Origin of the sequence: Succinivibrio dextrinosolvens, from assembly GCF_900116345.1 — a bacterium.
Taxonomy (GTDB): domain Bacteria; phylum Pseudomonadota; class Gammaproteobacteria; order Enterobacterales; family Succinivibrionaceae; genus Succinivibrio; species Succinivibrio dextrinosolvens_B.
Genome location: NZ_FPAH01000003.1, coordinates 1 through 110,972, shown reverse-complemented (window position 1 = coordinate 110,972; position 110,972 = coordinate 1). Strand labels below are relative to the sequence as shown.

Annotated in this window: 82 protein-coding genes, 7 tRNA genes and 2 pseudogenes; 16 read left to right on the top strand and 75 right to left on the bottom strand. The window is 39.5% G+C overall.

Features of this window, described 5'->3' with window-relative positions:
• Position 1: 1 nt before the first annotated feature.
• Together BM308_RS01890 and BM308_RS01885 are read right to left on the bottom strand one after the other, a co-directional pair.
• A tRNA-Val gene (locus BM308_RS01890) sits at positions 2 to 79 on the bottom strand.
• A 22-nt stretch (positions 80 to 101) separates the two neighbouring features.
• Positions 102 to 179, bottom strand: a tRNA-Val gene (locus BM308_RS01885).
• Positions 180 to 503: 324 nt separating this feature from the next.
• Here BM308_RS01885 and BM308_RS01880 point away from each other — a divergent pair.
• Positions 504 to 1,454 carry a phosphoribosylaminoimidazolesuccinocarboxamide synthase gene (locus tag BM308_RS01880; protein ID WP_074942603.1) on the top strand — a complete coding sequence of 317 codons (951 nt, stop codon included), beginning with the start codon at positions 504 to 506 and terminating at the stop codon, positions 1,452 to 1,454.
• Positions 1,455 to 1,506: 52 nt separating this feature from the next.
• On the opposite strand, the gene bioA is transcribed toward BM308_RS01880, so the two are convergent.
• From bioA to BM308_RS01865, 3 genes are all read right to left on the bottom strand, one after another.
• Positions 1,507 to 2,856, bottom strand: a complete 1,350-nt coding sequence (gene bioA, locus BM308_RS01875; RefSeq protein ID WP_074942602.1) for an adenosylmethionine--8-amino-7-oxononanoate transaminase — start codon at positions 2,854 to 2,856, stop codon at positions 1,507 to 1,509.
• Entirely contained in the window at positions 2,846 to 3,520 is a 675-nt protein-coding gene (bioD, locus tag BM308_RS01870) for a dethiobiotin synthase (protein ID WP_074942601.1), read from the bottom strand. Before bioD ends, bioA begins: the two co-directional genes overlap by 11 nt.
• Before the next feature lie 133 nt (positions 3,521 to 3,653).
• Complete coding sequence (locus tag BM308_RS01865; protein ID WP_074942600.1) at positions 3,654 to 5,099, bottom strand: carbon starvation CstA family protein; 1,446 nt, start codon at positions 5,097 to 5,099, stop codon at positions 3,654 to 3,656.
• A 399-nt stretch (positions 5,100 to 5,498) separates the two neighbouring features.
• Between BM308_RS01865 and BM308_RS01860 the strand changes: the two genes are divergently transcribed.
• Complete coding sequence (locus BM308_RS01860) at positions 5,499 to 6,395, top strand: flagellin N-terminal helical domain-containing protein (protein ID WP_074942599.1); 897 nt, start codon at positions 5,499 to 5,501, stop codon at positions 6,393 to 6,395.
• 67 nt (positions 6,396 to 6,462) lie between these two features.
• On the opposite strand, the gene bamC is transcribed toward BM308_RS01860, so the two are convergent.
• The 3 genes from bamC to glnS form a co-directional block, all read right to left on the bottom strand.
• A complete protein-coding gene (bamC, locus tag BM308_RS01855; RefSeq protein ID WP_074942598.1) occupies positions 6,463 to 7,647 on the bottom strand; it encodes an outer membrane protein assembly factor BamC in 1,185 nt (394 codons plus the stop codon).
• 230 nt (positions 7,648 to 7,877) lie between these two features.
• Positions 7,878 to 8,336: a hypothetical protein gene (locus BM308_RS01850; protein ID WP_074942597.1), complete on the bottom strand. Its 459-nt coding sequence runs from the start codon at positions 8,334 to 8,336 to the stop codon at positions 7,878 to 7,880.
• Positions 8,337 to 8,369: 33 nt separating this feature from the next.
• On the bottom strand, positions 8,370 to 10,049 hold the full coding sequence (glnS, locus tag BM308_RS01845; RefSeq protein WP_074942596.1) for a glutamine--tRNA ligase: 1,680 nt from the start codon (positions 10,047 to 10,049) through the stop codon (positions 8,370 to 8,372).
• Between the two features lie 535 nt (positions 10,050 to 10,584).
• Here glnS and maoP point away from each other — a divergent pair.
• The gene (maoP, locus tag BM308_RS01840) at positions 10,585 to 10,938 is read left to right on the top strand and encodes a MaoP family protein (protein ID WP_074942595.1); all 354 of its coding nucleotides are present in this window, start codon (positions 10,585 to 10,587) and stop codon (positions 10,936 to 10,938) included.
• Between the two features lie 92 nt (positions 10,939 to 11,030).
• Here the strand turns inward: maoP and BM308_RS13640 are convergent.
• The 20 genes and pseudogenes from BM308_RS13640 to mrcB form a co-directional block, all read right to left on the bottom strand.
• Positions 11,031 to 11,183: pseudogene (locus tag BM308_RS13640) on the bottom strand (DapH/DapD/GlmU-related protein); the annotation flags it as partial.
• A gap of 720 nt (positions 11,184 to 11,903) precedes the next feature.
• Positions 11,904 to 12,734, bottom strand: coding sequence for a peptide chain release factor N(5)-glutamine methyltransferase (prmC, locus tag BM308_RS01830; protein ID WP_074942593.1), 831 nt, complete (start codon positions 12,732 to 12,734; stop codon positions 11,904 to 11,906).
• A gap of 61 nt (positions 12,735 to 12,795) precedes the next feature.
• The gene (prfA, locus tag BM308_RS01825) at positions 12,796 to 13,890 is read right to left on the bottom strand and encodes a peptide chain release factor 1 (protein WP_074942592.1); all 1,095 of its coding nucleotides are present in this window, start codon (positions 13,888 to 13,890) and stop codon (positions 12,796 to 12,798) included.
• 340 nt (positions 13,891 to 14,230) lie between these two features.
• On the bottom strand, positions 14,231 to 14,725 hold the full coding sequence (locus BM308_RS01820; RefSeq protein ID WP_074942591.1) for a coiled-coil domain-containing protein: 495 nt from the start codon (positions 14,723 to 14,725) through the stop codon (positions 14,231 to 14,233).
• 13 nt (positions 14,726 to 14,738) lie between these two features.
• Positions 14,739 to 15,479 carry a hypothetical protein gene (locus BM308_RS01815; RefSeq protein ID WP_074942590.1) on the bottom strand — a complete coding sequence of 247 codons (741 nt, stop codon included), beginning with the start codon at positions 15,477 to 15,479 and terminating at the stop codon, positions 14,739 to 14,741.
• Between the two features lie 14 nt (positions 15,480 to 15,493).
• Entirely contained in the window at positions 15,494 to 17,032 is a 1,539-nt protein-coding gene (locus BM308_RS01810) for an SrfA family protein (protein WP_074942589.1), read from the bottom strand.
• 65 nt (positions 17,033 to 17,097) lie between these two features.
• The gene (locus BM308_RS01805; protein ID WP_074942588.1) at positions 17,098 to 18,633 is read right to left on the bottom strand and encodes a vWA domain-containing protein; all 1,536 of its coding nucleotides are present in this window, start codon (positions 18,631 to 18,633) and stop codon (positions 17,098 to 17,100) included.
• A gap of 3 nt (positions 18,634 to 18,636) precedes the next feature.
• On the bottom strand, positions 18,637 to 20,361 hold the full coding sequence (locus tag BM308_RS01800; protein ID WP_074942587.1) for an SUMF1/EgtB/PvdO family nonheme iron enzyme: 1,725 nt from the start codon (positions 20,359 to 20,361) through the stop codon (positions 18,637 to 18,639).
• The gene (locus BM308_RS01795) at positions 20,354 to 21,547 is read right to left on the bottom strand and encodes an ABC transporter permease (RefSeq protein ID WP_074942586.1); all 1,194 of its coding nucleotides are present in this window, start codon (positions 21,545 to 21,547) and stop codon (positions 20,354 to 20,356) included. The genes BM308_RS01800 and BM308_RS01795 overlap by 8 nt, the downstream gene beginning before the upstream one ends.
• A complete protein-coding gene (locus BM308_RS01790) occupies positions 21,544 to 22,284 on the bottom strand; it encodes an ABC transporter ATP-binding protein (protein ID WP_074942585.1) in 741 nt (246 codons plus the stop codon). The genes BM308_RS01795 and BM308_RS01790 overlap by 4 nt, the downstream gene beginning before the upstream one ends.
• On the bottom strand, positions 22,285 to 24,207 hold the full coding sequence (locus BM308_RS01785) for a vWA domain-containing protein (protein ID WP_074942584.1): 1,923 nt from the start codon (positions 24,205 to 24,207) through the stop codon (positions 22,285 to 22,287).
• Between the two features lie 5 nt (positions 24,208 to 24,212).
• On the bottom strand, positions 24,213 to 25,436 hold the full coding sequence (locus tag BM308_RS01780; protein ID WP_074942583.1) for an SEL1-like repeat protein: 1,224 nt from the start codon (positions 25,434 to 25,436) through the stop codon (positions 24,213 to 24,215).
• Positions 25,437 to 25,445: 9 nt separating this feature from the next.
• On the bottom strand, positions 25,446 to 28,247 hold the full coding sequence (locus BM308_RS01775; RefSeq protein ID WP_074942582.1) for a virulence factor SrfC family protein: 2,802 nt from the start codon (positions 28,245 to 28,247) through the stop codon (positions 25,446 to 25,448).
• Positions 28,248 to 28,253: 6 nt separating this feature from the next.
• Positions 28,254 to 32,270, bottom strand: a complete 4,017-nt coding sequence (locus BM308_RS01770; protein ID WP_074942581.1) for a virulence factor SrfB — start codon at positions 32,268 to 32,270, stop codon at positions 28,254 to 28,256.
• A gap of 175 nt (positions 32,271 to 32,445) precedes the next feature.
• Positions 32,446 to 32,521 (bottom strand) — tRNA-Lys (locus BM308_RS01765).
• Between the two features lie 61 nt (positions 32,522 to 32,582).
• Positions 32,583 to 32,660, bottom strand: a tRNA-Val gene (locus BM308_RS01760).
• Positions 32,661 to 32,664: 4 nt separating this feature from the next.
• Positions 32,665 to 32,740 (bottom strand) — tRNA-Lys (locus tag BM308_RS01755).
• 23 nt (positions 32,741 to 32,763) lie between these two features.
• Positions 32,764 to 32,839 (bottom strand) — tRNA-Lys (locus BM308_RS01750).
• 149 nt (positions 32,840 to 32,988) lie between these two features.
• Positions 32,989 to 33,573 (bottom strand): HD domain-containing protein, encoded by a 585-nt coding sequence (locus tag BM308_RS01745; protein ID WP_074942580.1) that lies wholly within the window; start codon positions 33,571 to 33,573, stop codon positions 32,989 to 32,991.
• Positions 33,574 to 33,702: 129 nt separating this feature from the next.
• Positions 33,703 to 36,258, bottom strand: coding sequence for a penicillin-binding protein 1B (gene mrcB, locus BM308_RS01740; protein ID WP_074942579.1), 2,556 nt, complete (start codon positions 36,256 to 36,258; stop codon positions 33,703 to 33,705).
• A 521-nt stretch (positions 36,259 to 36,779) separates the two neighbouring features.
• On the opposite strand from mrcB, the gene dksA reads away from it, so the two are divergent.
• The 6 genes from dksA to ychF all read left to right on the top strand — a co-directional run bounded on the left by dksA (position 36,780) and on the right by ychF (position 42,024).
• The gene (dksA, locus tag BM308_RS01735) at positions 36,780 to 37,241 is read left to right on the top strand and encodes an RNA polymerase-binding protein DksA (protein WP_074942578.1); all 462 of its coding nucleotides are present in this window, start codon (positions 36,780 to 36,782) and stop codon (positions 37,239 to 37,241) included.
• A gap of 58 nt (positions 37,242 to 37,299) precedes the next feature.
• Positions 37,300 to 38,166, top strand: coding sequence for a tRNA glutamyl-Q(34) synthetase GluQRS (gene gluQRS, locus BM308_RS01730; RefSeq protein ID WP_074942577.1), 867 nt, complete (start codon positions 37,300 to 37,302; stop codon positions 38,164 to 38,166).
• Between the two features lie 222 nt (positions 38,167 to 38,388).
• Complete coding sequence (gene pcnB, locus BM308_RS01725) at positions 38,389 to 39,840, top strand: polynucleotide adenylyltransferase PcnB (protein WP_143098546.1); 1,452 nt, start codon at positions 38,389 to 38,391, stop codon at positions 39,838 to 39,840.
• Positions 39,837 to 40,331, top strand: coding sequence for a 2-amino-4-hydroxy-6-hydroxymethyldihydropteridine diphosphokinase (gene folK / locus BM308_RS01720; protein ID WP_074942575.1), 495 nt, complete (start codon positions 39,837 to 39,839; stop codon positions 40,329 to 40,331). The genes pcnB and folK overlap by 4 nt, the downstream gene beginning before the upstream one ends.
• Complete coding sequence (gene pth, locus BM308_RS01715; protein ID WP_074942574.1) at positions 40,324 to 40,920, top strand: aminoacyl-tRNA hydrolase; 597 nt, start codon at positions 40,324 to 40,326, stop codon at positions 40,918 to 40,920. The genes folK and pth overlap by 8 nt, the downstream gene beginning before the upstream one ends.
• Before the next feature lie 9 nt (positions 40,921 to 40,929).
• Positions 40,930 to 42,024 (top strand): redox-regulated ATPase YchF, encoded by a 1,095-nt coding sequence (gene ychF, locus BM308_RS01710; RefSeq protein ID WP_074942573.1) that lies wholly within the window; start codon positions 40,930 to 40,932, stop codon positions 42,022 to 42,024.
• Between the two features lie 75 nt (positions 42,025 to 42,099).
• Here the strand turns inward: ychF and BM308_RS01705 are convergent, their stop codons facing one another.
• From BM308_RS01705 to BM308_RS01600, 22 genes are all read right to left on the bottom strand, one after another.
• Positions 42,100 to 46,224: a hypothetical protein gene (locus tag BM308_RS01705; protein WP_074942572.1), complete on the bottom strand. Its 4,125-nt coding sequence runs from the start codon at positions 46,222 to 46,224 to the stop codon at positions 42,100 to 42,102.
• Positions 46,221 to 47,723, bottom strand: coding sequence for an ankyrin repeat domain-containing protein (locus BM308_RS01700; RefSeq protein WP_074942571.1), 1,503 nt, complete (start codon positions 47,721 to 47,723; stop codon positions 46,221 to 46,223). The genes BM308_RS01705 and BM308_RS01700 overlap by 4 nt, the downstream gene beginning before the upstream one ends.
• A gap of 54 nt (positions 47,724 to 47,777) precedes the next feature.
• A complete protein-coding gene (locus BM308_RS01695; RefSeq protein ID WP_074942570.1) occupies positions 47,778 to 50,204 on the bottom strand; it encodes an ankyrin repeat domain-containing protein in 2,427 nt (808 codons plus the stop codon).
• A 33-nt stretch (positions 50,205 to 50,237) separates the two neighbouring features.
• The gene (locus BM308_RS01690; protein WP_074942569.1) at positions 50,238 to 52,229 is read right to left on the bottom strand and encodes an ankyrin repeat domain-containing protein; all 1,992 of its coding nucleotides are present in this window, start codon (positions 52,227 to 52,229) and stop codon (positions 50,238 to 50,240) included.
• Between the two features lie 25 nt (positions 52,230 to 52,254).
• Complete coding sequence (locus tag BM308_RS01685) at positions 52,255 to 53,316, bottom strand: S41 family peptidase (protein ID WP_074942568.1); 1,062 nt, start codon at positions 53,314 to 53,316, stop codon at positions 52,255 to 52,257.
• 26 nt (positions 53,317 to 53,342) lie between these two features.
• The gene (locus BM308_RS01680; RefSeq protein WP_074942567.1) at positions 53,343 to 53,816 is read right to left on the bottom strand and encodes a hypothetical protein; all 474 of its coding nucleotides are present in this window, start codon (positions 53,814 to 53,816) and stop codon (positions 53,343 to 53,345) included.
• 9 nt (positions 53,817 to 53,825) lie between these two features.
• Positions 53,826 to 54,509, bottom strand: coding sequence for a YMGG-like glycine zipper-containing protein (locus tag BM308_RS01675; protein ID WP_074942566.1), 684 nt, complete (start codon positions 54,507 to 54,509; stop codon positions 53,826 to 53,828).
• Positions 54,510 to 54,524: 15 nt separating this feature from the next.
• Positions 54,525 to 56,099 carry a formylglycine-generating enzyme family protein gene (locus tag BM308_RS01670; RefSeq protein WP_074942565.1) on the bottom strand — a complete coding sequence of 525 codons (1,575 nt, stop codon included), beginning with the start codon at positions 56,097 to 56,099 and terminating at the stop codon, positions 54,525 to 54,527.
• A gap of 8 nt (positions 56,100 to 56,107) precedes the next feature.
• Positions 56,108 to 57,964: an ABC transporter permease gene (locus BM308_RS01665; RefSeq protein WP_074942564.1), complete on the bottom strand. Its 1,857-nt coding sequence runs from the start codon at positions 57,962 to 57,964 to the stop codon at positions 56,108 to 56,110.
• 9 nt (positions 57,965 to 57,973) lie between these two features.
• Positions 57,974 to 58,708, bottom strand: a complete 735-nt coding sequence (locus BM308_RS01660; protein WP_083396938.1) for an ABC transporter ATP-binding protein — start codon at positions 58,706 to 58,708, stop codon at positions 57,974 to 57,976.
• Positions 58,705 to 60,843 carry a vWA domain-containing protein gene (locus BM308_RS01655; RefSeq protein WP_074942563.1) on the bottom strand — a complete coding sequence of 713 codons (2,139 nt, stop codon included), beginning with the start codon at positions 60,841 to 60,843 and terminating at the stop codon, positions 58,705 to 58,707. The genes BM308_RS01660 and BM308_RS01655 overlap by 4 nt, the downstream gene beginning before the upstream one ends.
• A 329-nt stretch (positions 60,844 to 61,172) precedes the next feature.
• Positions 61,173 to 61,685 carry a hypothetical protein gene (locus BM308_RS01650; RefSeq protein ID WP_143098545.1) on the bottom strand — a complete coding sequence of 171 codons (513 nt, stop codon included), beginning with the start codon at positions 61,683 to 61,685 and terminating at the stop codon, positions 61,173 to 61,175.
• A gap of 26 nt (positions 61,686 to 61,711) precedes the next feature.
• Positions 61,712 to 61,957, bottom strand: a complete 246-nt coding sequence (locus BM308_RS01645; RefSeq protein ID WP_074942561.1) for a hypothetical protein — start codon at positions 61,955 to 61,957, stop codon at positions 61,712 to 61,714.
• 78 nt (positions 61,958 to 62,035) lie between these two features.
• Positions 62,036 to 62,338 carry a hypothetical protein gene (locus tag BM308_RS01640; protein WP_074942560.1) on the bottom strand — a complete coding sequence of 101 codons (303 nt, stop codon included), beginning with the start codon at positions 62,336 to 62,338 and terminating at the stop codon, positions 62,036 to 62,038.
• A gap of 111 nt (positions 62,339 to 62,449) precedes the next feature.
• Entirely contained in the window at positions 62,450 to 66,604 is a 4,155-nt protein-coding gene (locus BM308_RS01635; protein ID WP_074942559.1) for a hypothetical protein, read from the bottom strand.
• Between the two features lies 1 nt (position 66,605).
• Positions 66,606 to 68,087 (bottom strand): ankyrin repeat domain-containing protein, encoded by a 1,482-nt coding sequence (locus tag BM308_RS01630; protein ID WP_074942558.1) that lies wholly within the window; start codon positions 68,085 to 68,087, stop codon positions 66,606 to 66,608.
• 39 nt (positions 68,088 to 68,126) lie between these two features.
• The gene (locus BM308_RS01625) at positions 68,127 to 68,864 is read right to left on the bottom strand and encodes a zinc ribbon domain-containing protein (RefSeq protein WP_074942557.1); all 738 of its coding nucleotides are present in this window, start codon (positions 68,862 to 68,864) and stop codon (positions 68,127 to 68,129) included.
• A gap of 363 nt (positions 68,865 to 69,227) precedes the next feature.
• Positions 69,228 to 70,148, bottom strand: coding sequence for a flagellin N-terminal helical domain-containing protein (locus tag BM308_RS01620; RefSeq protein WP_074942556.1), 921 nt, complete (start codon positions 70,146 to 70,148; stop codon positions 69,228 to 69,230).
• 263 nt (positions 70,149 to 70,411) lie between these two features.
• Positions 70,412 to 73,540, bottom strand: coding sequence for an efflux RND transporter permease subunit (locus BM308_RS01615; RefSeq protein WP_074942555.1), 3,129 nt, complete (start codon positions 73,538 to 73,540; stop codon positions 70,412 to 70,414).
• An 18-nt stretch (positions 73,541 to 73,558) separates the two neighbouring features.
• Entirely contained in the window at positions 73,559 to 74,749 is a 1,191-nt protein-coding gene (locus tag BM308_RS01610) for an efflux RND transporter periplasmic adaptor subunit (RefSeq protein ID WP_074942554.1), read from the bottom strand.
• Between the two features lie 248 nt (positions 74,750 to 74,997).
• The gene (locus BM308_RS01605) at positions 74,998 to 75,372 is read right to left on the bottom strand and encodes an META domain-containing protein (RefSeq protein ID WP_074942553.1); all 375 of its coding nucleotides are present in this window, start codon (positions 75,370 to 75,372) and stop codon (positions 74,998 to 75,000) included.
• A 111-nt stretch (positions 75,373 to 75,483) separates the two neighbouring features.
• Positions 75,484 to 76,374 (bottom strand): universal stress protein, encoded by an 891-nt coding sequence (locus BM308_RS01600; RefSeq protein WP_074942552.1) that lies wholly within the window; start codon positions 76,372 to 76,374, stop codon positions 75,484 to 75,486.
• Between the two features lie 217 nt (positions 76,375 to 76,591).
• Here BM308_RS01600 and modF point away from each other — a divergent pair, with 217 nt between their 5' ends.
• Positions 76,592 to 78,055 (top strand): molybdate ABC transporter ATP-binding protein ModF, encoded by a 1,464-nt coding sequence (gene modF / locus BM308_RS01595; protein WP_074942551.1) that lies wholly within the window; start codon positions 76,592 to 76,594, stop codon positions 78,053 to 78,055.
• A 2-nt stretch (positions 78,056 to 78,057) separates the two neighbouring features.
• On the opposite strand, the gene BM308_RS01590 is transcribed toward modF, so the two are convergent.
• Complete coding sequence (locus BM308_RS01590; protein WP_074942550.1) at positions 78,058 to 78,486, bottom strand: Rrf2 family transcriptional regulator; 429 nt, start codon at positions 78,484 to 78,486, stop codon at positions 78,058 to 78,060.
• A 201-nt stretch (positions 78,487 to 78,687) separates the two neighbouring features.
• On the opposite strand from BM308_RS01590, the gene BM308_RS01585 reads away from it, so the two are divergent.
• Positions 78,688 to 79,329 (top strand): NAD(P)-dependent oxidoreductase, encoded by a 642-nt coding sequence (locus BM308_RS01585; RefSeq protein WP_074942549.1) that lies wholly within the window; start codon positions 78,688 to 78,690, stop codon positions 79,327 to 79,329.
• Between the two features lie 67 nt (positions 79,330 to 79,396).
• Here BM308_RS01585 and ybgF read toward each other — a convergent pair whose 3' ends face one another.
• From ybgF to ruvC, 10 genes and pseudogenes are all read right to left on the bottom strand, one after another.
• A complete protein-coding gene (ybgF, locus tag BM308_RS01580; RefSeq protein WP_074942548.1) occupies positions 79,397 to 80,185 on the bottom strand; it encodes a tol-pal system protein YbgF in 789 nt (262 codons plus the stop codon).
• A 123-nt stretch (positions 80,186 to 80,308) separates the two neighbouring features.
• Positions 80,309 to 80,830 carry a peptidoglycan-associated lipoprotein Pal gene (gene pal / locus BM308_RS01575; RefSeq protein WP_074840633.1) on the bottom strand — a complete coding sequence of 174 codons (522 nt, stop codon included), beginning with the start codon at positions 80,828 to 80,830 and terminating at the stop codon, positions 80,309 to 80,311.
• A gap of 23 nt (positions 80,831 to 80,853) precedes the next feature.
• Complete coding sequence (tolB, locus tag BM308_RS01570; protein ID WP_074942547.1) at positions 80,854 to 82,143, bottom strand: Tol-Pal system beta propeller repeat protein TolB; 1,290 nt, start codon at positions 82,141 to 82,143, stop codon at positions 80,854 to 80,856.
• Positions 82,144 to 82,190: 47 nt separating this feature from the next.
• A complete protein-coding gene (tolA, locus tag BM308_RS01565) occupies positions 82,191 to 83,198 on the bottom strand; it encodes a cell envelope integrity protein TolA (protein ID WP_074942546.1) in 1,008 nt (335 codons plus the stop codon).
• A gap of 22 nt (positions 83,199 to 83,220) precedes the next feature.
• On the bottom strand, positions 83,221 to 83,655 hold the full coding sequence (gene tolR / locus BM308_RS01560; protein WP_074942606.1) for a protein TolR: 435 nt from the start codon (positions 83,653 to 83,655) through the stop codon (positions 83,221 to 83,223).
• 219 nt (positions 83,656 to 83,874) lie between these two features.
• Positions 83,875 to 84,564: pseudogene (gene tolQ, locus BM308_RS01555) on the bottom strand (protein TolQ); the annotation flags it as partial.
• 2 nt (positions 84,565 to 84,566) lie between these two features.
• Positions 84,567 to 85,010: a YbgC/FadM family acyl-CoA thioesterase gene (locus BM308_RS01550; RefSeq protein WP_083425392.1), complete on the bottom strand. Its 444-nt coding sequence runs from the start codon at positions 85,008 to 85,010 to the stop codon at positions 84,567 to 84,569.
• Positions 85,011 to 85,014: 4 nt separating this feature from the next.
• Positions 85,015 to 86,073, bottom strand: coding sequence for a Holliday junction branch migration DNA helicase RuvB (gene ruvB, locus BM308_RS01545; protein WP_083425391.1), 1,059 nt, complete (start codon positions 86,071 to 86,073; stop codon positions 85,015 to 85,017).
• Between the two features lie 3 nt (positions 86,074 to 86,076).
• A complete protein-coding gene (ruvA, locus tag BM308_RS01540; protein WP_074942544.1) occupies positions 86,077 to 86,694 on the bottom strand; it encodes a Holliday junction branch migration protein RuvA in 618 nt (205 codons plus the stop codon).
• Positions 86,691 to 87,233, bottom strand: a complete 543-nt coding sequence (gene ruvC, locus BM308_RS01535) for a crossover junction endodeoxyribonuclease RuvC (protein ID WP_074942543.1) — start codon at positions 87,231 to 87,233, stop codon at positions 86,691 to 86,693. The genes ruvA and ruvC overlap by 4 nt, the downstream gene beginning before the upstream one ends.
• A gap of 742 nt (positions 87,234 to 87,975) precedes the next feature.
• Here ruvC and BM308_RS01520 point away from each other — a divergent pair.
• From BM308_RS01520 to BM308_RS01505, 4 genes are read left to right on the top strand one after another with little or no spacing between them, the layout of a single operon-like run.
• The gene (locus BM308_RS01520; RefSeq protein WP_074942540.1) at positions 87,976 to 88,920 is read left to right on the top strand and encodes a metal ABC transporter substrate-binding protein; all 945 of its coding nucleotides are present in this window, start codon (positions 87,976 to 87,978) and stop codon (positions 88,918 to 88,920) included.
• A gap of 41 nt (positions 88,921 to 88,961) precedes the next feature.
• A complete protein-coding gene (locus tag BM308_RS01515; protein WP_083425390.1) occupies positions 88,962 to 89,657 on the top strand; it encodes a metal ABC transporter ATP-binding protein in 696 nt (231 codons plus the stop codon).
• Complete coding sequence (locus BM308_RS01510) at positions 89,658 to 90,485, top strand: metal ABC transporter permease (protein WP_074942539.1); 828 nt, start codon at positions 89,658 to 89,660, stop codon at positions 90,483 to 90,485. It begins immediately after the preceding gene.
• Positions 90,475 to 90,909 (top strand): TIGR03943 family putative permease subunit, encoded by a 435-nt coding sequence (locus BM308_RS01505; protein ID WP_074942538.1) that lies wholly within the window; start codon positions 90,475 to 90,477, stop codon positions 90,907 to 90,909. The genes BM308_RS01510 and BM308_RS01505 overlap by 11 nt, the downstream gene beginning before the upstream one ends.
• A gap of 8 nt (positions 90,910 to 90,917) precedes the next feature.
• On the opposite strand, the gene BM308_RS01500 is transcribed toward BM308_RS01505, so the two are convergent.
• The 14 genes from BM308_RS01500 to BM308_RS01435 all read right to left on the bottom strand — a co-directional run bounded on the left by BM308_RS01500 (position 90,918) and on the right by BM308_RS01435 (position 110,623).
• The gene (locus tag BM308_RS01500) at positions 90,918 to 91,901 is read right to left on the bottom strand and encodes a DMT family transporter (RefSeq protein ID WP_074942537.1); all 984 of its coding nucleotides are present in this window, start codon (positions 91,899 to 91,901) and stop codon (positions 90,918 to 90,920) included.
• A gap of 120 nt (positions 91,902 to 92,021) precedes the next feature.
• Positions 92,022 to 92,106, bottom strand: a tRNA-Leu gene (locus BM308_RS01495).
• 72 nt (positions 92,107 to 92,178) lie between these two features.
• Positions 92,179 to 94,443 carry a transglycosylase SLT domain-containing protein gene (locus BM308_RS01490; RefSeq protein WP_074942536.1) on the bottom strand — a complete coding sequence of 755 codons (2,265 nt, stop codon included), beginning with the start codon at positions 94,441 to 94,443 and terminating at the stop codon, positions 92,179 to 92,181.
• A 100-nt stretch (positions 94,444 to 94,543) separates the two neighbouring features.
• A complete protein-coding gene (locus BM308_RS01485; RefSeq protein ID WP_074942535.1) occupies positions 94,544 to 95,929 on the bottom strand; it encodes a sodium-dependent transporter in 1,386 nt (461 codons plus the stop codon).
• Positions 95,930 to 95,959: 30 nt separating this feature from the next.
• A complete protein-coding gene (locus tag BM308_RS01480; protein ID WP_074942534.1) occupies positions 95,960 to 97,348 on the bottom strand; it encodes a sodium-dependent transporter in 1,389 nt (462 codons plus the stop codon).
• 22 nt (positions 97,349 to 97,370) lie between these two features.
• Positions 97,371 to 98,762 (bottom strand): sodium-dependent transporter, encoded by a 1,392-nt coding sequence (locus tag BM308_RS01475; protein WP_074942533.1) that lies wholly within the window; start codon positions 98,760 to 98,762, stop codon positions 97,371 to 97,373.
• A 70-nt stretch (positions 98,763 to 98,832) separates the two neighbouring features.
• Positions 98,833 to 101,082 carry a polyribonucleotide nucleotidyltransferase gene (gene pnp, locus BM308_RS01470; RefSeq protein WP_083425388.1) on the bottom strand — a complete coding sequence of 750 codons (2,250 nt, stop codon included), beginning with the start codon at positions 101,080 to 101,082 and terminating at the stop codon, positions 98,833 to 98,835.
• 581 nt (positions 101,083 to 101,663) lie between these two features.
• Positions 101,664 to 101,930, bottom strand: a complete 267-nt coding sequence (gene rpsO, locus BM308_RS01465) for a 30S ribosomal protein S15 (RefSeq protein WP_371258487.1) — start codon at positions 101,928 to 101,930, stop codon at positions 101,664 to 101,666.
• A 215-nt stretch (positions 101,931 to 102,145) separates the two neighbouring features.
• A complete protein-coding gene (locus BM308_RS01460) occupies positions 102,146 to 103,180 on the bottom strand; it encodes a LacI family DNA-binding transcriptional regulator (RefSeq protein ID WP_074942532.1) in 1,035 nt (344 codons plus the stop codon).
• Positions 103,181 to 103,262: 82 nt separating this feature from the next.
• The gene (gene xylB / locus BM308_RS01455; RefSeq protein WP_074942531.1) at positions 103,263 to 105,440 is read right to left on the bottom strand and encodes a xylulokinase; all 2,178 of its coding nucleotides are present in this window, start codon (positions 105,438 to 105,440) and stop codon (positions 103,263 to 103,265) included.
• 112 nt (positions 105,441 to 105,552) lie between these two features.
• A complete protein-coding gene (gene mmsB, locus BM308_RS01450) occupies positions 105,553 to 106,716 on the bottom strand; it encodes a multiple monosaccharide ABC transporter permease (protein WP_074942530.1) in 1,164 nt (387 codons plus the stop codon).
• Between the two features lie 5 nt (positions 106,717 to 106,721).
• Positions 106,722 to 108,296, bottom strand: coding sequence for a multiple monosaccharide ABC transporter ATP-binding protein (mmsA, locus tag BM308_RS01445; protein WP_074942529.1), 1,575 nt, complete (start codon positions 108,294 to 108,296; stop codon positions 106,722 to 106,724).
• A gap of 66 nt (positions 108,297 to 108,362) precedes the next feature.
• Positions 108,363 to 109,433 carry a substrate-binding domain-containing protein gene (locus tag BM308_RS01440; protein WP_074942528.1) on the bottom strand — a complete coding sequence of 357 codons (1,071 nt, stop codon included), beginning with the start codon at positions 109,431 to 109,433 and terminating at the stop codon, positions 108,363 to 108,365.
• Positions 109,434 to 110,200: 767 nt separating this feature from the next.
• Positions 110,201 to 110,623, bottom strand: a complete 423-nt coding sequence (locus tag BM308_RS01435) for an acyltransferase family protein (protein ID WP_373604435.1) — start codon at positions 110,621 to 110,623, stop codon at positions 110,201 to 110,203.
• Positions 110,624 to 110,665: 42 nt separating this feature from the next.
• On the opposite strand from BM308_RS01435, the gene BM308_RS01430 reads away from it, so the two are divergent.
• Positions 110,666 to 110,972, top strand: a 307-nt coding sequence (locus tag BM308_RS01430; protein WP_218152520.1) for a transposase, incomplete at its 3' end; no start/stop codon positions are given.

The following is a 110,972-nucleotide window of genomic DNA, read 5'->3' as shown; positions in this document are numbered from 1 at the left end:
ATGGTGGATGCTATAGGACTCGAACCTATGACCCTCTGCTTGTAAGGCAGATGCTCTAACCAGACTGAGCTAAGCATCCAATTTGGATGAACTTTTCTACATGGTGGATGCTATAGGACTCGAACCTATGACCCTCTGCTTGTAAGGCAGATGCTCTAACCAGACTGAGCTAAGCATCCGTAGAAAGTGAGTGCATTATAATGGGTGAATTGAGATATGGCAAGCGTTATTTTTAATATTTTTTTAGATAAACAAACAAAAGGCATATATTAGCTGTTTATCAACTCAAAATTTTTTTTAGTTTTTTTTGTTCTTTCTTTAATCCGGTCCACAAAATTAAATTACTCTGCCCCAATAAAATGCAAATTTAATGAATAACAAAAGCTTTATACACATTAGTGTATAATTTCAGCGTTCACATGAACTTTAGCTTCTTTTTAAGCAGCTAAAATCTTTCTTTTCATGGCAGGTTCACTGCCTTTAATTAGGTTAAGTCAAATATCATGAGTAACGCATTAACAAAAACCGAATTTAATTTCCCTGGTCAGAAAAGTGTTTATCACGGTAAGGTAAGAGACGTTTACAACATCAATGATGAAATGCTGGTTATGGTAGCAACCGACAGAATTTCTGCTTTTGACGTTGTTCTACCAGAGGGAATTCCATACAAAGGACAGATGCTAAACCAGATTGCAGCAAAATTCCTTGATGCAACTACTGATATTTGCCCTAACTGGAAGATCGCTACTCCAGATCCAATGGTTTCTGTTGGTATCATGTGTGAAGGCTTCCCTGTAGAGATGATCGTTCGCGGCTACCTATGCGGCAGCTCATGGAGAGCATACAAGAGCGGTGTTAGAGAGATCTGTGGTGTTAAGCTACCTGAGGGTATGAAGGAGAATCAGAAATTCCCTGAGCCAATCATTACTCCTACCACCAAGGCTGAATTAGGCCTTCATGACGAAGACATTTCAAAAGAACAGATTTTAGAAAAAGGTCTTGCAACTCCAGAGGAGTATGCTTTACTTGAGAAGTACACCCTTGCCCTATTCAAGCGTGGTACTGAGATTGCAGAAAAGAGAGGTCTAATCCTTGTTGATACCAAGTACGAGTTTGGTAAGCACAAGGGAACCATCTACCTGATGGACGAAATCCATACTCCTGATTCAAGCCGTTACTTCTACAAGGATGGTTACCAGGAGAGATTTGAGAAGGGCGAGCCTCAGAAGCAACTATCAAAGGAATTCGTTCGTGAGTGGCTGATGGACAATGGTTTCCAGGGTAAGGCTGGTCAGACCGTTCCAGAGATGACTCCACAGATTGTTGAATCAATCTCAAATCGTTACCTAGAGCTTTTCGAGAACATTACCGGTGAGAAGTTCGAGAAATCAGAGAACACTGACATTGCAGCAAGGATTGAAAGGAATGTTAACGAGTTCTTAAAGAACAAGTAACATTAAAATACAGTGATTGTAAGGAGGTGCAGATGCACCTCCTTTTGCTTATTTATATGGATATTTTATCTAGATTTCTTATCAGAACCTTGTAGGTAATATCCATAGCCTTTGACAGATCCTCTCTGGAGATATTCAGAGGAGGATTAAAGTAAAGAGTATCCCCTATAGGTCTTAACAGCAGTCCTTCCTTAAGAGCGTCCTGATATATTCTGTATCCAAGTCTTAAAGAAGACGGGAATCTCTCCTTTGTAGTCTTATCCTTTACGATTTCCATAACATTGATAAGACCGATACTTCTTACCTGACCAACATTTTCAAGTGAAGAGAATCTCTGGGCAAAAGAGTTTCTTAACCACTGAGCGGTTTCACATGCTTTTTCAATGATATGGTCTCGTTTTAGGATTCGTATGACACTGAGAGCACAGGCACACGCTAAAGGATTACCTGCATAGGTATGGGAGTGAAGAAAAGCCTTCCCCTCAGAGTATTCACCTAAAAATGCATCATAAACCTGATCTGTTACACCAACTACAGACATAGGCATGTAACCTCCGGTAAGAGCCTTAGACATACACATCAGATCAGGTGTTATTCCAGCATGATCACAGGCAAACCATTTGCCAGTTCGTCCAAATCCGGTAGCAATCTCATCTGCAATTAAAAGCACGCCATGCTTTTTGCAAAGGTCACTCAGAAACTTAAGGTATTCAGCAGGATAAATTCTCATTCCTCCGGCGCCCTGAAGCAGAGGCTCAACAATCAGAGCACAGAGTTCAGAACCATGCTCCTGGAAAACCTTCTCTGCTCTCTCCATACATTTATGAGGATAATCCTCAGGATGTAAAAACAGATCGGGAGCTTCAATATGGATGTTATCCATCATCATTGGCTTATACATCAGATTATATAAATCCATGCTGCCAACTGATAAAGCTCCAATTGTTTCGCCATGATAGCCTTCTGACAGACATGCAAATCTTCGTCTTTTTGTCTGACCAATCTGCTGCTGGTACTGAAAAGCGATCTTCAGTGCCATTTCTACAGAAGATGAGCCGTTGTCACCGTAGTTAAAGTGCGTAATCCCCTTTGGAACGATACTTAACAGTTCCTTGGTAAGCTCTACAACCCATGGGTGAGTAAAGTTTGCAAATATAACATGTTCAAGCGTCTTTGCCTGAGAGCAAAGGGCATCTGAGATTTCATCGTTGCAATGACCTAAAAGGTTACACCACCAGGAACTGATAATATCCAGAATTTCATGACCATCTTCGGTGTACAGATAACAGCCTTTTCCCTTAACTACCGGAATAGGCGGAAATGACTCATAGTCCTTCATCTGAGCAGCCGGATGCCATATATGCTTTACATCAAAATCAATTAAATTCTCGTTAGCACTCATCAAAATAATCTTCCATGTTCTGATAGCGTAAATTCAGTTCTTTATCACCTATTCCCAATGTTGCAATAACATTAACTCCAGAGATCTCCTCAATCATCTTTAGGTTATCATTATGCATTACAGAGGAATTATCAAAATTATTAAGTATTACGCCCTTTACTTTTATACTGTTCTGTTTAAGGTAACTTATGGTCAATACTGTATGATTAATTGTTCCAAGTCCGGCATCAGCTACAACCACTGCATTAAGTTTTAAAGCCTTGAGAATATCAAGATACATCAGATGATCATTCTTCTCCCAGACAACTGGACATATAATTCCACCCGCCCCCTCCGAGAGTACATAATCATAGTTGACTCTTAGGTAATTGAAGTCTTTTAAAATTTTATCCAGGCTTGCAAAGCGATTTTCTCCTCTTGCTGCAAGATGAGGTGACAGTGGTTTTTCATAAAGATAAGAAAGAAGTGATTCGGTATTCTGTTTTATTCCGGATGAATCCCTTACAAAGCCGGCATCAGAATGTTCGATACTATCGGAGCCACTCACAGCTGCCTTATAGTATGCAATAGACAAATTCTTTTTGGTAAGTTCTCTTGCTATGGCTGCACTTACATAGGTCTTACCGATATCGGTACCGGTACCTGTAACAAATAGTCCTCTCATTTTTTTAACCTCAATTATACTGAGGACATTTTAACATACTGAAAACGAAGAAGATTACCTAATGCCGATAGCAAAAAAAATCCCCTGAATAGGAGTTCAGAGGATTTTGCGGTTAAACAGATTTGTCTAAAAATCAGACATCAGTTGGAGCACCTTCTACAGGTGTCTTACCAAACTTCAGCAAGCTTACTAGACAGATTACAGCTACAACAACACCAATAATATTGGAGGTTGTAATATCTAAACCGAAGCCCATTGACTTCTCGTAGCAGATATAGCTTACTGATACTACAGTAATGAATGTAGCTGGAATTGAGCAGATCCAGTGGAACTTACCCTTCCTGAACAGGTAAGCTGCAGCGGACCATAAACAGATTCCTGCAAGAGTCTGATTTGAGAAACCGAAGTATCTCCAGATGATGTTGAAGTCAATCTGAGATAAAGCAATACCAATACAGAATACAGGGATAGCAATTATCAGTCTCTTACCTGGTTTAACCTGTGGCAGATGAATAACATCAGCAATAGTTAAACGGGCAGCTCTGAATGCGGTATCACCTGAGGTAACAGGAAGAATAACCACACCAAGAATAGCTAGAAGACCACCAACTCCGCCTAATAAAGCAACGCAGGAATCGTTAACTACAACAGCAGGACCACCTGCAGCTAATAGAGCCTGAGCATCTGGGTAGAAGGTCATACCAACAGTACACCATACCAGACCGATAAAGCCTTCAGCTACCATTGCGCCATAGAATACCATACGGCCTTCAGACTCATTCTCAACGCAGCGAGCCATCAGAGGAGACTGAGTTGAGTGGAAGCCTGACAGAGCACCACAGGCAATAGTAATGAATACTAGAGGGAAGATTGGCAGATCCTTAGGATGAGGATTGTGATCAAATGTTGCCCAAGAGTAGAAGCTATCTGGCATCTGAACAAACATACCAACGGTAACACCGATTGCCATGATCAGCAGTAATGCACCGAATACAGGGTAGATTCTACCGATAATCTTATCAATAGGAATAATGGTTGCGAAGAAGTAGTAAGCAAAGATTACGCCTAACCAAGCACCAAAGGTCATTACACCATCAAAGTGACCTACTGAAAGTTTTGCTAGAAGCCCCGCAGGAGCAGTAGCAAAAACAACACCTACCAGTAACAGCAGAATAGTTGCGAAAACACGCATACCGTTCTTGGCAATCTTACCTAGGTTATAACCAACTACATCAGGAACATTTGCACCGCCATAGCGAACAGAAAGCATTCCAGAGAAGTAATCATGAACAGCTCCGGCAAAAATTGTACCGATAACAATCCATAATAAAGCAGTTGGACCATAAACAGCACCAAGAATAGGACCAAATACAGGGCCTACACCTGCGATGTTAAGTAACTGAATCAACCATAGTTTCCATTTTGGCATGGCAACATAGTCAACACCGTCACTCTTGGTTTTAGCTGGGGTTGATCGGGCTGGATTTGGGCCGAAAATTCTTTCGACAATTCGACCATACACGAAATAACCTACAAGCAAGGCTATTACCGAGATAATAAACCACATATATCTTGGCATACACGACTCCTTATTGTTTTATGTTTGTTAAGTAACTGTATAATAAAATTTTCTTGCCAGGAATAATCTAAGAATTTATGAAAAGTTGATAGGACTCCACGAAATTTAACAGTAGTTTTAGATACAAATCACATTCCTAGGATTAATTATTTTATAAATACAGAAGTCCATCTTCTTTGAAAACGTTTTAGTTTTTACATAGTTAGATTTCAAAATCAAAGGCAGTTTTATGCCACTGCATTTGTTTCAGACATTTCAGGTAAACGTTTACAGTTAGATTACACCTAGAGACAATTTCTGCTATTCAGAAATCTGAATTTATGCCGTTATAACTATATATAACGATACATATATCATAAAAAATAATAATTATTTCTATCTAAAAAGAGGAAACTCAGAATGCCACTATATATGACAAATATAGCGAGTATGAGTGCTATGAGGACGTTGAATAACGTTACCTCAGAGCTTGATACAGTCTTTCAAAGACTGGCCTCTGGAAAAAGAATAAATTCCGCTAAAGATGATCCTGCTGGACTTATGATTGCGGACCGCCTTACCGCCCAGATAAATGGCTATAAGCAGGGCTCTAGGAACTTAAATGATGGAATTTCAGTTGCTCAGACCATGGAACATGCTCTGGATGAAAGCAAGAATATGCTGCAGAGAATTAGAACTCTGGCAATTCAGGCAGCGTCTGGTACATATACCGATGAAGATAGAGCAGCAATGGATTTGGAAGCACAGGAGTTATGCAATGAAATCAACAGAATATCAAACAGTACAACTTTCGGTGGAGCACAGATACTCTCTGGTAATACTGGCGGGCTTTTCAGTTCTAATGGCAGCATTGATATTCAGTGTACTGGCAATGTAGGAGATAAAATCTCCATTCCAGGCTTTGCCGATGGATTCTCGATTTCCGGCATGGCCTCATATCTCCAGATCTCTGATGGTGAATCCTATTTTAAGGTAGGAGGCGGTTCACTTTCTTTCTCGCTCACCTCTGCTTCAAACGCCGAGTCTGTACTTGGTTGCATCGATAAATACATAAATACAGTAAGCTCATATCAGGCAAGGCTGGGCGCTGTTCAGAACAGAATGGAATCAGCAATCCGCAACAACAGTTCTATGTACGAAAATCTTTCTGATGCGCGCTCAAGAATCGAAGATACTGACTATGCAGAAGAGGCATCAAAACTGGCTGAGCTGATGGTAAGACAGCAGGTTATTGCATCTCTTTTCTCAAGAATCATCAACAGCAAGAGTATTATTCTCTCCCTACTAGGCAGCTGACCGAAAAACAAAAAGCGCACTACCACTTACGCAATAGCACGCCTTATTATACTTTCAGAACAATCTATCAGTTAGCTTCAACCTTTACAGCCTGAGCACCTGAATAGTTCTTGAATTCTTCAACCAGAACGTCTGCAAAACCAGGATATAGTCTTGAAATTTCCTGATCTGGAATTGGTGTATCCTTTTCGTTATAGAAAGTAATTGCACTGTACTTCTTCTGGTGGATACCAACACGAATCTTGTACTTGCCGGTATTTATATCAAGAAGACGTCTGCCTCTTACATTCACCCAGTTATCTGTATTGTCATTAACTTCAACGTCATACTCTGCCTTAGCTACAGAGTGTTTGATAATCTTCCATCCGCATCTGTCAAACAGACCTTCCAGAATAGAGGTAGTAGTTTCGAATGGAGCTTCAACAATAATTGCCAGATGCTTGTTGTGATCCTTACCGATTGATACAACAAGGTTGTCTGGATCAACTGCAGACTCATGCTGTTTTGCATCGATCTCGTGAATGATATTGTTTGCAAAGCCCATAGCAAAACGTTCCTGCTCAATCATATCAAGAACATCTTCCATTCCCTTGCCTGATGACAGAGAAGTCATTGAACCAATCAGCTTTGAAGCAATACCTAAAGAACCGTCGGAATTTCTTCCCACACGAATCTGATAGATCTGATTGTACTTCTTAAGACCAACATCGGCATCCGTTATATCGTAAGGCTTACCGAACTCTGTAAAGTCACGGGAAATGGTGGTCAGAAGATACTGGCCTGGTGCAATTCTTCCGACACCAATATTCATGTGCTTGAGCACAGATGCAAGAAGCATCCACGCATCATCCTCTGTCTGAATTCCATGAGAACCGTTTCTCTCAAACCAGACAATAGCCTCACCATCAGACCACTGAGTATGAATACCCATATCAGACCTGTATGGAGCTGTTGGAGGACGAACATCAACAGCCTCTCCCAGAGGGCCATGTAGAGCCTTGGCATCAACCTGTGGAATGGTCAACTCAGAGTTAAGACCAGGATTATCCAAACCTTCAGGAACAACAAGAGTATTTCTGTAGATCTTTGAATCAACGTGCTCGTAATAGCCGGTAACTTCTCTTGTACTCTTATCCATACCAAAATATTCTTGGTAATAGTCTTTTACAGTAACGCAGCCTGTCATGCTAAGAGTTGGCAATGCCATTACAGTTACGACTAAAGCAAGTTTATCTAACTTATACTTTGTCACCTAAATACTCCTGTAATTCAATTATTGTTTTTTAGATATCCAATTATTCAGAATATCTATGTAATTATCTAATTATTGAGTCAGACCAGTTCTTCTTATTGCAAAGGGAACAGCTGACTTACCTAATACAGTTCTGTGTCGACTGTTTTCTTGTATCGCACAGAAGCTAATCTAATACATAATCAAAAAGCACCGTGCTTTACACGATGCTTGAATATATATGGATAATTCTATTCATCCTGCTGAAGAAGAGGTTTCTGCAAGTAATTGAATAAATTGGTACTTACCATATTCAAAACCTCTTTAATGGATGAAAGCTCAGGATCATAAGCATTGATATAGGTTGGCTCTGAACCTGGCTCATAATAGCAGACACTTGAGAATACAGCATCTACATCAGTATCAGAAAGAGTCAGTGAACATCTGAAATCGATTAAACGTTCAACACCAGCCTGAATTAAAAGAGGATCTCTCATTTCCTTTCGGAAATTGATAACTCCCATTGATCTATCATCTAGGAAGATCTGATTAGGACGAACACCAACCTTCACCCAATGCTCAGCTTTATCATAAGCTCTTTCTAGCTGATTATCAGAATGATAAGTGAATGCTACTTCATAATCACTTCCTGGTGGAGGCGCTACCTTACCCTCTTCCTTCTGAGCGTCATCATTTTCAAAATCTGACATAGTGTACTCACTCCTTCTTTCACTTATCGCTTGTTATACAGAAACTTTTTTGGTCTCTCTTAGAGCAACAGTAAGATTAAACTCTGGATTATCATCAGTAAAGTTCTTGCTGTCGACACAGAAATAACCTTCTCTTTCAAACTGGAAACTCTGACCAACCTTTGCATTCTTCAAACTTGCTTCTAAGGCTGCATTCTCAATTTCAATCTTAGAATTCTTGTTTACAGTTGAAAGGAAATCCTCTGCAGCACCTGGATTAGGTACATTAAACAGATTCTCATATAGATTAACTTTGCCACGATAGCAGTTATTAGCATCAACCCAGTGGATTACTCCCTTTGGCTTATGACCTTCAATAGTTGCACCAACTGAATTTGGAACTGCTACAACATGAACCACGGTAACCTTGCCTTCACTGTCCTTTTCGCAGGAAACGGCCTGAACCACGTAGGAATTACGCAGACGAACCTCATGCCCCAGCTTCAGACGCTTATACTGCTTATTAGCCTCTTCTCTAAAATCGGCCTCGTCAATATACAGCTCCTTGCTGATAGTGATGATTCTAGAACCTAAATCCTCACGCTCAGGATGATTACTGATAGTATATGAAGTATCAGTTACACCTTCCTCACCATAGTTATCAATAACCAGCTTGATTGGGCGAAGCACAGCCATAGCACGAGGAGCATTTCTGTTAAGATCATCTCTGATGCATGACTCAAGGGCGCTCATCTCTACAACATTTTCCTGCTTGGTCACACCGATACGGCGACAGAACTCTCTGATGGAAGCAGGTGTATAGCCTCTGCGACGCAGACCGGAGATAGTGGTCAGACGAGGATCATCCCATCCATCAACAATGCCTTCTTTAACTAGAAGGTTCAGCTTGCGCTTTGAAGTGATAGAACCTTCAAGATTCAGACGGCTCATCTCATACTGATGAGGACGAGCCTTGATGGAAATATGATCTAAAACCCAGTCATAAAGTCTGCGGTTATCCTGGAACTCTAAAGTACAGATAGAATGAGTAATCCCCTCAATAGCGTCGGAGATGCAGTGTGTAAAATCATACATAGGATAAATACACCACTTATCCTTTGTAATGGCATGCTCTGCAAATCTTACTCGATAAATAACAGGGTCACGCATACATATGAATGGCGATGCCATATCAATCTTTGCTCTCAGACAAACCTGACCTTCTTTGAATTCACCTGCCTTCATTTTCTCAAACAGAGCACGGTTTTCTTCAATTGGACGGTTTCTGAATGGACTCTCTTTGCCAGGCTCCTTTAAGGTTCCACGATATTCACGAATCTCATCAGGAGAAAGCTCGTCAACATATGCAAGGCCTTTGTCGATCAGCTCTAAAGCATAACCGTACAGACGGTCGAAGTAATCAGAAGAATGACGAATCTCAGTCCATTTAAATCCAAGCCACTGAACATCTCTCTGGATGGAATTGATATATTCCATATCCTCTTTTTCAGGGTTGGTATCATCAAATCTTAAATTGCAGGTTCCTTTATAATCTCTAGCAAGACCGAAATTCAGACAGATTGATTTTGCGTGACCGATATGAAGGTAACCATTTGGCTCTGGAGGGAATCTGGTTGCAACATGGTCATGGCGACCTGAATTTAAATCATCATCAATAATGTCGGTAATAAAGTTGCGAGGGATTTTCTCCTCTTCACCAACAGCAACAGTCATTTAATAAGCTCCAAAATCCAAAATAACCTAATTACACAAATCTTCCCATTCAGAAGATTCCTATGCTATTTAATAGCAAAAAAGGGCTGCAGTATTCTTTCGACTTATGCCCTTTGCTCTTTAAGTTTGCGTGTAAGTCTGTAAAAGTCAGTTTAAATTAACGTTATGACAGATACTCTTACGATTAAAGAGAACATTATTTATTCTTTTAATTTCTGCTCTATCTATCATGCAGATTTTATTTTCTAACATGCTAATTCTAGCAAAGTGCCTGTAAACACTCAATTTTATTAACTGTTTTTATTTCAAAAAAACATTTTTGAAAAATTTTTATCTTAAAGTTCAAAATGTTAAAAAAACGCTTTTCCATATTAATGTATAAATTTGCGAGATAGATTTCATTTTTCTTTGAAGATCAGCAGGTAGAATGCGGTCTGAGAATAATTTCAACTAAATGCTACACATACACTAAAAAAAAGCATATAATTCCATGAATTTTGTATTTGTATATGTAATCTAATTTGAGGATACAAAAATGAGCTTTGAGTCAGAAAAGCCTTTTAATGATTTCCAGCACTTTGCACGTGGTATCCGTCGCAGTGGTGATTTTACTATCAATGAGTCAAACCTGCTTGAGAAGTATGGCACTGCAATGATGGAGCTTTACAACGGAACTCGCAAGCCAAAAACAGAAGAAGAGAAAGTTTTTGTAAAACAGATTACTTCAGATGAGGTTATTACCGATCATAACGCAAAAATTTTCAAGAAGTATCTTCAGGTTATCCAGCCACGTCACCTTCACAGACTATGCTCTGTTGGTAATGATGACGAGTTAAATGGCAATGGCTACATAAACGGTTCATCAGACGACACTTCAGGCTTAGATTAATTCTGACGTGTGAAAAAAAGACGCTTTATAGCGTCTTTTTTTTGTCTTTAAAACTCTTGCCTCAATCTTAAATCATCGAGTAATTACTTAAGTTTCTTAATAACCTTGGCTGGGTTACCTCCAACCAGTGTCTTACTCTCCACATCCGAAGTTACTACAGCTCCACCACCAACCACAGCATCATCCCCTATTGTTACTCCCGGAAGTATCAGCGCATTGGCACCGATCCAGACTCTATTTCCAATCTTTACCCTTTTTGGATGCAAATACTGAAGGGAGCCAAATTCATGATTATCCGTAATGATTGATACATTAGGACCAATAAAGGTACCTTCACCAATCTCAATACCTCCTGCCGCCATAAAGGTACTGTTATGATTGACAAAAACATTCTCTCCAATAAACAGATGGCGTGGAAAATATATATGAATAGGAGGGATTAGAATTGAAGACGGAGGGAGCTTGCCATTGAAGAGTTCATCAAAAAGAGTTTTCAGAATCTTAAAATCAGGTTCGCTGAAATTGATTCTATGGCACATAGCATTTGCCCAATAGATATTCTCAATTGCGGGAGCAAATTCTTCAGAGCGAATATTTACCTTTCTTCCTTTTAATAGCTTCTCAAATACATCTGTCATGGCGTACCTCACAAAAGAACTCATTTTAAGATTAGGTCATAAGGAGGATTTCAGCAGATAAATCGGATTTAATTTTATTAGGAACTAGAGTAAAAAAACGTTTTATACAAAATTAGGCAAAGAAGATATAAGATTAGGCAAACAAACACGTAGGACTGTTTAATTTATTATATAAAAATGAGCATATTTTCCAAACATTGCTCTAGATCAACTTTTTTAATTTAATTCTCCGTATAATGAACCCATAAGTTAATTCTATACAATCAAACAAACATAAGGATCTTATCGGCATCAGGTGCTTCACCTGGTGCCGTATTTCTTTTCAGACTAGATAAGAAACCCAATCGTTACTCTGTCATTTCCGGCTAAATCTTTGATGGTTTCCACATTCTTATAACCGTTTTCAGTAAAAATAGTGGCAACGGATTTGCCCTGGTTATAGCCGTGTTCAATCAGCAGAGGTGCGCCTGACTCCAGATGAGAGAGAGCATCTGCACATATGATTCGGATATCATCAAGACCATCAGAACCGGAAGTCAGAGCACTTATAGGTTCATAAGGAAGAGAAGTCTTTGTAAGATGGGGATCATTCTCCTCAATGTAAGGAGGATTTGAAACAATTAAAGAAAACTTCTTATCCCCTAAAGCACTGAACCAGTCTGACTCAATAAAGGTTACATCCAGGGAATGAGTTCTTGCATTCTCTCTGGCAACATTTAGAGCTTTTTTAGAAATATCGCAGGCATAAGCCTCAACCGCATCCCCATACTCTGATTTTAAAGCCAGAATAATCGCGCCAGTTCCGGTTCCCATATCCAGAATTGGGCCATGAACCTTACAGTCGAGAGCCTTTTGAACTATTATCTCGGTATCAGGTCTTGGAATTAAAGTATCTTCAGTTACCTTTAGCTTCAATCCCCAAAATTCCTTATATCCAAGAATATAAGCAATAGGATAACCGCTAATTCTCTTCTCTATCAGCTCATTCAAATGATTTACAGTTTCATCAGAAAGTTCATCTGTATCATGAGTAATCAGCTGAACCTTAGTTAAATCTGTCAGATAAGAAAGAATTAAAGAGGCATCAAGAGAAGCACTTTCTATTCCTGCACCAGCAAGTTTTGCACGGGAGAGTTTTAAAGCTTCAAATATAGTCATAGGAAGGATTTTTAATAACTATCCACAGAAAACTGTGAATAGTTATTTATTTGTGATGGGATTACAGAGCACCCTGAGAAGCCATAGAAGCAAGCTGTTCTGCCTTGAACTCCTCAATTACAGGTTTAAGCATCAGATCAAGATTACCTGCCAGAACTTCGTCTAAACGATAAACAGTCAGGTTGATACGATGATCGGTAATACGGCTCTGAGGGAAGTTATAGGTTCTGATACGATCAGAACGGTCACCTGAAGCTAAGATACTGTGACGCATCTCAGTAGCCTGTGCATTTCTCTTATCTTCCTCTAACTGAGCAAGTCTTGAGTACAGAACTTCCATAGCACGGGCTCTGTTCTGATGCTGTGAACGCTCATCCTGACACTCAACCACAATACCAGTTGGAAGGTGGGTAATACGAATTGCAGAATCAGTCTTGTTAATGTGCTGACCACCGGCACCTGATGCACGGAAGGTATCAATTCTTAAATCAGACTGATTGATAACTGGAGCTTCTGCAGGTGGAATCTCTGGCAGAACCATTACAGTACATGCGGAGGTGTGAACACGGCCCTGAGTTTCTGTTACAGGTACACGCTGAACACGGTGACCACCTGACTCAAACTTCATATAGCCATATGCGCCTTCACCAGACATCTTGGCAATAATTTCCTTGTAGCCGCCCATTTCACCTTCTGCTACAGAGATAACCTCAAGCTGCCAGCCCTTTGACTCAACATAGTGGGTGTACATCTTGAACAGATCACCTGCAAACAGAGCAGCTTCATCACCACCGGTACCGGCACGGATTTCAAGGAAGCAGTTACAGTCATCGCGCTTGTCATGAGGAAGAAGAAGTAACTGAAGCTCATGTTCAAGATGCTCAGTCTTCTCTCTGGTAGGACCGATTTCTTCCTCGGCCATAGCCTTCATATCTTCATCATCACCATTCAGCATCAGCTCCATTTCTTCAAGATCTGATACAGCGGTTGTATATTCTTTATATGTAGTTACTGTAACCTGCAGCTGTGAATACTCACGGTTAAGTTCACGGAATTTATCCTGATCCGCGATAACATCAGGCTGGCTTAAAAGCTGTTCAACTTCCTGATGACGCTCAACCAGAGCCTCTAGTTTACGTAAAATAGATTCTTGCATAACACTCTTTCAACGTTAAAAAATTTGGCCTTATTTTAGCAGAAATCACATTTTTTTGAAGATTGGTAAAGAAAAAAATAATATACAAAAGACAAGAGGGTACTTCACAAAATCGAGAAATTTTTAAAAGGAAAAAACAAAGAGTTGATGTTTTACAGACATTCATAAAAAAGCCAACTGATTGATTCTATTGAATATCGGCTTTTATTAACATATTTCTGAATTCTGTATAAAAAATTGCTTATCTGAAAAGATCACCTAAAATTAAGATCCAATAGAAAGAATTTGATGTGCCAGGATTTCTTTTATCATTCTTGATCCTGGCACTTTTTTTGTCTGTTTAATAGCCTTGAGCCATACTATCTAACAGTTCATCATACTGTTTCTTCAGCTGAGCAACCTTAGCCTTCTTCTCCATAATGCTTGCATCTTCATCCAGATTCTTTACTGCCTCTGAAGAATTTCTGACATTGTTAATCTTTGTCTGAAGATCTTTGGTCATAGCATTCTTCTGTCTTAAAGATGCCTCAAGAGAACTTAGATTATCATTTATCTTATCCATCTCGGCCAAACGTGTAGTCCTGTCAGAAATAATAGCACTGCGCTGACTTTCAAGTTCAATAACACTCTGAGACAACTCTTTCTGCTGAGCAGCCAGATCTTTAATTTCCTGAGACTTGGCATTAACTCTTTTCTCATAGGAACCGGAAGCAACACAACCTAGTTTATCCAGAAAACTTGGGTCACTAATACTTGGGTCGCATTTATCCGGAGATGTTGTACAGGCTGTTAAAAATAATGAACCAAGTAAAACTAACTTATTTATATTCTTCATAAAAGCTTAATTCCTAAATACTAATCTGGCTTACATCGCCCTTTACAATTGAGGTTTGCTGAGCATAACTTGAGATTGAGTTTTCAAGCTCATATATATTCTGCTCTAATCTTTCAATCTCATTATCAAGCTCTTCAGCTTTTCTCTCGGCCACTCTGCTGTTAGTTGCAGGCTTGCCACCTTCACCCCTATCAAGGGAATCTCTTAAGGACCTGTATTCATTAAGCGTTGATTTATCCGAATCAAGTCTCTTTCTCATGTAAGCAAGATTTGCCTCCATATCTGAAAGCTTTTTCTCTAAATCAGCCTTTGAGGCAGTTCCTGCTTTGATGTTAGCCTTGATACTTTCAACCTCGGCACGATCATCAGCTAAAGTCTGCTCTGAAGTTTCCTTTAGGGTTCTGGTACTGTTTATACTGTCCTGAACCTGCTTCTTGCTGGCATCAAGCTGATCCTCAAGATTGTGATAATTAGCTCTGGTTTTATCAAGCATATAGTTGGCAGTCATACCTGCGGCACAGCCGGCAGTTGCCGCGATAAGACAGGCTGCGGCCTTGTTATCGTCCTTGATGCCAAGACATGCCAGACCTGCGATGGTTGCTCCGATAAGACAGGCGCCACCTCCAGATTTTGAGAAGAACTTTGGTTCGTCCTTTTTCAGATTTGGATTAACCGAACCAGAATCGGTGGAAGCGCAGCCGGTGACAAATACACTAAGAGCAACGGCAATACAAACCAAACTTGATTTCATCATAATGATCTTCCTGTTTACCTGTGAATAGTCATAGGAAATTCAGACTTTGTTGTTCCTGATGACTTGCCATCATAAGATGAAGTACAGTCAGAGTTTCCATCTTTACCAGGCTTACATACAACCTTAGGCATTGCATAGGAGGAACCATCGGTGCAGTTGGCAATGGAATTACCCTGAATTGTCAGAGCACCACCGGATAATCCTCCATTTACATTACCGGTACATTTAACACCATTTTTCTGAGAAATAGTAGCGGTTCCCTTTCCATCTTTGAAATTATATTCAAGCTGAATAGGTTTATTGGTCTTTTTATCAACAATTGCGGAATTTACTTTCCAGGTTCCATCCAGCTTTGTAATATCACCACTGTTCAGATCAGAGTTGGAAAGCTGAGGACCATCAGCTACTGGAGCTGTGGTGTTATCTTCACTAAGCTGTGGAGGTACAGGAACATTCTGATTGTCATCAGTCTTGTTCTGTAATGGATCCTGAGGATTCTCTGAAGGCTGTTCATTATCAGCGTTCTTATTATCTTCCTGTGCTGCAGGATTTTCAGGCTCCTGTGCAGGAGTTTCATTCTGATTTGCATTAGGATCTTCTGCAACAGGTTCATTTGCTGCAGGTTCAGAAACCGGCTCCTGCTGTGCATCTGGAATTACGTTCTCAGGAACAGTCTGTGGCTCTTCTGTTACAGGAACACTGCCCTGAACATTTTCTCCATCAACCTTTACGACTGTACCATCATTAAGGCGAACAATCTTCTCCTTGTCAAGTCTGTCAGGAACAACCAGAGTTTTCTGAGCAGGCTCTAATGATAAATTACCAAGATCAGGGAAGCTACCAAACAGAGGTAGTCCATGTACTCTTGCAAAGAACCACCACCATAACAGATAAGCAAGCAGCGGTAAGAGCAGTAACAGTAAAGGCAGAAGCAGCCAGCACCACTTATGAGGAGTTGCGACTGGAGTCGCTGCAACTGCAGGTTTTACAGGAGCAGCACCTGCGACAGGAGGTAGAGAGGCTCTTAATCTTGTGAAAGGATCACCAGATAAGGTATCACCTCGATTCAAAAAGCCCCAGAAAGTAATTACTGGACGGCCGTTTACAATGTAAACACATTCTTCATCAGGGAAATGAATTGCAGGATTAACAGCATCACCATCTCCGGTACCGGTCAGAAAATGAGCAAACAATCTGTCGTTGGCATTAAGAGCACGAGCCTGAAGATTAAAACCATAGTTTAGAAATTTCTCATTCAGACGATTAAGCTCTTCCATAGCAGCACGCTTTTCAGCCGGTGAAGCTGCCGGCCATGCGACCACACTGTACTCGCCCTGTTTGTTGTCAGCTGCAAACGGAATAAACCAGTCCACATGAGAACCATCAGCAGTAAATCTTGGAACAGCCAGATAATCAGCATATTTCTGACCAAGCTGTTCTGAAGTAATAATGGAGGATCTGAAGGCATCAGCTCTCTGCCATACCAGAACACCATCCTCTCCAATGGCAAAATAATTCTTCAAATCACCACTGTTAAGTAATCTTGATGCCATTTTTTCTCCTTAAACCTACTCTTAATATTCTGTTTTCGTATATAACAACTAATACTATCTGAATCTTAATCTTCACATACTTTCTTCAGTGAAGCACCAGCCTGTTTTAAGAAAGCTTCAATCTGCTTTGCATCCTTTGGCTTGAATACCTGTCCACCGGTATTTCTTGCAATACAGGAAGCAGAATCAATGGAATCACCAATCAGAATTGTATGGATCTTAAGCTTAGGCTGACGCTCATGAATCTTCTGAGCCACGGTACATACATTCATATTAGAGGTGAAAGGACAGGTATCCTCACCGTCTGAGATCAGAATACCGACTGCATCTGAGTTCTTACCGTCAAGCATCTTTGAAAGGGAATTCAGACCGTTTACAAGTGGAGTCTTTCCGTCGAATGCGTAAGGATTGATATTATCAATTGAGGCTAACAGAGCAGAACGTTTTGCAGGAGCGAAGAAACCTCTGTTCTTAGCTGCTGGACAACCGTTGATTTCCACAAGACCGATACTTACATTCTTATCAACGCTGCCGATCAGATCCTTTGCAGCACTCTTGGCTGCCTTTAATCTGGTTGTTGAACCGTATCTCATCTGCATAGACTCAGAACCGTCAAAAGCAATTGCCATCTGAGGCATCTTGCCCTGCTCCTTTAAGGTCTTACACTTTGGAACCTTCTTGGCTTCAGCCTTCTTTTTAGCTTCTTCGGCCTTTTTCTTAGCTTCAGCCTCAGCTTTCTTCTTGGCAGCTAGCTGTGCAGCTTCCTCTTCCTGCTTCTTCTTTAGAGCTTCAGCAGCAAGTCTCTCCTGTTCAGCTTTCTCCTCAGCTTCCTTTTTAGCCTTGAGTTCTTCTTCAAGAGCGAGTCGTTTTGCCTCTTCTTCCTTTAGTTTCTCTTCTAAAGCCTTCTTTTCTTCATCTTCTTTAGGTTCAGGCTGAACTACAGGTTCTTCCTTAACTTCCTCCTGAGGAGGTACTGGAGGTTCAACAACCTGTTCAGTCTGATTGCCAAATAAAGCATCGAAGCGATCCTTTAAGGTTCCTTCCATTGGCCATGGTCTCAGGAAAAACCACCATAAAAGACCTAGAAGCAGCAGACCTAACAGAAGCAGCAGTAAAAAAGGAAGGAGACATCCTTTCTTAGGAGGAATTGCTGCAGCTGCTACCGGAGGTACTGGATTTAGCCATACTGGTTTTGCATTCAATAAGGCTCCAACCGCAACCGGTATCTCATTCTGCAGAACAAAAAACTTCTCAGCATGAGCTACCGCGTAGGCATAATCAGCACGTGATGAGATAAGCTCCTGATTAAGCAGAGGCTTATCTGAGATCAGAAAGTTATAAACATGCTCTTTACGCTTCTCTAAAAGTTCAGAGGCTTTTGCAAACTGACTACGATTGGAGGAATCAACCTCAATCTGTTCACCGCTTTTAGGAGTCAGAAAATTTACATACTCGCCATCGACAACAGGCTGAGCCAGTATTGCTGAATATTCCTGACCAAGCTGCTGTTCAATTTCTCTGTCCCATTGTGCAGCATGAGGTGCATAGGCTAATACCTGAGGTGAAACTTCCTGTCTTTTGCATCTGTATATTCGTAGCATTTATTATTTTCCCTTTCCAACCTTGCTGCACTCATCTGTCCATAGCTTGTGGTTCTTGGCAGAATCCTTTGAAAGCTTCTTGTATCCATCCAGATGATGATAATAGGTATCTACATAAGAGTCATATTTTGTATTTGAACCAAAAGCTTCCTTGGCATTTTTTAGCTGAGATTTAAAAATACCCATGCTGTAGTTCATACGGGCGTTAGCCATGGTATCTCCGTAGTAAGTCAGTATCTCCTTTAAGGAAGCCTCATTTAATGCAATATTCGAATTAACTGACTCAAGATTCTTGCAGCGATCTTTAGATGACTCACACTGTTTTTTCACAACGTTCAGAAGGTTTCTGTAATAGCCCAAGGTATTGGCACCATCATTTACAGTCTTGCACAGGAATCCGCCTAATCTGAGATTTGCAGTAACAGCGACCTCCTTCATAGACTCAGCCTGAGCATTGGCAGTTGTAATCTTATCCTTGAGGTCCTTAAGCTCTGCTAAAAGTTTTGAATTGGAGGTATTCAGAGAATCATTTAATGACATCAGACTCTCATTGAGCTTCTGAAGCTTGTCACTCTTCTTTTCAAGGTTAGAGTTAAGCGCATTCAGAGAGGAATTCTGTTCCTTTAAGCTGTCGGTTTCCTTCTTAAAGCTCTCCTGAGCTTTTTTGCTTTCAGCTTCATACTGTTCAATACGCTTTTTGGCTGAAGCAAGAACATTATCAGATTCATCCTGAGGATCATGATCACCTAGAGATTCGACATCAGAATTGAGTTTTTTAACCTCATCGGTATTCTGAGCCACAGGAACAGAAAGCACAAATCTTGTGGAGGTATCATTGGATATAACATCAGCACCGTTTACATACAGATGTTTTTCTGTACGGAAGGAGCTGGCTAAAGAATCCTTAGGGGTTAAAAAGCTGCCGCCACGAACGCAGACGCCACCGGACAAACCTAGGAGTCTTCCGGTTCTTACAGCCTTAAATGGTTCTAGAATCATTTCCTGAGCGTTACCAAGCATGTCATAAAGTCCCAGAGGATTAGGCTTTTTCAGTCCGGAAAGCTGCAGTTTTCCATTCGCGCTCTGAGGCCCGTCATACCAGGCATACAAGGATAAATCATCATTTTCCATAGGAGGCAGATTAGCTTCAAACTGACTCTGAGTTACTGCATTACCACCGCGGGCAGCAAACTCCCATTCATCATCAGAGGCCAGTCTGGCGTAGGCCACGGTATTATTCTCTGACTTGAAACTCTCCTTTGACTGCTGAAGAAACAGCGAATAACTGTGAGCCGCATTCATAGCATCAAAATATGAAATCTTTACTGCAGGCAGTCTTGATAGCTTGTTAAGTTTCAGAGAAGAACACTTGTCTGAGTTGACAAGAGCCTCATACTGTCCGGCCATAAGCTCATACTTTGCCATCAGAAAATAATAGCCCTTTGAATCATGGAGTGAGCCCTGAACATATCTAAGATTAGGATTCTGAGCCATAGGTGACTTGTTCTGGGCAGAACCTGCATTGTAATTCTTATCCTTAATCTTTTTAGGATCGTTTGAGGTATAAACTTTTTTAAAAACCATCACCCTGTCGCAAGGCATAGGTATAACCACATCGTCCTTCTGAGGATTTGGATTAAAGATTTTTACTGCCTCGTCACTGCAGTAGGCATTTGCACTTAGAGCAAGAGAAACTGCCGCTGCAATTTTTCCTATTTGCTTAAACATTTCTTAAACTATCCGCAACCTTAAGATTCAAGACCTTGAAACGACATAGAACCATACTTACAGCTACACAGATAAGCACAGTCAGAATGCCGCCAGTTATCACGTGAGACAAGGTAAGAATACTTACCAGAGTCTCTGGACCTAAAAGGTCTTTAAAATAAAGATTAAAAGTAAACATTCCCGCGTAAAACAGTCCAAGTGAACACAGATAGGCACAGACTGAGAGAATGAAATTCTGAATTATGACAATAAAGAAAACTCCGCTCTTTGACATACCGCTTAAAAACAGCAGCGCAAAAGTTTTCTCAAGTCTTGAAAGATTAGTAAATATAAGACCAATCGTTGCCATTACGCCACCTGCTATAGACGTTAGCGCAATAGTGGTAAATATAAAGGAAAGCACCTTGGAGATTGCCTTCAGATTCTCTACAGAGGCAAGCTTGTCTGTAATTGAGTAATTCTGACGAAGCATTCTCGATACAGGTTCCAAATCACTTAAACTTTTCACATATATTCTGGCCTTGGCAAAGGTCTGTCGTTGTGTATTCGGATTGGCCCCGTCAGAGAAAACCGGAGGGTCAAAGCCATCGCGATAATCTTCCATATAGACCAGAGTATTGAAATTAACCAGAATCGTCTTGTGAGGCAGAAGCTCCTTTTTGATTATTCCCTTGAGAGTAAAAGGAACAACTGCATTAACTGTTTTATTGTCTGTAATTCTGGAGATTACAAATTTAAAGTTATCCCCTACCTTAAGACCTAAATCCTGAGCAGTAGTTTCTGACAGGTAGGCTTCAGTCTCAGACAGTTCACCGTTCAGTCCCATTTCCCTGACAATTGGATCACCAATGCCTGTAGGAAGAGTCTCAAGATTCTGAACAATTTTGCCATTAAAACTGATATTAGCAGTTACACTTAAAGAGCGGGTTAGAGGCATCACAAAACCAATATGGGGATTGCTGCTAAGCTCATCAAAAAACTGCCGATCCAGTCTGTATCCAGACATCATTCTGATTTCAAGATTTGAAGGATTTGAGCTTAATTTATGCTCAAGATTTGAAATGATTCCAAAGCGCAGAGAGAAAAGCAGAAGCAGAGGTGCAATCACAGCACAGAGAGATGCAACGATACAGATGCTGATAATCTTGTCAAATCTGAGAGAGCACAGAGCAAGCTTTAAGATCATAATGACTCCCTGTAGACAAAAATACCACTCTGAGAGTCATCTGACTCGTAGTCCAGAACACTTAGAGAGTGTTTTCTTACAAGTGCCAGATCATGGGTAACCATAAGTACGCACATACTGTATTTTGAACAGACCTCAAGCATGACAGAAATCAGTTTGTCTCCATTCTGAGGATCAAGAGATGAGGTTGGCTCATCAATAAACAGAATCTTTGGATTGTGGCAGATACTCTTGAAGAACACCGCACGCTGTCGCTGTCCGATAGACAGCTCATAAGGATAAAGGTCAAGAACGTCGCTAAGTCCAAAATCCTCAAACAGAGCAAGAGAATTTCTCAGAAGAGAGTCTGTATCGTCTGTCTTTAAATTCAGCTTCTTTTTAGAGATGCCAGAGATATCTATCTGAAATTTAAGGTTTTCTTTTATACTAAGATAAGGAATCAGCCCACCGCTCTGAGGCATATAGCCCATGAGAGCAGAACGGATAAGACGTCTTGCTTCGGCTTTTTCTGAAAGGACATCCTTATCATCAATAAAGTATTTACCAAAGCTGCTGTTGTCTCTTAAAAGGGCCAGACACTCTAAAAGAGTAGATTTACCGCAACCTGAGACACCGGTTACAGCCAGGACCGAGCCTGGCTCCATCCTAAGGGAATCAAGGCGAATGGTATACCCGCTCTTTTCATCTCTTTTAGGATAGCTAAAAGAGAAATCCTTAACTTTTAAATAAGCATCCACTTATGGAAGAACCTCTAGAGGAATTGGATATACAGCCATAGAAGCATCTTCAGCAGGGTTTAGCTTAATCCATCTTGCAGCATCATCATTGCACTGCTGATAGTAGTTAAGTTTTGACTCCAGATCACTTATGGTCTGATTCTGCTCATCTGGTCCCATATTTGCCCAGGTCTGCTCATCAAGCTCCTGGATACGGCTCTTGTATGGAAGATCCTCAAGATATTCACCTAAAAGACCAAGTTCACCTAACTTCATAGAGTTTGCACTGCCTAAAGAGCCAGGATCGCGTCCCATACTTACAGCAACAGATCTCAGCTGACTGAACATATCCTCTGGTTTTAAAATACCCTCATTGGCAGAGTCCAGAATCTTCTTGGTTATATCCTTCAAAGAGGACAGCTCATCCTTGGTTAAAAGAACCACTGGAGTACTTGTAACCTTGTCGTGGGCAATAAGATCACGATCAGAAATCCATCCGGAAAGGAAATCAGGTGCACTTGTACCCAGTTTCTCACCTAAATAGGCAAGCTGCATAGCATAACCTAAAGCAGCAGTATCTGATGCCATGGCAGAATCATCCTTTGGATCAGGAGCTGTACCTAAAGCATCCTTACCCATTGATGCAAGCTTTACCTGATTAGTAATGTTCTTTGAAAGCTCATCGATTTTATTACCGAAGCTGGTGACATCACCGGCATTGACAGGATAGTACAGAGACTTCTGAATGGTCTCGTTGTAAGTCAGATCCTGATACTGATTCTTAGCACGGTCATGATTTGAATTTCTCTTGCCGGAGTCTGTCAGAAGATGCATTGCATAAATAGCTACACCCTTGTGCTTAGCCTCAGCACGAAGCTCTTTTGAATCAAGACCGGTGGAAGAGAACTTATCGGAACCGCTGATACCACCTGCATCAGTAATCAGTACCACATATCTTCCGCCATAATTTGACCAGTCGATTTTCTCTAAAGCTGAATTAATACCCGCAAAGGAATCTTCATCGAAGTATTTACTTGAAACCGTAGCCTGATTAAGAGTTTCAAGCTTTTTCTTGAACTGCTCCTCATCAGTAGCCTCACCAGGTTTTACGAAAACCTTTGATACATATTCAAGCTCAGGTACAGCCTTGGTACTTGATCTGAAAGAGACAAGACCGAAATGAACACTGTTGGAAAGCTTCTGCTCTTTGATGTGCTTGGCAATCGATCTGATGGTTTCCTTGGTTCTGTCAATGTATGGCTGCATTGATATACTTGAATCGATTACAAATACAACGGCAGCTTTAAAGGTTTTCAGCTCATTCTGAAGATCGGTCTTACCCTTGGACTTATCCTCTTTCTTGGTGACCGAGGCAATCTTAAGCTCTCGCAGATAGTTGCCGTCATCAAACATGGTCTCTTCAAAATCAAGAATAGGCAGCAGATAGAACTGTTTCTTGTAGTCAACGTAGGTTTCAGGCTCTACAGAGATTACCCCTGGGATCTGCTCATTCTTTGAAAGCTTCTCCATCATAGGAGAAACCTTGCTCTTTGGATCACTGTCATCAACAATCTTCTGTAGCTCATCCTTTGTCTTGAAAATCAGAGCTCTGTTTCGTGAAGCTGGATTGGTAAACATCAGAGCAGTCTGCATCTTCCAGTCTACAACACAGCTCTTATCAAGATATCCGGTAGTTTTTCCAGAGACATCAGGACCTACCAGATAAGAGTTACCCTCATCCTTGTATATATAGAAACGGGAGAAGGCTGCAACCTTATCGCCTGAAGCATCAGCGGCGTTCTTCTTTAAAACACAGCCTGGAGTTGTCAGTACTCTCTGATAAATGGACTTTTTTCCATCCATCAAAAGAGGAGTATCAGCATAGGTATTGCATGACAGAGCTGTTAAAAGCACTGCACTTAATGTCATGTATCGAAGTTTCATTTACTTTACTCCTTAAGCTTACCTATAGCCTCATTGGCCTCATTCATACCCAGATCAGCTGCTTTCTGATACCAGTAGAGAGCCTGAGTCTTATCTTTCTGAATACATTTGCTCTGAGCTGTAGAATTTGGATCAAAATACTTAGCAAACAGATAGGCAGCAGAAGAATCTTTTCTGCCATAGCTTGATAAAAGACGTTTGCCTAAATCACAGCGATCGTTCTCTAAGGACTGTTCTGACAGAGTTGAAATAACCTCAATCTTAGGATTTGAACTCAGACAGTTGCTGATAATCACCTCATCCTTCTCCGCACTTAGTGTGCAGGCTGCAGAACTACTGTTTGCTGCAGTGCTATTTGCAGGATCTTTAGGAGTCTGTGCTGTACTCTGAGCAGGCTGATTATCTGCAGGATTCTGAGGTTCTTCATTAACAGCCGGTTCTGCTGGCTTCTGAGAATTATCATCTGAAGCAACAGTCTCGGTGTTCTTATTCTCCTCCTCTGCCTTCTTGCTCTCATCTAAAGCAGGATCTTTCTTTGGCTCCTCGGTAAGTTTTTCCTCAGTTACAGCTGGAGGCTGAGAAACAACAGAATCATCTCCGCTGAAAAAGTTCTTCCAAACCAGGAAAGCTGCCAGCAGAAGAAGCAGAGCTACAATAGCAGCAATCAGAGGAATCATAAAGGATTTCTTTTTACCTCCTGCAGACTGAACATTCTGCGAAAGAGGAACATCCTGATTAACACCTGAGAATAAGCTTTCAGATGAGGCTGAACCTGCAGCATTAGCTGAGGCTGCAGATGGAGAATTAACGTACTGAGCCTGAGGTTCATGAGAATCAAGAATCAGAGAGATATCACCTTCTGGAGAGGTGAAGAAATCCTGAGTACTGCCGCAAACCTTGTTATCTGCAGTAATAAATTCCTTCACAAAGGTTTCAAATTTTCCGTTGTAACGATTAACCTGAGAAGAGACATTGTTGAAGGTCTGAGCACTCAGTCTGACCTTATAGCCTTTCTCTGGAGAATAGAAGGAAATATCCTCAGGTCTGACACTTTCCTCTGCAACAAGCTCCTGTGCATTTTCAGGTCTGATTGAAATATTGAAGCTGTGGGTATTGCCTCCCACGCCGATATTAGAATCAAATAAGGACCAGCAGTTCTTTAAAATCAGGTAGCCCTGATTGTTTTCCTTAATAATGGAAGCAGTTAGTTTTTCTGTAAATTCAGACATTTTTCATCTCTAAAAAACACTATCGATCTGAGATAGAATCTCGCAGATTTCACGGTTAAGTTCAGGAGAGATATTGTATTTACTCTCGGCAGTTACATTCTTTGCACAGATGACATTCAAAAGAACACTGAAATAATCGTTGCAGTAATGCTGTCTGATACCATCGACATCAGCTCTCTTTATATCAGCCATGAAGTTTCTGTGCTCTGAACTTTCCTTAAACAGAGGACGGGAAGATTCTTTCTCATTCCTTTCACCATCGGCATGGCCCCTTACTTGAATGCGATCAATCTTTGAATCATCAAGCTTGCCAACACACAGATAGGTATTGAAGTCAGAGATAATCTGAAGAGCTCTTGCACACTGTCCGTCACACAGATCATCCTTCTTTGAGGTAGGAGACTCATAAGGATCAATGGCATCAATAACTGCCTGCTCAACATTCATCGCATTGTATGCCTTTGACAGTTCAACGGTTAAATACTGCATCAGCTCGTGGAATTTGTCTCTTAGAGCATTCTTGTCATTAATCAGAGAACCATTGTCTGCAATAAAGAAATTGTAAGCTTCGCGCTCATTCTCAGGATAGTCTTCAACGTTTTTCTTTTCTATCTCCCAGAATCTTAGAATATCTGAGAGCATTACATCAAAGAATACTCCGTTGCGCATAGATTCAAGATTATCTTCACGCATCTTGGTTAACGCCTTGGCAAAACGGAAGGCATTGCTTGAGCGTCCGCCACTGAAGTTCTCAAGATAATTCTCTCGAGCAAGATCCTCGCTGATTTCAATAAAGCTTCTGAAACGTCCAAAGGTTCCTGCCACAACATCACAGGAGGCCAGCTGTCTGAACTTGGATAAGGCATTTGCGTGAGCAATTCTTATGGCCTGTTCGCCAGATTCTCTTGCATATTTGCCGATACGGTTTCTAAGAGCAGAAGTCAGACTCTTGATGTTGTCATTGAATTTCTCTTTACCAAAATTGTAATCAGTAAAGTTATCCTTAAGGAAGGTAGAAAGGTACTGAATACCACCGTCGTTGGCTTTTAAAACCTCGGAGATAACAGGTGTATCCTCTGCCCTGCCCATCTGCTTGTAATGATTAAACTCATATACATATTTCATATCAGGGTCTTTTACGATTTCCTTTTTATAGGCATCGATATAAGACTGATATTCTGGACGGATTCCGGTTTCCACATCATCTGAGCTGAAGACGTATACATCATTCTTAGAGTGCAGATTTGGTCTTCTTACAAAGAAGAACTGATTGAACTCCTGACCATGTGCCCAGTTCTGAATCCAGCCTGTAGCGTAGCGCTCCATGGCTGTGGTAATAGTCTTGCCGATATCAGATAAAGAGGCAGCCTCCTTGCCGATGTCACGGGTAAAGCAGGCATCAAACTTGGTAAAGGCACCAACTACAGGGATCTTGTCGTAAGAAGCTCTATCCTCAGGCTCCTTTCCAATGTTCTCATATACCCATGAGGACAGATATGGAGTAACTTCAGCTACTTCTGCCTGACCTTCAACACTTGAACAGAACAGCAGCACATCAATTTCGTGACGCTGACAGTATCTTTCAATCAGATAGCCTACCTTACCACGACGGATAAACTCAGTTGCGGTATTCTGACCGTTCTTTGCAAGACCATCGGCGTCCTTCCAGATTGAGATCTCCTCTCTCTTTCTTGAACGGGCACCTGGGAAATCCAGAACATCAAAGTTTCCTGACTGAGATGCAGCTGGTACAGGGAAACTTATCTCTGCGGTTGCAAATGCCAGAATCGGGAAGCGAATCTTGGCAATATCTGAGGCCTCCTTATCTAGGGAGATATCCACAACCAGAGGAAGCTCTTCTCTGAAAACACCATCTAAAGCATGAATATCAATCAGAGTCTTCTGAGGGATCTGCATCAGTTTGCCGTCGATCTCGGTTACAAAGGCATTAAGTGGAGCATATGCCTCACGTTTGCCCTTGAATTTCTCCATCTCAGGAGCAATAGTTTCGTAAAGATTGTTAAAGGCCTTCAGATTTCCCCAGAACAGAGAGAACAGTCTGCCTCTACCCTTGAGATTAAGTGAAGAGATGATGTGTCTTACATGATTCCAGAAGTCACAGTCAGGCTTAAACTCCTCAGACATCAGACAGCAGAATGCGGCATGTGAATATACATACTCAGAAAGTTCTACAATATCATTCTGAGTAACATAGGATGTCTCTCCATCCTTCAGCTGATACTCATCTCCCTTAAGCTCATCAAACAGCGCTTCAAGCTTAGATTTATCCTTAAAGCGGTTATCGTACTCAATCATGAAGTCCTTGGCTGCTTCAAGGTTCATATCTAGATAGAAAGAGTTAACAAGAATCTTGATAAGTTCAACTTCATTTAAAATCTTAAGGGTTACTGGGAAGCCCTTTACAGCAGGAGAAGTCATACGGGTGAAGCGGGTTACAAGACCAGTTGCCTCACGGTTGCCTCCGGTAGGATTCAGATGATGAAAGAAGGAAATCTCCTTTCCTTCCCAGTTGGCAACAAGACCTTCGCCACCGCCGTTTGAAGCCAGAGCTGAAACCAGATAGCTCTTGCCGGCCTGTGAAGCACCGAATACACCGATAGTTGAATTAACAGGAAGAACCTCATGAGCGGCATCGGCCATGTTATGAAGCTGGCAGATGGCAATCCCCAGAGAATTCTCTTCCTTTCTCAGTTCTTCCTCATCCTGTGCAGCCTTTTCAACCCACTTATATGCCTTATCACAGTATTGTGCCAGAAGATTCAGACGATTATCTTTAAATTCGTTTTTCATAAAAAATTATTCCTTATCAAGAATCAAACCGTCGTTATTCCAGTATTCATCACCATCGCTGACGGTCTTCAGACTCAGCTTCAGGTAGTTGGTTACCTCAGAACCGCCATCGGTTGCATCCTTGGCATTTTCAATCTTTAACACAAAGATATCGCTATCAAGATCTTTTTCCTGCTCGCGCACAAAGCCAAGACATCTGCCCAAAGGAGAATCCTTGCCCAGAGCCTCTGTATTGACCTTGATGGTAATGTCAAAATAATGAGGTCCCTTGCCATCGCTGGCACCTTTTACGGCGGCAGTAATTCTGTCAAGTGCAGCCTGTCTGCTCTTACGCAGAGCATTGATGGCATTTTCCACACACAGACACAGCTCGCGCAGGAACATACCCTTAACTTTGTTTTTCGCAGCAGCTCCGGCATTCTCAATTGAACTGAAGATTGATGAGAGATTACTCTGCTTAAAGGCATCATAGCCTTCCCTGCGTTTCTCCTCAGCTTTGCCTGCGGCATTGGTAATCTTTGCCATAATACCGGTCTGTTTTAAAGTTGAGGCCAGCTGGTTTCCAGCATCCATTGCCTGAGCATCAAACTGACTGATAAGAGCTGCATATGGGCTGTCAAAATCCAGAACTTTAAGAGCACTTCTGTCTGCACCATACATCAGCGAAGCATGGCTCTTGGCTAGTGACATTTCGCTCTCAACCTTCTCTATTTCCTCAATTGCCTTGTCGAAAATCTCGCAGCCCTGCTCAGGGAAGTTATCCTCATGATCAGGATAAAGCTTTATCAGAAAATCCTCATAAAGCTTCTTTTTACCTTCAGAACTGAACTCAATAGTATCAATATCAGGGACAATCCAGCTCTTAGTAGCTTTTACAGATGAGAGTTCACTGATCTTCTTGTATGGTTCAATATGATAGAGCATGGTTGCCATAAAAGCCTGCTCATCAAACTGACGATATCCAAGATTTATAGGAAGAGTCGAACGCAGAGTCTTACCTGAGATAACATCTGAAACGGCCTCAAGCTGAGACTTATTGGCGTCATCCTTGAGATAGGTCTTATCAATATCAATCTCTTCTCCATTCTCTCTTGCCTTGATTTCCTTGGCTTCAGCTGAAGTATGGAATCTGTATTTGACTTCTCTGTCCTCAAGTTTGCACTGATCATCAACCTTACCCATATATCGTGCAGGAGAAGGAGCCTCCTGATAGTTTGGATTGATTCTGAAGGTTGAAAGATTGCTGATATTAGACTGCTTGATATAGCCGAGCAGAGCTCCTACTACAACAGAAGTCTTAGGATCACCGATCTTGCCGTTTACAAGAGTGAATGATGGATACCAGCTGCCGCACCTGTAGTCATGAAGAGAGATGATTCTGCGTGGAGACAGATGCGAATTGCTTTCGATCAGGGTTCTGATACCAGGTATCTTTGAAGGACGACCGGTTAAAATCAGCACATCGCACTGATAGGTATTAACAATGGTGTTCAGATAATTTAGAGATGAGCAGACATCATAGCGATCACCTACTGCAATCTCATGATTGATTTTATAGATATCAAACTCAAGCTCAATATCAAAGAATTTGTAGTCTGCACCTAAGTGCTTGCTGATAAAGTTGGCAACACAGTCATCAACACAGGCTTTCTTCTTTCTGTCAAAGCTGGCGATATAATCCAGATCTTCCTTGGTATCCAGAGCCTCACAGCGATCAATGCCATACAGGAACTCTGCTACAGTTCCCCTGTCAATTACAGAGGTAGTACCAGCAGGAGCACGATTCAGCTTCTCCAGTCTTGAAATGATTCTATAGGCAATCTTGGTAAAGACCTGCTCTACGGTCTGAGTTCTGTTTTTTACAAACTCAATACTGTCTGAGGAACCGGTACCGATGATTTTAGCTAAATCCTTGACGTCACCTAACTGAGGAACAATCTTCTCCTTGATCAGGTTTAATACCAGATCATCTCCGGCAGTCTTGGAACCGTCCTTTAAAATCTCACGGATTTCGACAGTGGCACTCTGATTACCAAGATCTTTTCTATCTCCAGATTCAGAATGCACTACACTTGGATAGCTGTAATCAGCAATCACAAGATCGGTAGTTCCACCACCAATATCAATTGAAGCAATACGGGCAGAGATATAATCAGCATCCTTGCCGCTGAACTTGTCACGGTTATGCTCATTGACACGGCCGTCTGCATCAGCTCTGCGGATGTGTTTAATAAAATCCAGACTGTTGCCGCCGAAAACCTTCTGAGTTTCGTTGTAAAGGTATACCAGCTGAGAAGTCAGAGTCTCATTCCACTTTAATATTACAGAAGGAGCCTTAGGGAACATTGATGATGCTTTTTCAATGTACTTAAACTCGGTAGCAGGAGTCTTGTCATAACCATAAGCCTTCCAGACAAGACCAATTGCCTGATAGGCGCAGGATCTGAATACTTCTCTTTCAAGATCAGGCATTGAAGGAGGAGTAGTTAAAACCACTGCCTTAAGTCTGCGTGGTCTTAAAGCATTAGCCTTGGTCTGACGGTAATGGAAGCTGTTCATCTGCATCATGGCCTGCATAATGATTTCCATCAGCATAAAGGTCATGGTGGACTTACCAGTGTAGTTGGCAAGAAGCTTACTCTCATCACCGGTGTCTGCAAACAGAGCATCACCGTAAGAATTGATGAATCTAGAAATAGGCAGATAAGTTGCAGAGCTTACATTCTCATCAAGTTTCAGATAGGAGGTATGATATTTGTCATCATCCTTTTCCTTCTCTCTGACAGGGATCTGATAATAATGATTATTAAAGTTCCACTTCTCAGATGTATTCAGCTCATTATCAAACTGCCACAGATAGCGCTTAGGAGAAATAAGACCTGTATTACCTTCATTACCAGCAGAGTTGGCACTCAGATGTTTTGCTTCGGTACCGACACGAACCAGTGATGGCCAGACAAAAGCATCAAGTCTGCTTGAGATGTCTGAACAGTAGTTAAAGTCAAAATTTGCTTTCTGGAACTGGATCTTGCTGTCGAAGGTGCCGACATATACATTTTCAACAGCATTTAAATCACGGATTTCAAGCTGAGGATTTCTCAAAAGAGATGATGAATGATCATCATCCTCTTCCATCAGAATACCACAGGAACGGGAATTTCCGACATCCAGAATCAGACTTACATCAATTGGAGTTTCACTGCCGTTTTCCTCAAAAGGCATTAGCTTGATATTGTTAGGCTCGACGAAGTATTCAAGGAAAGCTATCAGATTCAGATAATGCTTTTCAAAATAATTCTTCTCTATCCATTCTTTTTTGATTACTTCAACCCTAGGGTCATTGGTGGTCTTAGGATAGATTTTGTCAAAGACACTCTTAGCCCACTCTCTTACAAAGGAAGAGCCTGACTCATTGTCATTTAAAAGCTTGGTAGCAGCATAACAGCCTCTGAAGGTAAAGACATCGCTAATATCAGAGGAGGATGGAGCACAGTGAAGTGAAATGTTTTCATTGTCCAGCTTGGTATCAAAGGCAAAGGTTACGTGATATAAACCGCCCTCATCACGATCCTTCACATCAGACATATTGATAACACGGGCACGGGCCCAGTTTATAGGACCTTCATCATGACCTGAGCTGAAATAACAGATTGGGAACCATACGCCATTATAGAGATTAAGAGATTCAATAATATCTATAGGAGATATGTCTCCATAAACTTCACCCTTAGACATAGAGATTGACTCGGCACCTTCAATTACATATTTACCTGTAGACTTGTCTTCTTTAAATCTTGCAAAATGACGTCCACACAGAGGATGCTGCGCAAACTGACCTCTGGTGACAATTGAAGGGTATTTTTTTAGGAAATCGTCTTCTTCTGAAGAAAAGTTAATTTTAGAGTCGAACTCAAAATCAATGAACTGTATACCGGAATTAGCAACAAGAGAGATTGTCTTGTTATTTTCATCATTCTTATCTACTAGATTTTTTATAATGATGCGGTCATTTTTTAAATTCACTTCAACCACCCTACGTTAGTTATATATTCTAAGCATATAATTTACCACACAGAGACTTATGAGAGGATGATTTTGAGAGATAAAACAAATATATTGTGAGGTATTTCCTACTTGAAAAAAGTATAGAGAAAACCCGTATTGAAAAAAGCTTTTAAAAGGGGAATCAACGTTCGGATGGTGGGTCGTGAGGGGGTCGAACCCGCGACCAACGGATTAAGAGTCCGCTGCTCTACCAACTGAGCTAACGACCCATCGAAACGTTATAAATAGAAATTCAAACAGATGAAAATTTCAAATGCAGAATTTACAAGATGGTGGATGCTATAGGACTCGAACCTATGACCCTCTGCTTGTAAGGCAGATGCTCTAACCAGACTGAGCTAAGCATCCAAAATGGTGGGTCGTGAGGGGGTCGAACCCGCGACCAACGGATTAAGAGTCCGCTGCTCTACCAACTGAGCTAACGACCCAGCGATAAATCTTGCATCTTGCTTGGTGGGTCGTGAGAGATTCGAACTCTCGACCAACGGATTAAAAGTCCGCTGCTCTACCGACTGAGCTAACGACCCAAGCCTTGCAATTTGTTTGTTGATTAACTCAACGCGGACTATTCTACTAAATTTTTGAGATCATGCAAGCACTTTTTTAAAGTTTTTTTCAATTCTCTTTGCAAACCGCTTATACAAGCCGTAGGAATTTTTATATGCAGTTTAATAGCTTATACACACCTTCTGATGCTGTTTTCGCTCTCGTCTATTTTTCTTAAGGTCTCGTTTAAAACTTCCTCTCTGAGCTTCAACATCCACTCAGAAAATTTAACCTCATTCATGCCATAAGTTTTGTTCAGCTGATACTCATTCTCGCTCCATGATTCAATAGGAGACTCATTATGCTGAATTACTGCCTCTATCTTATCCAATGCCTTGTAGAGTTTTGCTTCTTTGCTCTCTAATGCCATCATTTCATCATAGAGTTTCATCATGACAGAAGATAGCTCCTGAGGAAGAGATTCTATCCATTTTCTGAAAAGTGAATCCTCAATCTTCTCGTCCGAACTTGTTTTGTTGAAAGATGGAATATCTCCTGTAAAGGCTTCTCCTAGATCATGAATCAGACACATGGCTATGACCTTGTCTATATCCAGTTCTGGAAATTCTGAACGAAGAAAAAGAGCCATAAGAGAGATACGCCAACTGTGTTCAGCGACACTCTCTGCTCTTCCTTTGGAGGTTGTACAGTGACGGGTGGTATCTTTTAGTTTTTCGGCAAAATGTACGAGCTGGAGGAATTCAACTGGTTTCATCACAATACCTGTTATTTATGTCTGACCGAAAAGATGTCAGATTAGAAAACACTTAACAAATTCGAGGGAAATAGTGGTAAGGAGTTAGACTCCAGCCTTTTATCAGACAGGAGTCTACATGGGAATCTTCTAAGGAGTATATGGTACCGGCTGAGGTCCTGTAACCACAGGCACTGACTCAACATCAATGGTACAGTTCTGATCCACATATTTGATCTTATCCAGTCTTGCAGGAAGAGAGGTCAGCCCCGGAAGCATACAGCCTTCACCAACAATATTACCTTGCTTATTGAAGTTTACAAACTGAATACCTTCAGGACGTTTAAGTTCTAAAGAGTTTACTCCGCGCTCCTTTAAGAACTGACCGTATACTCTCATAGCACCGGAGGAGCCGAACAGGCCTGTTGACTTGTTGTCATCAAAGCCCACCCAGGTAGCAACCACCTGATCAGAATCAATACCAACTGTCCAGGTATCACGGCTGTCATTGGTGGTTCCGGTCTTAGTAGCAATGGTTACGTTAGGGAACATATTGCCGATTCTGCGACCTGTACCAATCTTGGTAGCTTCTGTCATAACATACATTGTCAGATAAGAGTCCTTAGGATCGATGGTAGCTTTTCCCCTGTTGTCCTCACGCTCATAGACAATCTTTCCATCCTTAACTACAGTTCTTAAGGTGGTCAGATCCTTATACTGACCTTCTGTTGCAAGGCTGGTATACATCTGAGTTACTTCAAAAGGAGTAAGTTCAATGGTGCCCAGCAGCATTGAAGGATAAATCTGTCTTTCAACTTTTTCCTTATCAAGACCGATGTTGAGCAGAGTCTCTCTTACATGATTGAGACCAACTCTCATACCAATCTTTACGGTAGGAATATTCATGGAACGGGCCATAGCCACATATGTAGGAATTGGACCTATGAAGCGATTGTTATCATTATGAGGCTGCCATACCTTACCATCAGCAAGTCTAACCTTGATAGGAGCATCGTTGACCAGAGTTCCAAGATGAATTCCATGATGGAATGCAGTCAGATAAACAAAAGGCTTAATAATGGAGCCAACCTGACGACGGCCTTCCATAACTCGGTTAAAGCCCGCATACTGAGGGGTTCGGCTTCCAACCACAGCAGAGACTTCAGCAGTTCTCCAGGAACTGACAACCATGGCGGCTTCCATACCTTTACGGCCTGTCTCTCTTTCAATTACATTCAGCTCATTCTGAACTGCATTCTCAGCTGACTGCTGAGCCTGAGGGTCAAGACTGGTGAAGATCTTGATGCCGTTACCGGATAGGAAATCAGGACCGAACTTGGTTGAGATTTCCTTTTTCAGAACACCCATGAATGCAGGAGTCTTAGAGTAGTTCATTGAACCTCTCTTTATAACTCCAAGAGGTCTTGAGGAATACTGAACATACTCGGTATCAGAAATAAAGCCTCTTTTCTTTAAGACAGACAGTACAACATTTCGTCTTTCCAGAGCCTGATCAGGATGTCTCCAAGGATCATAATAGGAAGGACCTTTGATGATGCCGACAAGCAGAGCCATCTGATCCTGTGTCAGCTCAGAGATAGGAACACCAAAGTAGAAATATGATGCAAGACCAAAACCGTAGATACCGGCAGCACCGTTCTGACCTAAATAGATTTCATTCAGATAGGCTTCTAGAATCTGATCCTTGGTATATCTGTGATTCATGATAAGAGCCATAATGATTTCTTTAATCTTACGGCTATAGCTCTTTTCTGAATTTAAAAAGTAATTCTTAACCAGCTGCTGAGTAATGGTTGAACCACCCTCCACTACAGAGTGAGCCATGGTGTTTTTAACAAAGGCTCTGGCAATGGCCATGAAGTTCACGCCCATATTGGTTCTGAAGGTGCGATCCTCAATCTCAAGCAGTGTATTGATAAGTGCAGGAGGAACTTCCTGCAGCTGAATAAAGATACGGTCTTCCTTAGGATCAATTCTGTTTATTCTATCCAGTAAAACAGGATCCATTCTGATGTAACCTAATTCCTCTTTGGTATCTGCATTTAAGATCTGAGAAATTCTCTGACCGTTAAATTCAACCATAATTGAAATCTTGCCTTCTGATGCATCAGGGAAATCAAAAGGTCTGCGAATAATTACTACCCTGCCGTGCTTCTCATTCACAGCATATTCACCGGGGTACTGAGGATTAGGAACCTTACGGTATTTTAAAAGAGAAAGCTCATACTGCATCTGCTTTAAGGAAAGCTTCTGATCAGGATAAAGCTCAAGAGGTCTTGAATAGACTACAGCAGGAAGCACCCACTTATCATCAACACCAAACTTTGAAAGTACAACTGAATCAAAGTAAACAAACAGCAGAGCTAAAATTACAAAACCGGCGGCAAACACCTTTAGAGAAAACAGAGTAAGCTTTTTCTTCAAAGGCTTTTTGTTTTTATTCTTTTCAAAATTCTTATTGTGATTAGGCTGCTGATCCTGTTTATGCTGGTTAGTCTGACTTGCTTTTTCATTGTCAGAGCTCTGAGATGAATTCTCCTCAGAATACAGCTCTTCTTTTACAAGTGAAGGGTCAAACTCAGGTTCGATCTTACCGTCGTCATAATTGATCTGAGGCTGTCTTCTTTCATCATCATCCAAGGCAGACAGACCAGAAAGATAAGGATTTTCTTTATCGTTATTCATAAATAGTCTTTTGAAATTCCATCTAACTAAGAGAAACAAAGTCTCTCATGAAGGAAAAAAATCTTAAAGTTCCCACCAACGCTTTCTTTTTAAACCAGACTTCTTAACGCATATATACCTTTATATAAGGGTAAGTGCAGACTGACTAAAAGAACCTTCTATGCAATGGGTATACAAAAAAGCAAATGATACATCCTGAAAATTTGAGATAAATTATATCAGCATTAATTTAGACGGCAATTTATTATTCACCAATATGGTGAGAATAGATTTTTCGGTGTTAACAAAAAAATGTAAAAAACGCTACCTCTATCAATGATTTTAATATATTTAATTCTCTTATTATGGGCTAGTTCAAATATTGAACTTCAAATCTTGCTACAATCAAAATATTAAAGCATAATTGCTAACTCAAAAGATGAGCAATCTTTTAGAACAAAAAAAAATCTAAGAATAATATTTTATAAATACTTAATATAAATGCTGTGTTTTGGCAGTGATTAAGTTAAGGAAGAAGAATTATGGCTGACAATGAAAAGACTGCAGTGGCAATCGACTCCATGGGCCCTTTAGCTATCGCCGGCGTAGAACCATACCAAGAGCAGCCAGGCGAAGAATACATGAACGAAAAGCAGAAAGAACATTTCAGAAAGATTCTTACTGCATGGAGAGACCAGTTACGTTCAGAAGTTGATCGTACCGTTGACCACATGAAGAGTGAGGCTGCAAATTTCCCAGATCCTCTAGACAGAGCAACTCAGGAAGAAGAGTTTGCTTTAGAGTTACGTGCCCGTGACAGAGAAAGAAAGCTTATCAAGAAGATTGATAAGACTCTGACAAAGCTGGATAACGATGATTACGGTTACTGTGATCATTGTGGTTCCGAGATTGGAATTAAGAGACTAGAAGCTCGTCCAACTGCTGATTTATGCGTTGACTGCAAAGCATTAGCAGAAATCAAGGAAAAGCAGTTAGAAGGTTAATAGATTACCTCTAAAAAATACATTTCATAAGGTGGCCTAGTGCCACCTATTTTTGTTTATGTCCCAATATATAGGTAGATTTGCTCCATCACCAAGCGGCAGACTTCATTTTGGCTCACTTGTTGCCGCACTTGGTTCCTATGCCGTTGCAAAAATCAATGACGGAAAGATTCTGCTTAGAATCGAGGATCTTGATTTTTTCAGATGTAAAAAGGAATACACCAGGATTATTCTCAAGGAACTTGAGGAATTCGGCTTTTACTTTGATGGAGAACCATACATACAGTCAGAACACACTGATGTTTACTATAAAGTTGCAAAGAAACTCGTAACAGAGGGTAAGGCATTCTACTGCAACTGTACCAGAAGCTACCTCAAAACCAACACCTGTCAGTGTCTTCAAAAAGGCTTAAAAGAGGATTCTGAAGATAATCTTGCCCTTCGCTTTATTATTCCTAAGGTACATCAGGACTTTTTTGAAGATGAAATCTACGGTCAGATGAGCTTTCCTGTTCCTCAGGAATCACTGACGCTTATAAGACGAGACAAGGTTATCTCCTATAATCTGGCCTGTGTGGTTGACGACATAAATCAGGGAATAACCCAGGTTGTAAGAGGCTCAGATCTCATTGACATTACGACAACACAGATGTGTCTATATAAAGCTCTTGATGCAGACTATATCTCCTATCTGCATCTTCCTCTGGCAATGGCTGATGAGACCTACAAGTTATCCAAGCAGAACCATTCCCCTGCAGTCCTTGATCAGGGAACTCCATCAGAAATGCTGATTAAGGCACTGAATTTTCTAAATCAGGATATAGATGGTTTAAGCTCTGAAATGTCACCTAAGACAATTTTAGACAAGGCTTTAGAGCGCTTTGAAATCAAGAGAATACCTGTCGGAAAGAAAGTCATAGCTTAGGAAAGAAGTTTGCTAAAGAGAATTTGGCGCACAGTTGCGACACAGCTATCCAGATAGATCTGTATCACAAATTATTTTTTCGCATATAAATGATGATATAATGCACCGTGTTTGTTTGTTTTTAGGAGAAAAAAAATTAGCACACCTTTAGATTCACTTGATATATCAAGCCTTAAGAGCAGTAAAGCACTTGCTAAAAAACACGGCTCATCAAAACTTGAAGTGAGCACAGATGATCTTTGCATAAATCTCAATGAGATATCCAGTTATGCGATGCGTGTTGTTGCAACTCTGCAGAAACATCATTATGAGGCATATCTTGTAGGTGGATGCATCCGAGATCTTCTATTAGGAAAAAAGCCAAAAGATTTTGATGTATCAACAAACGCTACTCCTGAACAAATAAGACAGATTTTCGTATCAAACTCAAGAATCATCGGCAGAAGATTCAAGATCGTTCACGTGCTGCAGGGCAAGGAAATCATTGAAGTTACAACCTTTAGAAGCAATAAGGCTGCTCCTGCAAAACAGCACTCAGGAAGAACTCGTGTCAAGGCAGAGTCAGGTATGCTGATCCGCGATAATGTTTATGGAAAGAACATTATTGAGGATTCTCAGAGACGTGACTTCACTATTAACGCCCTGTATCTTGACCCTGTAAAGAAGGTTATCTATGACTTCAACGGCGGCCTGTACGATATGCAGCAAGGAGTCATTGACATCATAGGTGATCCTGAGACCCGCTACAGTGAAGATCCTGTCAGAATGATCAGAGCTCTAAGATTCTGCGCAAAACTAGACTTTAAGATCTCAAGAAGAACTCTGTCTCCTATAAAGAAGATGTCTTCAAATCTTAATGCTGTTTCAAATGCCCGTATGTTCGAGGAAGTAAACAAACTGTTCCTAACCGGACATGGACTGCAAACATTCAGAACCTTACGCAAGTACAATATTTTTGAGCTACTGTTCCCTTCTGCAGCAGAACTTTTAGATAATCAGAACTACATTAACTTCGTTGAGTACGCACTCAGCAGTTCAGATAAGAGATATCAGGAAGATAAGAGGAACATGCCTCACTTCCTTTATGCAGTTATTTTATGGGCTGTATTCCAGAAGAGAATGTTTATCTCCAACCAGACCTATAACAGCGCAGTAGTTCTAGTTCCTCAGAATAAGCTTATCAGTGGTCTTTTAAATGACATTATCACTGATCAGAACAAAATTACAGATATGCCAATGGCGGTTGCAGACAGTATCAGATCACTGTGGAGAATGCAGCTTACTCTGGATGATATTGATAACTGCAATGTTGACGAAATTTCTGCAAGAAATATCTTTAGAGCGTCATATGACTTCCTTGCTTTAAGAGGAAAGTTCGAGCCATATTTAAAGAGTGCAGTTGATTTCTGGGAGCCTTACTACATCAAGAGCAAGGAACTTGCAGATAAGAGAAAGGCAAGAAAGGAAGAACAGCACCTTGGCAGAAAAGCCAGAAAGAAAGAGAAGCTGGCTCAGAAGAAAAGGGCTTATGAGGAAAAACTGGCCTCAAAGAAAGCCAAAAGAAAGGCAAATGAGGAATCATTTGACGATGAGGCAAATCTTTCAGCTAAGAGAAAGAAGCAGCTTGAAAAGGCCAGAGCCTGGCGTGCAGCTATGCACCTGGATGTAAAATGACCCTTGCTGTTTTATCCTTAGGCTCAAATCTAGGTGATAGTTTAAAGATTTTAAAGGATGCTGTTTCCGATATAAAAGATATAAACGGAATCAGCAACTTTAAGATGTCTCCTTTTTACAGAACAAAGCCTGTCGGATATCTTGATCAGGATGATTTTATAAATCTAGCCTGCTCATTTGAAACATCTCTGGAGCCCCTCGATATTCTCCATAAAATGCAGGCACTGGAGCAGAAATATAAAAGGGTTAGATTATTCAGGAATGGGCCAAGAACTCTGGATATAGATCTTATTATCTATGGTGATGAGATTATTAACACAGAAGAACTCATCGTGCCACACCCAAGAATGCACGAGAGAGCATTTGTTCTGGCACCTCTTAGAGATATTGAACCTGATTTAATAGTTAGTACATTCAATGCAAGTGTTCTAGAGCTATATGAAAAACTTGCAGAAAAAGAAAAAAGTGATGTGGAACTTATAAATGGCTAAAGATACCGTTTCTATAAAGCTTATTGTTGGCCTTGGAAATCCTGGCTCACAGTATGAACATACCCGTCATAACATTGGTGTGGATTTTTTATATCTTCTGGCAAGAAAGTACAATATCGATTTAAGACCAGAGGGAAAATTTCAGGGAATCCTGGGTCGCGGCAATATTCATGGAAATGAAGTCAGACTTCTCTTCCCTACCACTTTTATGAACGAATCAGGTAGAAGCGTAGCTGCACTTTGCAATTTCTACAAAATCCAGCCTGAAGAGATTTTAGTCTGCCACGATGATCTGGATTTGAATCCAGGCTTCATGAAGCTTAAGTTTGCGGGTGGTCTTGCCGGTCACAACGGACTTCGCAGCATCACAGCAAATCTGTCTAATTCTCAGAACTATTACAGACTGAGACTTGGTATTGGTAAACCACCTTCAAAAGAAGTTATCAACTGGGTACTTGGCAGACCAGATACAAACGATCAGATTCTTATTGATAATGCATATAACACAGCTTTGGATGCAATTGATAAATTATTCACCGACGGCATTTCAAAGGCTACAGCATTAGTTAACGGTTATAAGCCTAATTAGGAGAGTAAAATGGGTTTTAAATGCGGTATTGTTGGACTTCCTAATGTTGGAAAGTCAACTTTGTTCAACGCTCTTACAAAAGCAGGCATCGCTGCAGAAAACTTTCCATTCTGCACCATTGAGCCTAATACTGGTATCGTTCCTGTACCAGATCCTCGTCTTGATGCAATCTCAGAAATTGTAAAGCCACAGAAGATTGTTCCAACCTCAATGGAATTCGTTGATATTGCAGGTCTAGTAAAAGGCGCATCAAAGGGTGAAGGTCTTGGAAATCAGTTCCTGATGAACATCCGTGAAACTGATGCTATCGCTCACGTAGTCCGCTGCTTTGATGATGAGAATGTTATCCACGTTGCAGGTCAGGTTGATCCAGTAGCTGATATTGATGTTATCAACACCGAGCTGGCCCTAAGCGATCTTGATATCTGTGACAAGGCCCTTCAGCGTCTTGAGAAGAGAGCAAGAACCGGTGGCGACAAGGAAGCTTTAGCTCAGGTTATCGCTCTTGAGAAATGTAAACCAGCTCTTGAACAGGGTAAGATGCTTCGTAGCGTTGATTTCACTGAGGCTGACAGACTTGCACTTCGCAACTTCAGCTTCCTGACCATCAAGCCTGTAATGTACATTGCAAACGTATCAGAAGATGGATTCACCAATAATCCATATCTTGATGCAGTTGAGAAGCTTGCAAAGGAAGAGAAGTCAATCGTTGTTCCTGTTTCTGCCGCTATTGAGGCTGATCTTGCTTCAATGGAAGAGGAAGACCGCAAAGAGTTCATGGACAGCCTAGGTCTTGAAGAGCCTGGTCTAAACCGTGTTATCCGTGCAGGCTACAAGTTATTAGGTCTACAGACATTCTTTACTGCTGGACCTAAGGAAGTTAGAGCCTGGACTGTAAAGGTTGGCGCAACAGCTCCTCAGGCTGCAGGTAAGATTCACTCTGACTTTGAAAGAGGCTTCATTAGAGCTCAGACCATCAGCTATGATGACTTCATCAAGTACAAGGGTGAAAGCGGAGCTAAGGAAGCAGGTAAGTTACGTTCAGAAGGAAAGGATTACATCGTTCAGGATGGAGATCTGTTCGAGTTCCTATTCAACGTTTAATTACTTTTTGCTATTAAATATCGGGGGCTTTTATAGCCCCCAAATTTATGGTTGCAAAACTCCTTTCATCCCCAATTACTTCCCACATTTATTCTTTGGTCTTAAGGATAAAAACTCATCAGCTTTTATAATTTCTTTTCTTACATCCTTATATTTACGCATTGGGTCTAATTTTTTATCATCAGTTTCCTTTAAAAGATGTTTTCTCAAAGCGTCATTATAACCACATCTACGCTTAACATCTGCCCCAGAAGGCATTGGAAATGGCCAGGTATGACCACTTACACCATAGGCTCTACATCTTCCACCGCCATCATAACCATTACCTCCACCGGCTGTACTTGCACAATGAGTACATTGCTTACACATACAATCAAGTACATGAGTAGCATTCAGATGTTCCATCGCAACCGAAATACGAAAATCATCGGTGTAGTTTTCCATTTTCTCAAGTTTTTCTTTTTTCAATTTCAGTCCGGCTTCATCTAAAGCAATTTTAGCCTTAGCTTTTTCAGAGACTTCCTTCATTCTTGTATAAGGTTCATTTCCAGCTTTATAGAGTTCACCATCAACTACACTGAAACTTACACCACAGTTGCAGGCACGGTCTGAAACAGCTTCCATGAGTTTCTGTTCAACCAGTTTTTTGTCACTATCTCCCCAAATATTCATTACATCGCAGAAATCCTGTTGAGCAAACTTATTTCTCCTGTTTTTTTCCTTTAAAAAGCATATTTTTCCATCTGGAGGAATCGCTGACATATAACCATTTTCAAGTTTGTTCTGAAGATCTAGAAAAGCCTCGAAGAGCTCTTTCTCTTCTTTACACTTGTCTATGTCAAAAATAGAAATATCTTGCAATTTTTGTCTTTTCTTAATATTTGCGTCATAGTATTTCTTGAAATTCAAGGCACATTGTCTGTTATTATCCTGAATATCCTTAAATATATCCTGAACTTCTTTGGTTCTCTCGAAAATCAAAGAGTTATTTTCCTCTAGTTTCTGCCATTCCTTAAATTGTTTCTCCAGGTAGGCTTCAACCTCATCATCAGTAAATTCGTTTTCTTTAAATTTAAGCTGAATGCAATTGTCGGAACTGTATCCAAATTTTGCACAGGTCTGACGTAATATTCGGGCATTCTCCCTGTGATTATCATTCAATATAGCCCCTGTTTCTTCATTGTAATGCAACGTCTTTGCCATTATGTTACGAACTTGAGAGGCAAGAGCATCTCCTCCAACAAGAAGAGGAACTTTTGTTTTTACATCTATTCTTCTGTTATATTCATCCTTAATATTTTTTTCTTCATCAGTAGATGCTTCAAAATCAGCATCACTCTGTCTTGTCATTTTCCATTTTGTATAAGCTGCAATAACCGCACTATCTCGAGCAAAATCTCTAACATCCAAAGCTGTGTGATAAGCTAGCCTTGCTGTAGATACAACTGCGGCGCATTTAGCATCAGCTCTACATAAGGATTCAGCTATGGCTGTTGCAGCACTTCCGTAGGTATTGGTTTTTATAACACCGTTATCAATGGTAATAAAGCTATCAGTGCCAGGGTCTGGCTTTGCATCCTTAAGAGCAGATCCAACTGCAAGAGTCTTATCAGCTCCAATAAGAATATTCTCATATTTTTGAGCCATATCGACATTTTTTAAGTATTTAAGACGATTAAGAAGAGGTTCTGTCAAAGTTGGAGCTCTTGAAGCCAGCGTTCCTATATTTGGATTTCTTTGAACAATCTTTGCCTGTCTTTTTAAGAATTCCTCAAATTGAGCATCACTCAAAGAACCAAAATAGACATTGGCTTTCTGCTTATCAGCACCGATAGCTTTAAGGAAGCATTCCGACTCGCCACAGGTATTGATAAGAGTCTTTAAAATAAATAATGAAGCTTCTTTTGCTGCATCTCCATATTTCTTTTCAGATAACGCATCAAGACCAGCAGCTCCGTGTTCTCTCAAATCGTTTCCTACTTTAAAAGCAGTCTGTACTTTTTCAAGACCACCTGGTACAGGCCATTCAGTCAACACCGATTGCGCAAAGCTTTTTAGTTCACTTTCCAAAGAGCTATCTCTTCCTAGGGTATAAGAGACTCGAGCATCCTCGAAAATTTTCTTTTCAATTTCGATATCACAGGCGTCTTTGAAATTTGCTACTTTTCTGAATTCAACTTTTGGAAGCAGACGAACTCTTTCTTCAGGAGAGTATTCAGAAATGAGTTTGTACACAGGTTCACTTTCACCCTCGTACTGAATATTAAGATCATACTTTGTGGATAAATCAGGGATAGTAATTGATGAAGAAATCAATCTTGGAGGGTTAAGCGTGATATGTACACTCATAAGGTCCTCAATATCTTTTAGAACCTCCTGCTCAACTTGACGGACATCTGCTTCACCTTTAATTTCGAGCTCAGAACTTGTAAGAAGTTGACCTTTTTCATCATTTCTATCAAACATTCTTAATTCATATTTTCCAGCCTCAAGCCCACTAGAATCGATAACTTGTTCTATTCCATAACGCTTATGATTCAGATTAAAAATACGATCCTTTGCAGCCTTGAAGCTACTATCTGGATCCTTTGGTGTGTCTTTTGGGACCAGACCAATAAAGGCTGACTTATTTAAATTACTTGATGCTGTAAAATCAAATTTTATATATCCTCCTAGATGGATCTGATTTGAGTAAAGTTCTAAAGAAGGAATGATAGAAGCATCCGAAGGATTAGGAATTACTCTAAACGAAGATACAAACTTAGGAGTTTCATCTTTTTCTTTTTCGTACAGTTCAACCTTATATTCACCAGTTTCATACAAGGCATCTTCTTCATAAAGATTTGACAAGACAACACTAGATGAAACAGAACGGTCCAGAATTGCTTTATCAGAGTCTTCCTTTTTAAGTAGATACTTAGTTCGTTCTGTATTCTCAGGTTTTCCGATTATTGCATGAACCTTTACCCCTGAAACATACTCAGGCATGGTCAGAAGCTGATACTCATCAGTTACGTTAGGTCTTTTGATGGTAACAGGAATGGAGGCTAATGGAAGTGAATACAAATAATTATATGAGCTATACTTCCTACTGCCTGATGGTCTTAGCTGTAATACATAATCGCCCTCTTCAGCAGGAGCTTTAATATTCATATAATCGACATTAACTAGACCATCTTCGTTAGCATAGATGTCATCTGAATGATTATAGCGTTTATCCCTGATTTCTTTATATCTTTTCTCAGAATCCTCTGCTTTTACAAGCATCAGATTTAAACAATCAAAATCATCCAGTCCATTTACTTTTAAACAGATTTCTTCATCTGGTGCAAAAATATTACGTTCAAGTTCAAATGCAGGAGTTATCTCGGATCTTACTTTGAAGGAATATCTTGCTATACAGGCACCAGCATTATCATTGAACATTCTGATTTCATAGTTTCCCTGATTAAGGGGCGTGATAAACTCACAAAGTCCATCAGCGGAATCTTTATAAAACGAGTCCTGCTCTGTGTTACTCTTGGTTTGCTCGTATGTTTCAAGAGGAAATGAAGATTTAACCAAGGCAAAATAAACTCTGGTATTCTTCTTGTCTGAATTTATATATCTGACGACAATAGGCGAATTAGGTTTAAAGGTATCGGTATTATCAGGTCCAAAAATATTGCAGTCTGAAACAATGGACTCAGTTTTCCCTTCATTTTCATCTGTTAGTTTTGCAGGAATACTCTTTACCAGCAGCTCTCCATGATTACCGAAAAACTTTTGAAACACCTGTTTTGTTAAATTTAGTCTCTCAGCGTAAATATCCTTGTAACTTTTTACTATAGTTGCCCCCAATGCTCTTAGGGCTTCAGATAAAGCTTCTTTATTAACCTCAACTGTTGCAATAAGCTCAACTCGGTTATTTTTTTTATTTGAAGAACTGATAACAGGCTTAGCAGAATAATTATCAGCCTTGGCTATAATTCCTCTTAACTCTTTGACATGGCTTTTTACAAAATCTTGTTGTAACATGTCATTCATGACAGTTCTTACTGCAGCAACTTGAGCATTAACAATTGCTGTATTCTCATCTTTACCAACAGCCTTCACTTCAAGATTTTCAGCAAACACCGAATTTAACTGAAAGGTAAAACAAAAGACACAAACAAGAAGAGAGAAAGTTATCTTTTTTATTCTGAAACTGAACTTATTCATAGTTTTTTCTCTCCGCTAAGATATGCCTCGACTTCATGACTCTCTTTTGTGTATTTTGGATGAGAGTACAACACACTGCTTCTTAGGTAATCTAAAGCACTTTTACCATTCTTATCCTTAACAGAAGGATCTGCTCCTGCCTTAAGAAGGGCCCTTACAATGCTGTTTTTGGGATCATAAAGCCCCATTGTCATCAGAGGAGTATGTCCATCATTATCAGCTTTATTAACATCTGCCCCATGTTTTATCAAAGTCTCGATAAGTCTTGATTCAAGTGAAAGCTGCAGTGCTGCCATTAAAGGAGTCATTCCGTTGCTATTAGGTGCATTAACATCAGCTCCAGCCTTTATCAAAGTCTCAATTCCCTCGTTACTCATCTCCCCTTTTAGCGCATAGAACAAAATAGGATTGAAAGAATTGTCATAATCAAGAGGAGCTTTAGCTTCAAGTAACCTTGTTACACATTTTGAACAACCATTTGCTGCAGCAGCCATCATCACATTCAGACCGGAATTATTCACGGCATCTGTTTTGGCATTATGTTCAAGCAGAAGATTCAAAGCATTCATTAGTGATGATTCAGATCTGTTACCTTTTAGTAAGGCAAACAGTCTTAAAAGAGGTGTATTGCCCTCTTTGTCCCTAACCTCAAGATCTTCACCTTTAGAGAGAAATAGCTTTAACAGATTGGTGTTTTTTTCATTATCAATTGGATAATCGAGAATAAAGTGAAGAGCAGTGTCACCGTAATTATTTTTGGTGTTAACTTTAGCGCCGCAGTTCAAAAGCAGTTCGACATTTTCAGGAGAAAATGACAAAGATCGAGAAGAATCACCCAAAGTTTTTTGAAGGACACTAACTCCATCCTTACCAATAAGATTGAAATCTGCTTTAAGTTCTCCAAGCAGTCTAAAAGCCTGTTCCTGATGAGGGTAGAATTTTGAATATAAGGAATTACGTCTAAACAGCCTGAAAATCAGATAATCACCATCTCCTCCAGGAGAATTTATAGCTTCAACAGGAGGTTTAGACTCTAGAATTTTGACAATTGCGGTCTTATCAGAATCATTGCTTTCAGCAAAAAGAAGAGCATTTTCCTGATTGTCAGCTTTAAGTGTAAAATCGACTTTTCCGGAACTTAAGAATGGTTCAATAAATTTGGATTCTCTTAATGCAGCAGCAATCATAAAAGGGGTAAAACCATAGACACCTTTTAAATTAGGATCAGCTCCTTTATCTAAGGCCTTTTTTATCAGATCTGGAGTTTTAGCTCTTTGGGTAATAAAACTAAATAGAGAACGGTTGCCTATTTGAGAATTAAGGTTTACATCACCTTTATCTAGAAACTCTGTAATTTTCTTTTCTGTACTCTCGGAATATTGTGAGCCGCTATAGACTACAGCATTAATCAACTCCTTTGAGTTAGCTGCATAAACATTGGAAATAATGCTAAAAACTAGGATAATCAAAGCTCTTTTCAAAAAGTTAACTATACCCATTAGTGGCTCCTAACAATAAAGAGTTTTGTACTTAGAGAGTTAATTAAAGGTCTTCTATAAGTATTTTTTTAGTACGATCTTTAGTTCTTTTACTGATTCATTGTCAGTTTCTTTGAGAATTTGCTTTAAAGTTTTTTCTTCATACTGCCCATCTTTATTCTTTATCTTAGTGGATGGACTTAACGCAAGATTAACATCTGCCTTTTTGTCAATAAGATGCTTTACTATATCTATATCACCGGTTGACATTGCAAAAGTTAGTGCAGTGGCTCCATCCTCGTCTTGAGCATCAATATTTGCTCCCTTAGATAAAAGCTTATCTATAACACTGATTGATGGAGTTTCAGGTTGAGAAATTGCGTAAATCAGTGCAGTACGCTTTTTATCAGAAACGGCATTTACATCAGCGCCCCCATTCAACAGCTCATCAACAATTTTTTCATTTTTTTCACTGTAATCTGAAACTGCTTTCATTAGAGGAGTAATGCCGCGTTTATCGGCAACATTTACATCACAGCCTAAATCTAAAAGCCCCTGGATATACTCGAGAGAAACAGAATTATCGCTTATGGCAGATAGGAGCATAGACTCCTGACGATGATTAAAAGCATTAACATCGGCTTTGTATTCTTTTAATAATTTCAGAAGATTAAGGTCTTTATTTTCATTAGCATAGAAAATTAAAGGATCTTTATAGTAGTCAACTATATTTGCATCTGCACCTGAATCAAGAAGTAATTTCGCGTAATCAACTCCTCCTGTTTCGTATGCTTCCTTAAGAATAGGATAGCGACCACGAACCAGACCATTAGGATCACATCCGATTTGAAGTAATTTTTTAAAGAGCTCCTTATTTCTCTGATCCTCAACATTTTTAAAGGACAATAGCCTATCTAATAAACTGACTTTCAGACTTTCATAAGATTTTAGTTTTTTTAAATCAGGATTCAGGCTAAGCCAGTATTCAACAATGTCATAGTCTTTGGTTGATACAACAGATTCAGCAATGGAGCTTGAGCCGTCATCACTCTCCCAATTGTAGTCAGCTCCAGCTTCAACAAGTTTCTTTACAATTTGAGCGGTTGGTTTGTTGTCACGCCATCTGTAAAACATGTGGAGATAATTATTTAAGAGACCTTTACCATCTGTTGGAGTTTCTTTTACATTTAACCCATGTGCAATCATTGAATCCAGCAAAACTTCATCATTATCTTTTAGGACCTGACGAGGAAACGAACCATTCGTTCCAATATATGCATTTGGATCAGCGCCTTTTTCCAGCATAGCTTTCGCATATTCAGAGCCTGTTTTTTCATATACTGTCCAAATCAATGGCTCTAGATTCAAGCTGACATTAGGATCTGCCCCCAGCTCAAGCAGTTTTTTAAAGATTCCCAAATGGTCTTTTATATCTTTTGAATCTCTTCTATCCAGCCAATTTCTTAAAAGGTTCTCTTGATTTCCGTTATAGAAATTAATCATTTTGAGTCGCTTTAAATCAGGCTTGAGACTCAACCAGTAATTAATAATTTCCTCTTTAGAATTAAGTATCTCTGATGCAATACAAAGAGTGCCTTCCTCATTCTGCCAGTTATACCAGGCTCCGGATTCACAAAGAAGTTTTACTACTTCAACTTGAGCCTGTTTCCAGGCAACATAACTGAACAATAAAGGAACCTTAGCAGATTTCTTTGAACCAAAATCTCTTGTTCCCAAAACATTAGGGTCACATCCTGATTTTATGAAACTCTCTATTTCTTCAATCTTTGTAAATCCTGTTAAAGTTTTCTGTCTGAACTTTTGGTTTTCCTCTTCTGAAGCTGAAACATGAGCAACCTTTAGCACCTCAAACCCAGCTGCAGATTCCGGAGAGACAGAATTAGAATCAGAGCCCCTCTGTGAAATTTCTTCAGATACGTTAGTTTGTCTGGTCTGAACAGTTGAATCTGGTATATTTTCAGCAGCAAAATCCCCCTTACTACCAGAAGAATCTGTCTTTTCAGAATTAGAGATCGATAAAGCATCTTCTGTCTGAGAAGAAACCGGATTAAGGGCTGTATTTTGAGCAATCTGAACCTCTGATTTGGTATCTGAGGTATCTGCTTTGACAGCACCTTCTTTTACCAATGGAGCCTTACCCAAAACCGACAAAAGCTTATCTGAGTCAACCTCAATTGAACCTTTTACCTTTACCTTGTTATTCTCAGTGCTATAAGCTGGGGTACCTGATTCATGTGTAAAATCATTTACCTTTAAAAAGACCTCATTTCGCAGGAGTTTTGCATTCTGCTTCATCTCGTCTTTTGATAAGGTCTTCTGAACCTCAGCTCGCAATGCTGCCATTTTCAGATTGCCTAAAGCAGCTGCTTCATCCTTTCCAGTTGCCTCAAGCTCATAGGATGAGGCAATAACACTTTCTGAAAATATGGCAATACAGCCTACTACGGCAAGATTTATCAAGCTTCTGTTAAGGTTCTTCATAACTTATCCTTATGTCATTCTCTATAAAAAATGCTACTGATGCTCTTTAAGATATTTTAAGATTTCATTAAAATTGGCTTCGTCATCGTCCTTAAGATGTTGTTCAACAGTCTTATCTTCCACAACCAAAGCTAATGCCTTTTTTAAATCAACACCTTTATCAATCAGGAGTTTCACTGTCTCAGGGGACTTTGCTTCAAATGCATGAGCAATCACTGGATATCCATAATCATCCACAACATTTGGATCTGCCCCTGCTTCAAGAAGTTTTTTTATTACATCTATATATGGTGACTTGCCAGATTCAATTGCATAAAGCAAAGGTGTAAAGCCTTCATCTGTATCTTTTGCATTGACATCAGCCCCATGAGATATAAGAGCATCAATAAGCTCCATTGAGACTGTCTTCTGTTCTATAGCGTACATAAGTGGAGATTTATTATCATCATCCTTCTTTGCGAGGTTTGGATCTGCTTTTAAATCAAGTAAGACTTTAATTAAATCAATTCCCAATGAATCTTCAATTGCGCTGAGAAGAGGAGTCTCTCCATTCTTAGTTACGGCGTTAATATCAGCACCAGATGAAACTAGTAACTTAATAAATTCCAGATCTTTTTTATTCACAGCCTCAAATATAATTGGCTTGTCTGAATATTCGATATTTGGATTGGCTTTGTTCTCCAAAAGAGCTTTCGCATACTCGATTCCTTTATCCTCGTAAGCCTTTAACAGTAACGGAGTCTTACCTACCATATAATTAGGATCTAAGCCTAAAGATAACAGTTTTGAGAAAACTTCAAGATGATGAGGATTTTCAGAATCTGACTTCAGATATTTAGAAGCAACATCCTTATAATCCGAAAGATCTGGACTTAGTGACAGATAATAAGACTGAATCTCATAAGGACTTGAAAGCATAAGTTCATTTACAGAATGCTTTCCTCTCTTGTAGCCAATATCAGCACCGCCTTCAACAAGGATCTTTACAATTTCAAGATTAAAAAGATCTCTTGACTTGCCCATCTGGTGTTTATCGAGATAATAATAAAGAGGAGAAGCAGGAGGATCATCAAATTCCTTAAACTCTTTGTTAACATCAGCCCCTTTACTTACAAGTAGTTTTACAAGATCAGGATCGTTCTCCTTTAAAGAGAAGATCAAAAGAGGCATTACAAATCCACCTGCATAAATGTCTCCATTTGGATTATGACCATTTTGAAGATCTTTCTTTAACTCAGCAATTTTTTCCTCACGAGTACCCTTTTGCTTAAAATACTCGGCAGGACTTTTTGGGATAAGATTAGAAGAGTTATTCTCTGAAACTGATTTATCTATATTGTCCTGACCATTATTAGCAACTTCTGCAGTCTGAGATTGAACCTGAGAATTGTCTGCAGTCTGAGAAACTGGCTCGTTAGTAGAGGTATTTTTATCTAAATTGTCCTTTAACAGATCATTTTGGGCATTTGTTGCGATTTCAGCGCTATTATCTGAATTCTTATCATTTAAAGATGCAGTCACAGCAGTATCATCAGACTTTGGAATACTACTTTCTAAAGAAGCAGAGCTTTGTGAAGAAGGACTTTGAACAGGTGATTCATCCCCTGAGTTAACCGTTTTTGCAGATGATAAACTGTTTTCTGTATTTTTCGTTACTATTGAGGTTAATATCGAATTATTGGATAAAATCTGCTGAATCGAAGAATCATCAACAATAACAGTTCCCTTTGCAAAAGTTTTTTTATTCTCTTTTCTGTACTCAATAGAATCATCTGTTTTGGTCAGATTGTTTACTTTTAGAAAAATCTCATTACGAAAAACCTTTGAGTTCTTCTTTAAATCATCCTTGGTGACAACTGTAGACACATATTCTCTTAAGGCAGCCATTCTGAGATTACCCAAAGCAGAAGCTTCATCCTTACCTGAAGATTCAAGAGAATAAGAAACATCAGCAAATACACTTTGGCTACTGCCTAATGTAATAAGAGCTAAAGGTAAAATCACCTGAAGAACACTTACTCTCATGGGATAATCCTCACTTTTACTTAATTCATTGTTGTTCTACATCTGGCTTTAATCCAACATCCTGCCAGCCATAATCCTGATCCTTAAAAAGCAACTCACCAACGCTAAACTTTAATACAGATCCATCTTTTAAATTGAAAACGTCCTGAATTAAAGATTTACCTGCTGAGACCTTACCGTATGTTGAAACCTTAGGATTATTGCTCTTTAAAGCACTTATCATCAGTTCAGCAGAACTTGCTGTAAGTGAATCCATGATAATGATGACTTTTCTATCTTTCGCTATTCCATCCGTTAAAGACTTGTGTTCCTCTGTACCGGATTTACTTTTATATGTATAAATTGTCTTTCCTTTTTCAAGGAACAAGGCTGCACATTCAGCCCCTTCTTCTAAGAAGCCTCCAGTGTTACCTCTAAGATCAATAAAGATTCTTTTTTCATCAGGAGTTGAAAGCTTTAAAAGCTCTTTTTTCAGTGATAAAGCAACTCCTTTTGAAAATCTGTTAATTTTTATAGTCTCAGGACCGTCACTTGTTTTTTCAACATCCTTATAAACTTTATTTAATCTTTCAATCTCATAGCTCTCCATATGACCATCAGATTTTTCTATAGTCAGCTCTACGGTTGTATTTACCTCACCTCGTATAAGTTCGGCTATCTCTTCAAGGCTATCACCTCTGACATCTATACGATCAACTGCAACCAGAATATCCTGATATTCAATTCCACAATTATCGGCAGGAGAATCAGTAAAAGGAATACAACGGATATTGTTCTGTCTGTCATAAACAAGATCCATTCCTACTCCTCCAATCTTACTGGTATTTATCTTCTTGATTTTTGTGAAATTCTCCTTGTCCATGTATGAGGCATATTTATCGTATTTTTTTAGACTGCTGTTAAAAGCATCTGAACTAAAATTCCTTATCGAATCAACATTGAATTCAAGAGAAGAGGAATCAATTAAGTACGCAGATTTTTCAAGATAACTTCTGACAGCTAATGATTCATCTACAGCATATACACAGGAAGGAGTAATAACGCTAATAAATGTGGTTACATATAAAATCTTTAAATTTACTATCATTACTACTCCTCCTGAATTCCTTAGGACTAAAGTCTGCTTAGAGCATCAGCTTCTAATTCCAGATTCTTAAGTTCCTTTTGCAGTCTTATAATTTCGGCCTTCTTTTTCTCAATATCATCAATCTCATTTACCTGAGCTGACTGTTTTTTAATTTGAGCACTTTTCTTCTGTAAGGCCGCAACTTCAGCACTGTTAGAGCTGTTTTTCATGCTGGCAAGATTATTATCAAGCTTGGTTTGTGAAGAATTGAGCTTTTTCTTCAGAGAATTAACTTCCTTTTGCAGGGAGCTCTTCTGTTTCTTTAAACTAGCCTGCTCTGCCTGTTCTTTCTGCTGCTCAGCTTCAATACTCTTAAGTCTTTCTTCTCTATCCTTAATCCTCTTTTCGTATTTGGTCGGACTATAACTGAACAAACCTCCGCTTCTTGGATCATCTGTTGTAGCACAACCACAGATGAAAGCTCCCAGACCTAAAACAGCAATAAAATGAGAAATCCTCATACAAACTCCTTAAACAGCAACACGAGCAGAAATACTTGCAAGCTTATTGTTGTATTCCTTCATCTCTTTAATTTGAGCATTCAGCTTCTTGATCTCGGCATCCAAAATTTTAGCTTCCTGTGTATTACCATTTTGCTTAGCATCAGCTAAAACAGTTTTCTGCTTTTCAACCTCACTCTCGAGATTACTAATATTCTTTTTTGTATCAGACTGCAGGGAAGCAATCTTTTTGCTCTCTTCTTTTAAGGTTTTCTTATCTGTTTTTGCATTCTTTGCAGTAAGCGTCTTTGTCTCTTTATCTAAAGCAGCAATGTCCTTTTTCAATTGCTCATTGTATTTCTTTGTATCAGCTGTTACCTGACGAGAACGATCAATACAGGCATCTAGCCATTCTTCTCGAGAAGCATACTCAGCCTTTTTATCCGCAACGTGCTTACCGTAGAAATATCCAGATAAAGAACCTACGCCTGCACCAATAGCAGCACCTGCCAATGCACCTTTACTACCACCAAATAAGGCCCCCAGACCTGCACCAAGTGCGGCACCAATTCCAGCACCGGCTAAGGTACCTTCGGTTTTAGTACGGGTTGAATCATCTTTAATGTTAGTGCAGCCACAGCTTCCCAAAGCTAAGGTTATAGCAACGGCAAATGCAGTAATTTTTGAAGAAATTCCAAAAGTTGTAGATGACATATTTATTGCTCCCTGTTATTTGAGATAATCCTTAGACCAGTTTTGAGGATCAAAACGCTTTTCCTTCTCGTAATAGAGATAATGTGCTTTTGTAATCTCTATTTTTGCGATTTGAGCGCTTAGATCTTTAATACGATTCTCACTACCTTCGTTCTTCTCTCCTTGCTTTTCTTTATCAAGCTTCTTTGTCATAGTTTTAGCGTATTCAGTAAAACCATTTACAACTGCTTCTTTTGGCAATTTTGCAAGTTCCACCATTATTTCGCTGTAGTTCTCAAGTCCAGATTTAACGTTATATTCAAACTGTTCGGCTCTTTGTTTCAGTTTTTCTGTAGGTGCATTCCTCGTCACTTCAAAGCCATGAAGATTTACGGATAAGTACATACCGCGCTCACAGGCAATTTTTACCCAGACTCTTGCGGAATCTTCATCTGCCTTACGTCTTACATTAACCATATCCAGTAAGGATGAACGAGTACCTTCAAGTTCATTTTTCAAAGAATCACTCAGGCCAGCCTTGGTTAAAGCTTCACCAATTCTGTCAAGGCGCTTTAATGCCTCATTTGCAGGTATTGCTTCTTTAGTTGACGTATCAGAAACAGAGACTGCAGCAGGCATTTTGGCACCATCCCCCTTACGATGGCTCTCCCAGTCCTTCTGCAGCTGAGCAATTGCTTTATTGTCGGTCATGATAGGAATTCCAATAGACAACCTAAACCCCATAGTTGGCTTGGCATTAGGTTTCATTCCTTTATCAACAGAGCCAATATAAAAAGGTTCCTCTGAGCGCTTTGAGGATGTCATATCAGTATCTTCCGTTAGATAATGCCCACCTCTTGCAGCAAATCCGCCGGAACGTCCCTGATAGTATTCAACACGATATAAACTGTCAGTCATCTCCTGAACATTACCAAGCATGTCATGAATACCTAAGGGATTAGGCTGAAGTTTGCCGATTTTCTGAACTTTATTGTGAGACGACTCTGGACCTGCATACCATTCAAAAGCAGACAGTTCATCATCAGATTCATCATATGGAGTATCTGCATCAAACAGAGTTGCGGACACACTAGTTCCGCCTCTCGCAGCAAATTCCCATTCTTCTTCTGTTGGTAATCTTATATAGCCAGGATAAGAGCCAGATTTAGGCATGTTCTTAATTTCATGTTCATATAAATATTTATTTAAAGAATCCATAAAATTCTGAACATCAAACCAGGTAACCTGAGTTATAGGATAATCATCCTGCCCTTCCTTAAATTCTTTACCTGTTACAGCCTTATACTGAGCGTTACTTACTTCATATTTTCCAATATAGTAATAACGACTATCTGAGTCAGCAAAAGCACCGCCAACAACAACCGCAGTTGGAGGAGTTCTAAAGTCTCCAACAGAAGAGCCCATAATAAAAGACTGACCAGCAAGTGACGAAACTCCGCCTTTAACTTTTACCTTGCAAAACTCAAAGACACTGTTGTTTGGGCCTTTAATCTTTAGTGAATCACATTCATTTTTGTTCTCATCAGCAAAGGCAGATGCGCAGATTGTTACTAAAAATAAAGGTAATAGAGAAAAGTTTTTTATTTTCATTTTTTCTCCTATTCATCACGTAACGACTCAGAAGGCTCAATCTTCATGATTCGTCTTGAAGCCATGAGACCAGAAATACTTGCAATTACACAGGCAATTACTACGGCGCCTAACGACTGAAGCACATTCAAATCACAGAATTTCTCATCACCGTTTAACTGGTATGAGAACATCGAATTGATTACATTCATAAAGATATAGAAAATAATCAGAGAAAGGACTATTCCTCCTAAGGTCAGGGTTATGGAGCCTACGAGAGGAAATACACCAAGTTCAAAACTGTTAACGCCCAATAATCTTAGGATTGCCAGCTCCTTTCTTTTACGTTCAACATTTGCATAAACATTGGCAATAAGGCAGCAGGTAGCACCAAAAATTGAGGCTCCAGCAATCAGAACAAAAAGCAGAGATAAGTATTTGTCCAAAGACAGGACTTCACTGATACGATCAGCTCTGCTGCTTGTTTTTATTCCACTCTTTGTAAGCTTTTCCTGAAGTAAAACCACATCCATCAAAGAAGAGGCGTACATTCTAAAGCCAGTATAGCCTCGACGTTTTAAAGTAAAAGCCTTTACCCCTGAATTATTGACTCCATCTGATAATTCTCGGACTTGAAGAAGACTTAATTGAGAAAGCAGACCAATAGGTAACATAACAGTTTCATCATCAAGACTATCAATAAAACCAACACTTACATCAAAGGATATTTTTCTTTCTATAGTCTCCCCACTATCAGTTTTCTGACTGTAAATAGCTTCACAGACCAGTGGTGAGTCTTTAAATGTGTTTTCAAGATTTCTTGATAAATAAACCTTTCGAATCGCCGGAGTTTCAGAAAATTCCGTAGGATCAAGAGACAAAAGCTCTTCGTTTAACATTCCTTTGAATGCCTTAAGAGAACGAGTTTTAAAAGACTGTCCTTTAATAGAAACAAATAGGTCATTAGTAAAAGGAATAACGCTAACATCTGACCTTCCGCGGAATCTGTCGCATAAAGTCATAAGATCATGCTTTGAGGCAGGATTGCCAACAGTGCCTAAAAGATACCCTTTTTTATTCTCAGAGATGAACGGCTGTAGAGCTTCTAACTCCTGACTATCTAGTCTTTTTATTCTTGAAAATCCTGTATTCTGAATCAGCATTGCCTCACGAACAGCATCAAGATATTCAGGAAGAATAATCAAAACTTCTGGAATTACAGGATAAGCAACACTTTCCGCTCCCTGCCACTGTCTCTTAGGAACAGCAATTCCATCCTTAAAGGCTTCAATCTCTTCAAGTTCTTCAAGAGTAATATAAGCACATGCAACCGAACCTGCTGCATCCGGGAGAACACCAACAACTAAAAATTCGCGCTCTACCTTGCTTGTACCCCTATCTCTTGAAACAACAGCCTTAACAGTGTCTCCAATGTTGGCACCGATTCTGCGAAAAGCCTCCTGTGAAAGCACACATTCATTTTCAGATGGAGCTTTTTGTCTGTAGTGTTCTAACAATGGGTCGCCAAGTGCGGAGGGATATAAATCCAGTGTTTTTTTGGGATTTTTACTGTCGCCTGTCTTTGTAAATTCAGCACTGGCTGCAAGACGTCTTGTTCTTGGAATAACAAATGAAACCTTAGGATCTTCTCTTTGTTCTTTGAACCAGTTGTCATCAAGTTTGCGATCACTCATGGAAATGATTTCTACCGTTGATGGATTGCTCAACAATCTATTTTCAAGAGTCTTCATGACACCAGACTTCAATCCGAAAAAAAGCAGTAAAGGAGTTGCAATTGCAGCTACAGCAAACATCACACAAAAGCTCATTCTCCACTCGTGGAAAACGTCTTTTACAGATAGAATTGCAATCTCACAGGCTTTCATGTTCTTATCCTATCCATTAAGTAAAACTGGCTCACAAAGCTGAGATTTGAGCTTATTTTCCTTGGTGAGACGGAAAGTAACTTCATAGTCAGCATGTTTACGCATCAGCGATCTGTCATGACTGACAATCAGAAGTGAAGAATTACTCATGGATACAGCTTTTTTGAATACTTCGCAGATGTCATTGGCGGTATACTCGTCAACCGCTGCAGTAGGCTCATCAGCAATTACCAAACGAGGATTATGGATTAGAGCTCTGGCTATCGCGACTCTTTGTCTTTGTCCACCAGATAAATGCTGAGGTTTTTTGTATAACTGCTCAGATATTCCTATTTTTGAGGCCAAATCTTCTGCCTTTTGTCTTAAAGAAGCACTAGAAAGCCCAATCAGTTTTCCTGGTAACATGATGTTTTCAAGAACATTCAGGAACGGAAACAAGCCACCTGACTGCAGGACGTAACCAATATCATGGCCACGAATAGATGCGAGTTTTCCGGTTGACGCACTCATCAGGTCAACCGATTCATCCTCCTTGTAAAAACAAAACTGATCACAACTATTTGGTCTTAGAATAAGAGCTATCAGATCGCTTAAAGTGGATTTACCACATCCACTTTCGCCAACAACTGCAAGGATTTTTCCCTGAAAAAGGTCGAGTGCAGGCACATGAAGTGAGAAGAACACTCCATTCTTCTCACGTTCAAAATTAAGATTTCTTATCCTAAGACAGCACTGAGGGATCATGGTAATAGTTCCAATGAAACAGCTGCTACATAATCACTAGCATCATCACCTTCATTAAGAGGGATCCACAGTGAAGAATCATCATGAATAGCCTTATAGGCATTTATCTTACTTTCAATGCTAGTTAAGAATGCATTCTGTTCATCTGGACCAAAGCTTTCCCATAATTCGTTATTCATTTCCATCAAACGAGACTTATAAGGAAGATTATTCAGAAAATCAGGAACCAAGCCAGAGGAACCGATTGACTGTGCATTGGCTAATTTATCAGGGTCACGAGCAGCAACAGCTGATGCAGCCTGCAGGGAGGTGAAAAAGTCCTCTCCGCTAACCTGATTGGTTTCACCGGCTTCTAATACACTCTGCAAAAGAGTAGTAATTGAATCTAACTGAGTTTTTGTCATCAGAAGATTTACATCTAATGACTGTCTTGTACTTTCTTTAAGATCCTTATCTACTACCCATGCCTCAATATCACGAGGAGGTTCAACATTTGCATTAGCACCTAACCAGGTTACCAAAGCAGCGTGAACACTCTGTTTTATCGCCTCATCTGTTGGAGCATCAGGCTTTTTAGCAGGTGCGGCACTTGCACTCTGAGTTGAATCTTCATCTCCCTCCTCCAAAGCGGCCATTTCTCCACCGCCTGATGAAGAAGTAGAAGGTTCTGCAGCTCCACCGATCTGAGAGGTGCTGTTATCACTTATAGCTTTAAACTCGCTTACAGCATTTTTAGCAAAGCTTAAGATACTCTCTGTTAATCTCGCTGACTGAGTTTCAAAATTCTTGAGATCAGTTGCATTGATATTCCAGTACATCTCACTGATATTTCCTGGATTTAATGACAATGGTCTAAACTGTCCCTGCGCAATCTTGTTATATTTTTTTGCCTTTGGAGGAGCAATATGCAGGGTATAGATGTTTACCTTCTTCTGGTCAGCAACCTGTCTGAAGGTAGCAGCATCAAACTTGGATACATTCCACTTGTGTCCTGCCTGATGGCCTGGAGCATCACCGACCAGGATTACAATTCTTATAGAATTGTCTCTCCACTTTGTTTTCTCAACTGCGTCATTAAGACCAGAGAATACGTCCTCGTCGTAAGTAACAGAATCGACAGTTGTTTCCTTAACTTCTTCAAGAGCCTTTGAGAAATCATCTATCTTCATAAGCTCAGGAGTAAAGTTTTTGGTGACATATTCAAGTCCCTGGATCTCCGCAGAATCTCTATAAGCCCAGGCGCCAAACATTACTCTTGAAGTTAATTCATTATCAGAACTGATATTTTTCGAAATATCTGAGGTTAACTGCTTAACTCGCTGAATGTATGGTCCCATACTACGAGTTGTATCAATACACCAGACAACATCAATCTTTAAATCCTCAAGATTCTTAGCGTGATTTGCGGATGTATCTGTAGCAGCATTTAAGTAATCCGTATTGGTACGTAAATCAGATGACTTTCTGTCTGATTCAGTACTGCTTACAGCAACAATATCAAGTAATCTAGCTTCTCTTCCTTCAAATTCAATTACCTTATGATCCAAGATTGGCATCAGAGTAAAATTGGCCTTGTTATCAACAGCCATTTTAGGTTCCATTGAAATAACAGGGAAATCCTGAGCCAGAGCTTCTTTAGAAGCAGAGGCTTTCTCAATTGATGCATAAAGATTATCAACAGAAGGTGTTCTGGTATCCTTATTCATCTCTACTAATGTCTTTAGGTACTCGTCATCTTCAAACATTAAAACAGGACTACGCCCATCTGGGTGGGTATAGGTAAGGCACATTGTCTGTTTCCACTCAAACAAATCGTCGCCCTTGATCCAGCCCTGAACGGTACCTTTATCGTCTGAACCTACCTCATACCATCCACTTCCAGAACCAAGCTGTTCTCCAGTTGGCCTTGTATATACAAAATATGAAGAGAAAGTTGGTAAATTACTTTTCTTAACCGATGAACCTGTGTTATCAGAATACAGATTTGCGCCTGGTCTTGTAAGAATCCTTAATGGAACTTTTGAGTTCTCATCAACATTCACAGGAGCCTTTGCATCTGCATATGCAGAAGAAGATAAAACCGTAGCCAAAATAATTGCTATAAATGGATTTAATGAGAAACATTTCGCATTCATGAAACAAACACCCTAGCGCAGAAAAAAGAAATAGATCCTTATCACGATAATATTCAGATCGCGTATACTTCAAGAATAAGATAAATAAAAGACAGGAATGAGACTGTTATCTAAAATCAAAGAATTAAAAGTTTTTAATGAGCATTTTTATGCTTTAACTCAAAATTTGAAGAGTTATAAAAATGTGATAAAAGTCTCACTAATAAGGTAAAAAAATAAAAATAGAATGGATCTGCAGAAGAAAAATAAAATTCAGCTCTTCCCCAAAAAACAGTTAGAGAGATGTCGGATTATGTATTACAAAAAAGTGAAACTTTTCGGTTTGAATGTTATTGATTTTCACTTTCAAGAAATTCCTGAATGGTCTTTATTACCTTGTTATGCATCTGCAGTTCTTCGAGTTCATACTCCATAGGGACCTCTGAAGTATAGCCATAGATCGCAATATACCTTTTTAGAAAGGAAACAGTTTTTTCTCTTTTGTCTATCCAGCTTTTCTGAAGAGCGAGAAGTTCTGAAGTGCATTCAGGAGTTCTACAAGCTTTTTTTGCCTTTATAAAGTTCTCTTTAAGCTTACTTAACTGAAACTTTAATGCATCATCATAACAAGCAACAGAATCATATCTTACAGTAACTTTCTGCATGCATTTATCAAATCCCGGAGCATATTCACTGTGCTTTACCAGGTCAAAGCCTTTAGGAATCTTGCTCTTATAGACCTTACCATTGAAATTAACGGAAACATCGACAAGATCTGGATTCGCTTTTGATGCGTCAGCACAGCAAACTCTACTTATGGATATGAGTGTCAAAAACAGTATGACTGAGACATAATTCTTCATAGTCTAAATATAAATAAAAAAATGCTTTATAAATATTTCTTGATAAAATCGTAGAAAGCCTTACTTTCCTCAGATATTTTTCCCTTTGCTTCTGCCTGTTTATAAGTTTCTTTGAGAATATCCTTCAAAGACATTTCCACTGCAGAAGTCTCATTCTTTCCAGAACTTTCAACCTCATATACTGGATTTGCAATTGAGACACTATTCCCCAAAAAAGCATAAGAAAGCATGACAGCGCAGAATACTATTTTATTTAGTTTTAGTTTATTCATACGATATGCACCTAAATGTCCAATTGCATATACATAGTTATGACATCTAACAAAAAGTTTTTTTCGATTCATCCCAAATTAAGGAGATGGATATTTCTTTTTTGCTGCATCTTCAATGTATTTAAGAAAATTCTCGTATCCAGCGGGAGTTGTTTTAACCTTGTCAATATATTTGGAATACTCATCAAAATCCTTATCTAAAGGATCTCCCGTCTCAATAAGATTGAATATCTTGTCGTAAAGAGGATACTTTTCCTGTTCCGTTAGACTTGCAAAATTTTCAGGACTCATTGTCATAAGTTGTGAAACAGTATAGTCCTTAGCAAATGAAGAAAAGGATACAACTATAAACACACATAGAAGCAAAAATCTTTTAATCATATAAACTCCTTTTATTAGTCTCACGCTTATAACCATTCTGTCTTTCATCCGCAATAACCTCCTGCTGTTTTACAAGCTCAGTTTCAAATGATTATAAAGAAGTTAAACGTATTATCTCTTAATCTTACATTGATCTTTTTTTCTAAGCTGAATAAAAGGATCTTCAGTTAGGATTTTCTCTTGAATATCCTTCTCGCTTGTGAGCATTGGATTTAGCGCTTCTTCTGAAGCTTTCTTATCTAGATAATTATCAAGTGCACTGTAATAACCACAAGCTCTTTTATCCGATTCCTTCGTTGAAATTGCAGATTTCCAGGATCCCCATCCAGACACACCAACAGAATTACATTTACCACCTCCGGCATATGAAGAGCCTCCGCCAAAGGCAGGTGCACCAGGACCTCGCATACAAAGACAATTTAGCACTTCCCTTCTTCCGATGTGAGACATAACATGGCCAATATTGTAGTCATTTGTATAATTCTTAATTTTCTCAATTTGCGCCTTTTTCATTTCAGGCAAGTTTTTCTGATATTCCATTTCCTTTTTGACTTTATCTGATATTGCTTTCATTCTATCTGCAGGTTCCATTCCGGATGGATACAACTTACCATCGACAACACTCAAAGGAACACCACACTCACAGCCTCTATCTGCTATTGTTTCCATTGCTTTCTGCATACTGTTTTTATCAAGTTCTGCAACAAGATTACGGTGATCTTCCTTTTTTCTTTCATAGTGGTAGTTATAATTCCATTCACGTAAGGAATTACATAATGTTTCCACAACTTCATTGTTGAGATCTTTTTTATTACGCCACCAACAGTTTTGCCCAACAGGAGGGAGAATATTTTTGTATTCATTCTCAATATTAGATTTCAAATTAAAATATGCCTCAAAGAGAGCCCCCTCATCTTCACATGGTTCTGATGTAAACCAAGAAGTGACAGTTTCTATAATTCTGTCCTTTGTTCCTTTTTTTTCCTGACGATTCTTTACATAAAACTCAAGATCAGCTCGACATCTCTTATCCATATTCTGAAATTCAGATTTCTGCTTTCTTGCATATTCAGCCATTTTCCCTTTACCATTTTCGGCTTCATCCCATTTTTCAAACTGTTTATACAAGTAAGTCCAGGCCTCATCATCGCTGATATCACTCTCTTTTAGTGAATTTTGTTCACATTTTTTATAGTTTGCTAATTCTAAGCATTTCTTATATGCGCCAAGTAGATGTTTATTGTCCTCAGATAATAAGCTCGCCGTCATTTTGTTTGTTCTTGCAGTCTTAACCATTATATTTTTTGCCTGAGCCAATAATGAAGACTGTCCAACTTTACCCAAGCCTCTCACTCCTCCTGCTTTAACAAGCCATTCCTCACTTGTACCTTCAAATTTCTGCCAATTTGAATACGCACTTAATACAGAACTATCTCGACAGAAATCACGCGTTGCAAGCGCTGACTGATAAGCAAGTTTGCCACTTGAAACTAACATCGCGCACTTAGCGGATGCTCTACATATTGCTTCTGCAACACCAAGTGCTATAGAACCAACTTTATCTGTCTTCACAACACCGTTATCCACGGTTATAAATCCTTTAGCACCATCATCTGCTTCAGCACCAGTAGCCGCTTCATAAACTGCTAACCCATTATCTGCCAAATCATGCAAATTACTTAACAACTCTCCTGCTTGTTGATGTGATTCCCTAAGCTTCTGCAAACGACCTCTTGCCTGAGCCCATAAAACATAGTATTTTTCCTTATTAGGATGAGTATTGGCGGCCTTGGTAATTCTGTTTACAGACTTTAAGAAATCCTCATCAGATAATGACCCGAAATATGCTTTAGCCGAGTCTTCAGTTTTTCCAACAATCGAAAAGTAGCAATCATCATCTCCACATGAATTAAGTAAAGTCTTGACCATATACAAACCGGCTTGCTTTGCTGCTTCAGTGTATTCTCCTTCTGATATAGCATCTAAACCAGCAGTACCATGTTCAAAAGTATCATTGGCAATTTTTGCTGCAGTCTGAAGCTTATCAAAACCGTGAGGCCACTCCAGGACCATAGATTTTCCAAATTCAACTAATTCTTTTTCAAGAGTACTGTCTCGACCTAGAGTAATATCCATTCTTGTAATTTCATTGAGTTTTTTATCAATACTTATGTCACAGGCATCCTTGAAATTAGCCACTTTTATAAATTTAGGAGTTCCAAAGAAAGCCTCTCTCTCTTCTCTGGAGTATTCAGAAATAAGTTTATAGGAAGGGCGTTCCTCATCTGCATACCACCAGAGTCTGTCATAAGTTGGATATGAGCTTGAAGCAAGCTCGCTCTGCTGTAAAATTGAAGGATCAGTATTTAAGACAAATGAACAACGTGAGTTATAAAGAGTTTTTTGTCCTAGAGATAAATCAAGGATATCATCTATTTCCTTTTTACGTTTTTCTTCATCCTTATCAGATAAGATAGTTACAGATTTCTTGGCTTTGAGAGTGCCATGTTCATCTTCTCTATCGTACATTCTCAGCTCATAAGCTCCCTCTGGAAGCTCAAGACTCATTATGCGATCGTTTTCTGAAAAACGGTGATTCAGATAAAAACGATGTTCTGATTTAGCAGATTCATATGTCTTTTTTGCATCATTAACCGTATCTTTAGGAACCAAAGCTATAAAGGCATGTTCATTCCAATCAGAGGCTGCAGTATAAGAGATTCTACAGTTTTCAGATGCGAAAAACTCATTGGAATTTGTCTCTAATGAAGGCTTTTTATTAAGAACATTTGGTAATACCCTAAACTCTTTGGATAATAAAAGACTATTTTTATCGCGCTCATAGAGATCGACTCTATAATCACCAGGTTCATATAAATCAAAGAAATCATGATAAACAACAGAAGCCTGTTTTCCTAAAGAATCTTCTCTTATTGGTTTGGCTTTGGGATCATTTATAGGATCATCTGCTCTATAAAGTCGAAGCACAGTCTTATATTCTGTATCTGATGGCCATGAAAAGAAAGTCTCTAATGTTGCACCAGAACGTATTTCGGCAGGTATTAAGAGCATTGCAGATTCTGCAATCTTAGGAGATTTAACCCTGATAGGAATATGACTTAATGCAAAGGATCTCCTATGGTTTTCAGTATTCTTGCAATAACCTTTACAACCATCTGAAATCATAATAATTTCATAATTGCCCTCTTCCTTCGGTGCTTTAAGATTTAAAGATGCTTTACTATTCTCGCCAAGCCTTGAGGTGTAGCTTAAAGAGCGTATATCTTCCGCCCTTAGCTTGTCATCTCCACTTTTTATAAGCCTTAACTGATAATTCTCAACTCCTGCAAAAGAATCAAAATGTACCCATATCTTTTCTTCTGGAGCAAAAACATCCCTATCAACCATAAAACTGTTGAGTTCAGTTTTCTTAACCTTAAAGCCCCAGCGAGCTTTACATTCAGAAGAAGTATCTTTTCCGTTATACATTCTCAGCTCATAGCTTCCTGGATTTAATGGAGCCTTTACCATGACAAGTCCATTTTTATCCGTAAGAGGGATGTAGCTTGAATTTGTCAGTCGTTCCTTGTTTCCTTCCTCATAAGAGCCAACAGGAAGATCCGCTCTAACCACCAAAAGCAGATAATCCTTATTCTGATGATCTTCATCTTTATAGTAACTGGCAACAAAATCTTCTTCAGGTAAAAATTCATTCTTTCCTGCTGGACCTGAGATGACATTATCATCAATCTCTTCACTCACTGGTTCAACAGTACTTAATTCAGCATAAGGTGTACTTTTAACTGAAAGTTTGCCCCCTTCTCCGAAAACAGCATTCAACACACTCTGAGCATACTCTGTTCTTTCAGCAAGAAGAGCTTTATAACTCTTAACAATTTTGGCACCTAATTCTTTCAATTTTGCCTCAAGTGCACCTCGATTTACTTCAACCTTAGCCTCTACATGAACATTCTTATTTTGATTTGTTTCGGACAGGATCTGAGCTTTATCAGAATACTTATCAACAGTTGCAATAATCTCTCTTAACTCTTTTACATGTGATTTCTGAAACTGCGGCTCAATCATTTCTAGCATCACAGATCTAACTGCATTTACCTGTGCATTAAGATATGCTGTATTAGAATCCTTTCCAATGGCTTTAACTGTAATCTGCTCAGCCTCAACATCCAAAACAGTAAAGAAAGACGTAAAAACAAGCATCAATTGCATAAAAAAACGAAGGAAGAAGCATGAAGAAGAATTCATATTATTTTGCCTCCTCTGATAAGAGTTTTCTAACTCGATTAAAGTGATCTTTATATTTTGGACTAGAGATGAATGGAGATTTTTCAAGATAATCTAGAGGCCCCTGACCTTTATTGTCCTTTTGATTTTTATCTGCGCCAGCTCTAATTAGAGTAGAAGCTACATCTGGATGAGGATCAAGATAGGCCATCGCCATTAACGCATTACGACCATCACTATCCGTAGCATTAACATCAGCCCCCATTTCTAAAAGAGTAGAGACTGTACCTTGAGTTGCAGAAGATAAAAGAGCTTGTATGAGTGGAGTTGTTCCGCTACCAGAATCTTTCTCATTAACATCCGCACCGTACTCTATAAGTTTTTTTAGAGCATTACGCTCTACTTCACCTTTTATGGCATAAAACAAAATTGGTATATTATTAGCCCCTTTTGGCTTCAGAGGCGCATTTGCTTCAATCAGATTTATAACACAGTTTGAGCAGCCATTATAAGCGGCAGCCATAAGAACACTGATTCCTTCATTATTAACGATATTCAGGTCTGAATTGCGCTCTAAAAGTAACTTACAATTATCTAAAAGAGATGAATTCTTATAATTTTTCTGATTTAAAAAAAGACTTAAGAGAAGGTTATTTCCTTCTTCATCAACTGTATCTTTTGCTTCAGGAGATGAAAGGAGAATCTTAAAAAGATTACCATTTTTCTGAATATTAAAATTCATTAGAAAATGAAGAGCATCTTCTCCCCTGTCATTTTTAGAAAGAACAGACGCACCATTTTTAATTAAAGAGTTAATAACATTCTCTGATATCCATATAAACTTTTTTCCATCAGAAAACGCATACTGCAATGGAGGAAGCCCCGATGAGGATTTTAGATTAAAATCAGCACCAAGCTCATGAAGCTTATCTAAAATTTCAAGATCAACAAAAGAGCGATTGGAAGTAACAATTCTATAAAGGATAGAATCACCATTCTTATCTTTTGTATCAAGACATTGTTTATTAGGTTTTGCCTCGAGTAATCTTTTGAAGACATCCTTATCATGGGAAAATGCATAAAATAAAACCGTTTGACCACTGTCAGATAATATATTCCAGTTAAGTTTTGGGGAGTTTAGGAATGGCTCTATAAATTCTTTTCGTTTAAGTCCAGCGGCAAGCATAAATGGAGTGTAACCATTAACACCTTTTATGTTTGGATCAGCACCTTTCTCTAACGCAAGCTTGATCAGTTCAACAGATTTTTCATCATTACCAGCAATTTTTACCATTGAAAAAAACAAAGTGTTATTTCCAACTTTCTGATTTAAATCAATTCCCTGCTCTATTCCTTTTTTTATGACATCTTTATTAAAGCTGTAAAGGGCTGCTGCTTTAAATTCATCAAGAGATAATGGTTTTTGATCATTATCTGTTGCAATGGCTGTTGAAGAAAAAACATATAACACAACAAAAATAGAACAGAGGAATCTTGTTAACAATTTGTTTACTCCCTAATTCAGAGAAATTATTAAATGTAATTACTCAACAATACTTGCGTTAGAACAATGGCTCTTTATAAATGACATAACAAATTCAAAATCATCTTCATTTTCAAAATACACATGATTTCGTGTCAAAAGATGATTTAACCTAATTACATGGAGTTTCTTATTGATAATTATTTTTCTGATTGAAGAAAATTTAGAGGTTAAACTCTGACTAGAAGAGACAATCTGTCCAAGACCAATCGTTGATAAGTTCTTTGTCATTATGCCAACTGAAGTTGCAATTGCCCCTAATACCTGAGCTTTTTTAAACTGATGAGGAGCCTGAATATGATTGATAAGCTCATCATTCATTTCAAAGATAACAACGTATTTAAATCCATGAAGCCAGGCAACTATAAAATAAGCAATCACCCCAATAAACATTAGGCCTACAAAGATAGCAGAATGAACCAGAACTAATGTAATGAAGTCATCGAAATCAAAACCATTATCAAACAGTTGAATCAGAAAAATCATTAAAAATACAATAAAGACAGTTAACAGGAATACCTTCGTCAAGGTAATCAGAATTGTAGGATTTTTAAGCATATTCAGCTCATAAATCCAGCGATAAAAACCATCCTTGCAGAGATAAATATTACTTGAGACCTGCTTGTATTTTTTATCATTAGAACCTTTCTCTGCCTTATGTGTCTCTATCTTAGAGCCACATTCAGGGCATAAATCTGAGTGATTTGGAATTTCTTTTCCACACTTACTACAAATCATGAGCCACCATTAAAAAACAACAGATACACTTTGAAGTATAGAAAAGAAAAAAATAATGAAAAAAATAGATTTCTAAAAGTTTATTCCTGTCAAAAAAATGAGTCAGTATAGAAAAGTATAGGGAGGTAATAAGATCTTGAAAGAAAAAGGGGCACCGTTATAAATTTTAGTGAACTGAACTATAAAACAAATTTAAAACGGGCCCCATGATGAATAATAATGTTCTAGCCTCGTTTAAGCAATATATACTTCCGGTCAAATAGAGTTACATTGCAATCTCATTTACATGTACTGTACTAAAAAAATGCAGCATCTTCGTTTTTGGAGGATGCTGCAGAAAAATGACTTCACTGTAAAAATCTATTACTGCAATAATTGCAGAGCCATCTTTGGTTTTGCATTTGCCTGAGACTGTAAAGACACAGTTGCCTTCTCAAGAATACTCTGAGAAATCATATTTGATACCTCTTCAGCATAATCCGCATCACGAATTCTTGAATGAGCATCTGCAATATTTACTGCAATATTACTCTGGTTGCTGATTGTTGACTCAAGCCTGTTCTGCATCGAGCCCATTTCTGCCCTACTAGAATCAACATACGAAATCATTGAGTCAATTGCACCAATAGCACTTTCAGCATCAGACTGAGTAGAGATACTCAAAGTCTGATGAGAGTTTCCTGCTGCGTCAGTATTTGTCTGAACATTAGCATTAAAAGCGCCACCATAAGTATTTCCTGAAGAATCGCCATTCTGTGCAACATTTACCATGTCCTGCATTCTGAAACCATCGTCAAAAACTGAGGATACGGTATCACCAGAATTAGGACCTACATGAAGAGTTACTGTACCGCCATTTTGAGCGCCGTTTAAAATCTGCTCTCCATTATATGTGGTGTTTTCAGCAGTATTATCAATGCCTGCAGCAAGCTCATTAAACTCTGTCTGAAGCGCCTGTCTGTCAGAATCACTTAAAGTTCCATTTGAGGCTTGAACTGCAAGAGTACGCATTCTCTGCAGTGATGAGGTTGTTTCATCAAGAGCGCCTTCTGCAACCTGATATAAAGCTATACCGTCATTTGCATTACGGTTGGCCTGATATAATCCACCAAGCTGACTTGATAATCTGTCAGCAATAAGTACCCCAGCAGCGTCATCTTTTGCGGAGTTGATTCTATTTCCTGAAGCTAGTTTTTCCATAATGGAATTTAGCTTGCTGGATGTTTTATTCAGGTTATTTATACCTTGTAAAGCACTGGTATTAGTTACCGATGATATTGCCATATAAGGTTCCTCCTTTAGACTGTTGGGTAACCAAAAAAAACTTAGATCTACCCTTCTAACTGTTAACGTCCAAATTTTCTTTAAACTTTAATTTATAAACACTTAATAATCAGATAGTTATTTTTGATTACATAAAATTCGGTATTCATCACAATTCTGACACTGAACAGCCAACATTCTGAATTACAAAGATTTTACGCAAAATAAAAAAGGCCGGAACAATTAGTCCCAGCCTTTGGATTAATTTAGTTATATTCAGTCAGCTATACATGCTTTTTCTTTGAGAACTTCTCCTGAAGAGTCTCAACTATTATGTAGAATACCGGTGTAATCAGTACCAGAGCAACAATACCCAATACCATACCACCAACAACACTGACACCCAGTGAGCGGTTACCGTTAGCACCGACACCATGAGCTGCAACCAGAGGCAGCAGACCTACAACCATACATATAGAGGTCATAAGAATAGGTCTTAAACGAACCTTTGCTGCATAGATAGCGGAATCGACTATGCTCTTTCCTTTCTTATGCTCCTCTGATGCGAATTCTGTCAGCAGAATAGCTGTTTTTGCAATCAGACCAATCAGCATAATCAGACCTGTCTGCATGTAGATGTTGTTTTCAACTCCCATAATCTGGGCAAATATGAATGAGCCTAAAAGAGCACTTGGGATTGAAAGCATAACCGCAAATGGAATCAGAAGACTTTCATATAGAGAGCTTAAGATCAGGAAGATGAAGATCAGACACATTGAATAAATGATAATGGTAGTACTACCTGTTGAAGCTTCATCACGGGTCATTCCACTAAACTCATAGCTATAGCCCTGAGGCAGCACCTCACTTGCTACCTTTTCAACCGCCTTAATGCCTTCACCAGTACTGTAACCTTCATTCAGAGAAATGTTAACTGCAATGGAGGAGAATAGATTAAAGCGAGTTAAAAGCTCTGGACCGTATACACGCTCTAAAGTCATAAACTGGGCAATAGGCAGCATTTCACCTTTTGAATTGCGAACAAATATTGAGGAGAAAGCGCCTTCATCCAGACGATGCTCTGTTTGAGCCTGAATCATAACCTTATACTTCTTTGAATACAGGTTAACGTCAGATGAGTAACCTCCACCAATATATAGACCAATGGTATTCAGAACATCTGAAGGAGAAACGCCCATACGTATACATTTAGGAGCATCCACTTCAAGTTTGAACTGAGGGAATCTTGGGTCAAAAGTAGTAATAGAACTCATGACGGCAGGTTCCTTATCCATAGCGGCATTAAACTGAGAGGTAACCTTGAACAGATTTGCAATATTACCGCCGGTTCTATCCTGAATAGATAGAGTCAAACCGTTAGAGGTACCGTAGCCAGGAATCATTGGAGGTGAGAAAGCGAATACCTTAGCGCTGGTTATATCACTGGTTCTCTGCATAATCTCAGCAATCACAGCATCCTTACTGTTTTCAGCACCAGGACGTTCCTCCCAGTTTTTAAGTCTAATAATAAAGGTACCACCTGAAGAAGACTGAGCTCCGCCAATAAGGTTATAGCCACTGATATTGGTCAGAAGATCAATCTGAGGAAGATCCTGAATTCTCTCCTGAACCTCATCCATACTCTTCTTGGTCTGATTCAAGGTATAGCCAGGAGAGGTTACAACGGCAACGAACACAGTGCCTGTATCTTCATCAGGAATTAAACCGGTTTTAGTATTAAACATCAGAAGAGTCATCATGCAAAGAGATACCGCAAGAATTATTCCTGCAATAATCTTCCTGCCGATGATAAGCTTAAGCACTGTCAGATACTTGTCGGTAAGCTTTCCAAATGCGGTATCAAAAGCCACATGAAAACGATAAGAAAATCCCTTCTGATTTTCTGGATTATCATAATTCGTAGCTTTCATGAACAGTGCACAGAGAGCAGGACTCAGAGTAAGAGCGTTTACAGCAGAGATACCTACCGCTACAGCCATGGTAACACCGAACTGAGTATAGAAAGTTCCTGAGGTTCCTCCCATAAAACATACAGGAACGAATACAGACATAAATACCAGAGAGGTTGTAACAATAGCAGATGAAATTCCCCTCATGGCATCTACTGTTGCATCATAAGGATTGTCACTGCCACCTTCAAACTTAGCCTGCACGGCCTCAACAACCACAATCGCATCATCTACAACCGTTCCGATAACCAGAATCAGAGCAAACAGTGTTAGAAGGTTGATACTGAATCCCGCCACAAAGATAAACGCAAAGGTTGCAATCAGAGAAACTATGATGGAAATCATAGGAATAACTGTAGAGCGAATACTCTGCAGGAAGATATAGACCACAAGAATAACGAGGATAATAGCTTCAACCAGAGTCTCTATAACTTCACCAATTGAAGCATCCAGGAAGTCCTTGGCACTGTACAGGTCAACCAGATAAACACCACGAGGAAGATCTTTTCTGATTCTATCCTCAAGATCATTTAGCTGCAGAATAATATCATTTGCATTTGAACCAGCAGCCTGCATAACCATAAAGGTTGAGCCTGCAAAACCTTTGACCTTGTTACTGTATGCATAGCTCTCAGCACCAAGTTCAATAGTTGAAACGTCTTTAAGTCTTAAGACATTACCGTTAGGCAGAGATTTGATTACAAGGTTACCAAACTGCTCTGGAGTTTCGTAACGACCGCGATATTTCAATGCATAGAGGAAGGTATTATCAGAATCACTACCCAAAGTACCGGTAGCAGCTTCAATATTCTGTTCTGCTAAGACCTTGGATATATCTGATGGCACAACCTTGTACTCAACCATCTTCTGGGTATCAAGCCAGATTCTCATAGCATAGTTGTTACCAAGAACTGTAACGCCACCGACACCACTGATTCTCTTGATTTCAGGTACAACGTTAATATTCAGGTAGTTGGACAGGAAGGTTTCATCATATGCCTTATCGGTAGAATAAATACATATAATCTTAAGCTGACCTGCCTGCTGCTTTTCGGTTGTCACACCGTTTGATATTACATCCGCCGGCAGCGACGACTGAGCCTTGGCAACTCTATTCTGAACATTAACCGCAGCCATATCGGCATCAACGCCCTGCTTGAAATAGACCTGAATTGTAGCAGAACCGGAGTTGGTTGCAGTTGAGGTCATATAGATCATGTCCTCAACACCGTTAATAGCTTCTTCAAGCGGAATAATAACTGTCTTCTGAACAGTATCAGCATTAGCACCAGTATAATTTGCGGTTACAGATACTGTTGGAGGAGCAATATCTGGATACTGCTCAATAGGAAGTACGGTGATACTTACAAGGCCAAGAAGTACCATCAGAAAGGAAATACAGGTGGCCAGAACCGGACGATCAATAAAAAACTTTGCTGACATAGACGTACCTCCAATCACCTACTTGCTTTCAGCAGCAGCTTGATTATTGGCCTGAGGCTGAGCCTTAGTCTGATCCTGGTTCTGAGCCTGAGTCTTATCCTCACTCTTTCTTGTTACTGGAGTTCCATCTCTGAGTAGACCCGCGCCTTCTGTAATAATCACATCTCCAACTTCCAGACCTTCATTTACAATGTAATGAGTTCCATCATAAAAAGGCAGAAGCTGAATTGGAGTAGACACAGCCTTTCCATCTTTGAACTTATATACAAACACCTTGTCCTGAAGCTCATAGGTTGCAGTCTGAGGAATTACAATTCTGTCATCCAGGGTTACAGGGATAACCACGGAACCGGCACCACCGCTTCGGATCACACCATCAGGATTAGGGAATTTTGCACGGAAGGTAATTGCACCGGTGGTTGAATCAACAATTCCTGACTCAGCATCAACTTCACCTGATTTGTCGTACATAGTTCCGTCTGCAAGTTTGAACTTAATCTCGAACTTAGCCTCTTTCTGACCTTCCTTTAATTTTGAATTTTTGTTAAGGAACAGAACAATGTTTTCTGTTAAAGAGAAGTAAGCATGTACATAACTGTTATCAGATACAGATACAAGAGGAGTCGAATTTGCATTAACGAGAGCACCAGGACGAATACTGCTCATACCGAGCTTACCATCTACAGGACTCTTAACTACGGTATTGTCAAAGTCTTCCTGAGCCACCTTAAGTTCAGCTTTTGCAAGGCTCAGATTAGCTTCAGCCACCTTGCAGGCATTATCTGCTTTGATTGATTCGTATTTTGAGGTTGCCATCTTAGTATACAGAGAAACTTTAGCATCTCGATTAAATCTGGCACTTGATAATTCTGCTTCTGCGCTTGCTACGTTAGCCTTTGCCTTTTCAAGTTTTGCCTCATAAGGAATAGGATCAATGATAAACAGTTCCTGATCTTTCTTTACGGCCTGACCTTCAGAGAATTTAACCTCATTTACAGTACCGGAAACCTGAGGATAAATATCAACGTCCTGAATACCTTTAACAGTTGCAGGAAATTCCTGTACCAGTGTCATACTTCCCTTTTCAATAGTCATCATTGGATAAGGTTTCGCCTGTAAACCTTCGGCACTATGCCTGTTACAGCCTTGAGACAGAATTGCAATTGAAACAACGAGAGCCAATGTCGTAAAAGCGGAAGATTTTTTCATACGATAAACCTAGATAGCAAAAGAAGCAGATATAAACAAAAGTTGTCTATTATATTTATCAAGATACATATGAAAAAAAATAAGTAAAAATGAATTTTTAAATTTTTAGAATGGCGTAGCAAAGAAAAACGGCAAATCTATACCAAATCACAATGTTAGAGCATTAAGAAGAAAAGGAAAAAACAAAGGGACTCCGTTTTAATCAGAAATCCCTTTCAGAACAACGTACTCTAATCAGTTAGAGAACATTACAGATCTAGGATTTTAGCGTCGGTAACAACACCATTTTCAAAATTAATACGGAGTGATTTAGCATCCTCATCTTCTTTAGCTTTAAACACCTGACAATTCTTCTTGCCTTTATCGCACAGGGTTAAAACATGGTTATCAAGGAACTGCCAGCCTAAAAGTAGTCCGGTTGTAACATCTCTGCCAACATGAGAGCTAGTGTAATCGTAGATTAACTTATTACCCATGGTTGCCTGAGACTGAGGGCTGCCTAACAGATTTTCAACCTCCTGTACTGTTGTTTCTCCCTTAGTCAGAGTAACCTCGACATCTGATGATGAAGAACAGCCTGCCATCACTAGAGATGCAATTGCCAACAATGCTACTTTTTTCATAAAGACTCTCCAATTTAAAGGAATTTATCGAAAATTTATGATTTCTCAGTAAAACAGTGCTCTAGAGGTATGGCTCCCCATACCTCTATAGAAATAAATCCAAGATCTTATTTACTTTAAAGTTGCAGCATTTACGATGAAAACATCACCGTGGATCTGATCTAAGACTAGTTCGCTTGCTGATGAATTTACAGAACCAAAGAAGGAACTTCTAGGAGTGGTTCCCATACAAACCATTCTTGCATTGAGCTTCTTGCACAGACGAGGAATTTCCTCATCTACACGCCCCTGAAGCACATGTACATGATCAAGAGGAACGCCATGATTCTTTGAGAATTCCTCTGCTAGTTTGTTGGTAACATCTTGAGGACTTGCAATACCTCCTGCAACGATTCTGGATTCAGAAATATTGCCACGCATTGTTCCTGCACTACGAGGAACAATACAGTTTGCAACATGAAGCTCACCGTCAAAGCTCTGAGCAAAGGTTGATGCAGCTTTGAACAGATACTCATCGAGTTTCTTCGAATGGGCAACCTCAAGGAAATCGATAGCTAAAACAACCGCGCCACCTAAAACGGACTCTCCGCCAGCTTCTCTTACAACAAGAACAGGAACTTCGCTCTTACGCATAATAGAGCTGTCGATATTGCTGATAAACAGATCCTTAATAGCATTACGCTTATTGGCAGAAATTACAGCAAGATCATAACCACCCTCACTGCATTCCTTGATAAAGCCTTCAGCAACATCATGATTGAAAATCAGTTTAAATGAAATATTATCAACGCTATAAGATCTGCGGATTCTCTCAAACTCAGATTCTTCTTTGATTTTAATCTGATCTTTATCATCGGTCTCAGCGTACTCATTAATTACTCTGACAGCAACAATCTCAAAATCAGGGTTCATACGAGCGTACTGGGCAGCACGATCAAGTGCAGGTTGAGATGGTCTTGGTTTGAGTAATACAGCAAATTTTTTAGGGGTTGACGTCGTCATAAAAACCTCCTCTAGCAACGATTTCATCTCGATTATAGGTTGATTTTTTTATAAAAAATAAGACATAAGGCCATAAAGTTAAAACAATTATTGAAATTTTGTTGCAAATCAAATTTATATTCACTTTTATTGCACATATTGCAACACAGTTATTTTTATATTGCATAAGGTTAAATAAAAGTTATAATAAAAATCACATTAGTTTTAGGATAAGAAAATGACACAGAGAACTATTTCTTTTACGGATGCTGTATTTGCCTTAAATGAAACAAAAGATGTGTCCATAGGCAATATAAAAATATCACCAAATGATCTGATCGTACTGATTGGAGGTAATGGCTCGGGAAAGACTTCAATAGCCAAAGCTTTCAATGGAGAGCTTCCTTTAAAATCCGGTGTTGCTCCTGACAATTATCACCCTACCTTGGTTTCCTTTGAAAAACAGATGGAACTGTTTGAAGCTGACTACCAGATGAGAAATTCAGACTGTACAACTCCTGATGAAGAAATAGGTATTACTCCAGCAAAAATCTTTAAGGATGATGATAAAGAAACTATAGCTAAGCTTGTTGAAGGATTAAAACTGCAGAATCTTATAGATAAGCCTATAAGACAGCTATCCGGTGGCGAAGGAAGAAAAATACTCCTGGCCCATGCTTTGGCATCAAAACCAAATCTCATTATCTTTGATACACCTTTTGATGCTCTGGATGTTCAGACTCGAGCAGAGCTCTTAAAACTAATTGAGCAAATCCATACCGTATACAATACCCCTACAATGCTGATTGTTAACAGACCATCTGAGATCCCTTCATCACTAACAGCGATGGGAATTATTCAGGACTGCAGAATAACTAAGTTAGACAGCCGAGAGGAAATTGAAAAGAATGAGGATGCTAAAGCTCTTTTAGGCAGTATCTCAGTCCCTGTGACTTCTCTTCCTTCCGTACCGGTTAAGTATCGTCTTCCAGAAATACAGGATGATTACATAGTTAAGCTCAACCAGGTAAATATTGAGTATGAGAGAAAGGTTTTAGACAACCTTACCTTCAAGGTTAAGAAAGGTGAAAACTGGCACATCATGGGACCTAACGGTGCCGGCAAGTCTACCCTGCTCTCTCTTATAACCGGAGACAATCCTTTTGTCTACACCAATGACGTAACCGTATTTGGATTCAAACGAGGCAATGGAGAATCAATCTGGGATATCAAAAAGTATTTCGGAGTTGTTTCAGGTGCCTTACATCTTGACTATCGAGTCAACGGCAGCTCCTTAAACGTTGTGTTATCAGGATTCTACGATTCTATCGGTCTTTATTCAAAACCTTCTGATGAAGAGATTAGTGTCGCCAAAAGATGGCTTAGACTTGCAGGTCTTCAGGATAAGCAGGATATGCCTTTTAAATCACTGTCATTTGGTCAGCAGAGACTGCTTCTGATAGTAAGAGCTCTGGTAAAACAACCTCCTCTTCTTATCCTTGACGAACCTCTACAGGGACTGGACGGCTATGCCCGTGCTCTTGTTAAGTCTTTCATCAGCAAGGTTGTTGAGTCAAAGAAAACAAGTATTCTTTTTGTATCTCATCATGCTGAAGATCTACCAGCAGGTTTTACTAATCGACTGGAGTTTGTAAGAAAAGGTAACTCTGAAGAATACGATGTAATTCAAGAAGCTCTTTAAACTTATCCTTTCTTAATCGCGAAAGATAAAGATGAAGTTAAGTTATCTAAAGTATAACTTTTAAGCTTCTGGGAAACACATTCGTCAACAGAGAATAGAACCACATCCAAAGCATCGTGGATGTGAGCTCCTACAGGACATTTAGGTTCAGGTTTTTCATGAAATGAAAACACCTGAACATTATCCTCAACAGCACATAAAACATCATAAAGATTAATTTCTGAAGGAAGCTTTGAAAGAGAAGCTCCGCCTTTTCCTGCTTCAATTTTCACTAAATCAGCTTTTTTTAATGCACCAAGTATTCTTCTAATTATTACAGGATTAACTCCAACAGAAGAAGCAATGAACTCAGAAGTACATTTCTCATCCTTGAAATAATCAATACATAAAAGAGTATGTACAGCGATAGTGAATTTTGTTGAAAAATGCATAGTCTCTCCTTTTCTTTGATTATATATTGTAATTACCACTATTACAACAATAAAGCAAATACAAAAATATTTTTTAATATAATTTATTTTATTATCTGTTAGTTAACGTATTAATTGTATTATTTATTTGACTTTATCAAAGATTACTTTATTCTAGTAGTTGTAACAATAATAGTTACAGTAAAAAAACAGGAGATAAAAATGAAAGTAGCAGTAATTGGTGCAAATGGTAAATCAGGTAAATTAGTTGTAAAGGAAAGCTTATCAAAAGGATTTGAGACAACCGCTATCGTAAGAAACGCAAAGAGTATTACAGACAAAAAAATTTCAATCATAAATAAAGATATAGCGTCTCTTACAAAAGATGATTTAAGCGGTTTCGATGCTATTGTGAACTGCTTTGGAACCTGGACAGAGGAAACATTACCTCTACACAAGAAATATGAAGAGCACTTATGCGATCTGCTTTCAGGAACAAATACCAGACTTATTGTAGTTGGCGGTGCAGGTTCACTTTACCTAAATAAAGAACATACTATGCAGCTGTTCCAGTCTCCAGAGTTTCCAAAGGAATACCTTGCAATTGCAACATCACAGGTTGATGAACTTGCATATCTGAGAACACGTAATGATGTAAAATGGACCTTTTTCAGTCCTGCTGCTATCTTTGATCCAGAAGGAAAAAGAACCGGCAAATATACTTTAGGCGGGGAAGAATTTATTGTTAATAAGGCAAATGAAAGCTATATTTCATATGCTGATTACGCAATTGCACTTATTGATGAAATAAAGAATGCAAAGTTTATTCAAAAGCGCTTTACTGCAGTTGCAGATAAAATCTAGAAGAGCTTTGTAAAGATAACACTGTATATTCAAGCAAAGGAGCTCCTTTGCTTGAATTTTGTTTATATTATAAAGACTGCAGTTCTTTTTTAGCTAAAGCAGATGAGCTAGCATTAGGATAAGTCTTAATCAGCACATCAAAGAATTTCTTGGCCTTATCCTTGTCGCCCAAAGCCTTTGAAGTAACACCTAGCTTATACAGAGCATCAGCTCTCTTATCGGAGTCCTTGAATTTAGCTGTATTAAGGAAGCTTATTCTGGCATCCTCAAACTTGTTCTGCTTGTACTGAATCTGACCTAGCCAGTACCAGGCGTTTGGAGTTAAGGCATTACCTGAGTATTTGGAGGTATAGCTCTTAAAGCCTTTGGCTGCTGCATCAAAATCACCCTTGTTAAGCAAAGCATAGGAATCCTGATATAGTTTCTGTGCCTCAGCTGGTACAGATGGTAGATTTGCTTTGGCAACAGTCCCCTTCTTTGCTGGTGATAACGTTGCACTTCCACCGCCTAAATCATTCTTCATGGCCACTGGCTGACCATTCTCCTCAGAAGATTTATTGGCATTCTCTTGAGGAGCTGCAGGAGCTGCTGTATTTGCAGCAAGCTGAGAAAGCTGGGTCCTTAGCTTTTCATTTTCAGCCTGTAATAGTTTTTTCTCATGATTTAACTCTTCAATCTGTCCCTGAGACTCAGCCAGCTTATCCTGAAGCTGCTGAATCTGATTCTGCATATTAAGCATTGCTCGCTGCATAGAATCTGTCTGAGCATCAGCATAAACAGGTTCTGCAACAGCAAAGGCAGAAATAACTAAAGAGATTGCAAACGCTCTTTTTGATAAAGAATAAATATTGTTCACTTTATTACCTCAAACAGAAGAATCTGAACCTTGCAATTTCTGTCAAAAATCCAAAGCATGCGTGAATATAAAAAGGCGTAAAATTAACTTTTACGCCTCCTTATAAACCTGTCTGATTTTAAATTAGTAATTTAAAACAGCACGACGATTCTTTGACCATGCACCTTCGTTGTGACCATCAACTGCAGGCTTCTCTTCGCCATAGCTTACAATTGAAAGCTGGTTAACATCAACACCTAAGTTCTGCATGTAGCGAGCAACTGAACGTGCTCTTCTCTCACCTAGAGCAATGTTGTACTCTGGAGTACCACGCTCATCGGTATGACCTTCGATGATAACTCTTGCATCAGGATTCTTCTTTAGGTACTGAGCGTGGGCCTGCATTACACCTAAGTACTGATCCTGAATGTTCTCTGAGTTATATGCAAAGTAAACAGTGTTGTTACCCTGTAGCTCAGCAGGACCATTAAATCCGTCGCGAGCGTTAGGATCACCAACGGTTAAAGCACCATCAGCATCTAGACCTAAAGCAGCATCTGATGAACCATCTTCAACCATAGCTGAAGAATCATCTGATGTAGAACAAGCAGTTAAAGAGCAAATTGCTACTGAGCACAGTAAGATTGACAAATACTTCTTAAACATTTTCGATTCCTTAATTTATGAAGTTATTTTGATAAAAGTGGACCCCAAGCTGGTGCGCTAATCTCACCTGAGCTTGAAGGAAGGTTTGCCTTAAATCTGCCGTCAGCTGAAACTAGGGCTAGACCTTTTCTACCCTGATATACTGTTGAGTATATTACCATACTTCCGTTAGGAGCAACACTTGGAGATTCATCTAATGATGATGTGGTTAGCATATAAATGCTACCGTCAGCGTCGACACGTGCTACACGGAAACCGTTAACCTGAGTAATTACAATCAGAGAGTTTGTACCTGGAATTGATTTTGCTGAAAGGTTACGTGCACCCTGATAGGTCACGCGCTCAGTCTTGCTGGTTGCAAAATCAAACTTATAAATCTGTGCCTTACCGCCACGCTCTGAGGTGAAGTATAAAGCCTTGCTGTCTGGAGCCCAGGTAGGTTCGGTATCAATTGCTCTGTTAGCAGTTACACGAACAAACTTTGAAGCATTCAGATCATAGTAGTAAATATCAGGCTGACCATCCTTTGAAAGGGTCATAGCAATCTTGCTGCCATCAGGAGACCATGATGGAGAACTGTTCAGACCCGAGAAAGAAGCAAGCTTGGTACGCTTCTTAGAGTAAATATCCTGAACGAAAATTGCAGGAGTTCTCTTCTCGAAACTTACGTAGGCAAGTCTCTTACCGTCTGGAGACCAAGCAGGTGTCATAACAGGCTGAGTTGACTTAACAATTGGAGTCTCGTTGTAGCCGTCATAGTCAGCAGTCATCAGCTGATATGGAAAGGTAGCCCCCTTCTTATATACAACGTAGGCAATACGTGTTCTGAAACAGCCTTTCTGTCCGGTGAAAGTCTCGTATACTCTGTCTGATACACGGTGAGCAGCCTGACGCATGGTTGCTACTGATGAATTGCCCTTGAAGTGAGCTAAAACCTTACCCTTGTTTGCCCCCTGAAGACCGGTAACTACAAACTCAACATTGTAGTTGTTGGCACCAACCTCATTTACAATACCAGAAACAGCAACCTCAGCACCGGTAGCTGCCACTGCATCAAGATTGGTAATGCTGCCATTTGAAACAGCGCCCTGTGGAAGAGCTGAAGCTGCAATTGGAGAGAACTTACCGGATCTCATTAAATCTGCAGAAACAACTGAAGCAACATCCAGTTTTACAGCAGGATTCTGTGTAAACGGATATACTGCAATCTTGTGGCCCTCGTTGATACCACCTGTAATCTCAATCTGCAGATCCGCATTAGCTGTAGATGCAGCTAACAGAAAAGCAATTGATGCAAAAAAACGTTTTAGCATTCTTTTATAACTCCCCTTGTACATTATATTAACCGGCCTTTGCTTATCTAAAGCTTAGGTGTCATTGAAATTTTAATATTAGAACACTCTGGACAGGTTGCAGGTGGTGCTGGGAACATTCCCACCAGTCTGATTGCATCCAGTGCGCTCTTACATACCTTCTCATCGCCCTGACAGCTTTCATCGGAAACAAGTCCGTTTGAACCGATCTTGATTGTTACCACAACCTTCTTTCCATTCATGGAAGGATCGATTCTCCAGTTCTGTTCAATCAGACCGCGAACCTTGTCACCGTATCCGGCTTCACCGCCACCACCGCCAGAACCTAAGCCCTGACCGTTGACCTCATCTCCATCGGCTGTACCTAAAATGTCATCCTCAAGAGAATCTGCCTCTGCTTTGGCTTTTGCCTCAGCCTGAGCCTTCGCCTTAGCTTCAGCTTCTGCTTTCTTTTTAGCAGCTTCTTCAGCTTTTTTCTTGGCTTCTGCTTCAGCTTTCTTCTTTTCTTCTAATTTTTTCTTCTCTTCAAGCTTTTTCTGCTCTTCGAGTTTCTTTTTCTCTTCTAGTTTTTTCTGCTCTTCAAGCTTCTTTTTCTCTTCGAGCTTTTTCTTTTCTTCTTCAAGCTTTTTCTTTTCAGCCTCGAGCTTCTTTTTCTGCTCTTCTAGCTTTTTCTTCTCTTCAAGCTTCTTCTTTTCCTCAGCTTTCTTCAGAGCTAGCTTCTTAGCTTCTTCCTGCTGTTTCTGAATCTTCTGTTCCTGAATCTTCTGCTCTTCGATGCGTTTTTCAAGCTCTCTCTTAGCTTCCTGCTGTTTCTGCAGCTGTTCCTGTTTGGTATCAGGTTCTTCCACAACCGGAGCTGGAGCCTGTTTTTTAGCAGCTGCTTTTCCATTTGGATTACCCTTTGCAGGAGGGACAAAGGTAGCATGCATAATATCGCCCTGCCCCATATTTGGCTTTGATGGTTTGCTTAATGAAACACGAACCAAAAGCACACCAAGAATAATCAAATGAAGGATCACCGCCAATATAAAGGCCACCTTCATGTTAATCTTCATAACAATAATACCTAAAACTTAATTAGTTTGATATTGGTTCAGTAACCAAACCAACACTTTTTACGCCACCGTTTTTCAGTGCATTCATAAGCTGAATAACATTGTCATATGCAACCTGAGCGTCGCCCTGTACAACTACCGGACGCTGATGAGCCTGATCTTTCTGCAGTTCCTCAGCAACATAATTGGTTAACTCATCTAAACTGCCCATCTTTACAGTTGAGGTATCGATGGTTACATAAAACTGACCTACCTTATCCACTGTAGCAATAATAGGAGTCATCTCATCCTGATTCATTGTTTCAGCTTTAGCCTGAGGAAGATCAACGGTAACGCCCTGCATAACAACAGGAGCTGTTGCAATAAAAATAACCAGTAGAACCAGCATAACGTCAATGTAAGGAACCACATTGATTTCTGCCTTGGCTCTTGATTTAGTATGTCTGGTACGGGCCATCTGCATTTTTTACTGTCCCTGTAATGGTGAACGAGATGAATTACGGTATCTGTCACCCTCTACACCAGGAGTCTGGTATGGAGAACTCTGGGTATTTACTCTGGCTCTTGAATACTGATTCTGCTGTTCTTCACCTAGTGGGTGATTAAAGCTTTTCTGAGAATAACCTGCAGATGGCTGAACATTATTCTGCGGAATCTCATTGGACTTCATATTCATTTCAGAACGAACTCTTACCAGTCTGCGATTCAGAATAGTAGCAAACTCATCCATGAAGTTAATATAACGGTTCTCTAAAGCCTCAACCTTTGAAACGAATCTGTTGTAGAACATAACTGCAGGAATAGCGGCGAAAAGACCCATAGCAGTTGCAATCAGAGCTTCTGCAATTGGAGGAGCAACCATAGACAGAGTTGCATTCTTAACTGCTGCTAAAGCAATAAATGCGTGCATAATACCCCATACGGTACCAAACAGTCCGATATAAGGACTGATAGAACCAATGGTAGCAAGAGTTGCCAGATGAGATTCAAGATTCTCCATCTCTCGTGACTGAGAAACCTTCATCTGACGATATGTACCGTCCATAACAACTTCCTGATCGGCAGGACCAGAGTTAATCAGTCTTACGAACTCTTTGAAACCTGAAGAATAAATAACCTCAAGACCGATAAGATCCTGTCCTTTCTTGATACATTCCTGATAAAGGTTATTAAGGTCAATACCAGACCAGAACTTATCTTCAAACTCATCAGCCTTAGCACGAGCTGCCTTATAGGAATTTGATTTTGAGAAAATAATTGTCCAGGATGCAATAGATAGTCCGAGCAGGAACAGCATAACAATCTGTACAAGCGGACTTGCATTAAATATAAGGTGAGTAATTGATAATGAACCTGAAGTATCCATTTTTAGATTTTTACCTCTAGATGAGAAACATCCTCTGGAACAAACTGCTTGATATATTCTATTGCCTCTTTAGGCATGGTTGCAGGCTTATGTTTAGCCAGATCAACGAATGCAACACTGCATTCAAACTCAAACAGCAGTTCGTCGTGCTGATTATAAACTTGTTGAAAAATTTTTAAACTTGCAAAGCGAGCTTTTGTAGGGATGCAGGTTATCTTGAGCATGTCATCAAGCCTTGCTGAACTGATGTAGTTGCCCTTGATATTTTTGATAACAAAACCTTTTTTATCCTCAAGCATTGAAGACTGAGAAAGCCCCATTCCTCTAAGCCAGTCGGTTCTGGCTCGCTCACAGAATTTTAAATAGTTGGCGTAATAAACGATTCCACCAGCATCAGTGTCCTCATAGTAAACGCGGGCATTTATAGAAAATGTTTTGGCTGACATTAAATTATGATCCTTTCTGCAGTCCGAACTTTGCATAAGCTTTGGCTGTTGCCATTCTGCCCGTTCTCGAGCGCTGAACATAGCCCTGCTGTATGATATAAGGCTCTACCACATTTTCCAGAGTATCTCTATCGTGACCTAAGGATGCGGCTAGACTCTCTATTCCCACAGGACCGCCATTAAAATCTTCGATTATACAGCGCAAATACTGCCTGTCAAAGTCATCAAAGCCATCCTCATCAATTCTTAACATCGATAGTGCAGAGCGGGCAAGCTCAAGAGTAACAACTCCGTTACCCTTTACCTGAGCATAGTCTCTGACTCGGCGCAGCAGTCTGTTGGCAATACGGGGGGTGCCTCTTGATCTTGAGGCAATCTCCATAGAAGCATCCTCTGTGATTTCAACATTCAGCTTTCTGGCAGAGCTTCTGATAATAATGTTAAGTTCCTCTGGAGCATAAAACTTAAGCTGCAGAATTATACCAAAACGGGCTCTCAGTGGAGAGGTCAGGGTTCCTGCACGTGTAGTTGCTCCAATCAGAGTGAACGGATTGAGGTTAATCTTGATTGATCTTGCAGATGGGCCTTCACCAGTCATAATATCCACCATGTAATCTTCCATGGCTGGATATAAAAACTCCTCGATTACAGGAGACAGACGATGAATCTCATCAATAAAAATCACATTTCTTGGCTGAAGGTTTGTCAGAAGTGCCGCAGCATCTCCCTTCTTTTCCAAAGCAGGACCTGAAGTCTGAGAAATACCTACAGAAAGTTCATTGGCAATGATGTTAGATAAGGTTGTCTTTCCAAGACCAGGAGGTCCGAAAATTAGCACATGATCCAGAGCATCGCCTCTGAGCTTTGCTGCTTTTAATGCAATTGAAAGCTGTTCTTTTACTTCTTTCTGACCAATATAGTCCTCAAGACACTGAGGTCTTAAAGCTCTGTCCTCAGAAGTTCTCTGATTCTCAGAAAACTCCTCATCAGGAGTCTTTTCTGGCCTTATAACAGAATCCACTGTCAGAGTATCAGCAAAAATTCCCTTTTCATCTAGTGACATAAATTATGATTTTCCCTTTGAAATCAATGCAAGAGCAGCAACGATTATCTGCTGAGTGGAAAGAGAACGATCCTTTGATACCACAGCCTTTACGTACTTAATAGAATCAGAATCACGATAGCCTAAGGCTGTCATAGCGGCAACAGCATCATTGAAGCTGTCACTCTGATCTGCTGATGCAGAAGATGAATCAACAGAAATATCTACACCTGACTGGGCGAATTTCTTGAGGTTATCCTTAAGTTCAACCACCATTCTTTCTGCGGTCTTCTTTCCTACACCAGGAATCTGCTCAAGACTCTTTGACTGTTCAGAAATCACCATCTGAATAAACTCATCTACCTTAAAAGTAGACAGAACAGCCAGTGCCATTTTAGGTCCGACACCGTTAACCTTAATAAGAATTCTAAAAAGAGAACGCTCAACAACAGAAAGGAATCCGTACAGGATCTGAGCATCTTCTCTTACGATATGCTGTGTATAGACAAAGCAGGATTCACCGATTTTAAGACTACCTAAAGATGATACCGGCATATCTACTTCGTAGCCGACACCATTGACATCAATCAGAGCGGTGACTCCGTCGATTCTTAAAACTTTACCTGATAAACTTCCGATCATTTGAATTTATTCTGTAATCTTCCATGGATAGAGGAGGTATCTGCAACTTCCTTACCCATTGCTGTTGTAATCTGGTTAGTAAAACAGTGGCAGAGAGCACATGCAAGCCCATCTGCAGCATCAGCCTGAGGATTGCCGCTTAATCTGAGGATTCTTTTGACCATGTACTGGACCTGTTCTTTCTCGGCCCAGCCATATCCAACAACAGCCTGTTTGATCTGCATTGGAGTATATTCAAAAACACTTAGGCCAAGATTTGCCCCGGCTACAATAGCACTGGCTCTAGCCTCAGAAAGTTTCACTGTTGACTGAACATTTTTGGATAGAAAGGTTTCCTCTACAGCCATTGCTGTAGGATGAAACTGTTCGATCAGAGAATAGACGCCGTCATAAATAATCTTCAGTTTAGAGGCAAGATCCCCGTCTCCGGTTTTGATACATCCAGAACCAAGGTAATTAGGAGTATTTCCTATGTACTCAATGATTCCATAGCCGGTAAACCTAGAACCAGGATCAATACCAATAACAATTGAAGACATGCGCTATCTACTGAAAACTAACAAACCGCACCAAACTCATGCTTATAACTGCAAAAACAACAGTCTGAAAAATGAGCCTGATACTTTCCCAAAAACTGATTTGATTATTAAACTATGCAATGTTGAACGGGTTATTCCAACGCTTAGAATTATATCATTATTTTTGATTTTTACCTTTGAAAAGATAGGATATTTCTAATGTCCTAAAACTGATTTAAATCGGATGTTTTATTGTTCACAAAGGTTCACCGTATTCTTTGAAAATTATGTGTTTATATGAGCATTTGCTCATAGAAAAACATGAAAAAATTTCTTAGGAGTAAGCATAAACTAACAGAAAAACTGTGACATAATTATCAGGTTTGATAATGGGGATACTAATGTATTTTTTTAATAGTAAAAAACAGGTAAAAGCATATTTTCTTATTATTGCTTTCATCACTTTTAGCTGTTTTTTCAATTTCTATAAGACCAGTTTTGCTGCCCATCACTGTGATCAAGAGGATCATTGTGTTATCTGCACTTCACTGCATCTTATAAACGATGAATCCCCTACTCCTCTTGGAGCAAACTTAAACAATACAGCACTGATTTTAGCAGTCAGTCTTTTTCTTTATACAGTCTGTATCTATAAGAAAACACTTATCAGGGCTACACCAGTTTCAAACCGTGTAAAGAAGACGGAATAAACAAAATACGAATCTTAATAAATTTTTGTTATTCCATTTTTTACGAGGTCTATATGTTATTTAATAAATTAAAGTCAGTTTTAGCTTTAACATCAGGATTAGTAATCCTGACCTGCTCACAGAGTGTATTTGCAAAAGAACTGAATATCATCGCCACTAACTTTCCTCAGTACGATTTTGTCAGAAACATCACTAAAGATAAGGCAAAAGTAACCATGCTCCTTAAGATTGGAGCAGAAGCTCACAGCTACGAGCCAACACCAAAGGATCTTATAGCAATCGAAAAATCAGATCTATTCGTTTACAACGGTGGAGAAAACGATGAGTGGATTGAAAATTTTCTCAAAGACAACCTCGACAAATTAAATACTTTTGCTTTTACCAAGGAAGTTGACCTCAGAGATGAGGAGGAAGTTGAGGGCATGCAGCCAGAGGCTGAGGAAGAAGAACATGAAAACGGAGAGGAACACGAGTTTGACGAACATGTCTGGACCTCACCTAAAAACAATGTGGTAATCCTGAATAAACTCTGTCAGGCTATTGTAAAATTAGATCCAGAAAACAAGGATTATTATGAAAAGAACTCCGCTGAATATATAAACAGATTCAATGAGCTGGACAAGAAATACAGTGAGATCATTTCAGATTCAAAAAATAAGACTCTGATTTTCGGCGACAGATTCCCTCTTTTATACTTTGTAAAGGACTATGGGCTGAATTATTATGCCGCATTCAAGGGATGTTCTAATGAAACAGAGGTATCTGCCTCAACCATAAAATTCTTAATTGACAAGGCAGAAAAGCTAAAAGTTCCGGTTATTTTTAAAATAGAACTATCCTCTGACAATATAGCATCAACAATTGCAGAAAGTGTGAATGCAAAGGTTATGACTTTCAACACCGGCCATAATATTACCGTAGAGGAATTCAAGGCAAACAAAACCATGGCAGACTTGTTCAATGACAATCTTCCTGCGCTAAAAGAAGCTTTAAACTAACATTACGACAGTAGTAGCGAAAGCTACTACTTTATTAGGATATGACAATACTTAACGTTAACAATCTTTCAGTTAAATTCGACAACAGCCAGATACTAAAAGATATCACTTTTCATCTTAGCCGTGGCCAGTATCTGGCCGTAGTAGGACCGAACGGTGCTGGTAAAAGCACACTAGTGAAAACTCTTGTTCGTGAAAACAGGCGTTATGAAGGTGTATTCTCTTTTGATAAATCCATCAAAACCACAGGCTATGTAGCCCAGCAGAACAATGATGGTTCATACTTTCCGGCAACTGCAAAGGAAGTTATCATAAGCGGCCTTTGCAGACACCATCTGCTGCCTTTTGTTTCCAAGGCGGACAAGGAGCGAATTAACACTGTGGTTCAGGAACTTGAACTGGAGGATTTACTCGATAAGGGATACTTTAATCTGTCAGGCGGTCAGAAACGTGCAGTGCTGATTGCAAGAGCTTTTGTTGCCAGTGACAAAATGCTGATTTTAGATGAGCCAACAGCAGGCCTTGATGTAAGCTCACAGTCTCTTCTTTACAGCAGTATCAGAAAACTCAATGATAAGTTCAAGACCTCTATTCTGATGATCAGTCATGATCTTGAAAGAATTATAAAAGAAGCTGACAGCGTTCTTTGTATAGAACATGAAGTAAAATTCTTCGGCAAAACTGAGGATTTCATAAAAACCGAAACCTTTAAGAGTCTGATGGAGCACCACGTTTAAATGATCGATTCAATAGTTCAAATGTTCTCCTACTCTTTCATGGTGAGAGCCTTTATTACAGGTTTATTTATCAGTGCCTGTGCAAGCATTATCGGCGTAAGTCTGGTTTTAAAACATTACTCCATGATGGGTGACGGTCTATCACATGTAGGATTTGGAACACTGGCGATAGCTGTAGTTCTTAATCAGTCTCCGCTTTATCTGTCACTGCCGATTGTAATGCTCTGTGCATTCCTGCTTTTGTCTTTATCTAAAAGATCTAAAATTCATGCCGACGCAGCGATAGCACTTATATCAACCTCTGCTCTGGCTTTAGGTGTAATGCTGCTTTCAGTTACAACAGGAATGAACACCGATGTCTGCAATTATCTTTTCGGATCTATTTTAGGCATGAAGATTTCTGACATGTACCTGACCATAATACTATGCTCTGTGATTATCGTTCTGTACGTGCTGTTCTACCCAAAGATTTTTGCAATTACCTTTGATGAGACATTCGCAAAGGCATCAGGGCTTAAGGTTAAATACTACAATCTGGCTTTAGCCCTGATGAGTGCAGTGATTATTACATTGGGCATGAGAATGATGGGCGCCCTTCTGATCTCCAATCTGATTGTGATACCAGCTCTTACAGCTATGAGAGTCTGTAGAAGCTTCAAAAATGTCGTACTCTATTCTTTAGCAATCAGTCTGTTCTGTTTTGCTGCTGGACTTTATGTTTCATATGAATTTTCAACACCGACCGGAGCTTCAATTGTACTTATCAATGTTGCCCTGTTCCTGATTCATGTTGTGATCGAAAAGTTAAGAGGCGCAAATGCTATTTAGGAAACTGCTGACTTCTGTATTTATCATCATTATGGCTTCAGGCTGTGTATACGGCAGAGAAATAGTCATCAAGGACAAGCTCTTTATCACAACCATGAATGATATCTATACCAACCTTGAAGAGGAATACAAAGACGATATCATCACCTTTGAGGGCAACCTTCAGCGAGGAGAATTCGATGATCCGGAGTTTGAAGGAAAAGAATTTCCCTTTGTATACAGACTAGGTCCTGGCTGCTGTTATAACGACAGCTACGCCGGAATGTATATTGATTATGATGGAGAGATCCCTCCTGATAATACCTGGGTCCGTGTATCAGGTCACGCTGTATACTTCGAACACAACGGTTTTACTGAACTGTTTTTAAAGGCTGACTCTATTACAGTCATGGATAAACCAGGTATGCTTACAGTAAAGGATTAACCAAAAACTTACTGTAGTTTTTTCTCAACAGTATTCGAACTCTTCTTTTGGTGTCTAACTACAATCTGTACCAGAAGGACACCCAAAAGAAGCAGAACCATACCAAAAACAATCCTCGATGACAGCCTTTCAGATAAGAACACTACTCCTCCTAAAACACCGATTAAAGGTGTAAGCATTGAGCTCACAGCCAAAGCGGAAGGATCCATCTGATCAACAACGAAACTCCAAAGCACAAAACATAAAGCAGATGCCAGGACTCCGTTATACAGAAGACAGAGAATGGAGGTTAGATTGAATATAGGAAGACTCTCCACAACAATGCAGGAGTAAACAATCAGAAAGAAGGTACCGAATCCAAGCTGTAAGGTTGTATGAGCCAGCTTATCCAATCCTCCAAGTTTTGTCTTAATGATAAGATTTGCTACCGCCCAGGATAAAGCTCCGCTTAAAGCCAGAAACATCATGGAGAGCTCACCTTCAAGACGGAAATTCATAATTATGAAAAGACCGATGAAAGCTAGACCTATACCAAGACTTTTTACAAAAGAGAATTTCTCTTTTAACACGATATAGGAAAGAATGGCCACAAATATCGGCATTGTATAGTTAAGAACACAGGAAACTCCTGCTCCTAGATGCGCAATTGCTATCTGTACTACAGCATTTGAATAACTTATATGCAGTATGCCTACAAGAGCAATCCAGAACAGACTATTATTCTTTAATCTTGTTATTAGAGATTGATTGGATTTGGATACACTCTCTGAATATGATAAAACACCAGAACAAGAAATACCGTCCCGAATTATATTCATAAAATTTGTGCGATGAGTTTTATGAAAGAAAATCAGCGGCAGCAGGACAATAAAACCAACAAGGAATCTGGATGTTGCAAATAATTCCGGCTCGAAATACCCAGAGGCAATTTTCATTACCGTCCAGTTCATTCCCCAGATTAAATACAGTAGCACTAAAGCAAATATCAGCATAAACAGTCCATAAAAATATTCACTTTTATTGTAACTGTCTAACCAACATATATGAAAACAAATTGTTTAAAATGATATATTCGTTTGAAAAAGAAAGGGAAAAAGAATTGAGTTAAAACTTGGTGCCCAGGACGAGACTTGAACTCGTACTCCCGGAAGAACTACCCCCTCAAAGTAGCGTGTCTACCAATTTCACCACCTGGGCACAACAAGAAATATAATACCAAATTTTAACAATTTGTAAAGATTTTATTTGTTAAAACTCAGTATGTTAAGTTTAATATTTATACTTTCTTTCGTTATCCTTCAAAAGAAGATCGGTTTTACCAGTCAGAAGCTTCTTATAAATCACATCATATAAGAGTACATTCTGCACGTAAAGACGGGTTTCCTTAAATGGAATATTCTCAATAAACATTGGCGTATCACGCTTCTTACCATCAGCAGACTTCCATCTTGGAATTCTGTTAGGGCCTGCATTATAGGCAGCTGCCGCCAGAATTCTATTGTTATCGAATCTCTCCAGCATATCCTTCAGATAAGCAGAGCCTAAACGAATATTGTTTTCAGGGATAACCAGATCTCTAGGTCCGTTGTAATCCCAGTTATTCTTCTTAGAAACCACTCTTGCAGTCTCAGGCATAAGTTGCATTAAACCGACAGCACCAACTGGAGATTTAATATTAGGATTAAGCATACTCTCCTGACGGGAAATGCCATACAGGAATGAGAGTGGAACATTAGTTAAAGATGAGTATTTCTGATACAGATTCAAAAATGCTTTAGGGAATCTGTAATCCAGAGCATCCCATCTCTTGCCTGCAATAACCGACATGATTGCATAATTGACGTTTCCTGAGGAAAGAGCCCAGTCAGCCATTACCATAGCTTCATCGTTAGTGCCGTGTTTTGCAACTTCGTTCCACTCTATATTTGCATTGGCACTGTCTAAAGCTTTGAACTCAAAGAATCTGATTGCAGCCTTATTGTTAGCAACAGTTGAAGGCCACTTTGCTGTCTTTGAAATTCGCTCATGATTAAATGGAGGCTGCTGACCTAACTCCTGAGCAGCAAGGAATCCAAAGAAACTGCGATCTTTAGCAACTTCTTTCATTAGGATAAGACTCTGATCCTTCTGGCCTATCTCATATGCAGCTCTTGCCTTCCAGTATTTCCAGTTAATCTCCTTCTTGTCATTTGGATTCAGATGATTGTAGAGATCATAGACAACATTCCACTGTCCGAACCAGATTGCCTTTCTCATTCTCATGATTTTGATTTCATCTGTCCATTCAATAGCAGGAAGATGCTTATCAACCCAGTTGACTTCATCTAGGGTTGAATTTCTGCCTAAAAAGCCTCTCGAAATAATCTGAATAATATCAAGACGCTCTGTAGGGGTGATATGGAATTTCTTGCAGAAATACTCAAAGTGAGGATTTGCATCCTCAGGTTTTAGATTGGCAAAACGTTTGAAAGCTAATACCGCTACACGATGATCATCATCTGAACCTGGTACATAATCCTCATTAAGAATTTTCGATGGGTCTTCGTAAAGAGCCATTGCCATATTGATTCGATTCTTGAATTTGGAATCAGCAGAGAACTCTGAAGCAAGATTTCTGGTTGAATCTGCATATCGGCGCTGAATGTAAAGTCTCTCAAACTTGTCCATACGATTGGTGTCATTCAAATTGCCATTCTGTCCCCAGACGTAGATTAGCCCCGAACAGCCTGATGGATATGGTTTAAGCTGCATATAGATTTTGTTTGCAAAAATCTGTGCAGACATATCTGCCTGTCCTAGATGCCATCTTGCCTCGTAGAAACGACACTGCAGAGTCTGCTGAGAGGAAGTCATTTCCATATCATCATTAAATGGTTTCTTCTTTCCTATAAGTTCTGAAACCTGCTTATAGTTTCCATGTCTTGACAGAAAATCTATGTACTTGTTTTTAAGAATCTGACTTAGTTCTTTGTGATCATCACTATTGATAAAATCCACAACTTTGGAATACTTTGCAACATCCATGTTATTGGTAAGATACCAATAATCAATCCATAGGGCCAAAGGATAGTCTTCAAGATGATTTCTCTTGATTCTCATGGCCTCTGCAGTATCACCTTTCTTTGCTGCAGTTTCTGCGTCCTTAAAATACTTTCTCTGATTAATTAGTTTTGGAGTGGTTGCAAGTAAAGGATTAGTAGCACTCAGATCAACTACAGGAGCTACGTAGGGCTGTTTAACCTCTTTTCTTTCAATCGGAGCCTTGTAATAATTCTTGTTGCTCTTCGGTGCAGCTTTTTTCTGAGCTGACTTTTGAGAATTTTTGCTGTTTTTCTTGGTGTTAGCGGATTTTGAAGTATTTGAGTTCTTTGTATTATTTGTCTTTTTAGTTGAATTAGCTTTCTTGGTTTTCTTCTGAGTCTGAGCAGTCTTATTTCCATTGTTCTGGGCAGAATAGGCACAGTTGAAATTAGCAGCCAGGAAGCAGACTGAAGTTCCAAGAAGAAGAGATTTTACTAGATTTGATAATTTCATAAAAAACCAGCTTAACTTTTGTAACAGTATCTCTTTCATTATACAAAGTTAGAGCCGGTTTTTAAGAAAAAAATGTCACAAATTGCTGAGATATCAACAATTAGAACAGACTTATGTTGAATACCTTTAAATATCCAATGAATAGGATTACAGCAATTACGGTTGTCAGAATATATCTGTAGTAAACAAACAGTTTCTCTGAAATCTTATAGCCGATACCGGTATTACACTCTTTAATGTACTTCTCCCATTTCATACCACGCTTTGAGGTAATGAACAGAACAAATACTAAAGAACCGATTGGCAGTACGTTGGATGAAATCAGGAAGTCACAGAAATCTGTAATGCCAGTGCCATTTCCTAAGATTGAAACATTTGAAAGAACGTTGAAACCTAATACAGGAAGAATAGCTAACAGAAGGATAACTACGAAATTAACCAGCACAGCCTTCTTTCTCTTAACGTTGAACATTTCAAGGTTTGCGGCAATGATATTTTCAAATACAGCAATCAGAGTTGAAACTGCAGCAATCAGCATGAACAGGAAGAACAGAGTTCCCCACATTGAGCCAAGATACATGTTAGAAAAAACAGTAGTCATAGACACAAACAGTAAATTAGGACCTGCGTCTGGATTGATGCCATAGGTAAAACATGCAGGGAAGATTACAAAACCAGATAACAAAGCAATCGCAGTATCAAGACCAGCAATGAATAGAGCCTCGTTTAAAAGACAGTGACGGTTTGACATATAGCTACCGAAGATTGCAATACCGCCCATACCGGTTGATAAGGTAAAGAATGCCTGTCCCATTGCAGCCCAGATTGCCTCACCAAAATTATTCTCAAGTTTTGTAACATCTGGCTTTAAGTAGAAGGAAATACCCTCAGCAAAACCAGACATAGTGCAAGAACGGAAAGCCATAAACAACAGAAGGATAATCAGCATCATCATTAAAGGCTTGGTATAACGCTCAACACCTTTAACCAGACCTAAAGCCACAATCATAAATGAGAAGGCGACAACAGCAGCCATGCACATATACAGGGTTACAGGATCAGCCAGTAATGAAACAAAACCTTCAAGGGCAACATCCTTTGGCAGGTTTGACTCAACGGTACCGAAAGCAAACTTCAGGAAATAATAAAGCATCCAGCCGGTGATAATGCCATAGAAAGACATCAGAATATAGTTACCGGCAAGCTGCCACCACTTATTAACATGCCACTTGGTACCAGGCTCTTCTAATTTTTCATAGCACTTTGCAATTGATGATCTTGAAGCTCTTCCGATTGCAAGTTCAACAGTTAAAAGAGGAATACCCATTGCAAGCAGGAAGAACAGATAAATCAGTACAAAAATTGCTCCACCGTACTGACCTGTAATATAAGGGAAACGCCAGACATTACCAATACCAACAGCACATCCGGCTGCAATCAAGATAAAACCAAGTCTGGTTTTAAACTGCTCTCTTTTCTCGTTCATTCGATTATCCTAAATCTTAAAATTTTAATGTTAAGCTCTACCAAAAATCTTATAGTAACCAACTGCAAGCACAATGATTACCATGGTGGTCAGAATGTACTTATAGTAAAAATAAAGTGCTGTTGGCATAGAGAATCCCTTACCGACATTACACTGGTCAATATAGTTCTTCCACTGCATGCCACTCTTAGAACAGATGAACAGAACAAATACAATTGAACCGATTGGAAGAATGTTGTTTGAAACAAGGAAATCAAAGAAATCCAGAATACCTGTATTAGAACCAATAATATGAACGTCTGAGAGAACATTGAAGCCCAGCATTGGCAGTAGACTTAAGGCGATAATCACGACAAAATTGATCACCACAGCTTTAATTCTGGTCCATTTGAACAGCTCAATACAACCTGCAATTGAACTTTCGAACACTGCAATCATGGTCGATACAGCAGCAATCAGCATAAACAGGAAGAACAGACTTCCCCAGATAGTTCCCAAAGTCATATTTGAGAATACCACTGTCATGGTTATGAACAGCAGATTAGGACCAGCATCTGGATTGATTCCATATGTGAAACATGCAGGGAAAATTACAAAACCTGATAATAAGGCAATGATGGTATCAAAGGTTGCGATGAAAACAGCCTCATTCAGAATCTTGTGACGTTCTGACATATAGCTGCCGAAGATAGCAATAGCACCAAAACCAACTGATAAGGTGAAGAATGCCTGTCCCATTGCAGCCCAGATTGCCTCACCGATATTGTTCTCAAATTTCTCAAAGTCTGGCTTTAGATAGAACTTGATACCCTCTTCAAATCCGTCAAGAGTAGCAGATCTGCAGGCCATAAAGAACAGCAGAAGAATCAGCACAATCATCAGAGGCTTGGTGAAACGTTCAACGCCCTTGATAACGCCTAAGGCTACAATGGTGAACGAAAAAAGCACAGTGATAAATACACACAGGAACATGGTCTCAGGATTTGCAAGAAGTTCACCGAAATTCTGACCTGCTGTTTCCCTAGTCATGCCTGGGGTGATATTGCCTGATACAAAGTTACAGAAATAGAAAAGCATCCATCCAGCTACAACTACATAGAAGGCCATCAGGATATAGTTACCTGAAAACTGCCACCATTTATTGAAATGCCAGTGAGAGCCAGGCTGTTCAAGTCTTTCATAGCAGTAAGCCATTGAGCTTCTTGAAGCTCTACCTATGGCAAGCTCAACTGTAAGTAAAGGAATACCTACAGAAAGCAGGAAAAACAGATATAAAAGAACAAAATACGCGCCACCATACTGACCGACAATATAAGGAAATCTCCAAACATTTCCTATACCCACAGCACAACCTGCGGCAATCAGCAGGAAACCAAGTCTGGTTCTAAAAACTTCCCTAGTTCTTACCTTTGTACTCATAAAATTATGTTTCTCGTTATTATTATTTATTAAAAACAGATATATAGCCTTGAATTAAAAGGAAAACTACAATTAAAGGCAATACATATTTGAAATAGAACTTAAATTTGTTGGTTAATTTAAATCCTGAGCCCTTGTTGGTCTCCTTTAAATATTTATCAAATCCCCATCCATAATTCCATGAGACGTATAAAACATAGATAATTGCACCAATTTGGAGAATATTCTGAGACAGAATAAAATCATATAAATCAAGAATTACAGTGCCCTCACCTAGAGGATGTACATCTGATAATACATTGAAGCCGAGAATTACGGGCAGAGCTAAAACAAGAATCACTATGCAGTTGTATACAACAGCTCTCTTTCTTGAAATATTGAATACATCAATACTGATACCAACGATGTTTTCAAACACAGCAATCAGTGTGGAAACCGCAGCAAACAGCATAAAGATAAAGAAAATACTTCCCCAGATCTGACCAGCAGCCATGTTAGAGAACACAGAAACCAGAGTAACAAAAATCAGACCAGGGCCCTGACCTGGCTCAACAGAATAGCTAAAGCAGGCTGGGAAGATAATGATACCGGCTAAAATAGCAACAATAGTATCTAACAGTGTAATAACGGCTGCTTCGTAGGTTATGGATTTGTGAGAATTCATATAAGAACCGAAAATCTGGAGAGAACCTACACCTAATCCCAATGTAAAGAAAGCCTGACCTAATGCTGCATATAAAACCTCATACAGATTCTGTGATGAAATTTTAGAAAAATCAGGCATCAGATAGAACTCTAAGCCCTTTTCAAAACCAGGTAGGAAAAATGATCTTGCGGAAAGGAAAACCAGCATCATGAACAGTAAAACCATCATTGGTTTGGTAATACGCTCTACACCGTTCCTTACACCACAGGCACATACAGAAAAACCAACTACGGTAACAATGACAGTACAGATAATCTGAGTAACAGGATCAGCAAGCATACCGCCGAAAATAGCACCAGAATCTCCCTGGCTCATTGGAGCTGCAGTAAATTCACCTAACAGCATTTTTGTGGAATAGTAGAACATCCATCCAGTAACCATGGTATAGAATGCCATCAGGATGTAGTTTCCCATGATCATAAAATACTTACAGATATACCACTTCTTGTTAGGAGTCAGTATTTCAAAGGAGCGACCGATAGATCTTCTTGAAGCTCTACCTACTGAAAGCTCAATTGTTACCAGAGGTATTCCAAGCAGAATCAGAAATGCTATATAGATAAGTACAAATAAAGCGCCGCCATACTGACCAGTGATATAAGGGAAACGCCATACATTTCCAAGACCAATTGAACATCCTGCAGCAATGAGAAGGAATCCTAGTCTGGAAGTAAACTGTTCTCTATTATTATTTTGAGTACTTGTCATTTTTTTTCTCACAAAAAAGGCCCGTATTTTTAACGAGCCTTGTTTTATTTAACATAGCACGAGCTAAGGATTATTCCTCGCGAGGGCTATTCTCATATGGATTTGGCAGATCCTCTGATGAAGCCTGAACATATGTGTTCTCTGCTGGCTCAGCATCTTCCTCTAAATCAACTTCAGGAGTTGAATCCTGTTCAGCCTTCTGTTCTTCAGCCTTAGCATTCTCAGCCTCAGCTAATGCCTTGATTGATAAGCGGATTCTTCCAGTGTTATCAATGTCTAGAACACGAACACGAACTTCATCACCGACACATAGATAATCATTTACATTCTCAACACGCTCTTCGGTGATCTGAGAAATGTGTACAAGACCATCTCTGCCAGGAAGAATGTTTACGAAAGCACCGAAATCAGTGATTCTTACAACTTTTCCATCATAATCCTGACCAACTTCAACTTCAACTAAAAGATCATTAATGCGCTTAATTGCAGCATCAGCTGATGCTAATGAAGAAGCTGAAATCTTTACGGTACCATCATCATCAATATCGATCTGAGAGTTGGTATCAGCCTGAATTGAACGGACATTGAAGCCTCCCTTACCAATAACTTCCTTAACCTTGTTTGCAGGAACCTTGATGGTTACTACACGTGGAGCATAAGGAGACAGAGTCTCACGAGGACCAGGGATGGCCTTCTGCATTACATTCAGTAAGTGAATTCTTGCAGCGTGAGCATCAGTTAATGCATTCTGCATGATCTCACGGGTAATACCGTCGGTCTTGATATCCATCTGCAGAGCGGTAACACCATCACGGGTACCGGCTACCTTGAAGTCCATATCACCTAAGTGGTCTTCATCACCCATAATATCGGTCAGAATAGCAACTCTGTCATCTTCCTTAACAAGACCCATTGCAATACCAGCAACAGGAGCCTTGATAGGTACACCGGCATCCATCAGAGATAAACAGCCTGAACATACAGATGCCATTGAAGATGAACCGTTTGACTCAGTGATTTCTGAAACAACACGAATTGAATATGGGAAATTCTCCATCTCAGGAAGAACAGCCTTTAAGGCTCTCTTAGCTAGACGACCGTGACCAATTTCACGACGCTTTGGAGATCCAATCAGACCAATCTCACCTACACAGTATGGAGGGAAGTTGTAGTGAAGAATAAATCTGTCTGAACGAACACCAGCCATATCCTCAAAGGTCTGAGCATCTCTCTCTGAACCTAGAGTACAGGTACCAATAGACTGAGTCTCACCACGGGTGAATAAAGCAGAACCGTGCACACGAGGAAGAATACCGGTAGCGATAGTGATTGGACGAATCATTCTTAAGGTACGACCATCAATACGCTTTTCACCTGAAAGGATTCTCTCACGAACGATGTTACGCTCTAACTCAAAGAAAATCTTGGCGATTTCGTTATCCTTCTCTGCCCACTCTTCGTGTTCAGCCTTTAACTTCTCAGTTGTATTCTTCTGGATCTCAGCCAGCTTATCCTGACGCTCCAGCTTATCAACGATTCTGAATGCGTCACCAACAGCCTGCTCAGCATCAGCCTTTACAGCCTCGATTAAAGCAGTGTTCTCCTCTGGCTTTACCCAGTCCCAAACAGGACGGTTAACCTTCTTGGCGAACTCTTCAATCTCTTTAATTACAGTCTGCTGCTGCTCGTGGCCGTACATAACAGCACCAAGCATTACTGACTCAGGTAGGCAGTTAGCCTCTGACTCAACCATTACAACAGCCTTCTCTGAACCTGCAACAACAAGATCAAGATCAGATACCTTTGACTCTGAGGTTAATGGGTTTAGAACATACTGACCATCAATATAGCCAACACGAGCTGCACCTAGTGGGCCATTCCATGGAAGACCAGATGAAGCTAAAGCTGCAGATGCAGCGATGATTGAAATGATATCTGTTGGGATTTCAGGATTTGCAGACATAACAGTAACAACAACCTGAACCTCATTTACGAAACCATCTGGGAATAAAGGACGTAATGGACGGTCGATAAGACGAGAAATCAGAGTCTCACCTTCTGTTGCACGACCTTCTCTACGGAAGAAACTTACAGGGATTTTACCTGCAGCATAAGAACGTTCCTGGTAATTAACAGTTAGAGGGAAGAAATCTCTACCTTCAACTTCTTCTTTACGGTTGCATACTACGGTAGCAAATACGGTAGTATCGTCCATTGATGCCATTACAGCAGAATCAGTCTGACGACCAATTGCTCCAGTTTCTAATGTAATAGTATGACGACCATATTTAAAGGTGTGAACTATTGGCTTTAAATTCATCGATTATTATCTCCACTTTTTTCCCACTTTTGTTTGCCTCTTTCGTGGGAATTCACTTTATCACTACCAGATGCGGATACCCTTTTTTCTTCTTTATACTACCTAAAAAAGGGACAGCCTCTATTCCAACAGTGTTACATAAAAAAGCTGAAACTAGTTTCAGCATATCCTCAAGGATAAATATTCATCCTTAAAAAATTACTTTTTACTCTAAACAGTAAAACAAACTGATTGCCAAGCTAAAAATCAAAGATCTTTATTACTTTCACTTTGTATTAACAAGCAAGTTTATCTGCAATATTATCACACAGATACATTTTCAAATTCTTGCTTTTGATAATGTTTTTGTAAGTTTTGAGATCTTTCTCGCGCCTGAAAAAGGAATTTCTGCGGATTGAAGAATAGAGTAAACAAAAAACTGTTACAAATCCAAATATCGACTCATCAGTTAAACTACAGAACCAATGAATTTAGCAAAAGAACTGCAAATCTTAAACAAGACTTACTGCAGAAAAGAACTGCAAAAAAGACATGAAACATAAAATTCGGGCGGCACCAAAGCCGCCCTACTCTGCCACTGATTAGCGACGGAGACCTAACTTCTCAACGATTGCGCTGTAACGTGCAAGGTCTGAAGTCTTTAAGTAGTCAAGAAGCTTACGACGCTGAGCAACTAAGCGTAGTAGGCCGCGACGGCTGTGGTGATCCTTCTTGTGAGTCTCAAAGTGAGGCTGTAGGTCAGAAATTCTTGCAGATAGTAATGCAATCTGAACCTCTGGATAACCAGTGTCCTGTGGGTTACGACCAAACTCAGCAACGATTTTTGCCTTATCTTCTACTGTTAACATAATTTATATGCTCCATATTTTGTGAAAAATAAAACTTCCAAACCGATCACAAACTCAGTTGAAAGCGTGCTAATTCTATCATAAAAGATAGAATCTTTATACAAATTTAACTTTATATTTTACAAGAATTTAAAAAAGATTTAAAAGAATTGTATCTAATTGATTTAAAAGAAGAATTATACCTTACAACAAAAGCTGTAAGGTATAAATTCGGATTATTTTCCGATATTGGATGCGATTTTTATAATGGTATCTGTGTAAAAATCAGTAAAACCAGTTTCATTGATTGTACCTGAAAGAACCTGATAGGCACGTTTAATGGCATGATAGCCCTGACGATCAGGCTGCTGACAGATAACAAACTTGTAAATACCGGCTCTTACCATTTCAACAGTTGTGTATATATCATCAAAAGCTATACCTATAATATCATCTCGACCGGTTGCAATAATTGAGGCACCTACGCCCTGAACTCCAGCACCGGTAACATATACGCAGTTGACTTCATTATGTTCGTTCAGATATTTTGATGTCTGAATCTGAGCCTGAATGTCAGAATCATTTGATTCAATCTGACCGCAGATTTCAAAATCAACATTGAGATTCTTTAATTCCTCAACAAAACCTTCAATACGCTTTCTGTGCCCGTGCATCAGACTTGAACCGGTAACAACCAGAATATTAAGCTTGTCAAACTTTGAAATCAGAGACAGTAAACCAGCACAGGTCTTTCCGGCCTTCTGATAATCAGAGCCAACATAGCAGACTCGCTTACAGTTCTTTACATCTGAATTAACCAGAATAACCTTAATTCCCAGTAATTCACATTCATTAATCTTCTGAGCTACAGATTCTGTATCAATGGTTGCAAGACAGAGAGCAGAACAGCCCATCTGCTTTAACTCGTCAATGGCTTCTAGATGAGTTTTCTCATCATAGCCCTGAACTTTTTTGTAAATAACGTCTACGCCAAGTTCCTCGTACTCAGATATGGCCTTCTCTATACCTTCAATAACGCCTTCAAAGAAGATATTTCCAATACTTGGAAGAAGCACACCGATCTTGAAGCGATCTCTAATACCTGATAAAGCACGACCAGCTCTGTTTGGAACGTATCCTAATTCCTTGGCCAGAGTCTTAATTTTTAATGCTAGTTCTTTTTTTACCGAACCACGATTATGCAGTACTCTATCAACAGTTCCTCTTGATACGCCAGCGGCCTTTGCTAAAGTTTTAACTGTTACTGTCATCGTGTAATAATCCCAAAATTATTATTCTTATATTTAATTGTTATCAATAGGAGGACATAGCTGTCCCCCTATTCAATGCAGACTAATCTATAAACAGATTCTCACCGATTAGTTTGCCTGTAGTCATGTTTGCCTTACCCTCAGCAGAGTCCTTATGTGCATACAGCCACTTGTTGTTGTGAGTTAGACAGCCAGACTCGCCATCACGAGATACACCTTCAGGTCTGTCGGTATTTGTGTCCTTAGGTAAAACCACACCAACCTTGAAGTGATCGTAGCCAGGAGCAACACAAGGTGCATAATGCAGGGTTGTCTCATAGAACATAACTGCCTGACCTTTTCTTACGATAAAGGTTTCAACGTCATTGGTATCAATGATACCGTCATGAACTGCAGTCATAGGAGCAACCATTAGAACAGCATCGGTAGCAGCAATGTTAAGTTCGCTGTTGCGGTGATACTCGAGGCAGTTTAATCCCTTGTTGTCACCGTTGCAGTAGCCGAACTGGATATTAAGACCACCAAAGACCTGATTCTTCAATACAGGCATTACTGAAGGGTCCTCAAGATAATCAACAGATGCCTTGTAGTCAGTACCAGGAATTAAAGGAGTCTTCTCAATTAGAGATAGAAGCTTAGGTGTATCAATATCAGTGATTACCTTACCGTATCTTTCAAATTCTACGTCGGTAACTTCCTTATATTTAGCAACCTCTTCACCATCAAGTTTCTTTCTCATGGTGTCAAGCTTAGAGAATGCAGGACGTAGAGTTGGATATAAGAATGAATAGATCTTATAAACCTCATCATACATCTTAGCTACGCTCTCATTGGTTGAAGACTGCTTGTCAGACGTCTTGACCAGTTTTGCACAGCCTTCCTCAACAGACTTGAAGATACCTGCAGCAACACCAGCAAGGATAGCTGCACCTAATGCAGGACCTTCCTTAGAGGTGGTGGTAACAATCTTACACTTTAGAATATCTGCCAGAAGCTGACGCCAGAATGGTGACTGTGCACCACCGCCACAGGCTGTCAGAGTAACAGGATTGATGTCCATCTGATGAAGAACATCAAGATTATGACGCTGAGATAAGGTAATACCTTCAAGAACAGCTCTTGTCATATGAGCTTTGGTGTGTCTTGCGCTTAAGCCAAAGAATACACCACGGGCATTTGGATCTAATACAGGTGATCTTTCACCCATCAGATATGGAAGATAAATCAGACCGTCTGAACCAACAGGACACTCAGCTGCCTTTGCAGTCATCAGATTGTAGACATCGCTACCGGCTTTAGCTTCCTGTTCCTTTTCAAAGGAATAAAGCTCATCACGTGTCCAGCGTAAAGATAGACCTGCAGCTAAGGTACATGACATAGCTGTCCAGGAATTCTCAACTGCAGCACAGAAGGTGTGTACACGTCCGAGAGGATCGATTGATGGTTTGTTTGTGTGAGCAAAAATAACACCTGAGGTACCTAGGGTAACAAAGGCATCACCTTCCTTACATACACCGGTGCCTAAAGCAGCTGCGGCATTATCACCTGCACCGCCAGCAACAATAGTCTTCTCGCTTAGGCCGGTTAATTTTGCAATTTCAGGAGTAATGTGACCTGCAACTGCGCTTGATTCGATAATTGGCGGTAACAGAGACTTATCAATATTCAGTTTCTCTAGAATCTCATCAGACCAGACTCTGTTTGTAATATCCAGAAGATTAGTACCGGAAGCATCGGAAATTTCCATAGCTTTATTGCCGGTTAACATGTAGCGAACATAATCTTTTGGTAAAAGGATAGTACGACACTTGTCGTAAATCTCAGGCTCATTTTCACGAACCCATAAAATCTTTGGAGCGGTGAAACCAGTCAGTGCAGGGTTTGCATTGATTTCAATAAGTCTCTTCTTGCCTACTAATGCAGTAATCTCATCACACTGCTTCTGAGTTCTGGCATCACACCATAGAATTGAATTTCTGAGAACCTTACCGTTCTCGTCTAACATTACAAGTCCGTGCATCTGACCTGCAATAGATAAAGCAACTACATCCTCAGCATTTACCTTGCTGTCTTCTAATACAAACTTAATTGAATTGATAGTTGCGTCGTACCAGAACTTTGGGTCCTGTTCAGCCCAGCCATTCTTTGGCTGTAATAAAGGATACTCGATAGTCTTTGAAGAAAGAGTATTTCCGTTTTCGTCAAATAAAACTGTTTTAGTACCTGATGTACCTAGGTCAACACCCAATAAATAACGCATAAAATAGTTGTCCTAATTAATTATTATAGAGAAGTAACTAAAGTTAGTTTATTTGCTTGATAGATCTTTGTTTGGGAAAGAATCGGGGGCTTTTAAAGCCCCCTGTTTTTTATTAGTTAGTTACGCGCTTCTTTGACATAACATCAACAACCACGGCAACCAGAAGAACTAGACCTTTAACAGCCTTCTGCCAGTTAGCATCAACACCTAGGATTGACATACCGTTGTTCAGCACACCCATGAAGATAGCACCGATAACAGCACCGCCAACAGTACCAACACCACCGTATGCAGAAGCACCACCGATGAAGCATGAACCGATTGCGTCAAGCTCATAGCCGGTACCAGCCATAGGAGAAGCTGAGTTGAAACGAGCCACACAAACCAGAGCTGCAACAGCTGCTAGTAAGCCCATGTTTACATATGACAGGAATAGTAAGCGGTTGGTATTAACACCAGATAGCTTAGCAGCCTTTTCGTTACCACCTAATGCATAGATACGACGACCAACAACAGTCTTGTTAGCGATGAATGCGTAGATGATTACAACAGCAGCGATTAGAACTAAGATAACTGGAATACCCTTGTTCTGAGCTAACAGTAAGCTTGAAGCGATTAAAGCAGCTAATACGATTACATGCTTGAACAGGAAGCCTGATAGAGGCTCAACCTCGTAACCCTTCTTAATCTTTGAAACACGGCTGAATAGAACACCAACAACGTAGATTGCAACGATTACCATGGTGATTGCAACTGTGGTTGCATATGCATCTGCACGGTTTGCTGGTACGAATGAGGTGAACAGCTGTAAGTACTCATATGGGAATGGGTTGATGGTAATACCGTCAAGTACAATCAGAGCTAAACCACGGAACAGTAACATACCTGCTAAGGTTACGATGAATGATGGAATACGGATATATGCAATCCAGAAACCATGCCATGCACCGATGATAATACCTAACAGAATACAGATAGCCATTGACATGTAGATGTTGTATTCATTGTTAACCATCAATACACCGGCAACAGCACCGATTAAGGCAACGATAGAACCAACAGACAAATCGATGTTACCGCAACCGATAATCAGGAATAACATACCTACGGCTAAGATAATAACGTAACTGTTCTGGTAAATAATGTTAGTAAAGTTCTGAGGTGAGAATAGAGATCCCTTATCAGTAGACTGAATCAGAACTTCAAAGAAGATCATTACTAAAACTAACGCAATCAACAGAGAATTACGTTTGAACATGTTTAAAATATAAGCCATTTTTATTATTGCTCCACAATATGTTTCTTACCGGATGTACGTAGGATTGCACCCATGATTGATTCCTGACTTGCTTCTGAACGAGGCATTTCTCCAACAATCTTTCCTTCGTTCATAACATAAATACGATCTGACATACCTAAAACCTCAGGTAATTCAGAGGAAATCATCAGCACAGCCTTTCCTGCTTCAACAAGTTTGTTGATCAGACAGTAAATTTCGTATTTAGCACCAACGTCGATACCACGAGTAGGTTCGTCCAAAATCAGAACCTCTGGATGAGCCAGCATCCACTTAGCAAGTAGAACCTTCTGCTGGTTACCACCAGACAGGTTACCTACATTCTGCATTACAGATGCGCACTTGACGTTTAGATCCTGTTTCAGTTCCTTGGCTTTAACAATCTCAAGGTTCTTGTCTAAAACCATGTTCTTTGAAACTTCTTCAAGGTTAGCCAGAGTCATGTTGGCTGCGATTGGGTTCTCAAGAACCAGACCATCGCCCTTACGATCTTCTGTTACATATGCTAAACCTGACTTAATAGCCTGAACTACAGTCTTAAACTGAACAGGTTTACCGTTCATCTTTACATCACCGCTGATGTTTACACCGTATGAACGACCGAACAGACTCTTAGCAAACTCTGTTCTGCCTGCACCCATCAGACCTGCAAGGCCAACCACCTCACCACGATGAATCTTGATGCATACGTTGTCATTAACCTTTCTCTTAGGATTCAGAGGGTGATGTACAGTCCAGTTATTAACCTCAAGTAAAACCTCATCAGAGATCTTGTGGCTTGGGTCTCTCTTAGGGAAACGATCGGTTAGAGCACGTCCAACCATTCCTGCAATAATTCTGTCTTCAGAAACGTCGTGATTAGAATTATCTAGAGTCTCAATTGTTGAACCATCACGGACAACAGTAATTGAGTTTGCAATATATGAAATCTCATTTAGCTTATGAGAAATGATGATACAGGTCATGCCTTCTCTTCTGAACTTGGCGATAAGTTCAAGTAACTTCTGGGAATCGTCTTCGTTCAGAGATGCTGTTGGCTCGTCAAGAATCAGTAGACGACAGTTCTTAGAAACAGCCTTTGCAATTTCAACCAGCTGCTGTTTACCAACACCAATATCTTTAATTAAAGTATGTGGATCTTCATCTAATCCAACTAAATCAAGTAACTCTTTTGCACGCTGATAAGTTCTAGGCCAGTCAACAACACCTTTGTTCATTGAGCTTACACGCTCATTACCTAAAAACATGTTTTCAGCGATAGATAGATAAGGTACTAATGCTAATTCCTGATGGATAATTACAATACCTTTATCTTCGGAATCGTGAATTTTACTAAACTTACAGGTTTCATTATCAAAAATAATGTCACCTTCATAAGAGCCATAAGGGTAAATTCCACTTAAGACATTCATAAGGGTTGACTTACCAGCACCGTTTTCACCAACAAGTGCGTGTACTTCGCCCTCTTTCACCTCTAAATTAACGTCTTTTAAGGCTGTAACCTTACCAAAACGTTTGGTGATATTTTTCATCTTAAGCAATACTTTTTGCTCGGTCATAACGTGTTCTCTTCTCCAAAACAGGCCGGAAGAATTCCGGCCTGAAAAGTACTTTAACTACTTAAATTATTTGATTTCCTTTTCTGTGTAGTAACCAGAATCAACTAAAACTTCCTTCAGGTTTGCATTAGTTACAACAATTGGAGAACATAGGTATGAAGGAATTACACCAGTACCGTTGTTGTAGGTAGTGGTATCGTTAACAGGAACATCCTGCTTATCTACAATTGCGTTAACCATCTTAACAACCTGGTCAGCTAGAACACGGGTATCCTTGAATACAGACATAGTCTGTAGGCCGCGCTTAATGTTCTTAACTGATGGCTTATCACAGTCCTGACCGGTCAGGATTGGGAAGTTATCCTTGTTGTAACCTTCTGCAACTAGAGCATTGGTTACACCGTTTGCGACAGAGTCATTTGATGATAGAACTGCGTCTAACTTAACACCCTGAGGACCATACTGTACTGAAGAGATTAAGTTTTCCATACGCTTCTGAGCTTCTTCAGTTGACCAGTTCTGAGTAGCAACCTGCTCTTTCTTGGTCTGGCCTGACTTACATACTAACTTGCCTGAATCTAAGTATGGCTGTAGAACGTCAATTGCACCGCCCCAGAAGAAGTTAACGTTGTTATCATCGATAGAACCGGTGAAGAACTCGATGTTCTTAGGTGCAGTCTTATCATCCTTTAGCTTTAAAGCATCAACGATGTAGTTACCCTGAATCTGACCAACCTTGTAGTTATCGAAGGTTGCGTAGTAAGAAATTGCATCTGAGTTCATGATTAAGCGGTCATAAGAAATAACAGGAATGCCCTTCTCTTTAGCGCCCTGTAGAACCTGAGTTAATGAACCACCATCAATTGGAGCAACAACTAGAACTTCACAGTTTGAAGCAATCAGGTTCTCAATCTGAGATAACTGTGTAGGAATATCGTTGTCGCCTGCGTATAAAAGTTCAACTTTATGATTTGCTGCTTCTAACTGGTCCTTTAGATTGTGACCATCCTGGTTCCAACGCTGTAATGACTGAGTTGGCATTGAAACACCGATTTTAGCTGCGTTAGCGGTTGATGCGAAAGCAGTGCAAGCTAATACAGCACAGCAAAGAGTAGTTAAAGTTGTCTTAATCTTCATAGTAAACCTCATGTTTATTGTTTTCATCTGTGCACGTGCACAAAAACATACTAATTCTGATCTAAAAAAAATGCATTATTTTCTTTTTAATTTGATTTTATTTTTAGATTCATATCTCACTTTTTATTTATCTACTTGTTTTATAAGTATTTTATAAAATTTACACTTAAAATTGTATAAGCCAAATATTCATAAAATATATAAAACATCTTACCGTAAACGGTTTTTGCAAATAATTAGTTTTATCACAAAACTAATATATATCAATCTGTTTTTTCTATTTATTATTTTTCTGTGTCTAACCGTGCCATATACACATCAGACAAGTTAGTTCACTCAGTAAACTTATTATATATGGTTTAATATTGTGTAATTTTTAGGTTAATTTTTTTTATTTTTGCCTCTGTTTTGGGCATAAAAAACAAGAATTAGAATTTTTTTTTCAAATATTTTATCTTTGCTTTAGTGTGCTGATCCGTTGATCAAAATAGCTATTTTTGAAGCAAAAGTGCATTAAATGTGCTTTTTTCAAATGCACACACTGTACTTGGGTAATTTAGTTTGTCGCAAAAAATAGATGTTATGAAATTATATTTGTCACACCTAATTCCAATTATCTTTGTCGCATATTAAGAAGAGATGTAATAGATAGAGTTTTCTTTATATAACTATCTCGTTTTCGTATTTAGAAAGGTTGCCCGCTGAATTGATAAGAATTTTTGAGTAGCCCAACTTTATATAGCGGAAGTTGGGCTTTTGTTATATGTTTATGCTTTAGCTTTATCCTTATATAGGAATTTATCTGCAGTCCATCTTGACAATGGCATTTCAACAATATGATGACAGAAAACTGCAAAAATAAGCATTGCAACAATGACAGCCGTAGGCACTGCTATACTATGTTGTATACAAAAATCAGGATGGGAATTTATAAATGATCCACTTATCCATAAGATAACGTAGTGTGTTAGAAATATTGAATAAGTGTATTTTCCAAAATAGATTGCCCAGGATTTATTGAAGAAGTTTGATAAAAAAACTTTCTTTATTAAAAACATCCAAAGTAGTAACGCAATTGTTCCAGACATTACGTTATTTCCAAGATTGAATCCTAGGTGTTTCCAATATAGTCCAATAAGAAGAGATATGAAAATGAATATCTCAAAAGCTGAGACTGCATAATAAGATATTCCTTTTTTGATGGCAGCTGGAGATTTGGAACAGCGAAGCTTATGGAACTTAAAGGCCTATGGTATCTGCATATTCCTGTAACCAGAGAAAAAGAAGATTTCAAAAAAGAGAATGTAAAACATATAGTGGGAATAGACAGAGGCTTACGCTTTCTGTCTGTAAGCTATGATGAAGAAGGAAAGACCGAATTTATAAGCGGAAAGAAGATTGCAACAAAGCGAAACAAATTCCTTGAGCTGAGACGAGAGTTTCAGGCTAAAGGAACAAAATCAGCAAGACGAAGACTAAAAGCTATATCCGGACGAGAAAACCGCTGGATGTCAGATGTAAACCATCAGATATCAAAGA

Excerpts from the sequence above, each read along its gene's own strand:
- BM308_RS01680 (WP_074942567.1), bottom strand. The coding sequence starts at position 53,816 with ATGAGGATTTCTCATTTTATTGCTGTTTTAGGTCTGGGAGCTTTCATC.
- maoP (WP_074942595.1), top strand. The coding sequence starts at position 10,585 with ATGAGCTTTGAGTCAGAAAAGCCTTTTAATGATTTCCAGCACTTTGCA.
- BM308_RS01700 (WP_074942571.1), bottom strand. The coding sequence starts at position 47,723 with ATGGGTATAGTTAACTTTTTGAAAAGAGCTTTGATTATCCTAGTTTTT.
- pnp (WP_083425388.1), bottom strand. The coding sequence starts at position 101,082 with ATGAATTTAAAGCCAATAGTTCACACCTTTAAATATGGTCGTCATACT.
- BM308_RS01695 (WP_074942570.1), bottom strand. The coding sequence starts at position 50,204 with ATGAAGAACCTTAACAGAAGCTTGATAAATCTTGCCGTAGTAGGCTGT.
- tolB (WP_074942547.1), bottom strand. The coding sequence starts at position 82,143 with ATGCTAAAACGTTTTTTTGCATCAATTGCTTTTCTGTTAGCTGCATCT.
- rpsO (WP_371258487.1), bottom strand. The coding sequence starts at position 101,930 with ATGTTAACAGTAGAAGATAAGGCAAAAATCGTTGCTGAGTTTGGTCGT.
- BM308_RS01690 (WP_074942569.1), bottom strand. The coding sequence starts at position 52,229 with ATGAGAGTAAGTGTTCTTCAGGTGATTTTACCTTTAGCTCTTATTACA.
- BM308_RS01600 (WP_074942552.1), bottom strand. The coding sequence starts at position 76,374 with ATGACGACGTCAACCCCTAAAAAATTTGCTGTATTACTCAAACCAAGA.
- BM308_RS01505 (WP_074942538.1), top strand. The coding sequence starts at position 90,475 with ATGCTATTTAGGAAACTGCTGACTTCTGTATTTATCATCATTATGGCT.
- BM308_RS01620 (WP_074942556.1), bottom strand. The coding sequence starts at position 70,148 with ATGGCAATATCATCGGTAACTAATACCAGTGCTTTACAAGGTATAAAT.
- BM308_RS01485 (WP_074942535.1), bottom strand. The coding sequence starts at position 95,929 with ATGAACGAGAAAAGAGAGCAGTTTAAAACCAGACTTGGTTTTATCTTG.
- prmC (WP_074942593.1), bottom strand. The coding sequence starts at position 12,734 with ATGACTATATTTGAAGCTTTAAAACTCTCCCGTGCAAAACTTGCTGGT.
- dksA (WP_074942578.1), top strand. The coding sequence starts at position 36,780 with ATGGCTGACAATGAAAAGACTGCAGTGGCAATCGACTCCATGGGCCCT.
- tolA (WP_074942546.1), bottom strand. The coding sequence starts at position 83,198 with ATGAAGATTAACATGAAGGTGGCCTTTATATTGGCGGTGATCCTTCAT.
- pth (WP_074942574.1), top strand. The coding sequence starts at position 40,324 with ATGGCTAAAGATACCGTTTCTATAAAGCTTATTGTTGGCCTTGGAAAT.
- ychF (WP_074942573.1), top strand. The coding sequence starts at position 40,930 with ATGGGTTTTAAATGCGGTATTGTTGGACTTCCTAATGTTGGAAAGTCA.
- BM308_RS01635 (WP_074942559.1), bottom strand. The coding sequence starts at position 66,604 with ATGAATTCTTCTTCATGCTTCTTCCTTCGTTTTTTTATGCAATTGATG.
- BM308_RS01615 (WP_074942555.1), bottom strand. The coding sequence starts at position 73,540 with ATGTCAGCAAAGTTTTTTATTGATCGTCCGGTTCTGGCCACCTGTATT.
- BM308_RS01865 (WP_074942600.1), bottom strand. The coding sequence starts at position 5,099 with ATGCCAAGATATATGTGGTTTATTATCTCGGTAATAGCCTTGCTTGTA.
- BM308_RS01670 (WP_074942565.1), bottom strand. The coding sequence starts at position 56,099 with ATGAAAATAAAAAACTTTTCTCTATTACCTTTATTTTTAGTAACAATC.
- bioD (WP_074942601.1), bottom strand. The coding sequence starts at position 3,520 with ATGAGAGGACTATTTGTTACAGGTACCGGTACCGATATCGGTAAGACC.
- BM308_RS01665 (WP_074942564.1), bottom strand. The coding sequence starts at position 57,964 with ATGAAAGCCTGTGAGATTGCAATTCTATCTGTAAAAGACGTTTTCCAC.
- BM308_RS01675 (WP_074942566.1), bottom strand. The coding sequence starts at position 54,509 with ATGTCATCTACAACTTTTGGAATTTCTTCAAAAATTACTGCATTTGCC.
- BM308_RS01610 (WP_074942554.1), bottom strand. The coding sequence starts at position 74,749 with ATGAAAAAATCTTCCGCTTTTACGACATTGGCTCTCGTTGTTTCAATT.
- BM308_RS01645 (WP_074942561.1), bottom strand. The coding sequence starts at position 61,957 with ATGAATAAACTAAAACTAAATAAAATAGTATTCTGCGCTGTCATGCTT.
- BM308_RS01625 (WP_074942557.1), bottom strand. The coding sequence starts at position 68,864 with ATGATTTGTAGTAAGTGTGGAAAAGAAATTCCAAATCACTCAGATTTA.
- BM308_RS01640 (WP_074942560.1), bottom strand. The coding sequence starts at position 62,338 with ATGATTAAAAGATTTTTGCTTCTATGTGTGTTTATAGTTGTATCCTTT.
- folK (WP_074942575.1), top strand. The coding sequence starts at position 39,837 with ATGACCCTTGCTGTTTTATCCTTAGGCTCAAATCTAGGTGATAGTTTA.
- BM308_RS01515 (WP_083425390.1), top strand. The coding sequence starts at position 88,962 with ATGACAATACTTAACGTTAACAATCTTTCAGTTAAATTCGACAACAGC.
- BM308_RS01585 (WP_074942549.1), top strand. The coding sequence starts at position 78,688 with ATGAAAGTAGCAGTAATTGGTGCAAATGGTAAATCAGGTAAATTAGTT.
- BM308_RS01850 (WP_074942597.1), bottom strand. The coding sequence starts at position 8,336 with ATGTCAGATTTTGAAAATGATGACGCTCAGAAGGAAGAGGGTAAGGTA.
- BM308_RS01800 (WP_074942587.1), bottom strand. The coding sequence starts at position 20,361 with ATGTTTAAGCAAATAGGAAAAATTGCAGCGGCAGTTTCTCTTGCTCTA.
- BM308_RS01490 (WP_074942536.1), bottom strand. The coding sequence starts at position 94,443 with ATGAAATTATCAAATCTAGTAAAATCTCTTCTTCTTGGAACTTCAGTC.
- modF (WP_074942551.1), top strand. The coding sequence starts at position 76,592 with ATGACACAGAGAACTATTTCTTTTACGGATGCTGTATTTGCCTTAAAT.
- BM308_RS01510 (WP_074942539.1), top strand. The coding sequence starts at position 89,658 with ATGATCGATTCAATAGTTCAAATGTTCTCCTACTCTTTCATGGTGAGA.
- BM308_RS01705 (WP_074942572.1), bottom strand. The coding sequence starts at position 46,224 with ATGAATAAGTTCAGTTTCAGAATAAAAAAGATAACTTTCTCTCTTCTT.
- BM308_RS01820 (WP_074942591.1), bottom strand. The coding sequence starts at position 14,725 with ATGAAGAATATAAATAAGTTAGTTTTACTTGGTTCATTATTTTTAACA.
- BM308_RS01605 (WP_074942553.1), bottom strand. The coding sequence starts at position 75,372 with ATGAAAAAAGTAGCATTGTTGGCAATTGCATCTCTAGTGATGGCAGGC.
- glnS (WP_074942596.1), bottom strand. The coding sequence starts at position 10,049 with ATGACTGTTGCTGTTGGTGAAGAGGAGAAAATCCCTCGCAACTTTATT.
- mmsB (WP_074942530.1), bottom strand. The coding sequence starts at position 106,716 with ATGGCTTATATTTTAAACATGTTCAAACGTAATTCTCTGTTGATTGCG.
- BM308_RS01655 (WP_074942563.1), bottom strand. The coding sequence starts at position 60,843 with ATGAATGCGAAATGTTTCTCATTAAATCCATTTATAGCAATTATTTTG.
- BM308_RS01475 (WP_074942533.1), bottom strand. The coding sequence starts at position 98,762 with ATGACAAGTACTCAAAATAATAATAGAGAACAGTTTACTTCCAGACTA.
- BM308_RS01440 (WP_074942528.1), bottom strand. The coding sequence starts at position 109,433 with ATGAAGATTAAGACAACTTTAACTACTCTTTGCTGTGCTGTATTAGCT.
- BM308_RS01880 (WP_074942603.1), top strand. The coding sequence starts at position 504 with ATGAGTAACGCATTAACAAAAACCGAATTTAATTTCCCTGGTCAGAAA.
- BM308_RS01775 (WP_074942582.1), bottom strand. The coding sequence starts at position 28,247 with ATGAAAAACGAATTTAAAGATAATCGTCTGAATCTTCTGGCACAATAC.
- BM308_RS01780 (WP_074942583.1), bottom strand. The coding sequence starts at position 25,436 with ATGTCTGAATTTACAGAAAAACTAACTGCTTCCATTATTAAGGAAAAC.
- BM308_RS01785 (WP_074942584.1), bottom strand. The coding sequence starts at position 24,207 with ATGAAACTTCGATACATGACATTAAGTGCAGTGCTTTTAACAGCTCTG.
- BM308_RS01550 (WP_083425392.1), bottom strand. The coding sequence starts at position 85,010 with ATGTCAGCCAAAACATTTTCTATAAATGCCCGCGTTTACTATGAGGAC.
- BM308_RS01590 (WP_074942550.1), bottom strand. The coding sequence starts at position 78,486 with ATGCATTTTTCAACAAAATTCACTATCGCTGTACATACTCTTTTATGT.
- bioA (WP_074942602.1), bottom strand. The coding sequence starts at position 2,856 with ATGAGTGCTAACGAGAATTTAATTGATTTTGATGTAAAGCATATATGG.
- BM308_RS01810 (WP_074942589.1), bottom strand. The coding sequence starts at position 17,032 with ATGGCATCAAGATTACTTAACAGTGGTGATTTGAAGAATTATTTTGCC.
- BM308_RS01650 (WP_143098545.1), bottom strand. The coding sequence starts at position 61,685 with ATGAAGAATTATGTCTCAGTCATACTGTTTTTGACACTCATATCCATA.
- prfA (WP_074942592.1), bottom strand. The coding sequence starts at position 13,890 with ATGCAAGAATCTATTTTACGTAAACTAGAGGCTCTGGTTGAGCGTCAT.
- BM308_RS01480 (WP_074942534.1), bottom strand. The coding sequence starts at position 97,348 with ATGAGTACAAAGGTAAGAACTAGGGAAGTTTTTAGAACCAGACTTGGT.
- BM308_RS01500 (WP_074942537.1), bottom strand. The coding sequence starts at position 91,901 with ATGCTGATATTTGCTTTAGTGCTACTGTATTTAATCTGGGGAATGAAC.
- BM308_RS01805 (WP_074942588.1), bottom strand. The coding sequence starts at position 18,633 with ATGCTACGAATATACAGATGCAAAAGACAGGAAGTTTCACCTCAGGTA.
- BM308_RS01460 (WP_074942532.1), bottom strand. The coding sequence starts at position 103,180 with ATGACAGTAACAGTTAAAACTTTAGCAAAGGCCGCTGGCGTATCAAGA.
- mrcB (WP_074942579.1), bottom strand. The coding sequence starts at position 36,258 with ATGAATAACGATAAAGAAAATCCTTATCTTTCTGGTCTGTCTGCCTTG.
- ruvC (WP_074942543.1), bottom strand. The coding sequence starts at position 87,233 with ATGTCTTCAATTGTTATTGGTATTGATCCTGGTTCTAGGTTTACCGGC.
- pal (WP_074840633.1), bottom strand. The coding sequence starts at position 80,830 with ATGTTTAAGAAGTATTTGTCAATCTTACTGTGCTCAGTAGCAATTTGC.
- BM308_RS01745 (WP_074942580.1), bottom strand. The coding sequence starts at position 33,573 with ATGAAACCAGTTGAATTCCTCCAGCTCGTACATTTTGCCGAAAAACTA.
- BM308_RS01795 (WP_074942586.1), bottom strand. The coding sequence starts at position 21,547 with ATGATCTTAAAGCTTGCTCTGTGCTCTCTCAGATTTGACAAGATTATC.
- BM308_RS01685 (WP_074942568.1), bottom strand. The coding sequence starts at position 53,316 with ATGATAGTAAATTTAAAGATTTTATATGTAACCACATTTATTAGCGTT.
- BM308_RS01520 (WP_074942540.1), top strand. The coding sequence starts at position 87,976 with ATGTTATTTAATAAATTAAAGTCAGTTTTAGCTTTAACATCAGGATTA.
- tolR (WP_074942606.1), bottom strand. The coding sequence starts at position 83,655 with ATGGCCCGTACCAGACATACTAAATCAAGAGCCAAGGCAGAAATCAAT.
- BM308_RS01660 (WP_083396938.1), bottom strand. The coding sequence starts at position 58,708 with ATGATCCCTCAGTGCTGTCTTAGGATAAGAAATCTTAATTTTGAACGT.
- ruvA (WP_074942544.1), bottom strand. The coding sequence starts at position 86,694 with ATGATCGGAAGTTTATCAGGTAAAGTTTTAAGAATCGACGGAGTCACC.
- ruvB (WP_083425391.1), bottom strand. The coding sequence starts at position 86,073 with ATGTCACTAGATGAAAAGGGAATTTTTGCTGATACTCTGACAGTGGAT.
- xylB (WP_074942531.1), bottom strand. The coding sequence starts at position 105,440 with ATGCGTTATTTATTGGGTGTTGACCTAGGTACATCAGGTACTAAAACA.
- mmsA (WP_074942529.1), bottom strand. The coding sequence starts at position 108,296 with ATGACCGAGCAAAAAGTATTGCTTAAGATGAAAAATATCACCAAACGT.
- BM308_RS01815 (WP_074942590.1), bottom strand. The coding sequence starts at position 15,479 with ATGATGAAATCAAGTTTGGTTTGTATTGCCGTTGCTCTTAGTGTATTT.
- BM308_RS01860 (WP_074942599.1), top strand. The coding sequence starts at position 5,499 with ATGCCACTATATATGACAAATATAGCGAGTATGAGTGCTATGAGGACG.
- gluQRS (WP_074942577.1), top strand. The coding sequence starts at position 37,300 with ATGTCCCAATATATAGGTAGATTTGCTCCATCACCAAGCGGCAGACTT.